Below are 115,343 nucleotides of genomic sequence, written 5' to 3' on the forward strand. Positions count from 1 at the left end.
CTGGCCGCTGTGGGCGGCGGCGGCCGGCCGGCTCCCCGCCGGCCGCCTCCGGATCGGGCGGTACCGTGCCGGGCTGCGGCTCGCCGGGTCGGGCGGGCTGGCGGCGGTGGCGGCCGGCGCGCTGTGGGCGACCGGGACGCTGATCGCCGAGGCGCCCACCCTGACCCGCGCCGACCAGCAGCGACGCGGACTGGTCGCCGAGCTGGACCGGCTCGGCGTACGGCACTTTTACGCCGAGTACTGGACCTGCAATCCGGTCGTCTTCGCCACCCGGGAACGGCTGGCCTGCGCGGTGCTCCGGGACGACCTGCGGCCCGGCTGGGACCGGTACCCCGCGTACCCGGCCCGGGTGGCCCGCGCCGACCGGGTGGCGTACGTGCTGCCGGCCGGCACCGGGTTGAGCCGGGCGGTCGGCGAGCGGCTGGCCGCCACCGGCGTACCGGTGACCCGGACCACCGTGCCCGGCTACGACGTCTACCTGCCGGCCGTCCCGGTCCGCCCACCGCTGCGCTGACGGCCGCTCCGCCGACGGCTATCGTCGGCGGGCGTGAAGGTATGGATTCCGCACGAGACCGGCCGCGCCCTCCTCGGCGACCTGCCCGGGGCCACCGTCGAGGTGGCCGAGGACCCGGAGCGGCTGCCGTCCGACCCGGCCGGGGTACGGCTCTGGGTGCCCCCGTTCCTGGCCGGCCCGGACGTGACCGCGTTGGCGGCCAAACTGCCCGACCTCGAGGTGGTGCAGCTGCTCAGCGCCGGGGCGGACGCCTGGGTCGGCCGGCTGCCCGCCGGGGTGACCCTCTGCGACGCCCGGGGCGTGCACGACTCGGCCACCGCCGAGTGGGTGGTCACCGCGATCCTGTCCCGGCTGCGCGGCTTCGACACGCTGGCCCGCGCGCAGGGCCGACGTGAGTGGGCGTACGACGGGGTGGCCCCGACCGACGAACTGGCCGGCAAGCGGGTGCTGATCGTCGGGGCCGGTTCGATCGGCGCGGCGCTGCGGGCCCGGCTGGTGCCCTTCGAGGTGAGCGTCACCCTGGTCGCCCGGACGGCCCGCCCCGAGCAGGGCGTGCACGGCGTCGACGCGCTGCCCGCCCTGCTGCCGGAGGCGGACGTGGTGGTGCTGCTGGTGCCGCTGACCGAGGAGACCCGGGGCCTGGTCGACGCGGACTTCCTCGCCGCCATGCCGGACGGCGCGCTGCTGGTCAACGCGGCCCGGGGGCCGGTGGCCCGGACCGACGCGCTGCTGGCGGAGCTGCGTACCGGCCGGATCGCGGCGGCCCTGGACGTCACCGATCCGGAGCCGTTGCCGGCCGACCATCCGCTGTGGGAGCTGCCCAACGTGCTGATCACCCCGCACGTGGCCGGCTCGGTACGCGGCCTGTTGCCCCGGGCGTACCGGCTGGTGGCCGAGCAGTGGGACCGCCTCGCGGCGGGCCGCCCGCTGGCCAACGTGGTGACCGACGGCTACTGATCCGCCTGGTCCTGGCCGGCGGTCAGCGGCTGGCCGGTGACCGCGACGAGCTGGGGCAGGTCGGTGCCGCGTACCGCCGGCAGGAGCACCTGCCCGCCGTCGTCGAGCCGGGCGACGGCCCGGCCCCTCGGGTCGACGGCCAGCGACACGATCCGCTCCCAGGGCAGCCGACGCTGCCCGAGCAGGGCCCGGACGCGTACCTCGCGCCGGTCCACGTCGGTGCCGGCCCGCCACGACCAGACCAGGATCGCCAGGGGGACGAGCAGCACCGGGGCGAGATACCACCGGGCGTTCGCCACCGGGAGCGCGCCGATGAACGCGACGATCGCCGCGGCCACGATGGCCTGGCTGTGCCGGAAACGGATGGTGTCGGGGCGGCTCACCCTTCGATGATCCCACCTCCCACCGGTGGACCTCCGTCGCGGGGGCGACCCCGGGACCGGGCGGTGACCGGGCTCACGTTCGCGGGCCGTAACCGGACCGGTGACCGGTTCGTTTCCGAGACACAGGTGTACCGGTTTCACGTCCGGCGCACCGCCCACCACCCGGAGGCGACCCGTGTCCGTCGCGAACCCGTCCCGCAGCTCACCCCCACCCCCGGAGTCCACCGTCCGCCGCGTCGTGCCCGGCGGTGGCGTGGCCGGTCTGGTGCCCGCCCTGGCGGTGCCGGTGGCCGACGCGGTCAGCCTCGGCCTCAGTCTGCTCTTCGCCGGCTGGCTGCTCCTGCCGACGGGTGAGGTGCCGGTCCCGGTCCGGGCGGCGTCGCTGGTCGCCGTCGCCGGGGCCGCGGCGGTCCTGGCCACCGGGGCGCGCCGGCTGGCCCGGCCGGACCGGGCCGGCCCGCCGCCGATCTGGCCCCGGGTCACCGCGCCGGCCGCGATCGCCATGCTGGCCGCCGGGTACCACCTCGCGCGGAGCGGGGAGTTCGAACGGACCACCATCGCCCTCGGTTTGGCGGTGATCCCGCCCCTGGTGTTCCGGGAGGTGCTCACCGCCGCCGACAACCGCCGGTACGCCGGCCGGCTCGCCGCCCAGGAGGCCCGGTTCCGGTCCCTGGTCTCCGGCGGACACGACCTGATCGTGCTGCTCGACGACGAGCAGCGGGTGCGCTGGCAGTCGCCGGCGGCGGCCCGGCTGTTCGGACTGGACGACCTGCACGTGCTCGGCCGGTCCTTCGCCACCCTGCTGCACCCGGACGACGCGCCCCGGGCCGAGTCGCTGCTGGCGGCGGTCCGGGCCGGGCAGCCGGTCGGGCTGCTCGCCGCCCGGATGCACGACGGGCGGGGCGTCTGGCGGGAAACCGAGTCGACGGTCAGCGACCAGCGGCAGGTGCCCGAGGTGGCGGCGGTGGTGCTCTACGTCCGGGACGTCGGCGAGCGGCGTCGACTGGAACGGACGGTACGGCAGCTCGCCGTCACCGACCAGCTCACCGGGCTGGCGAACCGTGGCGAACTGCGCCGGGCGCTGACCGCCCGCCCGGCGGGACAGCCGGCCACCCTGCTGGTGCTGGACCTGCACGGCCTGTCCGAGGTGAACGACGGGCGCGGGCAGGCCGTCGGCGACCACGTGCTGGTGGAGGTGGCCCGGCGGCTGTGCGCCAGCGCCGGCCCGGACGACCTGGTCGCCCGGCTGGCCGGGGACGAGTTCGCGGTGCTCGCCGAGGGCGGTTCGGTGCTGGCGTACGCGCTGGCCACCCGGCTGCTCACCGTGCTCACCGAGCCGTACCGGCTGCCCGGTTCGCAGGTCCGCCTGGAGGTGAGCATCGGGTTGGCCGACACCGACACCGGCGGCGGTACCGACGAGGTGCTGAGCCAGGCGGACCTGGCCCGGCGGCGGGCCGGCCAGCTCGGCCGCAACCGGGTCGAGTGGTACGACGTGGTCCTGGAGGAGCAGTTGGCGCGCCGGATCGCCCTGGAGCGGGAGCTGCCCGGTGCGGTGGTCCGGGGCGAGTTGGACCTGGTCTACCAGCCGGTGCTCCGGCTGGCCGACCGGCTCCCGGTGGGCACCGAGGCGCTGCTGCGCTGGCGTAGTCCGCTGCTGGGCACCGTACTCCCGGCCGAGGTGCTGCCGGTCGCGGTGGAGCTGGGGCTGTTGCCGGAGGTGAGCCGGTGGGTGCTGGACCGGGCCTGCCGGCAACTGGCCGCCTGGTCGGTCACGAACCCGGACCTGTGGATGTCGGTCAACGTCAGCCCGGCCGAGCTGACCGCGCCGGACTTCGTGTCCGGGGTGGCGGCGGCGCTCACCCGGCACGGGTTGCCGGCGGGCCGGCTGGTGGTCGAGGTGACCGAGGTGACCGAGGCGGGCGTCGCCGTCGACCCGCAGGCGGTGGCGCTCCGGTTGGCGGCGCTGCGGTCGCTGGGCGTCCGGACGGCCCTGGACGCCGTCGCCGCCGGGCGGGTCTCGTTGCGCCGGCTACGGGAGCTGCCGCTGGACCTGGTGAAGATCGGCCCACGGCTGGTCGGCGACGGGCCGGAACGCTCGCTGGCCGACGTGGTGGTGAACCTGGGCCGGCGGCTCGGCCTGGAGGTGGTGGCCGACGGGCTGGAGTCGGCCGGCCAGGTCGTCCGGGCGCAGCGGTCCGGCTGCCTGCTCGGGCAGGGGTTCGCGCTGTCCCGGCCGGCCACCGCCGAGCGGGTCGAGGCGTTCCTGGAGGAGTACCCGTCCCCGGGCGCGTTCGCCTGACCTGCGGCGCGCGGCTCCACCGGCGGCTGCGGCCCGCGTGGGTCCACCGGCGGCTGCGGCTGTACCCGCCACCGGCGGCTGTGCGGACGTGCCGGTCCAGGGGCGGTCGGTTCAGCGTTCCCGGGGCGGGGCGGTGCTGCCCCGGGGCGGGGCGGTGCTGCCCCGGGGTGTCAGGTGCGCGGTCTCGTCCTGGAGGGTGCCCACCGGCTCGCCGGCGATGGCGGCCAACAGGTGCCGGGCGGCCTGCGCGCCGTACGCGGGGATGTCCCGGCCGAGCGCGGTCAGCGGCGGGTGGACGAGCTGGCAGAGCGGGGAGTCGTCCCAGGCCACGATGGAGAGGTCACCGGGGACAGCGAGGCCCATCTCCTGCGCCACCGAGAGCCCGGCGATCGCCATCACGTCGTTGTCGTAGATGACCGCGCTGGGCCGGTTGGGGGAGCTGAGCAGCCGTCGGGTGGCGCGGGCGCCCTCCTCGCCGCTGTAGTCGGACGGGACGGTCACCGCGCCGGCCAGGCCGAGGTCCCGGCAGACCCGCTCGAACGCCTCGGTGCGCAGCCGGGTGTGCAGCAGCTCGGGCAGGCCGCCCACCCGGGCGATCCGCCGGTGTCCGAGAGCGACCAGGTACTCCACCGTCTCGACCAGGGCGGCGGCGTCGTCGGACCAGACGCTGGCGAGCGTGCCGGTGTGTCCCGGTCCGCCGATCACCACCGCCGGCAGGCGCAGTTCCTCCAGTACCGGCACCCGGGCGTCGTCGAGCCGCAGGTCGCAGACGAACACGCCGTCGACCCGCCGTTCGGCCCACCAGCGCCGGTAGACCGCGATCTCGGCGGCCTGGTCGGCCACCACCTGGAGGGTCAGCGCGTACGACCGGGCGGAGAGTTCGGCCTCGACACCGCTGATCAGCTCCATGAAGAACGGCTCGATGCCGAGTATTCGGGCGGGGCGGCACAGGGCCAGCCCGACGGCCTTGGCGGTGGCCCCGGAGAGGGCGCGGGCGGCGCTGCTGGGACTGAAACCGATCTCCTCGGCGATGGCGAGGATGCGCCGCCGGGTGGCTTCGGAGACGCCGGGTTGCCCGTTGAGGGCGTACGACACCGCGCCCTTGGAGACCCCGGCCCGCCGGGCGACGTCGGCGATGGTCGGCCGCTTCACCGGCGGGCTCCTCCACTGTCGGTCTGACGCCGGGTGTGCGCCCCGGCGTGCTCACGCTACTGCAGGCGTTCGGACCGGCGCGTCGGGCACCGGCCACTTGCCCGGTTAAGCGCCCCGGTCCGGCAGCCCGTGGGCGCGCTCCCACCTGCGCGTTGGAGCGTTCCATTACGCAGTTTCGGGCGCGACTGGCGCGGCGATGACCAGCGGGTAAACCTGATCTTCATCCATCGTTGACAGCCCCGAAACCGAACCGTACGGTGGCCTCACTTATCCGGTTCAGTCAACGACTCTCGATGTTCGGGAGCGTTCCCATAGATGCGCGGAGGATGGCATGAAACAGTCCTGGTCCCGCTTGGCCCGGGTCCTCTCGGCAGGCGCGGTCAGCCTGGCCATGGTCGCGGCGTGCAGCGGCAACAGCGGTGGCGGCGACTCGACCTCCGGCGGCGACGTCACCCTGAAGATCAACTTCTGGGGTGACTTCGGGCTCGACGAGCTGAAGTCGAAGTACGAGTCCGCCAACCCGAACGTGAAGATCGTGCTGAACACCGGCGAGTACAACGCCCAGCACGAGGACCTCCAGAAGAAGCTGATCGCCGGCAACGGCGCGCCCGACATCGCCGCCATCGACGAGGGCTTCGTGGTCCAGTTCCGGGGCCAGGCCGACAAGTTCGTCAACCTGCTCGACAAGGGCGCGGGCAAGTACGAGCAGAACTACCTGCCGTGGAAGTGGAAGCAGACCCTCACCCCGGACGGCAAGACCCAGATCGGCCTCGGCACCGACGTGGGCGGCCTGGCCATGTGCTACCGCACCGACCTGTTCAAGGCGGCCGGGCTGCCCACCGACCGGGACCAGGTCTCCGCGCTCTGGCCCACCTGGGACGCCTTCATCCAGACCGGCCAGCAGTACGTCGCGAAGAGCGGCGGCAAGAAGTTCGTCGACGCCGCCACCAACATCTTCAACCCGGTCCTCGGCCAGCAGCCGGTCGGCTTCTACGACGAGTCGGACACGCTGAAGATGGACGGCGGCCCGAGGGTCGCGTTCGACGTCGCCGCGAAGGCCATCGCCGCGAACCTGTCGGCCAACCTCACCGCCTTCTCGCCGGAGTGGAACGCCGGCTTCGTCAAGGGCAACTTCGCCGTACTGGCCTGCCCGGCCTGGATGCAGGGGCACATCAAGAACACCGCCCCGCAGACCGAGGGCAAGTGGGACGTGGCCGCCATCCCCGGTGGCGGCGGCAACTGGGGTGGCTCCTTCCTGACCATCCCCAAGCAGGGCAAGAACGTCGACGAGGCGTACAAGTTCCTGGAGTGGCTGATCCAGCCGGAGCAGCAGATCGAGATCTTCAAGCAGGTCGGTAACCTGCCGTCCCAGCCGGCGCTCTACCAGGACCCGGCGATCAAGGACTTCACCAACCCGTTCTTCAGCAACGCGCCGGTCGGGCAGATCTTCTCCAAGACGGCGGAGAACCTCACCCCGCAGTACCTGGGCAAGAAGAACGGCCCGACCCGGGTGGCGGTGGAGAACGTCCTCGGCCGACTGTCCACCGGCAACCTGAAGGGCAAGCCCGACCAGGCATGGACCGAGGCGGTCAAGGAAGCCGAGAAGGCCGCGACGTCCTGACGACCGTACGCCGGTGAGCCGGCCGGTGGGGCGTACCCGTCGGGGTGCGCCCCACCGACGCCGTGCACACCGCCTGCGGCCCCACCGCCGCCGGTCGACCGTCGGTCCCCGAGTCCTGGAGGTCCCCCCGATGTCCCCCACCCGCGCCGCCCCCACGGCGCCCCGACCCGGCCCCGCCGCCGGGCCCGGAACCGACCCGCAGCGCCGGCCGTCGGCCTGGCGCGACCGGTGGTACCGGTTCGACGTGCGCTACCTGCCGTACCTGCTGATCGCGCCGTTCTTCCTGCTGTTCGCGGTCTTCGGGCTGTTCCCGATCGTCTTCAACGGGATCGTGGCGCTGCGGACCTGGCGGCTCGACGACCCGACCCTGGACGGCTGGGCCGGCGGGGAGAACTTCTCCCGCCTGCTCGGCGACGGCGACTTCTGGAACGCGCTCTACAACACCTTCGGCATCTTCCTGCTGTCCACCGTGCCGCAGTTGCTGCTCGCCCTGGTGGTCGCCTCGCTGCTGAACCGGAAACTGCGCGCGCAGACCTGGTTCCGGGTGGGGGTGCTGCTGCCGTACATCACCCCGGTGACCGCCTCCACGCTGATCTTCACGGTGGTGTTCGCCCGGGACACCGGCATCGCGAACTGGGCGCTGTCGCTGCTCGGCATCGGGGAGACCGAGCCGATCGACTGGCGGGCCTCGAAGTGGGCCTCCTGGATCGCCATCGCCACCATGGTCAACTGGAAGTGGATCGGCTACAACGCGCTGCTGTACCTGGCCGCGATGCAGTCCATCCCGCGCGACGTGTACGAGGCGGCGGCGGTGGACGGGGCCGGCCCGTGGCGGCAGCTGTGGCGGATCACCGTACCGATGATCCGGCCCGTGGTGATCTTCACGGTGGTGCTGTCCACCATCGGTGGCCTGCAACTGTTCACCGAGCCGATGCTCTTCGAGCCGAACTCCGCAGCGGCCACCGGCGGGGCGGACGGCGAGTGGCAGACCATCGCCCAGCTCATCTACAAGGTCGGCTGGCGGGACCTCAACCTCGGCTACGCGGCGGCGATGTCCTGGGCGCTGTTCCTGGTCATCCTGATCGTCGCGGCCGTCAACGCGTTGATCACCAACCGCCTGGGCGGAGGTAAGCGATGACGACCCGGACCGGGCCCGCGGGCCCTGCGGTCACGAAACGGCGGACGGTACGGGCGAAGGACTCCCGGCGTACGGCGGCGCTGATGGGCCGCGCCCCGCAGAACATGCCCGGCAGCTTCTGGAACTACCTCTTCCTCAGTGTCGTGATCGCCTTTTCGGCGTTCCCGCTGTACTGGATGTTCGTCATCGCCACCAACACCGACGAGGCGCTGGCGAAGATCCCGCCGCAGGTGGTGCCGGGCGGGGAACTGGCGACGAACCTGCGGGAGGTCTTCTCCATGCAGGACGTGTTCTTCCTCCAGTCGCTCGGCAACAGCGTGATCGTGTCGTCCGTGGTGACCGCCTCGGTGCTGTTCTTCTGCTCGTTGGCCGGGTTCGCCTTCGCCAAGCTGCGGTTCAAGGGGCGGAACGCGCTGATGATCATGGTGATCCTCACCATGACCGTGCCCAACCAGCTCGGCGTGGTCGCCCTCTACATCCTGATGGGGTACATGCCCGGCGAGGGCGGCTGGAACGGCACCCTGCTCGCGGTGATCGTCCCCGGCCTGGTCACCGCGTTCGGCGTGTTCTACATGCGACAGTTCATCCTGGACGCGGTCCCCGACGAACTGGTCGAGGCGGCCCGGATCGACGGGGCCACCACCATTCGGATCTTCTGGAGCGTGGTGGTGCCGGCGGTCCGCCCGGCGATGGCCGTACTCGGCCTGCTCACCTTCGTCGCCACCTGGAACGAGTTCCAGTGGCCGCTGATCACCCTGGGCGGCACCGACTACCCGACCTCGATGGTCGCCCTGTCCGACCTGGCCAGCGGCAACTACGTCCTGTACCGGCGGGTACTGGCCGGTGCCCTGGTCGCCACCCTGCCGCTGCTGGTGATGCTGGTCATCGGCGGCCGGCAGATCGTCCGCGGAATCATGGAAGGTGCGGTGAAATCTTGAGCGAGGCACACGGGGGAGGACCTGCCCGGCAGGCCCTGCACGACGGCTGGACCCTGCGGGCGGTGCCCGACCCGGGAGTCCCCACGGAGGTGGCGGGGGCGGTCGTGCCCGCCACCGTCCCCGGCTGCGTGCACACCGACCTGCTCGCCGCCGGCCTGATCCCCGACCCCTACCTCGACGACAACGAGACGCGGCTGGCCTGGATCGGCCGCACCGACTGGGTGTACGAGACGACCTTCGACCGGCCGCCGGGGGAGCCGGACCGGCTCGACCTGGTCTGCGCCGGCCTCGACACGGTCGCCACGCTCACCCTCAACGGCGTCGAGGTCGGCCGGACCGAGAACATGCACCGGGGGTACCGGTTCGACGTGGCGGCCCTGCTGCGCGACGAGGACAACCACCTCGCCGTCCGGTTCGACTCCGCCTACCGGTACGCCGAAGCGCACCGGGACCGGCTCGGCGACCGGCCCAACGCGTACCCGGAGCCGTTCCACTTCATCCGCAAGATGGCCTGCAACTTCGGCTGGGACTGGGGGCCGACCCTGGTCACCGCCGGCATCTGGCAGGACATCGGCCTGCACGCCTGGTCCACCGCCCGGCTCGGCACGGTCCGTCCGCTGGTGACCGTCGCCGACGGCACCGGCACCGTCGAACTGCACGTCGAGATCGACCGCGCGTCCGACGGTCCGGCTGGCGGCGGCCTCCCGGCCCCCGGTGGTCCGGCCGGCGGCGGCGGTCCGGCCCCCGCCGATGTACCGGTGGTCGTGCGGGCCACGGTGGCCGGAGTGACCGGCGAAGTGGTCGTCCCGGCCGGGGGCCGCGTCGCCGTGCTCACCCTCACCGTCGACGACCCCGAGCTGTGGTGGCCCCGGGGGTACGGCGAGCCGCACCGGTACGACCTGGCGGTGACCCTGACCGGCCCGGACGGTACCCCGTTGGACACCTGGAGCCACCGGATCGGGTTCCGGTCGGTCCGGCTGGACACCGGAGCCGATCAGCACGGCTCGGCGTTCACCCTGGTCGTCAACGACGTGCCGGTCTTCGTCCGGGGCGTCAACTGGATCCCCGACGACGTGTTCCCGAACCGGGTCACCCGGGACCGGCTGGCCCACCGCTTCGACCAGGCGACCGGGGCGAACGTCAACCTGCTGCGGGTCTGGGGCGGTGGCCGGTACGAGTCGACGGACTTCTACGACCTCGCCGACGAACGTGGTCTCCTCGTCCAGCAGGACTTCCTGTTCGCCTGCGCCGCCTACCCGGAGGAGGAGCCGTTCGCCGGCGAGGTCGAGGCGGAGGCCCGGGAGCAGGTGGCCCGGCTGGCCGCCCATCCGTCGCTGGTGCTGTGGACCGGCAACAACGAGAACATCTGGGGCTGGCACGACTGGGACTGGCAGGACGCCCTCGCCGGGCGTACCTGGGGGCGGGGTTACTACCTGGACCTGCTGCCGAAGGTCGTCGCCGAACTCGACCCGACCCGCCCGTACTGGCCGGGCAGTCCGTGGTCGGGTTCCGACGACGTCCACCCCAACGACCCGGCGCACGGCACCACGCACATCTGGGACGTCTGGAACACCGACGACTACACGAAGTACCGGGAGTACCTGCCCCGGTTCGTGGCCGAGTTCGGCTACCAGGCCCCACCGGCGTACGCGACGCTGCGCCGGGCGCTCTCCGACGACCCGCTCGCCCCGGACTCGCCCGGCATGGCCCACCACCAGAAGGCCACCGACGGGGACCGCAAACTCCAGCGCGGGCTGGACGCGCACCTGCCGGTCCCGGCCGACTTCGACGAGTGGCACTACCTGACCCAGGTCAACCAGGCCCGGGCCATCGCGCTCGGGGTGGAGCACTTCCGGGCCCACCGGGGCGTCTGCATGGGCACCATCGTCTGGCAGCTCAACGACTGCTGGCCGGTCACCTCCTGGTCGGCGGTCGACGGGGACGGCCGCCGCAAACCGCTGTGGTACGCGCTGCGGCACGCGTACGCCGACCGGCTGCTCACCGTGCAGCCCCGCGACGGCGGGCTGGTGCTGGTGGCGGTGAACGACAGCCGGCAGCGGTGGCGGGCCACCGCCACCGTCACCCGGCACACCGTCACCGGGGAGTCCCGGGCCAAGACCGGGTACGACCTGGACGTGTCGCCCGGCGCGGTGCTGGAGTTGCCGCTGCCGCCGGATCTGGCGTCGCCCGAGGACGCCACCCGGGAGTTGCTGGTCGCCGAGGCCGGCGACACCGCCGAGCGGGCGCTGTGGTTCTTCGCCGAGGACCGGGACGTCCCCTGGCCGGCGGCGGCGTACGACAGCACGGTCACCCCGGTCGACGGGGGCGTACGGGTCCGGGTCACCGCCCGCACCGTGCTGCGTGACCTGACCCTGTTCCCGGACCGCCTCGACCCGGCCGCCGAGGTGGACCGCGCCCTGGTCACCCTGCTCCCCGGCGAGTCGGCGACCTTCACCGTCCGCACCGGACGGTCGCTCGATCCGGCCGCCCTCACCGCCCGCCCGGTGCTGCGTGCCGTCAACTGAACCGCCCGGAAGTCGTCAACCGAACCCCACGGAAGCCGTGGACTGAACCGCACGGAAGGGGATCCGCTCTGTCGCCTCGGGGCGCAGGGCGGATCCCCTTTCCCGTGTCCCGCTACTAGACGGCGCATAGTACCGGCAGTATTATGTGTCGCATGATACCGGCGGCGGGTGGGACGGACGATTCGGCCGAGCGGCAGGCCCAGCTCCTGCGCGGCTGTCTGGACATGTGCCTGCTGGCGTTGCTCGCCGCCGAGCCGGCGCACGGCTACGAGCTGGTCCACCGGCTCGACGCCGCCGGATTCGGCCCGGTCAGCTACGGCACCGTCTACCCCCTGATCACCCGCCTGCACCGGCTGGGGCTCGTCGCCAACGCGCGACAACCCAGCCCCAACGGGCCGCCCCGCAAGGTCTACCGGCTCACCGACACCGGCCACGACCGGCTGCGCGCCTGGCGTGAGCAGTGGTTCCAGTTCGCGGACGTGGTGAACGGAACCCTCGCCGTCCGGCCACCGAAACCAGGAGACGACCATGAGCACGTCCACACCGGCAGTTGACCGTCTTCTCGCCACGGCGGACCGCGAGTGGCGGGCCCTCGGCATCCGCCCCCACGACCGGGTGACTCTCGTCGCCGACCTGCGCACCGACCTCGAAGCGGCAGCCGCCGACGGACTCGACCCGGCACAACTCCTCGGCGCCGACCCCACCGCGTTCGCCCTGCGGGTCGCCGAGGAAGCCGGCCTGGAAGCCACCCCGCCCCGGTACGGCCCGGTGCTCGCCGTCGCCAGCACGGGCGCGCTGCTCTCCCTCGTCGCGGGATTCGCCCTGGCCGCCGGGCTGCACCAGGTGTTCGTGGCGCTGTTCGACCTGCCCCCGGACGTCCGCGTGCCGGTGTGGCTCGCCGGTGGCGTCTTCTACGGTGGCGTCGTGGCGGTCGTCGTCACCGGGGCCGCCCTCGCCGTCCGCGTCCTGCTCCGGGACACGCCCCGCATCCGGCACACCGCGACCCGGCTGGCCCTGCTGCTGCCGCCCGCCATCGCGGCCGGCGTCGCCGCCGCCGTCGCGTTCGGCTGGTGGCTGGAGTACCCGCTCACCCCGCTGGTGATCGGTACCGAGGCGGCGCTCGTCCTCGTCGCGTTCCTGGCGGCGACGGCGCTGGCCCGCCGCTGGTCCGTGACGGCGGCGGCGTGACGCTCGTCCGGTCGGTGCCGCGGGCCCGGTACCCCATCCGGTGAACTGATCGAACCGTTCGGAAGAGCCGGGACGGCAGCCCGTCGTCCCGGCTCTTGACATCACCTGATCCATGGACGAAAGTCGATCCCACTGGCAGAGGTGCGGCGGCGCGCTCCTTCCCCTCCCGAAGGCCCTCCCCGCGAAGGCCCGCTCCCCGGAAGGCACGGAACGCGATGTCGCCTGCGTACACCCGTCGTCACCTGCTCCGCCTCGGCGGCACCACCCTCGTGGTCGCCGGCACCACCGGATTCGCCCTGCCCGCCCTGGCCGCCAGCGCGGTCACCGCCGACCTGGTCGTCTACGGGGCCACCTCGGCCGGCATCGTCGCCGCCGTGCAGATGCGCCGGATGGGGCGTACCGCGATCGTCCTCGAACCCGGCGACCACGTCGGCGGCCTCACCACCGGCGGCCTCGGCTACACCGACAGCGGCACCAGCGCCTCCATCGGCGGCATCGCCGGCGAGTTCTACCGCCGGGTGCACGCCAGGTACCACGGCAACACCGTCACCCCCGACTCGCCGATGCGGCTGGTCTTCGAACCGCACGTGGCCGCCGAGGTCTTCGACGACCTGCTCGCCGAAGAGGGCGTGCCCGTCTACCTGGGCGTCCGGCTCACCTCGGTGACCAAGACCGGCAACCGGATCACCGCGCTCACCGCCGACAACGGGCAGACCTTCACCGGGCCGATGTTCGTCGACGCCACCTACGAGGGCGACCTGATGGCGCGGGCCGGCGTGGCGTACACCGTCGGCCGGGAGGCCAACACGGTGTACGGCGAGACCGTCAACGGGGTGCAACTCCGCAACGCGCACCAGTTCACTCTGCCCGTCGACCCGTACGTGGTGCCCGGCAACCCGGCCAGCGGCATCCTGCCCGGCATCTCCACCGCCCCGGTCGCGCCCAACGGCACCGGCGACGACCGCATCCAGGCGTACAACTTCCGGATGTGCCTGACCAGGGCGGCCGACCGGATCCCGTTCCCCAAGCCGGCCGGCTACGACCCGGCCGACTACGAGATCCTGCTCCGCTACGTGCAGGCCGGCTTCACCGGGCCGTTCTTCACCACCCAGGGCGTCGGCAACGGCAAGACCGACTCCAACAACCACGGCGCGTTCTCCACCGACTTCATCGGCGCCAACTACACCTACCCCACCGCCGGCCACGCCGCCCGGCAGAGCATCGTCGCCGACCACCGCACCTACCAGCAGGGCCTGATGTGGTTCCTGGCGAACGACCCCCGGCTCCCGGCGACCATCCGCACCGCCACCGCCGCCTGGGGCCTGGCCGCCGACGAGTTCACCGCCACCGGTGGCTGGCCGCCCCAGCTGTACGTCCGGGAGGCCCGCCGGATGGTGTCGGCGTACGTGATGACCGAGCGGGACTGCCGGGGCAGCGTACGGGCCGCCGACTCGGTCGGCCTGGCCAGCTACACCATGGACTCGCACAACTGCCAGCGGGTCGTCGTGAACGGGGTGGTCAAGAACGAGGGCGACGTGCAGGTCGGGGTGCCCGGCCCGTACCCGATCGCCTACCGCTCGATCGTGCCCACCGAGGCGCAGTGCGCCAACCTGTTCGTCCCGGTCTGCCTGTCGGCCAGCCACATCGCGTACGGCTCGATCCGGATGGAACCGGTCTTCATGATCCTCGCCCAGTCCGCGGCGACCGCCGCCAAACTGGCCCTGGACGCCGGCGGCGTGCCGGTGCAGCAGGTGAACGTCGCCGCCCTCCAGACCCGGCTGCGGCAGGACGGGCAGCACCTCCAGTGGCCGCCGGTCACCCCCGGCGAGATCATCCTCGACAACGCCGCCGCCTCGGTGACCCGGGGCGGCACCTGGCTCACCAGCACGGCCATCGCCGGCTACTACGGCGTCGACTACGAACACGACGGCAACACCGGCAAGGGCGTCAACCGGCTGCGGTTCACCCCGTCCCTGCCGGCCGCCGGCCCGTACGCGGTCAGCCTCCGCTGGACCGCCGACCCCAACCGGGCCAGCAACGTACCGGTCGACGTGGTGCACAGCGGCGGCGTCACCACCCGTACCGTCGACCAGCGCACCTCCGGCGGACAGTGGGTGCCGCTCGGCACGTACACCTTCGCGGCCGGCACGGCCGGCAGCGTGCTGATCCGCACCGACGGCACCGACGGGTACGTGGTCGCCGACGCCGCCCGTTTCGTCCCCGCCTGAGCGGGGCGGAGCGGGACCGACTGACGGGTCGGCTACGGGGCTGCCTGGCCGGGGCGGACCAGCCCGGTCTGGTAGGCGATGACGACCAGCTGCGCCCGGTCCCGGACGCCGAGCTTGGTCATGGCCCGGTTGACGTGGGTCTTGGCGGTCAGCGGCGAGAGGTACAGCCGGCCGGCGATCTCGTCGTTGGACAGCCCGTGCGCGACGAGCGTGAGCACCTCCCGTTCGCGTTCGGTGAGACCGTCGAGCGGGGCCGGCGTGGGCAGCGGACCGGGCGGCGGGGCCTGCGCCAGGAACCGGCCGACCAGGCTCGCGGTCGCCCGCGGCGAGAGCAGGGCCTCACCGGCGGCGACCACCCGGATGGCACGGACCAGGTCGGCCGGTTCGACCCCCTTGCCGAGGAAGCCGCTCGCGCCGGCCCGCAACGCGAACACCACGTTGTCGTCGTTCTCGAAGGTGGTGAGCACCAGGACCCGTACGCCGGCCAGGTCCTCGTCGGCGGCGATCAGCCGGGTCGCCTCGATACCGTCCAGCTCCGGCATCCGGATGTCCATCAGCACGACGTTTGCGCGGGTCGACCGGGCCTTCTCGACCGCCTCCCGGCCGTTGGCCGCCTCACCCACCACCTCGAGATCCGGCTCGGCACCGATGATCATGGAGAAGCCGGCCCGGATCAGGGCCTGGTCGTCGGCGAGCAGCACCCGGATCGTCATCACGACACCTCCCGGGGCGCCGGCAGTTCGGCATGCACCCGGAACCGGCCGTCGCCGTCGGGAACGACGGTCACCGTCCCACCCGCCGCCGAGGCGCGTTCCCGCATCCCGACCAGCCCGTAGCCGGGTTCGCTGTCCGGTTTCCGGGCCACCGGCACGTTCGTCACGTCGAGCAGGAGCCGGTCCGCCCCGTACGTCACCACCAGTAACGCCTCCCCCGTACCGTGCTTCTGGGCGTTGGTCAACGCCTCCTGGACGATCCGGTAAGCGGCCAGATCCACCACGGCGGGCAGCTCCCGGGCCGTACCGTGCTGCCGGTGCTCGACCCGCAACCCGGCGGCGGCGAACCCGTCCAACAGCTCCGACAGCCGGGCCAGGCCACGGGTCGGCCCGACGGCCACCTCCCGGTCGTCGGCACCGCGCAACACACCCACCACCGAGCCCAGTTCCTTGAGTACCGTGTCGGCGGCCCGCCGGATGTGGGCCAGCGCCGGGGCGACCGCCTCCGGCCGCGTGGACAGCACGTGCGCGGCGGCCCCGGCCTGGACGTTGATCACCGCGATGTGGTGGGCGACCACGTCGTGCAGTTCCCGGGCGATGCGCAGCCGCTCCTCGGCGACCCGACGGCGGGCCTCCTCCTCGCGGGTCTCCTCGGCACGTCGGGCCCGGGCCTCCACCTCGGCGACGTATGCCCGACGACTGCGCGCGGCGTCACCGAACGCCACCGCCGCGATCCACCACGCCGCCGTGCCCACGTTCTCCTGCGACCACCAGCCACCCGCGCCGAACACGCCCCCCACCAGGAACAGGACGGCCGCACACCCGCCGACCAGCAGCCACGTGCCCCGCCGGTCGGTGCGCGCCGCGAACGTGACGGTCACGATCACCCCGGTACCGATCACCAGCGGGTGCCGGTGCCCGGTGACGACCAGGAAGCCCGCCGAGACGGCGACCCCGAAGACCAGCATCGGCGCGGGCCACCGGCGACGCCCGGCCAGCATCACCAGCGTCGCGACGACCGCCACGACGTCCGCCCCGACGCCGGCCCGACCCGCGGTGTGCGCCGACTCCCGGTTCCCGCCGAGCAGTATCACCAGGCCCGGCACCGCCACCAGAGCCAGCCCCAGCAGCACGTCCACGATCCAGGGACGCTGACGCCCCCATGCCCGGACCGTGGCCCATCCCATGCTGGTCACCGTACGGGAGCAGGGGGCGGCGGGACGTCGTCCCGGCGCGGTAGGCGGACCGGCCGCCGACTACCGCAACCGTGGTAGCCCGGCGGCCTGCCGCCGGACGACGCCGACTACGCCCGCCGGCCGCGACAGTTGGCGCATGATCGAAGTACACGACCTCACCAAGCGGTACGGCGACAAGACGGCCGTCGACGGGATCACCTTCACCGTGAAGCCCGGCATCGTCACCGGCTTCCTCGGCCCCAACGGCGCCGGCAAGTCGACCACCATGCGGATGATTCTCGGCCTGGACCGTCCGACCGCCGGCACCGCCACCGTCAACGGCCGCCCGTACGCCGACCACCCCGACCCGCTGCACCAGGCAGGGGCCCTGCTCGACGCGAAGGCCGTGCACACCGGCCGGTCCGCCCGTCACCACCTGCTCGCCCTGGCCGCGACCACCGGCATCCCGACGTCCCGGGTCGACGAGGTGATCGACATCGTCGGGCTGCGTCAGGTGGCCCGCAAGCGGGTCGGCGGCTTCTCCCTCGGCATGGGCCAGCGTCTCGGTATCGCCGCCGCACTGCTCGGTGACCCCGAGGTGGTCATCCTCGACGAGCCGACCAACGGCCTCGACCCCGAGGGCGTGCTCTGGATCCGTAACCTGATGCGCGACCTCGCCGCCGACGGCCGTACCGTCTTCGTCTCCTCGCACCTGATGAGCGAGATGGCGCTGACCGCCGAGCACCTCGTCGTCATCGGCCGGGGCCGCCTGATCGCCGACACGTCGGTGACCGGCTTCGTCGAGCAGGGCGCGCAGGAGCGGGTCCGGGTTCGGTCGCCCCGGGCGACCGAACTACGGGACCTGATCACCGGCCCCGAGGTGACCGTGTACAGCGTCGAGCGGGGCCTGTTCGAGGTGACCGGGCTGGCCGCCGCCGAGATCGGCGACCGGGCCGCCCGCGCCGGCATCCCGCTGCACGAACTGACCGTGGTACGGCCCTCCCTGGAGGAGGCGTTCATGGAACTCACCCGGGACAGCGTCGAATACCACTCCTCCACCCTCACCGGAGCCGCCCGATGAGCACTCTCGCCCCCACCCGTCCCCGTACCCGCCGGCAGGTCAGCCAGGCCCGGGTCGTCCGGAGCGAATGGATCAAGCTCTGGTCGCTGCGTTCCACCGTCACCACCCTGGCCGTCGGGGTGTTCCTGCTCGTCGGGATCGGTCTGCTCGCCTCGTCGGTGTACGCCGACGGCGGACTGGCCGGGCCGGCACCCGGCGACGGACCGGTCGATGCGGTCGGCGCGAGCCTGGCCGGCACCACCTTCGCCCAGCTCGCCTTCGGCACCCTGGGCGTGCTGCTGACAGCCGGCGAGTACGGCACCGGCATGATCCGCTCGTCGATGGCCGCCGTCCCCCGGCGACTGCCCGTCCTCTGGGCCAAGATCGTCGTGTTCACCGGCGTGGTCCTCGTCCTCACCCTCGCCGCGACCGCGATCACCTTCGCCGCCGGCCAGGCCATCATCGGCGACGGCGGCACCTCCTGGTCCGATCCCGGAGTGGCCCGCGCCCTCGTCGGCACCGCCGTCGTGCTGACCCTGTCCGGTGTGCTCGGCATCGGTCTCGGCGCGCTGCTGCGGTCCACCCCGACCGCGATCACCACCCTGTTCGGCGTGATGTTCCTGCTGAGCGGGGTCGCCCAACTGCTGTTCCCGGAGAGCTGGAGCAGCGGCCTGAAGTACCTGCCGGCCAACGCCTCCACCGCCTTCACCGCGGTCACCCAGGCCCCCGACACCCTCACCCCGTGGGCCGGCCTGGCCGTCTTCGGCGGCTACGTGGTCGCCGTCGTCGTCGCCGCCGCGGTCCGCCTCAAGCGCTCCGACGTCTGATGCCGGTCGCGTTGCCGTCGGGCAGCGCGACCGGCCACCGTACGGTGCCGGCACCGGGTCGGCCGCCGGAGTAGCCGTACGGTGGGCGGCAAGCTCGGGCGGCCGGTGACGCTGAACGCTCGATGACAGGTGGTTTCGCTGTGCCATGATCCATGAATCCAGCGGACTTGACCTGGGTGCACCGGGCAGCGGGGGCAGGCTCTGGACCTGTGGACCTACGCCTCCGGCGTAGCTCCACGGCAGCGATCACCATCCACATTCGGGAGATACCGTGCGTCGTCACCCCACCCTGTCCAGACGTACCCGCTCGGCCCTCGCCGGGTTGCTGACCACCGCCCTGGTCACCCTCGGCGTCACCGTCGCCACCGCCGCTCCGGCAGCCGCGAACACCGACGCCGCGTACTGGGCGGTGGTCGACTCTGCCGGCAACCTGGTACGCAGCTCCGGGGCCGTGGGCATCACCAGGTTCGGCACCGGCCGCTACGACGTCCGTTTCGACGTGAACATGGATCTCTGCTCGTACACCGCCACAGTGGGCAGCCCAGGTACCAGCGTCGTCTACACCCCCGGGCTGGTCTTCACCGCCAGCGGACACCTCAGCAACCGCAACGTCTACGTCGAGACCAAGAACCTCGCTGGGGGCCTGGCCGACTTCCCGTTCCATCTCCAGGCGGTCTGCCCCGGTGACCCTGGCTACGCGGTCGCCAACGCCAGCTTCGCGGTCGTCAACGGCAGCGGCACCCTGATGCGAGGAAGGAACGCCGTCTCGGTCACCCGGTTCGGGCCGGGCAGGTACGACGTCAACTTCAACCACAACCTGCTCACCTGCTCCTGGGTGGCGACGATCGGCGACCCGGGCTTCTCCTACGTGTACCACCCGGGGCAGATCTCGGCCAACCAGGGCCGGTTGACCTCCTTCGCCTCGTACGTGGAGACCAGGAACCTCTCCGGTGTGCTCACCGACTACCCGTTCCACCTACAGGTGCGCTGCCCGTCCAGCCCACCCGGCACCTGGGCCAAGGTCAACTCGCACAGCACCCACAACTACTACAACGGATCGAACCTGTCCGGGGTGAACCGCCTCGGGCCCGGCCGGTACGAGGTCCGCTTCACGCGGAAGATGGCCCACTGCAGCTTCGTGGCCACCATCGGTGACCCGTTCGCCGGCTGGGTCACCACTCCGGCGCTGGTCTTCACCGCCCGGCGCACCGACACGGCCCTGGTCTACGTGGAGACCAAGAACATCTCCGGCGGACTGGCCGACTTCCCGTTCCACCTGCACGTCAGCGGCAACTGCTGACAGCTTCTCGGACCCGCCCCGGGGCTGGACGCCTGGTCTCCCCGGGGCGGTGTTCGCTGACCGCGATTCGCCTCCCGGCCTACGCGTAGTCTCCAACACGGTGGGCGTCCACGACGGGCCACCAGCAGGCTTGTCTTTCAGTGCAGGGCTTCGACCAGTTGCCACATGGCGGTCGAGGGGTTGGCGTCAGGCGGATCGCCGAGCTTGCGCGCCCGATCGACCGCCGCAGACACCCCGTCGCGGAACGCGTCGAAGTCGAGCCTGGTCTTGTCCCAGCCCCTGACATGCTGGCCCAACTGCTCGCCTGCCTTGTCGGCGTTCTCCAGGTATCGAGAACAGGTGGCATGATGCAGGATGAGCCACACCTCGAAGGAGGGATTCGACCAGAGCAACGTGACATCACGCTTCCGCGCCTCGGCCACCGGTCCGGCGACCGGGTACTGGTCGACGTCGCAGACCACGTACGCCTCGTCGAAGTCGTTGTCGTCGCGGCGACGGGCAGCGCCGCGTACCGCATCGATAGGCGATCCCTTCGTCACGACCACGACCAGACGCTGTCGAAGCCACGGCTCCTGTCGAAGCCCTTCAAGGTAGGCGCGCTCGGTGGACTCACCGTTGGTGACGGCGAGGACCGTCTGTCGCTGTTCTCTGACGCCGGTCCTGCGGCGAAGGTCGGTTTCCCGGCTGCTGCCGGTGCGGTTCCGTCCGGTGCCGCGCGGGTCAGTCCGTCGTTTCGTCATCCACCCGTTCCCGTGTTGCCAGCGCCTGCTCGAACAGGTACGTCGAAAGGTCCGGTACCGCGCCGTAGTTGCCGTTCAGGTAGCGACGTTGTCGGTTCTCGCCTTCCTTGCGGGGCTTGAAGTCAGTGAGCGGGTAGAGCGTGGACGCCCCGTCGGAGTCCTTCTCCGTGAACCAGATCTCGTCCCGCCGCAGAATCTCCTCTGTGTCGATGGTGCCGAGAAGGGCCGCGTCGTGGCTCGTGAAGATGAGCTGGCTGTGGTGCGGGTTCGACGCCGGGCTCTGGAAGAGACCGACGAGCTTCGCGGTGAGTAGCGGGTGCAGGCTGGCGTCGATCTCGTCCACACACATGGTGCCGCCGCGACTCAGGACCTCGGCAGCCTCGATCGCGAGCCGGAGTAGTTGCTGGGTCCCCGTCGACTCCTCAGAGAGATCGAAGAGCACTGCGCCTGCTGGCCCTTGATGGGCGAACCGCAGCCGTTTCCGTAGTGCTCGTTCGCTGACCTGACGCACCCGCGAGAGCATGCTGCGGCCCGCGTCCGACGAGAGGATGCCTTCCACGGGTTCATCCAGCGTGGCACTCGTCGTCGTGACGACATCGATGATCCCGACATCGGCTGCACGGAGAAGCTCGATCACGGTGTGCCCGCTGACATCGTCCTGCGGCCATGGCAACGGACTGATGTTGCCCGGTCGGAAGCCTGGGTGCTCTCGACTCCTGACCTCCTGGAACCAGCGGTAGACGCTGTGCAGCGGCTCCTCGCCGGTCTCGCCCGGTACCCCATGCGCGAAGCGGGCGACAGTGCTGAGAAACAGCGCGGTGGGGGCGGTGACCTCGGCGATCCGTTCGAGGAGGACGCGCTGGCCGGAATCCTCCCCCCAGGCGTACGAGTTGTCGTTGCGCTCGAAGACGCGTCGCCGCCTCTTGCGTGGGTAGTGGTAGAGCCACTCCTCGACGACGCCGTCGTTGTTCACGGCGAACCCGTAGGTGTGCCGGACTCCTCCCAGGTCGAGGTCGACGACATAGTGCGACGGGTCTTCGAGTGATTCCGCAGTCATCCGGAACGGCTCACGGGCGATACCGAGACCCGGTTCGACCTCGCGATCGGAGAAGAGCACGAGATGACGCATGAACGACAGGGCATGTAGGCAGTTCGACTTGCCGGAAGCGTTCGCGCCGAAGATGCCCACCACCCGGACCGCTGGCCCGGGTTCGTCGCCGTGGTGGTAGGCCGGCGTCAGGTTGAGTTGCTGCTCGTCGCGGAACGACCGGTGGTTGGCGAAGCGAAAACTCAACAACATGGCTGTGCCCTCGGATCCTGGGCCTTCCGGCCGTTCCCTGCGAGTAAACCACGCGGGAGGCCCCGAAGCATCCGCCTCGCCGGGGCTTAGGGAACGCGAACGCCCCGGCGTGGAGCCGGGGCGCTCAAGCGGGGAACGTCAGCTGCAGCAGGGCCGCTGGGATGAAATGAGTACCGTGGCGGGGTGCGTGACCCAGCGGTGAGCGAGCCTGAGCCTTGGGCGACTTATGGCGAGCAGTCGATCTACGACAACGAGTGGGTGAAACTCGGTCTCGTAGAGGTGCAGCCACCTGGGCTTGATCGCTTCGAGCACCACGTCGTACGGCTCGGCCATGTGGCGATCATCGCGTTGGTCGATGAGCGGGAGCGGGTGCTCATGCTGCGGCGGTACCGCTTCATTCCAGGGCGAGTGGCCTGGGAGTTGCCGGGTGGCATGGTCGAACCGGGTGAGGATCCTGCCGAGGCGGCGTGCCGCGAAGCTGAGGAGGAAACCGGCTGGCGACCCAGGGTGGTGCAGCACGTGGTCACCTTCCAGCCGATGATCGGCATGGTCGACTCACCACATGACGTGTTCATCGGCTGGGATGCGACCCGGGTTGGAGCCCCCTCAGACCCAGAGGAGGCCGGCCCGGTCGAGTGGATCCCGTTGAGCGAGATGCCAGGGCTGATGGCGCGAGGGGAGTTGGCCGGGGCCGGCACCCTGGTCGCAGTGCTTCATCTCATGGCCGGGTTGTCGCAGCCGCCGTCACCTTCCTGAGCCGTTCGGCGCGCTGTCGGTACCGTACCGATCCAGTCAGGTTCGTCAGTGACCTGGCCTCCCTGAGGTGCTGATGAGCGGCGTCCGGCTCGCCTCGGGCGAGATGTGCCTGAGCCAGGTCGCATCGGAGGCCGGCGGCTGCCCTGACGAAAGTCTCGTCCAGTGACGCCAATGCCGCCGACAGTTCCTCAAGGGCGCGCTGGTCGCCCAAGAGCGCCAACGAATGCCCCCGCCACCGGCGAAGGTGGGTCTCGTCCAGAAAGATTCCCGGCAGGTCTGGATCGCGTACCCCGGCTGTCGCGGACAGCTTTCGATCTGCTCGTTCCAGTGAGCGCCGGCATTCGTCCGACTGACCGCTGAGCGCCCACAGCTCCGCTTCTGCGGCGGCGAGCCACGCGGCCAGCCGGGGGGAGGCGCTGCTGCCAACTGCTCGCTGTGCTTCGGTGACGAGGCGAGCGCCGAGTTCCGGTCGCCCGGCGTCGGCCAGTACGTATGCCTGCTCTCCCATGGCATGCGCGAGATAGAGCGGATCTTCCGCCTCGCGGGCTGCGCTCTTGGCTAGCTCGTAGTGTCGCCAGGCGCGGTCGGCGGCACCAACGTCGAGAGCCTGCCAGGCGGCGAGTGAAGCTGCCTCTGCGAGGGCGCGGGCAAGAGGACGTCTCGACGCCGGCAACACGGTGAAGGAGAGGCATTCCTGGAGCGTGCTCAGATGGCTCTGCATCTGGTCGACCAGACGCGCCGCTCCGCACTGGCGATCCAGGGTTCGTAGCAGCTCGGTCTGCCCGGTTAGGGCGTCGACCATGGACCGGCCGACGGAGTGCGAGGCATCCAGATGCTCGATCAGCCTGGTGTAGCCGTCGCTCCGTGCGTCGGTCGTATCGTCGGTGCGGAAGAGTTCTTCGTCGGTGTGCCCCAACAGTTTTCGTAGAATCGCCGCGTAGTCCTCGGAGACCCTCCGTCGCCCGTTCTCCCACTCCGACACGTAGACCCGCAGACTGGTCGTTGAGGCGATGGCGAGGTTGCGCTGGCGGGCGTACTGCTCGATTTCATGCACCAGTCTTGTCTGTGACCATCCGCGAGTGAGCCTCACCTGTCGTAGGAACTTCCTCATGACTGTCCTGACTGTCTGTGGCAACAAAGTCAGCTTGATGGAACTGAGGGTGTTTGCCAAGGACGAAGTCTTAACTGTGAAGAGTTAACCCTTGTTGGCTATCGCGCGCACCTGCCGTGAGGTCTGCTGTGGACAGGCTTTGCTGTCGTGCCGGCGATCGGCTGCGGCGGGGAGGTCGGGGCGATGTCGTCAGTTCAGCGGACGGGCGGCGGCTTAGCCCTTCCACTTCCGCTCGACAAGGGGTGCCGCAATGCGTGCGCAATTCAGTCTAGTTCTGCAATTCATTCTGCATGCAATTTTGAGTTCCCGGGAATCCCATCGGAATTCTCTGCGACTGGAGAGCGGGCGCGGGACCGCGTACCGGAGTCGGGGAGCCGGACCGCTGCGGCCCTGGCAGGTACGCGACCGGCTGTTCACCCCGCGCGGCCGGCACGGGGTGGACGCCGTCGAGGTGCGCGCCTTCCTCGACCGGGTCGCCGACGACCTGGCCGCCTGCTACGCCGAGGTGGCCCGCGCCCACGCCGAGGCCGACCGGGTCCGGGAGGCCCTGCGCCAGTGGCAGAGCGAGATGGCCCGGCGCGAGCTGGCGGGCATCCGATGAGCCGACGGTTCGTAGCGCACCTGCCGTTCACCGCCACCGACCTGCCCGCCGCCCGGCAGTTCGCCGGCACCCTGGCCCGCTCGGTGAGCTTTCTGTCCGAAGTGGACGCGGGCGAGGTCACCGTCAGCTTCGAGGACGAGCAGGGCGTACGGCACCGGGTCTTCTGCGACCTGCCGCTGGCCGACCGCCGCCGCTGCCAGCGCCGGGTCGACCACGACGGACCCTGCACGCCGAGGGCACCGCGATGAGCCAGCCAGCCGCGAGCGACCTGGCCGGCTGCCCGGAGTGCGCCGGCGACGGCTGCCCGCGCTGCCACTGGCGGGGCCGCCGCCGCGCCCAGCTCCTGCTCACCGTCGCCAACCGGGACACCGGCGCGGTCGCCTCCCACCGGGTGACGCCCGCCGACCTGGAGCCCCGCCGGGACCCGGCGGGTGGCTGGGTGGCCGACCTGACGCCCCGGGTACGCGAGCTGGCCGCCACCGTCGCCGCCGCGCTCGACCCCGAACCCCTGCTGGTACGCCTCCCGCCAGCGTGGCGGCCCGACCTGCCCGCCACCGACCGGTACGCCCACCTGGCGGACGCCCTCGCCGACATGGCCCGTCGCCGACCGTGGTGGCTCTGGCTGGGCGGGACGGCCGCAGTATCGCCGGTCGACCCGGCGGTCCGGCTGGCCCGGCTCTGCCACCTCGCCGACCTGCTTCTGCTCGACCTGGTGGTGGAGGCGCGCCGGCACGGCGACGGACCCCGCTGGGCGGTCCGGTACGAGGTGCCCGGTTCGCCCGTCCCGGCCGGTCCGTTCGTCGGGCACCCCGACCTGGCGACCGCGCTGACCCGGACCGACGTGCCGGACGCCCTCGCCGGTCTCGCCGAGCGGGGCCTGACCGCACCGGCCCGGCTGCTCGAACCGGAACCGGCCTTCCCGGGCGCGCCGGCCGCCGGACCGTTGACCCCGCTGCCGGCCGCCGGATCACCGATCCCGGTGCCGGGCGGGCCGCCCAACCCCGTGCCGTCGCCCGGGGATGACGACGACCCGGTCCGCCGGCTGGAGCGGCGGATCGTTGCTGAGCTGGTCGCGCCGGTCGAAGGGACTGACCGGCCCGGCGCGCAGGCGACCTGGCGGGACGGCCACTGGTGGTACACGGGCCTGCGCGCCTCCGCCCGCCCCGGCGGTCCGCACGGCGCGTCGACGCTGTTCCGGGTCACCGAACCGCCCGACCTGGCGTACCTGGGTGAGGTGGTGCCCGGACGCCCCTGCCCGGACTGCCGGGCCGACAACCCGACCCGGCCCTGCCGGTGCGTGGGCGGCGGCAGAGCGGCCGGCGACTGCGACCGCTGCGGCGGGACGGGTCGACGGCGGCGGTCCGTGCTGCGCTGCGCCACCTGCGGCGGAAACCGGCGGCTACGCCGGAGTGTGCTGGTCACTATCACCGACCTGCGGCACCGGGTGGTGCACCTGGGCTGGCACGCCGGCACCCCGGAAGACACCTGCGAGGTCGCCACCGCGCCCGGTGGGCGGCCGGTGGTGCAGCTCCCCGAGCGGTACCGGCTCGGGGCCTGGGCGCGCGTGTTCGGCGTACGCCCTGAGGACCTGGCGGAAGCCGACGGCGGCCACGCCCTTCCCCGCGAGCTGCGCGACGGGTACGTGACCCTGCCCTGGTCGGGGGCCGACCCGGTGGGGGAGTACCTGCGTGCGGTCGGTCCGGGCCTGCCCGCCGGCCGGCTCGTCGTCACCGCGGTACGCCCCGACGTGCCGCCGCTGGCCGAGCTGGTCCGGCTGGCGACCGGGCTGGACCTGGCGCTGCACGTCAGTCTGCTCGACCTGCGGCAGCACGCCGGGCATCCGCTGCGGGCCGACGGCCGCTACTGGTCGGTGGAGCTGCGGCCCCGGGACGCCCCGGTGCACCCGGCCGACCTGCCGACCCGGCCCAGCCTGGCGGCGGCCCTGGACGACTGCCTCAGCCACCTCGCCGACGACCTGGCCGGGCTGGTGCCGGCGGACCCGGACCTGCCGCTGCCGGTGCCCGCCGCGCCGGCCCGCCCGGTGCCCGACGACCCGGAGCCGGTCCTGCTCCGACTCGCCGCCGCGCACCCCGGGCGGGCGGTGACGCTGCGCCTCACCCGGGCCGGCTGCACCGCCCACCGCCACGACGACGACGCCGTACGCCGACTGGATCTGCCCGCCCCCGCGCACCCGGAGTCCTACCGCCGGACGCAAGATGCGGCACGTTGGGGTCTCCGGGCGCGGTGAAGGCCCGGGATGCCGCATCTCGTGTTGATCACCCTGCGGGGCCGCTTGCCGGTCACCCGGCTCGGGGCCGCTCTCCGGTGGCCCGGCTCCGGGCCGCTTCGGTCACCCGGCTGTGGCACCATCGGGCGGGTGACCAGCAGAACCACCCCGGAGCAGCGGCTGACCGACCTGGCCCGGCTGCGCCGCGTCCGGGACCGGATCGACCGGGAGTACGCCCAGCCGCTCGACGTCGAGGCGCTGGCCCGGGGCGTGCACATGTCCGCCGGGCACCTCAGCCGCCAGTTCCGGCTCGCCTACGGGGAGTCCCCGTACGGCTATCTGATGACCCGCCGGATCGAGCGGGCGATGGCGCTGCTGCGCCGGGGTGACCTGAGTGTCACCGAGGTCTGCTTCGCGGTCGGTTGTGCCTCGCTGGGCACCTTCAGCAGCCGGTTCACCGAGCTGGTCGGGGTGCCGCCCAGCGTCTACCGGCGGCAGGCGGCGGACGAGGCGGCCGGCATCCCGTCCTGCCTGGCGAAGCAGGTGACCCGACCGATCAGGAATCGAGAAGCCCGCAGCCGGCCGCCGCAACTAGCCTGACCTGCATGGACCTGACGATCAACGCATGTTTCCTGCCGCACGACGACGCCGAGGCGGCGCTGGCCTTCTACCGGGACACCCTGGGCTTCGAGCTGCGTAAGGACGTCGGCTACGCCGGGATGCGCTGGCTGACGGTCGGGCCGCCCGACCAGCCCGGCACCTCCATCGTGCTGCACCCGCCGGCCGCCGACCCGGGCATCACCGACGACGAGCGGCGTACCATCGCCGAGCTGATGGCGAAGGGCAGCTACGCCGCGATCATCCTCGCCACGAAGGATCTCGACGGCACCTTCACCCGGTTGCAGGCCGGCGACGCCGAGGTGGTGCAGGAGCCGACCGAGCAGCCGTACGGGGTGCGCGACTGCGCCTTCCGCGACCCGGCCGGCAACCTGGTCCGCATCCAGGAACTGCGCTGAGCCGTACCACCCAACGACAGGGAGCAGCAGTACCGATGAGCCCGACGACGCATGCCGCCGACAGCCACGACCTGATCCGGGTGTACGGGGCGCGCGAGAACAACCTGCGGGACGTGAGCGTCGAGATCCCGAAGCGGCGGCTGACGGTGTTCACCGGGGTGTCCGGTTCGGGGAAGAGTTCGCTGGTGTTCGGCACGATCGCGGCCGAGTCGCAGCGGCTGATCAACGAGACGTACAGCGCGTTCGTGCAGGGCTTCATGCCGAGCATGGCCCGCCCTGAGGTCGACGTGCTGGACGGGCTGACCACCGCGATCATCGTCGACCAGGAGCGGATGGGCGGTGACCCGCGTTCCACGGTCGGCACCGCCACCGACGCCAACGCCATGCTGCGCATCCTGTTCAGCCGGCTCGGGCAGCCGCACATCGGCTCCCCGCAGGCGTTCTCGTTCAACGTCGCCTCGATCCGGGGCTCCGGCGCGGTCACCATCGAGCGCGGCGGCGGCACCACGGAGCGGCGGAGCTTCAGCATCACCGGCGGCATGTGCCCGCGCTGCGAGGGCCGGGGCAGCGTCCAGGACTTCGACCTGACCCAGCTGTACGACGACAGCAAGTCGCTCAACGAGGGCGCGCTGACCATTCCCGGTTTCAGCATGGACGGCTGGTACGGCCGGATCTTCAGCGGTTCCGGCTTCTTCGACATGGACAAGCCGATTCGCCGGTACACGAAGAGGGAACTGCACGACCTGCTGCACCGGGAACCGACCAAGATCAAGGTCGAGGGCATCAACCTGACGTACGAGGGCCTGATCCCGAAGATCCGCAAGTCGATGCTGGCCAAGGACCCGGGGGCGATGCAGCCGCACATCCGGGCGTTCGTGGAGCGGGCGGTCACCTTCACCACCTGCCCGGACTGCGGCGGCACCCGGCTCAACGAGGGTGCCCGGTCGTCGAAGATCAGGGGGATCAACATCGCCGACGCGTGCGCGATGCAGATCAGCGACCTGGCCGGCTGGGTCCGGGACCTCGACGAGCCGTCGGTGGCGCCGCTGCTGGGCAAGCTGCGGCACACCCTCGAATCGTTCGTGGAGATCGGGCTCGGCTACCTCTCCCTCGACCGGCCCTCGGGCACCCTCTCCGGCGGCGAGGCGCAGCGGGTCAAGATGGTCCGGCACCTCGGCTCCTCGCTCACCGACGTGACGTACGTCTTCGACGAGCCCACCGCCGGCCTGCACCCGCACGACGTGGCCCGGATGAACGACCTGCTGCTGCGGCTGCGGGACAAGGGCAACACGGTGCTGGTGGTGGAGCACGAACCGGAGACCATCGCGGTCGCCGACCACGTCGTCGACCTCGGCCCGGGAGCCGGCACGGCCGGCGGCACCGTCTGCTACGAAGGCACCGTCGAGGGCCTGCGCGCCAGCGGTACGCTCACCGGCCGCCACCTGGACGACCGGGCCACGCTCAAGGAGAAGGTACGCACGCCGACCGGCCAGCTGTCGATCCGGAATGCCACCACGCACAACCTGCGTGACGTCGACGTCGACATCCCGCTGGGGGTGCTGGTGGTCGTCACCGGCGTGGCCGGCTCCGGCAAGAGTTCCCTGGTGCACGGGTCGATCCCGGCCGGCGCGGGGGTGGTGTCGGTCGACCAGACCCCGATCCGGGGCTCCCGACGGAGCAACCCGGCCACGTACACCGGGCTGCTCGACCCGATCCGCAAGGCGTTCGCCAAGGCCAACGGGGTGAAGCCGGCGCTGTTCAGCGCCAACTCGGCCGGGGCCTGCCCGACCTGCAACGGTGCCGGCGTCGTCTACACCGACCTGGCGATGATGGCCGGCGTCGCCACCGTCTGCGAGGAGTGCGAGGGGCGGCGGTTCCAGGCGTCGGTGCTGGAGTACCGGCTCGGCGGCCGGAACATCAGCGAGGTGCTGGGCATGTCGGTGACCGAGGCGACGGAGTTCTTCGGCACCGGCGAGGCCCGTACCCCGGCCGCGCACGCCATCCTGGCCCGGCTCGCCGACGTGGGGCTCGGCTACCTGCGCCTCGGTCAGCCGCTCACCACCCTCTCCGGCGGCGAACGGCAGCGGCTCAAGCTCGCCACCCACCTGGGCGGCGGCAGCGGCGGCGTGTACGTCCTCGACGAGCCGACCACCGGTCTGCACCTCGCCGACGTGCAGCACCTGCTCGGCCTGCTGGACCGGCTGGTCGACGCCGGCACGTCGGTGATCGTCGTCGAGCACCACCAGGCGGTGATGGCGCACGCCGACTGGATCGTCGACCTGGGGCCGGGTGCCGGCCACGACGGCGGTCGGGTCGTGTTCGCGGGTACGCCGGCCGACCTGGTCGCCGCCCGCTCCACCGTCACCGGCGAGCATCTCGCCGCCTACGTCAGCAGCTGAGCCCGCCGTCCTGGCCGGGTGACGGTCCGGTTCGCCGCCTGGCCGGGTGACCGGGGTGCCGCCGTCCGCCTCCGTACCGGAACCGGAGGCGGACGGCCGGCTCAGTTACTGAATCGGTTCACCACTTGGTGATGTCGGGGAGCTGGTCGATGGAGATGGTGCGCGGGTTGGCCATCGCGGTACGCCAGAGCCCCGGGACGTCCCGGCCGCTGCCGGTCCAGTCGCGCGACGCCCAGACCACGAAGTACGACCAGGGTGGCTCGGTCGCCGGGTTGACCGGGCTGAACGTCTCCGCGATCGCCACGGTCTTGTTGCTGCCGACGGCCTTGCAGGTGGAGTGGTCGCTCCAGCTCTGGTAGTAGTCCGAGGTCACCTGGTCCACGTAGGCGTCGCCCGGGTACCAGGACGCCAGCGAGGTGCCCTGGCCGCTGGCCATGCCGTTGAACACCCACACCACGTTGTCCACCCCGGCGAGCTGGGCCCGCTCGAAGATCAGCCGCCAGAGCTGCTGGTACGCGCTCTGGCCCTTCTTCGCCCACCACATGTAGTTGTTGTTGGCCTCGTGCAGGGGCCGGAACAGCACCGGGATGCCGGCGTCGCCCATCTTCTTCAGCTCCCGGACCACCAGGTCGATGTCCTGCCACAGCTTGGACGACGGGTTGGTCAGGTCCGGCACGAAGTCGCAGTTGGCCGCGTAGTTGCCGCCGCGCGGGCAGTACCAGTGCCACTGGAACGCCACGATCCCGCGGTTGGTGGTGAACCAGTCGACGACCTGCTGGGTCTGGATGCTGCCCCGGGTGTACTCCATGAAGTCGAACGCCACGATCGCCGGGTACCGGCCGGTGAGCTGGCGGACCCGTTCGGCGTCCGGCGCGTCGGTCTGCCCGCTGACGTAGGAGTGGGTGGCGAGGTAGCAGAGCAGGCCGCGGGCCTTGGAGTTGGCTCCGCTGTCGGCGGGGGACTGGTTGCAGGTCGGGGCCGGGGTGGGTGGCGGCGGGACCGCGTACACCTCGACCTCGTACAGCGAGTAGCCCCAGCTCGGGTTGGCGCGGGCGGTGCCGTACACCCGCACGTACCGGCCGGTGCCGGTGACGGTGAGTTCGTCGAGGCCGCCGTCACCGGTGGTGGTGCTGTGGACGGTGGTCCAGGTGGTGCCGTCGGTCGAGGTCTGCACCTGGTACGCCCGCGCGTACGCCGCCTCCCAGCGCAGGTTGACCTGCCGGATGGGGTACGTGGCCCCCAGGTCGACCCGGATCCACTGCGGGTCGGTGTAGGCGCTGCCCCAGCGTGTGCCGGTGTCACCGTCGACGGCCAGGCCGGCGGCGTGGCCGGTGCTCTCCGCCGACGACGCGGTGGCCGGCCGGCCCCGGGCCAGGTTGCCGGCCGGGGCCGGGTCGGTGGACGTGGGGGTGGGTGCCGGGGTGGTGGGCGTGGGGCCCGGCGTGGTGGGGGTCGGGGTGGGGGCGGTGTCGCCGCAGGTCAGGCCGTTGAGTGTGAACGTGGTCGGGGCCGGGTTCGACCCGTTGTACGTGACGTTGAAACCGAAGCCGACCGTGCCGCCGTTGCCGGGGATGCTGGCGCTGTAGCTGAGGTTCGTGGCGGTGACGGTGGCCCCGGACTGGCTCTTCGTGGCGTTCCAGATGTCGCCGACGGTCTGGGTGCCGGGGAAGGTCCAGACCAGGTTCCAGCCGTTGATGCTGGTGGCCTCGTTGTTGGTGACGGTCACCGCGACGGTGGCCCCGGTGCCCCAGTCGTTGGTGACCCGCCAGTCCACGGCGCACGGGGACGCGGCGGCGTGGGCGTCGGGCAGGGTGACCAGGCTGACGGACAGCGCCGTGGCCGTCGCCACCGCGCCGGCCAGCAGGGCGCCGGCCCGTGGTGGTTTCCTCATCGTCGTCTCCTCCGGGTGGTGATCGCTGCGGGATCACCCCGGGCAGGGCACGACGGGCCGTCGGCGCAGTCAGCTGCCGATGGCCGGACGTCGACGGGTGGGGGCGTCCCGACGGGTGGTGGAAGTATTGACGATGATGAACTTAACCGGTTCACTTGTCAACGTCGCGGAGGCCTGCCGACTCACGCCGGGCAGGGCAGACAGGGGAGTCGGGCGACGCGCCCGCAGTTACGGCGATGTCGTGGTGTCGCACCGGGCGGGACACCACGACATCGCCGAAACGGAGTGGATCTGGGCGGACGGTCAGTCCGGGACGCGGCGGTACGCGCCGTCGCTGGCCGAGGTGGCCATCGAGGCGTACGCGCGCAGCGCCGCCGAGACCGGACGCTGCCGGTCGACCGGGGTGTACGGCCGGTCCCGCTTCTCCTGGGCGACGCGCCGGGCCGCCAGCACGTCCTCGGGCACGTTCAGCTCGATGGACCGGCCCGGGATGTCGATGACGACCTCGTCACCCGGCTCCACCAGGGCGATCAGCCCACCGGAGGCGGCCTCCGGGGAGACGTGCCCGATGGACAGCCCGGACGTGCCGCCGGAGAACCGGCCGTCGGTGAGCAGCGCACAGGCCCGGCCCAGCCCGCGCCCCTTGAGGAACGAGGTGGGGTAGAGCATCTCCTGCATGCCCGGCCCACCCTTCGGGCCCTCGTACCGGATCACCACCACGTCCCCGGCGACGACCTCCTTGGCCAGGATGGCGGTGACCGCGTCGTCCTGGGACTCGTACACCTTGGCCGGGCCCCGGAAGGTCAGGCACTCCTCGGGCACCCCGGCGGTCTTCACCACGCAGCCGTCCGGGGCCAGGTTGCCGTGCAGGATGGCCAGCCCGCCGTCGGCCGAGTACGCGTGCTTTCGGTCCCGGATGCAGCCCTCGGCGGCGTCGGTGTCCAGCGTGGACCAGCGGTTGGTGGTGGAGAACGGCTCGGTGGTGCGTACCCCGCCGGGCGCGGCGTGGAACAGTTCCACCGCCTCCGGCTTCGGTGAGCCGCCGCGCACGTCCCAGTCGGCGAGCCACTGCGCCAGCGTGGGGGAGTGCACGGCGTGCACGTCCCGGTGCAGCAGGCCGGCGCGGTCCAGCTCACCGAGGATGGCCGGGATGCCGCCGGCCCGGTGCACGTCCTCCATGTGGTACTGCGGGGAGTTCGGGGCCACCTTCGCCAGGCAGGGCACCCGCCGGGAGATCGCGTCGATGGCGGCCACGTCGAAGTCCAGTTCCGCCTCGCGGGCGGCGGCCAGCAGGTGCAGGATCGTGTTGGTGGAGCCGCCCATCGCCACGTCCAGGGCGACGGCGTTCTCGAAGGCGTCCCGGTTGGCGACGTTACGGGGCAGCACCGAGGCGTCGTCCCCGTCGTACCACCGCTTGGCGATCTCCACGACGGTGCGGCCGGCCTCCACGAACAGCGACCGGCGCGCGGCGTGGGTCGCCAGGGTCGAGCCGTTGCCGGGCAGCGCCAGCCCGATCGCCTCGGTGAGGCAGTTCATCGAGTTGGCGGTGAACATGCCGGAGCAGGAGCCGCAGGTCGGGCAGGCGGACCGCTCGATCGCGCCGAGCTGCTCGTCGGTGACCGCCTCGTTCGACGACGCGATCATCGCGTCGATCAGGTCGATCTTGGAGTGCACGATGCCCTCGATCGCCACCGTCTTGCCGGCCTCCATCGGGCCGCCGGAGACGAAGACCGTCGGGATGTTCAGCCGCAGCGCGGCCAGCAGCATGCCCGGGGTGATCTTGTCGCAGTTCGAGATGCAGACCAGGGCGTCCGCGCAGTGCGCGTTGACCATGTACTCCACCGCGTCGGCGATCAGCTCCCGGCTGGGCAGCGAGTAGAGCATCCCGCCGTGGCCCATGGCGATGCCGTCGTCCACCGCGATCGTGTTGAACTCCCGACCCACCCCGCCGGCCTCGGCCACCGCGTCGGCGACCAGGCCGCCGAGGTCCTTCAGGTGCACGTGACCGGGTACGAACTGGGTGAAACTGTTGGCGATGGCGACGATCGGCTTACCGAAGTCGTCGTCGGTCATCCCGGTGGCCCGCCAGAGGGCCCGGGCGCCGGCCATCGTCCGACCGTGCGTGGAGGTCTTCGACCGCAGCTCAGGCATGCCCCCCAGTGTGGCACCACCGGATCACCCGGTCCGGCTCGAGCGCGCTGTGTCCCAACAGTTGCACACCCGGGATCCCGCCCGTCGATGGCTTCCGGCAGAGTTGACCCCGTGCACTTCTCCCCGGTGATGATCGCCGTCGCGGTGGCGAGCGGTCTCGTGGCGGTGGTCGCCACCGGGCTGCTGGTCGCCTCGGTCGCCCGGCGGCGCGGCGCGTACCGGCAGTCCCATCTGCTGCTGGCCGCCGGTGCGCTGGTCGCACTGCCCAGCCTGGCCGTCGGTCTGGTCGGCGTCGCCGCCACCCACGGGCACCACCAGGCGGAACGCACCGGCTGGGCGACCGTGGTCGCGGTCGGCATCGCGGCGAGCGGTCTGCTCGGCTGCGCCGGCCTGCTCCGGATGCCCGGGGTGGTCGGGTCGGTGTCCGGCGCGGTCCGGCTGGTCCTCGACGGCGTGAGCGTCGGGGCGGCCCTCTGGTTCGTCGGCTGGGTGCTGTTCTCCGAGCCGACCCGGCTGCTCGGCGACGCGACCCCGATGGCCTGTGTACCGATCCTGCTCGCCACGGTCAGCGCGGCCCTCGCCGCCGGGCTGAACGCGGTGGTCGCCGCGCGGGCGCCCCGGCCCCGGATCCGGCTGGCCGGGCTCTGCTGCGGGGTCACCACCACCGTCGTCGGCGGGCTGGGGGTGGCCGGCGGGCTGTGCCAGGCCGGCCCCGGGCTGGCCGTGGCCGGCGCGGCGATGCTCGCGGTCGGCCTGCTCTCCGCCGGGCTCGCGGTGTTCACCGCCGACCCGCCCGGCCAGGTGGAGGCCGACCTGATCCGCCGGGACAGCGAGTACGCCTTCCTGCCCATGATCGCGATGGCCGCCTCGGCGGTGTACCACCTCCTCCAGGACGGCCGCTTCGACGCGTACGGGATCACCGCCGGCAGCATCGAGGGCTTCGCGCTGGTCACCCGGCAGTACCTCACCCTGCACGACATGCGCGGGTACGCGGCCCGGCTGGTCGAGCGGGAGGCGCACTTCCGGGAGCTGGCGCACACCGACCCGCTGACCGGCCTGGCGAACCGCCGAGGGCTGCTGCGGGCCCTGGAGGCCGCCGCCGGCGGCCGTGACCCGGTGGTCCTGCTCGGGCTGGACCTGGACGGCTTCAAGCACGTCAACGACATGCGTGGACACGACGTCGGCGACGCGGTGCTGGCCGAGGTCGGGCGACGGTTACGCGAGCACCACCGACCCGGGGACGTCGCCGCCCGGCTCGGCGGCGACGAGTTCGCGGTGCTGATGCGGGGGCGGCCCGACGACGCGGACCGGGTCGCCGAGCGGCTGCTGGCCGAGCTGGGCCGGGCGTACCAGCAGCCGGACGGCCCGGTCCTGCTCTCGGTGAGCATCGGGGTCGCCGCCCGGGTCGACGACCCGGACGCGCCGGTGCTGCTGCGCCGGGCCGACGAGCCGGAGGCCGAGGTGCTGCTGCGCCACGCCGACCTGGCCCTGCGGTACGCCAAGCAGCAGGGCAAGAACCGGGTCGAACGCTACGACGTGGCGTACGAGCGGATGCTGCGCCGCCGGATGACGCTGGAGCACGAACTGCGCGGCGCGATCGACCGGGGCGAGCTGAGGCTGGCCTTCCAGCCGGTGGCCTCGCTGCCGTCGGTGCGCCCGGTCGGGGCGGAGGCGTTGCTCCGCTGGCACCACCCCGAGCTGGGCAACGTCCGGCCGGACGAGTTCATCCCGCTGGCCGAGGAGTGCGGGATGATCGCCACGCTCGGCGCGTGGGTGCTGGACGAGGCGTGCCGCCAGCTCTCCCGCTGGCTGGCCGACGGCCACGACGTCTGGGTGTCGGTGAACGTCTCGCCCCGGGAACTGCCGGCCGAGGCGTACGTGGTGCAGGTCGCCGAGGCGCTGCGGACGCACCGGGTGCCGCCGCAGCGACTGGTGCTGGAGGTCACCGAGCACACCGTGGCGTCGGACGTCGATGCGCTGATCCGCCGGCTGACCGCGTTGCGCCGCACCGGGGTCCGGATCGCCCTGGACGACTTCGGCGCGGGCTACTCCTCCCTCGGGCAGCTCCGCCGGCTGCCGATCGACATCCTCAAGATCGACCACAGTCTGGTGGCCGAGCACGAGCCGGTGCGGCCGGTGGACCGGGAGGGGCCGGCCTTCGCCCCGATGGTCGACATCGTGATGCGGCTGGGCCACCAGTTGGGGCTGGAGGTGATCGCGGAGGGTGTGACCTCGCCCACCGAACTGGCGGCGGTGGTCGCCGCCGGCTGCCGGTTCGGCCAGGGCGCGCTGTTCGGCTGGGGGGTGCCGGCGGAGCACCTGGAGGCGATGCTCGACGCGGCGACCGCACCGGTGGCGCGACCGCTGCCCGCCTCAGCTGCGCCACCCGGGCCACCCGACCCCGCCGAGCAGGCCATACCGCCCCGGCAGCCGGGCCCGTCCGGGCCGGCCGTGCCGCCCCGGCAGCCGGCTCCGTCCGAGCAGGCGACGCCGCCCCGGCAGTCGGCTCCGTCGGACCATGCCGCGCTCCCGCCGGGGCAGCGGCCGGCGCTGCCCGGTCCGCCACCCGGTCCGTTCGCCGGTCCGTCGGATGGGACGCCTCCCGCGCCGGGCGGTACGACATCTTCGCAGGTCGGGCCGGGTGCGCTTCGGGACGTGCGGGGTGGCGCGGCACACCGTTGACCAACATGTGGGATCAGTTGACTCATCGCGTGAGATGCGTCAGGCTGTCCACATGTCGTCGTTCCGCTTCCCGCGAGTACTTACCTGAGCGCACTCTCCCGTCGTGAGAGTGCGCTGGCCCCGTGCATCTGCACGTGGGCCGTTTTTATTGCCGTTGGACCCATCGGGGCGGGCCCCGCCCGCGTTGCACGATCCGACGAGCCCGTCATCCCGACGAGGCCGTCACCCTGAGCCACTCACCCGAGCCGAAGGCCAGAAACCGTCATGACGAGACCCACGCCAGAGACCCTCGCCCACTCCGCCCGGCGAGCCCGGACCACCGCCGAGCCGACCGCCGACCGGGCCGCCGCCCCGGCCACCCCGGCGGTACCCGCCGTCGGCGCCCCGCTCCAGGTCTCCGGTGCCGGCTCCCTGGTGCGCTCGCTGGAGGCGCTCGGGGTCGACGTGGTGTTCGGCATCCCCGGCGGGGCGATCCTGCCGGCGTACGACCCGCTCTACGACTCCCGGGTCCGGCACATCCTGGTCCGGCACGAGCAGGGCGCCGGGCACGCCGCCACCGGGTACGCCCAGGCCACCGGCCGGGTCGGGGTGTGCATCGCCACCTCCGGGCCGGGCGCGACGAACCTGGTCACCCCGATCGCCGACGCGTACATGGACTCGGTGCCGGTGGTGGCGATCACCGGGCAGGTGCCGCGGCCGGCGATCGGCACGGACGCCTTCCAGGAGGCGGACATCCAGGGCATCACCCTGCCGATCACCAAGCACAACTTCCTGGTGCAGACCCCGGAGGAGATCCCGCGGGTGCTGGCCGAGGCGTTCCACCTGGCCGCCACCGGCCGGCCCGGTCCGGTCCTGGTCGACATCCCCAAGGACGTCCTCCAGGCGCAGACCACCTTCGCCTGGCCGCCCACCCTCGACCTGCCCGGCTACCGGCCGACCCTGCACCCGCACGGCAAGCAGATCCGCGAGGCGGCCCGGCTGATGACCACCGCCCGCCGCCCGGTGCTCTACGTCGGCGGCGGCGTGCTCAAGGCCGGTGCCACCGAGGGGCTGCGCCGGCTGGCCGAGCTGACCGGCATCCCGGTGGTCACCACGCTGATGGCGCGCGGGGCGTTCCCCGACTCGCACGACCAGCACTTGGGCATGCCCGGCATGCACGGCACGGTCGCCGCGGTCTACGCCCTGCAGAAGTCCGACCTGATCGTGGCGCTGGGCGCGCGGTTCGACGACCGGGTGACCGGCAAGCTGGACTCGTTCGCGCCGGGCGCGACCGTGGTGCACGCCGACATCGACCCGGCCGAGATCGGCAAGAACCGGACGGCGGACGTGCCGATCGTCGGTGACGCCCGGCACGTGATCGACGAGCTGATCGGCGCGGTCACCGTGGAGCACGCCGCCGGCCGGATCGCCGAGCTGGCCGAGTGGTGGGCCCAGCTCAGCGACCTGCGCGCCCGCTACCCGCTCGGGTACGACGAGCCGGCCGACGGCACGCTCGCCCCGCAGTACGTGATCAAGCGGCTGGGCGAGATCGTCGGCCCGGACGCGATCTACGTGGCCGGCGTCGGCCAGCACCAGATGTGGGCGGCCCAGTTCATCTCGTACGAGCAGCCGTACACCTGGCTCAACTCTGGTGGCGCCGGCACCATGGGGTACGCGGTCCCGGCCGCGATGGGCGCGAAGGTCGGCAAGCCGGACACGGTGGTCTGGGCGGTGGACGGCGACGGCTGCTTCCAGATGACCAACCAGGAGCTGGCGACCTGTGCCCTGGAGGGCATCCCGGTCAAGATCGCCATCATCAACAACGGCAACCTGGGCATGGTCCGGCAGTGGCAGACCCTCTTCTACGGGGAGCGCTACTCCAACACCGAGCTGGGCACCCACAAGCACCGCATCCCGGACTTCGTCAAGCTCGCCGAGGCGCTCGGCTGCATCGGTCTGCGCTGCGAGAACGCCGCCGACGTGGACAAGACCATCGAGGCGGCGATGGCGATCGACGACGCGCCGGTGGTGATCGACTTCGTGGTCGGCAAGGACGCGATGGTCTGGCCGATGGTCGCCGCCGGCACCAGCAACGACGAGATCATGTTCGCCCGGGACGTTCGCCCGGTCTTCGACGAGGATGACGTGTAACCCATGACGATGCACACGCTTTCGGTTCTGGTGGAGAACAAGCCGGGTGTCCTGGCCCGGGTCTCCGGGCTGTTCTCCCGGCGCGGCTTCAACATCGACAGCCTGGCCGTCGGCGAGACGGAGAACCCGGACGTCTCCCGGATCACCATCGTGGTCAACGCCGAGTCCTCGCCGCTGGAGCAGGTGACCAAGCAGCTCAACAAGCTGGTCAACGTACTCAAGATCGTCGAGCTGGATCCGCAGGTCTCGGTGGCCCGGGAGCTGCTGCTGGTCAAGGTCCGCGCCGACCGCAACGCCCGCAGCCAGGTGCTGGAGACGGTGAACCTGTTCCGCGCCCGGGTGGTCGACGTGGCCCCGGACACGCTGACCATCGAGGCGACCGGCACCCCCGACAAGCTGGACGCGCTGCTGCGCGACCTCGAACCGTTCGGCATCAAGGAGATGGTCCAGTCGGGCACGGTGGCGATCGGGCGCGGCTCGCGCTCCATCACCGCCGGCCCGTCCCTGCGGGCCGCCTGACCAGGGGCGGCGCGTCGCCGGGCCACCTGACCACGGGCGGCGCGTGGCCGCGCCGCCGACGAATCCACCCGCATCCGCACCGAACCACGACGGGCCACCCGGGCCGCCGTACGAAAGGGAAGTTCTGATGAGCGTTGAGGTGTTCTACGACGACGACGCCGACCTGAGCCTGATCCAGGGCAGGAAGGTCGCCGTGATCGGGTACGGCAGCCAGGGGCACGCCCACGCGCTGTCGCTGCGCGACTCGGGCGTCGACGTGGTGATCGGTCTGCCGGAGGGCTCCAAGAGCCGGGCCAAGGCCGAGGAGCAGGGGCTGCGGGTGCTCACCCCGGCGGAGGCGTCCGCCGAGGCCGACGTGATCATGATCCTGGCCCCGGACACCGCGCAGCGCAAGCTCTACGCCGAGTCCGTCGCCCCGAACCTGACCGCCGGCAAGGCGCTCTTCTTCGGCCACGGCTTCAACATCCGGTACGACCTGATCAAGCCGCCGGCCGACGTGGACGTGGCGATGGTCGCCCCGAAGGGCCCGGGTCACCTGGTCCGCCGCCAGTACGTCGACGGCAAGGGCGTGCCCTGCCTGGTCGCGGTGGAGCAGGACGCGACGGGCAACGGCCTCGCCCTGGCCCTGTCGTACGCCAAGGGCATCGGCGGCACCCGGGCCGGCGTGATCCGGACCACCTTCAAGGAGGAGACCGAGACCGACCTGTTCGGCGAGCAGGCGGTGCTCTGCGGTGGCGCGTCCGCGCTGGTGCAGACCGGTTTCGAGGTGCTCACCGAGGCCGGCTACGCGCCCGAGGTGGCCTACTTCGAGTGCCTGCACGAGCTGAAGCTGATCGTCGACCTGATGTACGAGGGCGGCATCGCCCGGATGCGCTACAGCATCTCCGACACCGCCGAGTACGGCGACCTGTCCCGGGGTCCGCGCGTGATCGACTCGCGGGTCAAGGACGAGATGCGCAAGATCCTCTCCGAGGTCCAGTCCGGCGAGTTCGCCCGCGAGTGGATCGCCGAGGACGACGCCGGCCGGCCGAACTACCGCAAGTGGCAGGCCGAGGGCGCGGCGCACCCGATCGAGGAGACCGGCAAGAAGCTGCGCGACATGATGAGCTGGGTGGACCGCCCGATCACCGAGACCGCCTGACCTTCCGGTTTCGTCACCCCTGACCCCGTCCCGCCCTGTCGGGCAGCACGTCCGCGTCGTCCGCGAACGTCACCGGCAGGCGCGGGGCGGGGCTCGTGGCGTGCCGGCGCGCCCGGTCGAGGCGTGTCGGACGTCTCGCTGGTGTGTGAGGGCCCTCACCCCGGTCCCGCGGACACCCCCGGTAGCCCGCCGCCTACCATCGCGGGTAGGTGCTTGCGGCACCCGAACGGCCATGGCCCGGTTCAGCACAGGGCGCAGTGCGGCGTCCCGTCGAGGCAGCCGACCGCCCGGACAATATCTACGAGGACCGATGAATCCTGTCGTACTGATCGCCGAAGAACTCGCTCCCGCCGCCATCGAGGTGCTCGCCCACGACTTCGACGTACGCCACGTCGACGGCACCGACCGTCCGGCGCTGCTCTCCGCCCTCGCCGAGGCCGACGCGGTGATCGTGCGCAGTGCCACCCAGATCGACGCGGAGGCGGTCGCCGCCGCGCCCCGGCTGAAGGTGGTCGCCCGGGCGGGCGTCGGCCTGGACAACGTCGAGGTGCCGGCCGCCACCGCCCGGGGCGTCATGGTCGTCAACGCCCCCACCTCCAACATCGTCTCCGCCGCCGAGCAGGCCGTCGCCCTGCTGCTGGCCGTGGCGCGCAACACCGCCAGCGCCAGCGCCGCGCTCAAGGCGGGGGAGTGGAAGCGGTCCAGGTACACCGGCGTCGAGATCCAGGGCAAGACCGTCGGCGTGGTCGGCCTCGGCCGGATCGGTGTGCTGTTCGCCCAGCGGATCGCCGCCTTCGGCACCCGGCTGATCGCGTACGACCCCTACATCCAGCCGGCCCGCGCGGCCCAGCTGGGGGTCCGCCTGGTCGGGCTGGACGAGCTGCTGCGGGAGAGCGACTTCATCTCCATCCACCTGCCGAAGACGCCGGAGACGGTCGGCCTGATCGGCGAGAAGGAACTGTCGATCGTCAAGCCGGGCGTACGCATCGTCAACGCCGCCCGGGGCGGGCTGGTCGACGAGCAGGCCCTGGCGGACGCGATCGCCGAGGGCCGGGTCGCCGGAGCCGGCGTCGACGTGTACGCCAAGGAGCCCTGCACCTCCTCGCCGCTGTTCGCGTTCGACAACGTGGTGGCGACCCCGCACCTCGGCGCGTCCACCCACGAGGCGCAGGACAAGGCCGGGCTGGCCGTGGCGAAGAGCGTCAAGCTCGCCCTCCAGGGCGAGTTCGTGCCGGACGCGGTGAACGTCCAGGCCGGCGGCGTGGTCGCCGAGGACGTCCGCCCGCTGCTGCCGCTGGCCGAGAAGCTGGGGCGGGCCTTCACCGCCGTGGCCGGCGGGGTGGCCGCCAGCGTCACCGTCGAGGTCAAGGGCGAGATCGCCAACCACGACGTCTCGGTGCTGAAGCTCGCCGCCACCAAGGGGCTGTTCAGCTCGGTGGTCGAGGAGCAGGTCACCTACGTCAACGCGCCGCACCTGGCCGCCGAGCGGGGCGTCGAGGTGACCCTGACCAGCCAGGCCGACGGCGTGGACCAGCCCAACCTGGTCACCGTGCGCGGCGCGCTCCCCGACGGCCGGACCGTCAGCGTCTCCGGCACCGCCGCGGGCGCGCCCGGCCGCGAGGTCCTCAAGCTCACCGAGGTGGACGGCTTCGACGTGGAGATCGGTGCGGAGGGCATCCTGCTCTTCCTCCGCTACGTCGACCGGCCCGGCGTGGTCGGCACCGTCGGCACCCTGCTCGGCGAGGCCGGCATCAACATCGCCGCCATGCAGGTGGCCCGGCGGGAGGCCGGCGGTGAGACGCTGATGACGCTCACCGTCGACCAGGCGCTCGGCGCGGACCTGCTCACCTCGGCCGCCGACTCGATCGGCGCGACCGCCGCCAGCGCCGCCGACCTGCGCGACGAGTAGTCCCCGCACACCTGTACCACGAGGGGCCCGGCCATCGGCCGGGCCCCTCGCTCGTGGGCCTGTCGACGCCACCCCGGCGGGGCGGGCCGCCGGGGCGACCAGGGTCAGCCGGTCGCCGGGGCGACCAGCGGCCAGCGAACCGCCGGGGCGACCAGCGGCCGGACGGCTCGCGGTCGGGTCAGCGGCTGGCGGGGTACGCGGTGGGGGGCGGGTAGACCGAGCCGTCCTGCGGGTCGAACAGCATCAGACCGTTCTCGGCGGCGAGCCGTTCGATGTCGAGGAGCACCTGGTCCTCGCAGGTCGCGAAAAGACACATCGCGACGTGGTCGGCCGCGGCGTGCAACGGTGTCACCTCCCACGGCGATCCCGGGCGGGCCGGTCGGTCCGGATAGGAGGCGGTGATCGCCCGGTAGAAGGCGACCACCCGGGGGTCGGGGTAGCTGTCGACGTGCTGTCCCTGTCGGCACCGCTGCACCGCCGCCCGCACGTCCGCAGGGGAGGCTCCGTCCGGCAGGGCCCACACGCTCAGATCGAAACTCACGGCGGACAGCGTGCCATCCGGCCGACCCGCCGTGTCACCGACCCCGTGCACCGTTCGGGACGGGCCCGCGACGTCCCACCGGATGGTCCGCTGTAGAGACTCTTGCGGCAGGATACGGCAGTTCGCTAGCGTACACGTGCGGTTACTGACCGAACTCACGGTGTCGACCCGTCTTCGGGTGGCGGCGTCCGGCGTCCGGCCGGTCGGTGCCGCACCCCTCGGATGCGCGAGCCACGCGCACTCGTCGTCGACCGGCCCTCGCGGTTGTTGCCGAGACCGTGAGGGCCGATCACGGCCGGTCCGTCGTGCCGGACGGCCGGGAACGTCGGCGTGCGCCGGGCCGGTCAGGCGGCCCGTCCGGTCAGGAGTGGACGGCGGGTGCCGCTGACGGTGGCTCCGGCGAAGGTCAGGAGTGGTCGGCGAAGAGGGGACGGTAGGGCGAGCCGTCCGGGAACCACGCCAGCCCGGCCGGGCCGGCGGCGTACAGCGCGGTGGCGTACGCGTCGGCCACCGACAGGTCCGGTCCCACCACAGTGGCCGCCGACCACTGCCGGGCCGGTTCCCCGGTGTGCGGGTCGACCACGTGGTCACGTCGGCCGGAGACCCCGGAGGTGCCGATCGCGCCGGCGGTCATCTCCAGCACCAGCGGGGCGCGGGCGGCGTCCGGGTGGTGCACCGCCACCCGCCACGGGCCGCCGTGCGGGGCCTGGCCCCGCACGACCAGGTCCGCGCCGCTGACCACGGCGTAGTCGTGTACCCCGGCGGCGCGCAGCCGGGCGGCGGCCCGCTCCACCGCCCACCCGCCGAGCAGGCCACCCGGGTCGAAGCCGCCGGGCACCGCCCAGGCGTCGAACCAGCCGTCGGTGGCGGCCCGCATGGCGGCGCACCGGTTCACCAGGTCGGCGAGCGGGGCGTACGACTCGGCGCTGATCTCGCCCCGCCGCAGCCGGGAGACCAGGCTCTCCGGCCGGGTGGGGCCGTAGGTGAGGTCGACGGCACGCAGCTCGGCGACCGCGTCGGCGAGCGCCTCGCCCATGCCGCGCCGGCCCAGCCAGTCCGGGGCGTTGAGCACGAGCGTGTACTCGGCGGTGCCGGTGCGGACGGTGTGCGTGGCGGTGAGCCGGTCACCGGCGACGGAGCCCCACCGGTCGAGCAGGCTCCGGGTGCCGAGCCGCAGGTCGGGGCGGCGGTTGACATGGGCGGGTTGATCCACCCACCGGGTCCGGGTCCGTTCCTCGATCCGCATGTCGCTGCTCCCTCCGGACGGTGCCGCCGCCGTCGCCGACCACCCGCCACGGGCCCCCGTGACCCGTTCGGACCCACTCTAGGGTGCCGAGTTGACCGCACCATGAATGTCAGCTGGAAAGGAACTGTGCATCTCTCTTTCCCATATCCTGAGCACTCCGTACCGGAAAACGGGACAGCGACGTACCGTACGGATTCAACGGTGAGCCGAGGGAGTGGAACGTGGCGCGGATCGCGGTGGTGGCCGGGGACGGGATCGGACCCGAGGTGGTCGCGCAGGCCCGCAAGGTCATCGACGCGGTGCTCCCCGGGGTGACGGCCACCGAGTACGACCTCGGCGCGGCCCGTTACCACCGCACCGGCGAGGTGCTGCCCGACTCGGTGCTGACCGAACTGGCCGGACACGACGCCATCCTGCTCGGCGCGGTCGGCGACCCGACCGTCCCGCCGGGCGTGCTGGAGCGGGGTCTGCTGCTCAAGCTGCGTTTCGCCTTCGACCAGTACGTCAACCTGCGTCCCTCCCGGCTCTGGCCCGGCACCGCCGGCCCGCTGGCGAACGTCAAGCCGGGCGAGGTCGACCTGGTGGTGGTGCGGGAGGGCACCGAGGGGCTGTACGCCGGGGCGGGCGGATCGCTGCACCGGGACACCCCGGCCGAGGTCGCCACCGAGGAGAGCCTGAACACCCGGCACGGCGTGGAGCGGGTGATCCGGGACGCGTTCACCCGGGCCGCCCGCCGCGAGCGGCGCCGGGTCACCCTGGTCCACAAGACCAACGTGCTCACCCACGCCGGCTCGCTGTGGGCGCGGGCGTTCGAGGCGGTCGCCGCCGAACACCCGGACGTGACCACCGAGTACCAGCACGTCGACGCCGCCGCGATGTTCCTGGTCACCCAGCCGCAGCGGTACGACGTGGTGGTCACCGACAACCTCTTCGGTGACATCCTCACCGACATCGCCGCCGCCGTCACCGGGGGCATCGGGCTGGCCGCCAGCGGCTGCATCAACCCCGAGGGGCGGTACCCGTCGATGTTCGAGCCGGTGCACGGCTCCGCTCCGGACATCGCCGGCAAGGGGGTCGCCGACCCGGTGGCCGCCGTGCTCTCCGCCGCGCTGCTGCTGGAGCAGCTCGGCCACCCCGACGCCGCCGTACGGGTCACCGAGGCGGTCGCCACCGAGCTGTCCCAGCGGACGCCGGGCGTACCGCTGCGTACCGAGGAGGTCGGCGACCGGCTGGCCGGGTACGCCACCGCCTGAACGGTCCGGCCACACCACGTCCGACCGGTCCCGGTGTCACGGTCGGTAGTTTCGGGACGCCCGCCGACCTTCCCGCTGAACGACCGTTCGGGGTAAGTTTCACAACACCAGTCCTTCGGCGTGCTGTCGGCATGCCGTGATCCCGCAGGGAGGTCAGCGCGATGAGCGGTGGTGACAAGCTCGAATTCGAGATCCGTCGGAACCCCGCGCCGGTAGCCGTCGCCGACCGGGCCGCCCTGCTGGCCAGCCCGGGTTTCGGCCGGGTCTTCACCGACCACATGGTCACGATCCGCTACGCCGAAGGGAAGGGCTGGTACGACGCCCGGGTCGAGGCACGGGCCCCGATCCCGATGGACCCGGCCAGCGCCGCGCTGCACTACGCGCAGGAGATCTTCGAGGGGCTCAAGGCGTACCGCACCGTCGACGGCGGGGTGACCCTGTTCCGGCCGGAGGCCAACGCGGCCCGGTTCGTCGCCTCCGCCGAGCGGCTGGCGATGCCGGCGTTGCCGCCGGAGGTGTTCCTCGACTCGCTGCACCGGCTGATCGAGATCGACGAGGAGTGGGTGCCGTCCGGTGCGGACGGCAGCCTCTACCTGCGGCCGTTCATGTTCGCCAGTGAGGTGTTCCTCGGTGTCCGGCCGGCCCAGGAGTACCTCTACGTGCTGATCGCCTCGCCGGTCGGGTCGTACTTCGCCGGTGGGGTGCAGCCGGTCAAGGTCTGGGTCTCCCCGGACTACACCCGGGCCGCGCCCGGCGGCACCGGCGCGGCCAAGTGCGGCGGCAACTACGCCGCCTCGCTGGTCGCGCAGGCCGAGGCCATCGAGCACGGCTGCGACCAGGTGGTCTTCCTGGACGCGGTCGAGCGGCGGTTCGTCGACGAGCTGGGCGGCATGAACGTCTTCTTCGTCTACGACGACGACACCCTGGTCACGCCGCCGCTGACCGGGACCATCCTGCCCGGCATCACCCGTGAGTCGGTGCTGACCCTGGCCAGCGAGGCCGGGTTGACCGTCGCTGAGCGGCCGGTCACCTTCGCTGACTGGCAGGCCGACGCGGAGTCCGGGCGGCTGCGTGAGGTGTTCGCCTGCGGCACCGCCGCCGTGATCACGCCGATCGGGCACGTGCGGTTCCCGGACGGCGAGTTCGCCATCGGGGCCGGCGAGCCGGGCCGGCTCACCATGGGCCTGCGCCAGCAGCTGGTCGACATCCAGCGCGGGACGGCCGCCGACCCGTACGGCTGGGTCCGCCGGGTGCTCTGACCGGCAGGCCGAACGCCGGGTGCTCTGCCCGGTCCGGCAAGCGTTCCGCCGGGTGCTCCGACCGGCCACGCCAGCCGTCCGCCTTACCGGGCGGGCCGACGACCTTTCCGACCAATCGCCCCGCCGGTGGTGTCCGATATCCGACACCGCCGGCGGGGCGGTCGCCGTTTGGGCCGGTAGTGGCCCGGTCGCCGACCGTGCTGGCCGAACGGCCGATCTATTCCCGGATATCGATGCTGCCCTACCTTCCTGACGCAGGTTGCCGCGTCAGAGGGAGTCAGCATGTCGGGACCGTCGCGCCGCCGAACGATCCGCTCCAGGGTGTGGGCCGGTCCCCGCCTCCGACTCACCTCCGTCGCCGCCGCCCTGGTGGTGCTGCTGCCGCTCGCCGTCCGGGCGGACCTGCCGGCGCTGGCCCCCGCCTCGGTCTCCTGCGACGGGGTGGGCTGGGCGTACGACGCCGCCGGTCAGCTCGTCGGCGTGCAGGACCAGGCCAACCGGACCGCCCGGTACGGCTACGACGCGGCCGGCAACCCCACCTCGGTCGTCAACGAGGGCACCCCCGACCTGGCGGTGCTGTCGGTCGTCCCGGCCACCGCCGAGGTCGGCGCGACGGTCACCGTCGAAGGTGGCTGCTTCTCGACGGTGCCGGCGGAGAACACCGTCCGGTTCAACGGCGTACCGGCCACCGTCACCGGGGCCAGCGGACGCCGGCTGACCGCCACCGTGCCGGCCGGCGCGACCACCGGCCCGGTCACCGTGCAGGTCGGCGGGGACACCGCCGCCAGCCCGGCCAGCTTCGTGGTCGCCGGCCCGGACACCTCCGCCCCCACCATCACCGGGGTCACCCCGGCCGTGGCGGTGCCGGGCACCCCGGTCACCGTCACCGGGACCGGCTTCGCCACCCCGGTGGCCGACAACGGCCTGACCGTCAACCGGACGCGGGCCGCCGTCACCTCGGCCGCCGCCGGCAGCCTCACCGTGGAGACGCCCACCGGCGTCGCCTCCGGCCGGGTCACCGTGCGCACCCGGTACGGCAGCGTGTCCAGCGGCGCGGACCTCTTCGTCGCCCCGCCGCCGTACGCGGCTACGGACGTCGCGCACACCGGCCGGGCCGCGCTCGGGGTGGCCCACCCGGTCACCATCGGCACCGGCGGTGACCTGGGACTGGTCGTCTTCGACCTGACCGAGGGACAGCAGGCCAGTGTGGACCTGACCGGCGGTACCTTCGGCTCCTGCGGCATCTCCAGCGTCAAGGTGCTCGACCCGTACGGGCGGACCGTCCGCTCGCTGGGCTGTGTCGGCACGGCCGGCTTCGTGGACACCGTCCGGGCCCGCACCGCCGGCACGTACACCCTGGTCGTGGCGGCGGCCGACGGGCACACGGGCTCGGTGACGGCGACCGTGCGGGAGGTGCCGCCGGACGCCACCGCGAGCGCCACCCCGGGCGGTGACCCGGTCACCGTGACCACCACCGTGCCCGGCCAGAACGCCACGGTCACCTTCCCGGGCACCACCGGCCAGCGGGTCTCGGTGCAGGTCAGCGACGGCACGTTCGGCACCTACGACGCCACGGTCTCGCTGCGCCGGCCCGGTGGCGGCACGGTCACCTCGAACAGTTCCTGCGGCGCGTCCTGCTGGTTCGACCGCACCGTGCTCTCCACCGAGGGCACCTGGACCGTCCACATCGACCCGGAGCTGGCGAAGACCGGCAAGCTGACCGTCCGGGTGTACGACGTGCCGGCCGACCCGACCGCGTCCACCACCCCGGGCGGTGACCCGGTGACGGTGACCACGACGGTGCCGGGGCAGAACTCGTCGGTGACGTTCGCCGGTGTCGCCGGTCAGCGGGTGGCCGTGCAGGTGACCGGGGGGACGTACGGCACGTACAACGCGGCCGGGCAGCTCCGGAAGCCGGACGGCACGAACCTGACCGGCAGCGCCTACTGCGGGGCGTCCTGCTTCTTCGACACGGTCACCCTGCCGGTCGACGGCACGTACACGTTCGTCCTCGACCCGGAGACCGCCTACGTCGGCGCGGTCACTGTCCGGGTGTACGACGTGCCGGCCGACCCGACCGCGTCCACCACCCCGGGCGGTGACCCGGTGACGGTGACCACGACGGTGCCGGGGCAGAACTCGTCCGTGACGTTCGCCGGTGTCGCCGGCCAGCGGGTGTCGGTGCAGTTCACCGCCGGCACGTACGGCACGTACAACGCGAGCGCCGTGGTGCGTAAGCCGGACGGTACGAACCTGACCGGCAGCGTGTACTGCGGCTCGTCGTGCTTCTTCGACACGGTGGTGCTGCCGGTCGACGGCACGTACACCGTGGTCGTCAACCCGGACGGCACCGCGGTCGGCGCGGTCACCGTGCAGGTGCACGCGGTGCCGGCGGACCACACGGTGACCGCCACCCCGGGCGGCGCACCGGTCACCGTCACCACCACCGTCGCCGGCCAGAACGGCGTGGTCTCCTTCGCCGGTGTCGCCGGCCAGCGGGTGTCGGTGCAGATGACCGCCGGCACGTACGGCACGTACAACGCGAGCGCCGTGGTGCGTAAGCCGGACGGTACGAACCTGACCGGCAGCGTGTACTGCGGCTCGTCGTGCTTCTTCGACACGGTCACCCTGCCGGTCGACGGCACGTACACCGTGCTGGTCAACCCGGACACCACCTACCTCGGCAGCGCGACCGTGCAGGTGTACGACGTGCCGGCCGACGCCACCGCGAGCACCACCCCGAACGGCCCGGCCCGCACCCTGACCACCACCGTCCCCGGCCAGAACGCCGTGCTGTCCTTCCCGGGCACCGCGGGTCAGGCGGTCACCGTCAACCTCGGCAACGGCACCTTCGGCACGTACGACGCGGCGGTGAGCCTGCGCGCCCCGGACGGCACCACCGTGGTCAGCAACTCGTCCTGCGGGACGTCCTGCTCGTTCACCTCCGTGCCGTTGCCGGCGACCGGCACGTACACCGTGCTGGTCAACCCGTCCGGGACGAAGGTCGGCGCGATCACCGCCCAGGTGTACGACGTGCCGGGCGACGCGGTCGCCAGCACCACCCCGGGCGGCGCGGCGGTGTCGGTGACCACCACCGTGCCCGGCCAGAACGGCGTGGTGTCCTTCCCGGCCACCGCCGGTCAGCGGGTCTCGGCGCAGCTGACCGGCGGCACGTACGGGTCGAACGAGGCGACGGTGACGCTGCGCCGGCCGGACGGCACCAGCGTCGTGTCGAACACCGGCTGCGGCACCGGCTGCTTCCTCGACGCGGTGACCCTGCCGGTCGACGGCACGTACACGATCCTGGTGGACCCGAAGGGCACCGTGACCGGGACGATCACCGTCAAGGTCCACGCGGTGCCGGCGGACGCCGCGGTGACCGCCGTCCCGGGTGGGGCGGCGGTGTCGGTGACCACCACGGTGCCCGGCCAGAACGGCGTGGTCTCCGTCGCCGGCACCACCGGCCAGCGGATCGCGGTGCAGCTCAGCGGCGGTACGTACGGGTCGAACGAGGCGACGGTGACGCTGCGCCGGCCGGACGGCACCAGCGTCGTGTCGAACACCGGCTGCGGCACCGGCTGCCTGCTGGAGGTGGCGTCCCTGCCGGTCGACGGGACGTACACGATCCTGGTCGACCCGAAGGGCACCGCGATCGGCACGATCGGCGTCCGGGTGTACGACGTGCCGGCGGACGCCACCGCCAGCACCACGCCGGGCGGGGCGGCGGTCACCGTGACCACCACCGTGCCGGGGCAGAACGCGGTGGTGTCGTTCCCGGGCACCGCCGGTCAGGCGGTCACCGTCACCCTCGCCAACGGCACCTTCGGCTCGGCCGGCGCGACCGTGTCGCTGCGGGCCCCGGACGGCACCACCCTGGCCAGCAACTCGTCCTGTGCGGCCGGGTGCTCGTTCAACTCGATCACGCTCGCCGCGACCGGCACCCACACCGTGCTGGTCAACCCGGCCGGCGTGGCGGTCGGCGGCATCGGCGTCCAGGTGTACGACGTGCCGGTGGACGCCGCCGCGTCGACCACGCCGGGCGGCCCGTCGGTCACCGTGGCCACCACCGTCCCCGGCCAGAACGCGGTGGTGTCGTTCCCCGGCACCGCCGGCCAGCGGGTGCTGGTGCAGCTCACCGGCGGCACCTACGGCACGTACAACGCCAGCGGGATCGTCCGCAAGCCGGACGGCACCAACCTGACCGGCAGCCAGTACTGCGGCGCGTCCTGCCTGTTCGACACCACCGTGCTGCCGGTGGACGGGACGTACACGATCCTGATCGACCCGAGCGGCACCTACACCGGCGCGGTCACCGCCCAGGTGTACGACGTACCGGCCGACGCCGCCGTCACCGCCACGCCCGGCGGGGCGGCGGTCACCGTGACCACCACCGTCCCCGGGCAGAACGCGGTGGTGTCGTTCGCGGGCACCGCCGGGCAGCGGGTGCTGGTGCAGGGCAGCGGCGGCACCTACGGCACGTACGACGCGTCCGCGCAACTGCGCAGGCCGGACGGCACGAACCTGGGCGGCAGCGTCTACTGCGGCGCGTCCTGTCTGATCGACACCACCGTGCTGCCGGCCGACGGCACGTACACCCTGCTGGTCAACCCGGCCGGCGCGAAGGTCGGCACGGTCAACCTGCGGGTGTACGACGTGCCGGCGGACGCCACCGCGAGCACCACGCCAGGCGGGTCGGCGGTGACCGTGACGACGACGGTGCCGGGGCAGAACGCGGTGGTGTCGTTCGCCGGCACCGCCGGGCAGCGGATCTCGGTGCAGGGCAGCGGTGGCACGTACGGCACGTACAACGCCTCCGGGCAGTTGCGTAGGCCGGACGGCACCAACCTGGGCAGCAGCGCCTACTGCGGCGGCTCCTGCTTCCTCGACGTGCTCACCCTGCCGGTCACCGGCACCTACACCCTGCTCGTCAACCCGGACGGTGCCTACACCGGCGCGCTCACCGTGCAGGTGTACGACGTGCCGGCGGACGCGACCGCGTCGACCACACCGGGCGGGTCGGCGGTGACCGTGACGACGACGGTGCCGGGGCAGAACGCGGTGGTGTCGTTCACCGCCGCCGCCGGGCAGCGGATCTCGGTGCAGGGCAGCGGTGGCACGTACGGCACGTACAACGCCTCCGGGCAGTTGCGTAAGCCGGACGGCACCAACCTGGGCGGCAGCGCGTACTGCGGGGCGACCTGCTTCTTCGACCAGCAGGTCGCGCCGGTGGCCGGCACGTACACCCTGCTGGTCAACCCGGACACCAGCTACCGGGGCGCGCTCACCGTCCGGGTGCACGACGTGCCGGCGGACGCCACGGCGACCGCCACGCCGGGTGGGTCGCCGGTCACCGTGACCACCACCGTGCCCGGCCAGAACGCGGTGGTCAGCTTCGCCGGCACCGCCGGGCAGGTGGTCACCGTGGCCGGCACCGCCGGCACCTACGGCACGTACAACGCCAGCGCGATCGTCCGGAAGCCGGACGGCACCAACCAGACCAGCAGCGCGTACTGCGGCAGCTCCTGCACGTTCGCCTCGCTGACCCTGGCGACCACCGGCACGTACACCGTCTTCGTCAACCCGGACACCACCTACGTCGGCGCGCTCACCGTCGAGGTGCGGCTGCCCGCCGCCGTGGCGGCCGGCCGGAGCGGCGCGACGGCCGGGACCACGACCGCCGCACGGCCGGTCGGGGAGCGGGTCGACGAGCACCGGCGCGGCGGGACAGCCGCCCCGGCCGACCCCACCGAGAGCTGGGTGCCGGACCGGTTCAACCTGGCCGGCGAGGACTGGGACAGCCACCGGGCGGGCGGGTACGCCCAGCGGGAGCCGGGCCTGCGCGCCCCCGAGGGGACGACCGCGCTGGCCGGGCAGGCCCTGCTGCTCAACGGCAAGCCGCTGGCCGACGTGACGCTCAGCGTGGGCCGGCGCAGCACCCGCACCGACACCACCGGGCGGTTCCTGCTCACCGGCCTCACCGCCGGACACCACGTGCTGGTCATCGAGGGGGCCACCGCCAGCACCACCGGGCGGGAGTTCGGCCGGTTCGAGACCGGGGTGGACCTGACCGCCGGGCGGACAACCGAACTGTCGTACCCGATCTGGATGACCCGGCTGGACACCGCCAACACCATCCGGATCGACTCGCCGACCCGCAAGAGGACCGTGCTGACCACGCCGGCCATCCCCGGCTTCGAGGTGCGCCTGCCGGCCGGCACGGTGGTCAAGGACCGGGCCGGAAAGCCGGTACGGGAACTGTCGATCACCGCCCTGCCGGTGGACCAGCCGCCGTTCCCGCTGCCCGCCGGGGTCCGCACCCCGGTCTACTTCACCGTGCAGCCGGGCGGCGCGGTGGTGCTGCCGGAGGGCGCGCAGATCATCTACCCGAACACCCAGGGCCTCGCCCCGGGGGCCCGGCTGGACTTCTGGGACTACGACCCGACCCGCGCGCCGTGCACCCCGGCCCCGGTCAAGTCGTACCCCCGCAAGGCCAGCGCCCCCGCGAAGGCCCCCGCCGTCTGCGCGGTGACCAGCGGCGAGGCCGGCTGGTACGTCTACGGCCGGGGCACGGTCAGCGCCGACGGCAAGCAGGTCGTACCCGACCCCGACGTGCGGGTCTGGGAGTTCACCGGGGCGATGTTCAACGGCAGCGGCAAGCGGCCCGCCGGCACCGGCCCCGGTGAGGACGGCGATGAGGGCGGCGACCCGGTCGACCTGGGCAGCGGCCTGTTCGTCGACACCCACACCGACCTGGTGGTCGACGACGTGCTGCCGATCTCGATCACCCGCAGCTACCGCCAGAACGACACCCAGATGCGCGAGTTCGGCATCGGCACCAACTTCTCCTACGGGGTGTTCGTGCACTCCCGGCAGGAGTACGTCGAGGCCGACCTGATCCTGCCGGACAGCGGCAAGGTCCACATGGAGCGGATCAGCCCCGGCACCGGCTGGACCGACGCGGTGTTCAAGGTGGTCGGCAGCACCGGGCCGTTCCGGGACGCCCTGATGAGCTGGAACGGCGACGGCTGGGACCTGGTCCGCTCGGACGGCATGGTCTGGGTGTTCGGCGAGAACACCCCGTTGCAGTCCATCCGGGACCGGCACGGCAACCAGATCACCCTGACCCGGTCCAGCGGCGGACAGGCCGGCGACATCACCCAGATCACCTCGCCCAACGGCCGCTGGATCAAGCTCTCCTACACCAGCGGGCGGATCACCCGGGCCCAGGACAACGCCGGCCGGGCCGTCACCTACGGGTACGACAGCGCCGGCCGGCTGACCGAGGTCACCACCCCGGGCGGCCGGACCACCCGGTACACCTACGACAGCGCGCACCGGATGACCTCGGTCACCGACGCCCGGAACATCACCTACCTGACCAACACCTACGACAGCGCCGGCCGGGTCGCCGGCCAGGTGATGCCGAACGGGGCGACGTACCAGTTCGCGTACACCACCGACACCGACGGGCGGATCACCAAGACCACCGTCACCGAGCCGGACGGCACGCTCCGCGCCACCAGCTTCGACGCCAACCGCCGGGTGGTCGCCGAGACCACCGCCGTCGGCACCGCGCAGCAGCGCACCGCCACCACCGTCCGCGACCCGGCCACCGGGCTGCCGACCGCGCTGGTCGACCCGCACGGCGGGCGCACCGAACTGGCGTACGGGCCGACCGGTGAGCTGACCACGCTCACCTCCGACGCCGGCACCGCCGCCGCGCAGGCCGCCACCTTCACCGCCGTCGGCCCGTACCGGCAGATCGGCACGGTCACCGACGCCCAGGGCCGGGTCACCACCCTGGAACACGACGACCGGGGCAACACCGTCGCGGTCACCGACCCGGCCGGCCGCACCAAGCGGTACACCTACAACGCGTCCGGGCAGGTCACCTCGGCCACCGACCCGCTCGGCAACACCACCACCTACAGCTACGACCAGGGTGACCTGGTGGCGGTGACCGACCCGCTGGGCCGGACCACCCGCGCCTTCGTCGACGCGGCCGGCCGGACCGTCACCACCACCGACCCGACCGGGGTCCGCACCCAGCTCCACTACGACCCGGACAACCATCTGCTGTCCATGGTGGACGGACTCGGCCGCACCACCGCCTACGAGTACGACGGCAACGGCAACCTGACCAAGGTCACCGACGCCCGGGGCAACAGCACCACCGTCGAGTACGACACCTCGGACCGGGCGGTGAAGGTCACCGACCCGCTGGGGGCCAGCGCGCAGCAGACGTACGACGTACTCGACCGGGTCGTGTCGCACACCGACCGGCGCGGCCGCAAGACCGTCACCAGCTACGACCTGCTGGGTCGGACCACCTTCATCGGGTACGGCGCGACCGCCGGCGGTCAGTACGAGAGCACCCGCGAGTTCGGCTACGACGCGGCCGACCGGCTCGCCTCGATCGTCGACTCGGCCGGCGGCACCCTGACCCTCGGCTACGACGACCGGAACCAGGTGACCAGCGTCGCCGGCCCCACCGGCACCGTCGGGTACAGCTACGACGCCGCCGGCCAGCGCACCGGCATGACCGTGCCCGGCCAGCCGGCCGTCGCCTACACGTACGACCCGGCCGGGCTGTTGGAGACGGTCACCCAGGGCGGCCGGTCGGTGCGCTGGCACCGGGACGCCGCCGGCCGGGTGGAACGGGTCGAGCAGGCCGGGCTCACCGCCCGGTACGGCTACGACGCCGCCTCCCAACTGGTCAGCATCGCGTACCAGACCAGCGGCGGGATCCCGGTCGGCCAGCTCGGCTACCGGTACGACGGCAACGGGCGGGTCGCCGACCTGACCGGCAGCCTCGCCTCGGTCACCGTCCCGGCCACCGCCCCCACCGGCACGTACGACGCGGCGAACCGGCTGACCGCCCGGGGCGGCCGGACCTACACGTACGACGCCGAGGGCAACCTGACCGGCGACGGCCTGCGCGGCTACACCTGGAACGCCCGGGGCGAACTGACCGGGGTCACCGGCCCCGGGGTGGCGGCGTCGTTCGGCTACGACCCGACCGGCCGGCGCAGCAGCCGCACCGCCGGCGGCCAGACCACCACGTTCCTGTACGACGAGGCGAACCTGGTGCAGGAGCGGGTGGCCGGTATGGTGACCGCCGACCGGCTCACCACCGGGCTGGACCAGACGCTGGTCCGCACCGACGCCGACGGCACCCGGATCCCGGTCACCGACGCGCTGGGCAGCGTCCTCGGCCTGGCCGACACCACCGACGGCACGCTGACCAGCCGGTACACGTACGACCCGTTCGGCGCGGTCACCGCCACCGGGGCGGCCAGCGGCAACACCCAGCAGTACACCGGCCGGGAGTACGACGCCGACACCGGGCTGCTCTACAACCGGGCCCGCTACCACAGCCCGGAGACCGGCCGGTTCGTCAGCGAGGACCCGGCGGGCTTCGGCGGGGGCAGCGCCAACCTGTACCTGTACGCGCTCAACGACCCGGTCAACCTCTCCGACCCCAACGGCGACTGCCCGATCTGCGTGCCGCTCCTGATCGGGGCGCTGATGGGCGGCGCGGCCGGAGTGGGCATGGGGGCCGGCGCGGCGGCGCTGAGCGGACGCAAGTACAGCCTCGGTGACGGCCTGCGGGACTTCGCGATCGGCGCGGGCATCGGCGCGCTCACCGGTGGTCTCGGCTCGGCCCTGCGGGCCGCCGGCAGCGCCTGGAAACTCAACCAGTTCGCCCGGGGCCTGGCGATCGAGGCGAAACTCGGCGGCAACCTGCCGAAGAACTTCCCGACCATCGACAAGTTCGCCAACGGGGTCGCCACCAGCATCAAGAGCGTCGACCTGAGCGCCAAGTCGTACCAGAACGCCGGCCGGCTCACCAGCCTCGGCAAGGGGTACGTCGACAAGGTGGCCGGCTTTGCGCAGAACGGGGCGTCGGTCAGCCACGGCGGCACCACGATCACCGGCTCGCAGGTCACCGGGCGCGCCCTGGACATCGCCGTACCGCGCGGGGTCGGCTCCGCGGCCCAGCAGAACGCCCTCAACAACATCGTCCAGTACGGCGCCTCCAAGGGGGTGACCGTCCGGATCATTCCCGTACGGTGAGTCACCGGGGCGTCCCGCTACGCTCGGGCGGGACGCCCCCTTCGAACCGAGGAAACCCCCGATGACCACCTTCGCCGCCCTCGACCTGCGCCGGGACCGCTACCTGGCCTGGTCGTCCTCGCTGACCGTCGACGGGTTCTGGGTCGCCAACGGCAGCCATGAGGTCCTCGACACCGACGTCGACGACGCGGGCCTGGGCGCGGCGCTGCGCCGGATGCTCGCCGCGTCGCACACCGGCGTCGCCAACCCGCACGTCGGCGCTGCGGCGTCCCCGTTCGCGCCGATGCTGGCCACGCTCGGGCTGCGCGCCTATTCGACGTACGTCAAGGGCACCCGGCACGTCGACGTCGAGGCCGACGGCGGCACGCTGGTGGTGACCCCGTCCCGCAACGGCGGTTCCCGGGAGGGTTTCGTCGGACTGCCCGACCGGGCCGTCCGGCTGACCGCCCCGGAACCGGCGGCCCTGGGGGCCGCCCTGCGCGCCGCCCTGACCCGGAGCGTGTGAATGACCACCTCCGCGGACCCGCCGTGGTCCACCCCCGACCGGTCCGCTGCCGGCCCGTCCGCTGCTGGTTCGTCCGCCGTCGGTTCGTCCGCTGCCGGTTCGTCCGGCGTCGGAGCGGACGACCGGGTGGCGCTGCGGCGGCGGGCGCTGCTCGGCGGCGGGGCCCTGGTCGCGGCGGCCACCGCGCTGGCCGCCTGCTCCTCGGTGGCCCGTACCCCGACCCGCCCGGCCGCCCCGTCCCGCGCCACGTCGCCACTGCCGGACATCCAGTTCGACGTGGCCCGGTACAGCGCTCCCGAACAGACCTCGCCGACCGGCGGCCCGTTCACCATGCCGCCGGTGCACACCGTCTACCTCACCGCCACCCTGGGCCGTACGCCCGGCCCGGCCGACCAGCGGGAACTGACCCGGGTCCTCGACGAACTGGAGTCCCGGTACGCCTTCGGCGCGGCCGGCCTGATGACCTTCGTGTCGTACGGGCTGCCGTACTTCCGGCGGCTGCCCGGCCCGGTGGTCGACGCGCACCTGCCCCGGCTGGCCGCCGACCCGGCCCGGTCGGTGCTGGAGGAGGCGGTGCCCGGCCCCACCGACGTACACCCGGACCAGCCCGGCGTCACCAAGCGCCGGTTCACCGTGCCGGTCCGGATCGAGGCCAACGACCTGCTGTTCACCTTCCGCAGCGACCGGGCCACCACCATCCAGGACGTGCTGGCCTGGTTCGGCGGCAGCGGGCGGCTGGCCGGACAGGCGGTGCCGTCACCGGCCTTCGCCGGGCTGCTGACGGTCACCTCCACCCGGCACATGTTCACCCAGGTCGGCCTGCCCCGCTCGGTGGCCGAGCAGAACCAGCTCCCGTACGCGCGGTTCATCCAGCCGGACTCGCCGATGTGGATGGGCTTCTCCGACCAGCAGACCAACGCCTCCGGCCCGCCGGCGATCTGCACCTTCGCCGGCACCGACGCGGCCCGGCTGACCACCGCGCGACCCGGCGACTACCTGGACAACGGCAGCATCCAGCACCTGTCGCACGTCATCCTCGACATGCTCCAGTTCTACGACATGGCGACCGCCACCACCCCGCCCAGCGAGAACGGCAGCTTCGCCAAACGGGTGCAGTACATGTTCCACGCCCCGGCCGTGCACCCCGGCAACGCCGACCAGCTCACCGACGGCGGCGGGCCGTCCTTCCTGCCGGCGGAGAACCGGGGCCCCGACTACGCCGAGCGCACCGCCCGGGGCATCGGCCTGCCGGCCGGCGAACGCCGGATGGGACACCTGTCGACGCTGCAACGTACCTCCCGGGCGGCCGACGGCACCCCGATGCACCTGCGCATCGACGGACCCGGCTTCGACGCCCTCGACGTGCCGGACGGCAGCAACCAGCCGAAGCTGCACTTCAGCGTGTTCGTCCCGACCGCCGACTTCTTCGCCACCATGCGGCGCAGCCAGGCGTCGGTGGACCTGGCCCGCCGGCACCGGGTCGCCGAGCAGGACAACGGCCTGGAGCGTTTCCTCACCTGCACCCGACGGCAGAACTTCCTCGTCCCACCCCGCCGCCACCGCGCCTTCCCGCTGCTCGGGGTGTGAGGCACCCTCCGGACGCTTCCCGTGCCGGAGGGTGCCCGTCCGTGCGCCCCGGTACACGGACGGGCACCGCCACCGGGCGGGGCCGGCGCGGGCGGGGCGGTGGGGTCAGTCGAGCAGGTGGGCGCGCAGCGCGGTGAAGTGCTGGTCGGTCAGCCCGGCGTGGCGCAGGTAGCCCTCCACCGATCCGTGCCGCCCGCGCAACTCGTCGAGGAAGAACGTCATCGCCTCGGCCGGCGAGGCGAGGAACGGCGCGGGCAGCTTCTCCGCGCCCGGCATGCTGGCGGCCAGCCAGGCGCTGTACCGCGCGGACGCCTCGGTGCTCAGCGCGTAGTCGGTGACGATGTCGGCGTCGCTCACCCCGAGCACCGACAGGGTCAGCGCGCAGACGATGCCGGTGCGGTCCTTGCCGGCCACGCAGTGCACCACCACCGGCGCGTTGCCGGCGTCGGCGATCAACCCGACCGCGGTCCCGAGCCCGGCCGCGCCGGTCTCGGCGAGGTCGGCGTACCGGTCGGCGAGGAAGCGGGCCAGACTGGTCTCCGGGTCGTACATCTGCTCGGCCCAGTTCCGGTGCTCCGGGTGGACGTGCCGGTAGGCCAGCCCGTCGTACTCGGGGACCCGGCCGTCCCGGGCCACCTCGGTGGGGCGGCGCAGGTCGATCACCGTCCGGACGCCGAGGGCGGCGAACGCCTCCCGGTCGGTCTCGTCGATCCGGTGCAGCGAGTCGGACCGGTAGAGCCGGCCCCAGCGTACGGTGCGTCCGTCGTGGCCCGGGTAGCCGCCGACGTCGCGGAAGTTGAACATGGCGGAGAAGGGGATTCGTCTGTTCACCTCGATGGCATCCACCCCTGACACGGTAACGGCCGGTGAAGCGGATCTCCACCGGCTGTGACGTCCGTTCTGGTTACCGGGCGGTGCCCGGCGGCACCGGCGCGTACGTGTCGTCGTAGTACCCGCCGAGCCGGTTCCGGAAGGCCGGGTCCCGGTCGGTGGCGTCGTACTCGGGGGCGGCCTTGATCTGGTCCCGGCTCCGGTCGACGTGCACGGTCCGGGTCCCGTGGTCGACGTGGCTGACGGTGCCGGCGGGGAGCACCACCGTCCGGCCGAAGATCCACGGGCCGGTCTCCACCACCAGGTAGCTGGCGTTCACCTCGTGGCTGGCCTCGTCGATCTTCCCGATCGACCCGTCGGTCGCCTCGACCTGGTACCCGACCAGGTCGGCTCCGGTCACCCCGCTCTCGTCGCGGTAGCGCCACGGATCGAACGTGCCGGTGGGCGCGGTACCGGGAAAGGCGCCCTGGCCCTCGTCGGTCACCGGTTCCGGTGATGCGTGCACGGCACGCGGATCGAGCCCGTCCATGGGTCCCCTCCTGCCTCGGCGGTCCGGTCAGGGTTTCCCGGTACCCCCTGGCCGGGATCGCACACCTGGGCGGTGCGCCGGCCGGGCGGTGCGCCGGCTGGGCGGTGCGCCGGCAGTACGCCGGCCGGGCGGCCCGTCGGCGGTGCGCCGCGACCCGGCACCGGGCCGACCGCCGGCACGGGCACGGGGGCCGTCCGGTCCGGACGACCCCCGTGCCTGTCGGGTGATCCCGTGCGTCCTGCGGCGGATCAGGCCAGCGCGGCCTCGGCGTCGAGCGCCACCGCGGCGGCGTGCACGACGGCGGCGATGCGCAGCCCCTCGTGCACCTGCTCCCGGGTGAAGCCGGTGCCGCGCAGGGTCTTCTCGTGCGACTCCAGGCACACCCCGCACCCGGTGATCGCCGAGACCGCCAGGCACCACAGCTCGAAGTCGCCCTTGTCCACCCCGGGCCGGGCGATGATCTGCATCCGCAGCCGGGCCGGCATCGAGCCGTACGACTCGTCACCGATCAGGTGCTTGGCCCGGTAGTAGACGTTGTTCATTGCCATGATGGTGGCCGCGCCCTTGGCCGCCTCGACCGCCTCCGGGGAGAGGTGCGTGGCGGCCTCGGCCGCGATCTCCCGTAGCACCACCGGGTTGCGCGCGGCGACGGCGCAGGCCAGCGCGGTGCCCCAGGCCAGTTCCGGCTTGAGGGTGGAGGTGCCGACGGTCGATCCGAGGTTGAGCTTGACGTCCTTGGCGTACTCCGGCAGGGCCGCCTTGACGGCGTCGAGGCCCATCGGTCAGACCCCGGCCATCAGCTTGGTGGCGTCCAGGGTGTCGGCGCCCTTGTTCCAGTTGCACGGGCACAGCTCGTCGGTCTGCAGGGCGTCGAGCACCCGCAGCACCTCGGAGACGTTCCGGCCGACCGAGCCGGCGGTGACCATGGCGAACTGGATCTCGTTGTCCGGGTCGACGATGAAGGTGGCGCGCTGCGCCACGCCGTCCGCGCCGAGCACGCCGCAGGCGGCGGTCAGTTCGCGCTTGATGTCGCTGAGCATCGGGAACGGCAGCTCGCGCAGGTCCGGGTGGTCCTTGCGCCAGGCGTAGTGGACGAACTCGTTGTCGACGGAGACGCCGAGCACCTGGGCGTCGCGGTCGGCGAACTCGCCGTTGAGCCGGCCGAACTCGGCGATCTCGGTGGGACAGATGAAGGTGAAGTCCTTGGGCCAGAAGAAGACCACCCGCCACTTGCCCTGGTACGACTTGTGGTGGATCGTCTCGAACGCCTTGTCGGCCTCCAGGGAGACGCAGGCGGTGAGTTCGTAGTCCGGGAACTTGTCACCGACAGTGAGCACAGGTCCTCCTTGACGAGCGGCACGGGGCCGGTAACTGGATTGGTTCCAGATGCTTCCCTAGGGCTGTGACGCGCAGGTGGCGGCCGGGTCACTTGTGAAGTCGATCACGAACGGAGCGTTACGCCCGTGGTTGCCGGTCCGGCTTGCTATGGCGACCCTCCGCGACCGAGCCTCCCACCATGTGGACTCTTCCTCCCAGATTCCCCGCCGGGGTGGCAGAGTACGGCTCGTGACCAGCACCGCCCTGATTATTGGCACCTAGCGCGCCGGCATCCCTCCGCCGAGCGCGCAGACCTCCCGCATCCCGCGGGGGGTCTTTTTGTTGGTTCCAGAAAGGTCTCCCCATGACGTACCAGGTCTACGACACCACGTTGCGCGACGGTGCCCAGCGCGAGGGAATCAGCTACTCCGTGGTCGACAAGCTCGCCGTGGCCCGCCTGCTGGACGAGTTCGGCGTCGGCTTCATCGAGGGCGGCTGGCCGGGCGCGGTGCCCAAGGACACCGAGTTCTTCCGCCGAGCCCGCACCGAACTCGACCTGCGGCACGCGCTGCTGGTCGCGTTCGGCGCCACCCGCAAGGCCGGCCGCACGGCCGCCGACGACCCCCAGGTCCGGGCCCTGCTGGACGCCGAGACCCCGGCCGTCGCCCTGGTCGCCAAGGCCGACCTGCGGCACGTCGAGCGGGCCCTGCGCACCACTCCGGCGGAGAACCTCGCCATGATCGACGACACGGTGCGCCACCTGGTCGCCGAGGGCCGCCGGGTCTTCGTCGACGGCGAGCACTTCTTCGACGGCTACCGCGCCGACCCGGCGTACGGCGCGGCCGTGGTGGAGACCGCCCTCGGCGCGGGCGCCGAGGTGATGGTGCTCTGCGACACCAACGGCGGCATGCTGCCGTCCCAGGTGACCACGGTCATCGCGGACCTGACCGCCCGGCTCGGCGTCGGCCCGGAACGGCTCGGCATCCACTGCCAGAACGACACCGCCTGCGCGGTCGCCAACACCGTCGCCGCCGTCGAGGCCGGCGTCCGGCACTTCCAGGGCACCGCCAACGGATACGGCGAACGCCCCGGCAACGCCGACATCTTCGCCGTGGTCGCCAACCTGCAACTCAAGCTCGGGCTGCCGGTCCTACCGGAGGGCTGCCTGGAACAGATGGTGCGCGTCTCGCACGCCATCGCGGAGATCGCCAACATCGCCCCCGACACCCACCAGGCCTACGTCGGGGCCGCCGCCTTCGCCCACAAGGCGGGGCTGCACGCGAGCGCGATCAAGGTGGATCCGCTGCTCTACAACCACATCGATCCCGGTGTGGTGGGCAACGGCATGCGGATCCTGGTGACGGAGATGGCCGGTCGGGCCAGCATCGAGCTCAAGAGCCGTGAACTCGGCCTGGACCTGACCGGCCAACCCGAGACCCTCTCCCGGATCACCGACCGGGTCAAGGAACTCGAGGCGGGCGGCTGGTCCTTCGAGGCCGCCGACGCGTCCTTCGAACTGCTGGTCCGCTCCGAGCTGCCCGACCGCGTCCCGGTCCGGCCGTTCACCCTGGAGTCGTACCGGGTGATCGTCGAGCACCGCGAGGACGGCGCGGTGGTCTCCGAGGCGACCGTGAAGATCCGGGTACGCGGCGAGCGGGTGCTCGCCACCGCCGAGGGGAACGGCCCGGTCAACGCCCTGGACGAGGCGCTGCGGGTGGCGCTCACCCGGCACTACCCGGAGCTGCGTGACTTCGAGCTGGCCGACTACAAGGTGCGGATCCTGGAGGGCAGCCACGGCACCGGCGCGGTGACCCGCGTCCTGGTGGAGACCGCCGGGGCCGGTCGGGACTGGACCACCGTCGGGGTGCACCCCAACGTGGTCGAGGCGAGCTGGCACGCCCTGGTCGACGCGCTCACCTACGGCCTGGACCGCGCCCACGTCTGAGCCGGGCCGGCGCGGGGAAGGGGGGCCGGGCCGCCCCGCCCCTTCAGGCGCGGGGGAGGCGCAGTTCGGCGAGGACCGGCCGGTGGTCGCTGCCGGGCAGCCCGGACACCCGCACCGCGCGGACCGCGATCCGCCGGTCGACCAGGACGTGGTCGATGGTGACCGGCGGGATCGGGTCGCCGTCGTACGGCCCCCAGGTGCCGGCCAGCCCGGCTCCGACCGCGTCCGCCGCGTCGACGTACCCGGTGGCGATCAGGTCGCGCAGCAGCGCGTGGTCCAGGGTGGCGTTGAAGTCCCCGGCGAGGATGCTCAACGGTCCGTCCGGGGTGGCCGGGGGCTGGGCCGTGAGATCGGTCCGCCAGTCGGGAACCACCGACGGCGCGTGCGGGGCCGCCGGGTGTGCCGACTCGACGCGCACCGGCGGCGCGCCGGGCACGGCCAGGGTCCCGTACGCCTGGCTGAACCCGAAGCCGGCGTTGCGGCGGGTCCCGACGTCGGCCAGCGGGAAGCGGGCGTAGAGGCCGGAGCCGGTGGTGCCGACCTCCGCGTTGAGTTGCCGGTGGGGCAGCAGGTCGGCCAGGCCGAGCCGGTCCAGGTCGGCCTGGGCGTCCGGGGTGAACTCCTGCACCGCCAGCACGTCGACCCGTTCGTCGCGGACCAGCCGGACCAGGGTCGCGGCGTCGCCCGCGCCGGCCAGCAGGTTGGCGGTGAGCAGCCGCAGCGTCGGCCCGTCGGTCGCCGGCTGGGTGGCCGGCAGCGCCCGGGGCGCGACCACCGCGACCAGGGCCACCGCGGTCAGCGCCGCGACCGCCGCCGGCCACCACCGGCGCAGGGCGAGCGCCAGCACCAGGGGGAGCAGGGTCCAGGCCGCCACGTACGGCGTGAAGGCCACCGCCTGCACCAGCGCGCCGCGTTCCAGCCCGGGTAGCCGGACGGCGGCCCACGCCAGGCCGGGTGCCACGGCGATCCAGCAGAGCACGGTACGGGTGTCGGCCCGGGTGTGGGCCGTCGGCTGGTCCTCGGTACGTACGGTCACCGGCGTCACGGTAGCCGCCCGGCCCACCGCCGGTGTCCCGGTTTGTTTCACGAACATTTCTTGGATCTGGTGATCGCTATTTCGTGAGGTGGCGTTAATTGTCGGGTAATGCGTGTCCGGGCATTGACCGGCCGCTTTTGCCGGTGCTAGGTTCCTGAGGGTGTGGGCTGCGACTCTCCGTAGTCTTGGCAGCTCAAGTCCGGTAAGTGTGCCTAGCTCCCGGCTCGGGTGAGGGTGCTGAATCGCGTACTCCCGAGCTGGTGGAAACCAACAACGATCCGTCCCGCTAATTGCGTGACGGCCCTGCTCGCCGTGCTCTAAGAAAAGGGAGACCTGTCATGGCCAAACTGTTCTCACGTAAGGCGGCCACGGTGACGTTCGTCGTGCTGGGGCTCACCCTGGCCGGCGGCGGGATCGCCGCAGCCCGGCCCGACGCCGGGTCCGACCGGGTCGGCCGGTCCGCCGGCCAGCCGCTGATCTCACCGGAGGACGCCCGGAAGGCACGCGAAGCGATGAAGCCCGGCCCGTCGGCGAACTCCATCCCCGGCTCGGTGTCCTTCGCCGTGGTCGACGCCAACGGCACCCTCGCCCGGGGCTCGGACGCGGTCTCGGTGACCAAGTACGGCCCCGGCCAGTACCAGGTCATCTTCAACCACGACGTGAGCCGGTCGGGGTACGTCGCCACCATCGGCCTCTCCTTCGACTGCTGCATCCCGCCGTCCGGCGAGATCGGCGTCGCCTCCCGCCTGGACACCCCGAACGGGGTGTACGTGGAGACCCGCAACTCCAGCGGTTTCCCGTCCGACCGGGGCTTCCACCTGATCGTCGCCGACCCCGGAACCGTCGGCGGACAGCGCTGACCCGTCGGCCCGGCACCCGCCGCACCCGGGTTCCGGTGCCCTGAACGGCCCGCCCGGCCGGCCCCGTCGGAGTTTCGGGGCAGGTTGGGCGGGCCGTCCCCGTTCGCCACCGATCGGGGCGATCCGGCGGTCAAGTCCGACGTTTGTCGGCCGCTGCGTCCGGGAAGCAAGCACCGTGACGGACATCTCGGACACCCTGGCCAGCCTGCCCAGCCCGGCCGATCCCGCCGGCCCCGGGATCGAGTTGGAACAGACCCTCTTCGAGGTCAGACGCGTGATCGTCGGGCAGGACCGGCTCGTCGAACGCCTGCTTGTCGCCCTCGTCGCCGACGGGCACTGCCTGCTGGAAGGCGTACCCGGAGTAGCCAAGACCCTGGCCGCGCAGACCCTCGCCACCGTGGTCGGCGGCACCTTCTCCCGGATCCAGTTCACCCCGGACCTGGTCCCCTCCGACATCGTCGGCACCCGCGTCTACCGGGCCACCCAGGAGACCTTCGACGTCGAACTCGGCCCGATCATGGCGAACCTGGTGCTCGCCGACGAGATCAACCGCGCCCCGGCCAAGGTGCAGTCGGCGCTGCTCGAGGCGATGGCCGAACGGCAGGTCACCATCGGCGGCCGCAGCTTCGACGTACCGGAGCCGTTCCTGGTGCTCGCCACCCAGAACCCGATCGAGTCCGAGGGCGTCTACCAGCTTCCCGAGGCGCAACGGGACCGGTTCCTGATGAAGGTGGTCGTCGACTACCCGGGCGACGCCGACGAACTGGCCATCCTCTACCGGATGAGCACCGACAAACCCCGGCCCCGCCGGGTGCTCGACCCGCAGCGGCTGCGCGCCCTCCAGGCCCGCGCCGCCGGCATCTTCGTCCACCACGCCGTCGCCGAGTACGTGGTCCGGCTCATCCTCGCCACCCGCGACCCGGCCCGCTTCGGGTTGCCCGGGATCGCCCCGCTGCTGGCGTACGGGGCCAGCCCCCGGGCCACCCTCGGACTGGTCGCCGCCGCCCGCGCCCAGGCGCTGCTGCGCGGCCGGGAGTACGTGCTGCCCGCCGACGTCCGGGACCTGGCGGTGGACGTGCTCGCCCACCGCCTGGTGCTCACCTTCGACGCGGTCGCCGACGGGGTGCGCGCCGAGGACATCGTCCACCGGCTCGTCGCGGCGGTGCCCCCACCCCAGGTCGCCCCCGACCGTCGCCCCCTCACCCCCGACCTGGCGGCGGCATGAGCCGGACCAGCGCACCGCCGACCCGCGACCCGCGGCACCCCGGGCTGGCCGAGCTGACCCCGGACCAGAAGCTGCGCCGACTGGAACTGACCGTGACCCGCCGGCTGGACGGACTCCTGCACGGCCAGTACCGGGGCCTGCTGCCCGGCCCCGGCAGCGAGAGCGCCGGCAGCCGCGAGTACCGGCCCGGCGAGGACGAGGTACGCCGGATGGACTGGGCGGTGACCGCGCGTACCGCCGTACCGCACGTCCGGGAGGTCGACGCCGACCGGGAACTCACCACCTGGCTGCTGGTGGACGCCAGCCCGAGCATGGAGTTCGGTACCGCGGACCTGGACAAGCGGGAACTGGCGGTGGCGGCGGTGGCGGCGGTCGGCTTCCTCACCGCCGGGGCCGGCAACCGGCTCGGCGGGCAGATCCTCAGCTCCGGCGGGCTGCACCGGTTCCCCGCCCGGGGCGGCCGTCAGCACCTGCTGAACCTGCTTCGGTCGCTGCTCGCCGCGCCCCGGACCGGGGCCGCCGGTCCACCCCACGCCGCCGGCCCGTCCCGTGTCGCCGAGCTGGCCCGTGGCACTTCGCCACCCGCCCACGCCGACGAGATCCCCGACCTGGCCGGGGCGTTGGGCGCGCTGCACCGGCTCACCGCCCGCCGGGGCCTGGTCGTGGTGGTCTCCGACTTCCTCGACGGGATGCCGGACGATCCCCGCCACGAACCGGCGTGGGCGCCCGCGCTGCGCCGGCTCGCCGTCCGCCACCAGGTGCTCGCCGTCGAGGTGAGCGACCCCCGGGAATGGGAACTCCCCGACGTCGGACTGGTCACCCTGGTCGACCCGGAGACCGGCCGGCACCGCGAGGTGTGGACCGGCGACCCGGCGCTGCGGGACCGGTTCGCCCGGGCGGCGGCGGCCCAACGCGAGCAGGTACGCCAGGCGCTGCGGCGCAGCGGCGCGGACCACCTGGCGTTGCGTACCGACCGGGACTGGAGCGCCGACATCGTCCGGCACGTGCACGCCCAGCGCCGGTCGGCCCGCGCACCCGCCGGACGCCCCGGCCCGGCCCAGGGAGGTACGGCATGACCTGGCAGTCCCCGGTACGCCTCTGGCTGCTGCTCGGCGTCGTCGCCCTGGTCGTGGCGTACGTGTGGGCGCAGCGCCGGCACAGCCGGTACGCCGTGCGCTTCACCAACCTGCGGCTGCTCGACCGGGTCGCGCCGCTTCGGCCCACCTGGCGACGGCACCTGCCGGCGGGCCTGTTCCTGGCCATGCTGGCGCTGCTGGTGGTCGGTTTCGCCCGCCCGACCGCCGAGGTGCGGGTGCCCCGGGAACGGGCCACCGTGATGGTGGCGGTGGACGTCTCCACCTCGATGCTCGCCACCGACGTCGACCCGGACCGGCTGACCGCCGCGAAGCAGTCCGCCCGGCGGTTCGTCGACGGGCTGCCCAAGGAGTTCAACGTCGGGCTGGTCGCCTTCGCCGGCAGCGCCGCCGTGCTGGTACCACCCAGCACCGACCGGGAGGCCCTGCACGAGGGCATCGAACGGCTCGTCGAAGGAGCCACCGGGGTACAGGGCACCGCGATCGGCGAGGCGATCAACACCTCGCTCGGCGCGGTGAAGGCCCTGGACAGCCGGGCCGCCACCGATCCACCCCCGGCCCGGATCATCCTGCTCTCCGACGGGGCGAACACCTCCGGCAAGGATCCGATCGAGGCGGCCGGGGACGCGGTGTCGGCGAAGGTGCCGGTGCACACCATCTCGTTCGGCACCCTGTCCGGTTTCGTGGACCGGGGCGGCCGGCCGATCCAGGTACCGGTCGACGGGCAGACCCTGCGGGCGGTCGCCGAGGAGACCGGCGGCGGCTTCCACGAGGCGACCACCAGCGAGGAACTGCGGGCGGTGTACGAGGACATCGGCACCTCGGTCGGCTACCGGAAGGTGCGACAGGACGTCTCGGCCCGCTTCATCGGCCTGGGGTTGATCCTCGCCATGGGCGCGGCGGCCGGCTCGATGCGATGGTTCTCCCGCCTGCCATGAACGGACTTCACGTGAGGAGCGGACGGATGGCGGTGCAGACCGGACTCGGCGAGCCACGGGGACCCTGGTTCGTCTCGCCGGAGCTGGGCCCGGACGGGTGGCCCCGGGAGCACGGGACCGGAACCGGCCCGGACCGGCCCGGAGGCCGGCGACCCGGACGGCTGCTCGCCGCCGCCGCGGCGGTGGTGGCGCTCTCCACCGCCTCGGGCGCGGTGGCCGGCGGCTGGGTGGCCGGCCTCGGTGAACCGCCCGGCACGTCGGCGGCGTCGGCCGCGCCGGTACCGGCGGAACTGGTCACCGCCGCCGAACGGACCGTGCCCGGGGTGGTGACGGTGCTGGTCGACGCCGGTCGGGGCCGGGGCGCCACCGGTTCCGGGTTCGCCGTGGACGACCAGCAGCACCTCGTCACCAACGACCACATCCTGGCCAAGGGCGGAACCGGTGCGACGGTGACCGTGGAGCTGCCGGACGGTCGCCGGCTTCCGGCGCAGGTGGTGGGGCGGGAACCCCGCAGCGACCTGGCGGTGCTCCGGGTGCCGTCGTCGGCCGGGCTGGCCCCACTGCCGCTGGCCAAGGCGGGAACCACCCGGGTGGGGGAGCCGGTGCTGGCGGTCGGCTCACCGCTCGGCCTGCCCGGTACGGTGACCGCCGGCATCGTCAGCGCGGTGGACCGGCAGGTCCGGCTCGGGGACAACCGGCACACGGCGGTGCAGACCGACGCCTCGATCAACCCGGGCAACTCCGGTGGCCCGCTGGTCAACGCCCGGGGCGAGGTGGTCGGCGTGAACACCGCGATCGCCACCATCGACGGCAACGGCTCGATCGGCATCGGCTTCGCCATCCCGATCGACCAGGTCCAGCAGACCGCCGACACCATCATCGGCCGGGGCGGCTGAGCCACCGGATTCCCGGCTGGCTGAGCCGATCGGCCGCCGGGGTGGCTGGTCGGCTGGCTCCCCGGTGGGCCGGGCGGCGGCTAACCTCGGGCCATGGATGACGGACTGCGGGTCACCGACCGACTGGTCGTCCCCGGCACGGAGCTGCGGGAGCGGTTCTCCCGCTCGTCCGGACCGGGTGGGCAGGGCGTCAACACCGCCGACTCGCGGGTCGAGCTGAGCTTCGACCTGGCCGGCTCGCCGAGCCTGCCACCGCACCTGCGGGACCGGGCGCTGGAGCGGCTGGCCGGACGTCTGGTGGACGGTGTGCTCACCATCGCCGCCAGCGAACACCGGGCCCAACTCGCCAACCGGGAGGCGGCCCGGGACCGGATGGCCGCGCTGCTGCGCGAGGCGGTCGCCCCGCCGCCGCCACCCCGCCGGCCGACCCGCCCGTCCCGGGGCGCCAAGCAGCGCCGACTGGACGAGAAGAAGCGCCGCAGCCAGATCAAACGCAACCGCCGGGTGGACGGCGACTGACCCGTCCCGCGCCGGCCGGGAACGCGCTGACGGCGACCCGGCACCACCCGGTCCGGCGGCCCCGCCGCAATCGACCCCGGCGCTGCCCGATCGGCCCGGCCACCGGCGCAATCGGCCCCGTCGCAATCGGTACCGGCGCTGCTCAATCGGCCCCGGCCCGGTACGACGGCTGGTTACGCTGCCGGACATGGCCGCTGACGTCCTCGTCCATCTCGCCGGGGTCCCGGTGCTGGCCTGCGCGCCCGACGGGCCGCCGCTGTGCGGGGCCGCCGACGCCGCGAACGTGGTCGCCGAGGTGGCCGGGGAGCACGTCGAGGTGGTCCTGCTGCCGGTCGAGCGGCTCGCGCCGGAGTTCTTCACCCTGCGCAGCGGGGTCGCCGCCGCCGTGGTGCAGAAGTTCGTCAACTACCACCTGCGGGTGGCGGTGGTCGGTGACATCGCCGGTCAGGTCGCCCGCAGCAGTTCGCTACGGGACTTCGTCGAGGAGTCGAACCGGGGCCGCCACCTCTGGTTCGTCGCCACCCCGGCGGACCTGGCGGACCGGCTCCGCCACGACCACTGAAAGCCACGGGGACCGCCGGGGTCAACGCGACCGCAACGTCGTCCCGGAACCGGCGGGGGACCGCCGGGCCCGCCGTGACCCTGACCTCCGTCCCGGGACCTGCGGGGGCCCGCCGGGCCCGCCGTGACCTCCATCCCCAGACTGCGCGTGGACCGGCGCACCAGGGACATTGAGCGGGACAGCGCTTTCTGGTGGAATGGTTCCGGGAGCAACAGGGCCGTCACACCTCGACACCACATCCTGTGACAGGAGTTCCCTCACCATGCTCCGAAGGTCCCTCCGTTCGGCCCTGCTCGCCGCCCTCGCGGCCGTCCCGCTCGCCCTCTCCGTCGGCCTCGTCGCCGCCGCACCCGCCCAGCCGGTCAGCGCCGCGCCGGCCGTCGCCGCACCGGTCCGGGTGATGCCGCTCGGTGACTCGATCACCGGTTCACCCGGCTGCTGGCGGTCGGTCCTCTGGAACCGCCTCCAGTCCACCGGCTACTCGAACGTCGACTTCGTCGGCACGCTCGGCCCGCAGGGCTGCGGGCAGCCGTACGACGGCGACAACGAGGGACACGGCGGGTACCTGGTGACCAACGTCGCCAACCAGAACCTGCTGCCCGGCTGGCTCGCCGCCACCAGCCCCGACATCGTGCTCATGCACTTCGGCACCAACGACGTGTGGAACAACATCGCCCCGGCCACCATCCTCGCCGCGTACTCGAAGCTGGTGGACCAGATGCGGGCCGCCAACCCGGCGATGCGGGTGATCGTCGCGAAGATCATTCCGATGAGCCCGTCGAACTGTTCCGACTGCGGGCAACGGGTGGTGGCGCTCAACAGCGTCATCGACGGCTGGGCGGCCGGGAAGACCACCCCGCAGTCCCCGGTCGTGGTGGTCGACCAGTGGACCGGCTTCAGCACCGCCACCGACACGTACGACGGGGTGCACCCCAGCGCCACCGGCGACCAGAAGATGTCCGACCGCTGGTACCCGGCGCTGGCCGCGGCCCTCTCCGGAACCACCCCCACCCCGACCGCGACGCCGACGGCCACCCCGACCAGCACCCCGACGGCCACCCCGACTGCGGTGCCGACGCCGACGCCCACGACCACGCTGCCGGGCATCGGCTGCACGGCCGTCTACCGGATCGTCGGGCAGTGGCAGGGCGGCTTCCAGGGCGAGGTGACCGTACGCGGCAACGGGATGGCCCCGACCCGGGGCTGGACGGTCGGCTTCACCCTGCCCACCGGTCACCAGATCAGCCAGGCGTGGAACACCGAGCTGACCCAGACCGGCAGCGCGGTCAGCGCCCGCAACGTCGGCTACAACGGGGCCCTCGGGTACGGCGTGGAGACGACCTTCGGCTTCCTGGGCAGCGCCACCGGCGCTCCCACCGTCCCGCCGGTCACCTGCACGGCGAACTGAGCCGCCCGGTCACTCGTACGGCGAACTGAGCCGCCGGTCACCCTGTACGGCGAGCTGAGCCCTCGTCACCTGCCCGGTGAGCTGAGGGCGCCCGGGGTCCTGTCCACCGTCGGTGGTTCGTCCACCACGGCCGGGCGGGACCCCCCGGGGTGCTCCGCCGCCCCGAGCAGCGTCGCGCAGACGTCGATCAGCCGGGCCCGGAGCCGGCCGGCGCGTTCCGCGTACCCGCGTTGCCGGGCCACGTACTCCGCCTTGCCCTCCGGGGTCTCGATGGCCACCGGCGGCTCGCCGTACGAGGAGAAGTCGTAGGGGGACGCCTGCATGTCCAGCAGCCGGATGTCCCGGGCCAGCTCGAAACAGTCCAGGGCCAGTTCCCCGGGCACCGCCGGACCCAGTTTGGTGGCCCACTTGTGGCAGTCCATCGAGGCGTGCAGGCAGCCCGGCTGGTCCAGCTCCACCTGGCTCTCCCGGGTCGGCCGGAGCCGGTTCAGGCCCACCGCCGCCGGCGTGAAGAACCGGTACGCGTCGAAGTGCGTGCAGCGGATCTGGTGGGACTCGACCACCGCGTCGGTGCCCTGCTGCCCGAGGCGCAGCGGAAGCGGGTGCCGGTGTTCGCGCTGCCGGTACACCATCGCCCACTCGTGCAGCCCGAAGCAGCCGGTGAACGCCGGCCGCGACGCGATCGCGGACAGCAGACGGTGGATGAAACGTACCGAGTCGGCCCGGTCGGCCAGGAACGCCGCCACGTCGAGGCGCACCACCCCGTCCGGGTCGGTGGCGTACCACCGCCACCGCCGGTGCGGGGCGGGGCCGTCCGGCCCGGGTGCCAGCGCGACGCCCACACCCGGGTGCCACCGGCGCAGCACCGCGGGCCGGGTGCCGTAGTAGTCGTACAGGAAGTCGTCGATCGCGTGGCGTTCCCCCGTCGCCTTCCTCGCCCGGTGCCCGGCGGTCAGCGCGTCGGCCCGCCGCTGGTGGGCCTGGAGCAGGGGAAGCCAGGTCGCCGCGGAAAGCCTGGCCGCCGCAGGGAGCCCGGTCACCGGTCGGGAGCGGGAGCGGGGGCGGCGGTCACGGTTCCCAGGGTACGACCGCAGCCCGACCGGGGACGCCGGTGGTGCCCGGTCAGGGCACCTGCACCCGTACGCCGGCCGAGAAGACCCCGCTGCGCAGCTCCAACTGCTCGGGTACGCCCGTGCCCGGCACCGTGAAGACCAGCGGCAGCACCACCCGCTGACCCGCCGCGACCGGCTCGGCGAAGACGTCCCGCCCCCGGTTGACGCCCCGGGTGGCGACCTGGTCGGTGTTGACCCAACCGCCGCCGGGCAGGTACGCCCGTTGCAGCTCGCCATGCCAGACCTGTTGCTCCGGGGTGAGGTTGCGTACCCCGACGGTGGCCTGGCAGCGCTGCCGCTGCGTCGCACCGGCGCAGGCGACCCGGTAGACGGTGAACTCGAACGCCCGCTCCCGCAGCGGTACGCCGACCGGCCCGGCCTGGCCCTGCCCGGTCCACGCGCCGCTGGTCGGCTGCTGGTCGGTGTCGATGGCGGCGACCCGCGAGGTGGCCGTCCAGGCCGTCGCGCCGACCACCCCGGCCAGGACCGCCGCGGACATCCCCACCAGCAGCCACACCGGTGGCTTGCGGCGACGGTACGCCGGTGGTGGCACCGCCGGGCGCGGGTAGAGGGTGCCCCGGCCGGCGGGGACGCCGGCCAGCCCGTCGTCGGACCGGCCGCGCCGCCGCCGCAGCAGCCAACCGCCGGTCCCGCCGAGCAGCAGCGCCGCGAACCCGACCAGCGCCGCCGCGCCCGGCCGCTGCCAGAACGGCTGACGGGTCTCCACGGTCTGGTTCGCCGTCCGCTGCCAGGTCGCTGTGGCGCAGTCGTACGGCCGGTTGCCGTCGCTGGCGAAGGCGCAGGTCGGCGCGGTCAGCGGCTGGTCCGGCGCGGCGGCGGTCAGCGCGGTGTTCAGGGTGGTGGTGCTGTGGGCCGGGAGCTGCAGCCGCCAGGTGATCTCGGTCGCGTCACCGCGGCCCGTGGCCGGGGCGGCCCGCCCGCCGGCGGTGATCGTGGTGGCCGAGGCACCGGGCGGCACCTCCTGCCGGACCGTGGCGTCCACCGGCGCGCTCCCGTCGTTGCGTACCTCGATCCGGTACGCCGGTGCCGGGGTGCCGGCCGGTGCGACGGCCACCCGTACCTTCGCCGGGATCTCCCGGCCCGCCCTCGGTGTCCCCGGACGGGCCGCCGAAGCCGGTCCACCCGGCGCGGCCCTGGACGCTGACGCGGCCGGGCTCGTCGGGGCCGCCAGGTGCGCTGCCACCGCCGGCCCCACCGCGGCAGCCTGGCTCGCCGCCGCCCTCGGATCCGCTGAAACGTGCGGGCTCGCTGCCGCGTGCGGGCTTCCTGCCACCCTCGGGCTCGCTGCCGGGCTCGGGTCCGCCGCCGCGCCCGGGGTCCTCGGAGCCGCCGATAGCCCGGGCGGCTGTGCCTGCGCCGGTGGTGCAGGGCGCGGTGCCTGTGTCACAGGCGCGGGACGCGGTGCCTGCGTCGATGGTGCGGGCGGCGGTGCCTGCGCCGGTGGTCGGTCGGGTGTCGACAGCGCCGGCAGCGCGGCGAGCACCCCGAGACAGTGGACGAGCACCGCCAGGGCCCGGTGAGGTCGTGTCGATGCGGCCATACGTTCACACCTCCCGGACCGACGCTAGGGGCGACGTCGTCCCGGCCGGGTGGCAACCGGCGAACCCGACCCGCGTGACCTGCGGCGTGGCTAGGATGCCCGCCCCGTGGCGACGCGGCGTCATCCGCGCGGCGGGCTAGATTGGCTGCGTGCGTATCGCTCGTTTTGCTCATGCCAAGGGAATGTCGTTCGGGGCCGTCGAGGGCGAGCCGGAGGCGGGGCCGCAGGGTCTCACCATCGCCGAGATCGAGGGCCACCCGTTCGGGCAGATCACGTTCAGCGGGGCCCGGTGGGCCCTGTCGGACGTCCGCCTGCTCTCGCCGATCCTGCCCAGCAAGGTGGTCTGCGTCGGGCGCAACTACGCCGAGCACGCCGCCGAGCACGGCAGCGAGGTGCCGAAGGAGCCGCTGCTCTTCCTCAAGCCCTCCACCAGCGTGATCGGTCCCCGGGACGCGATCCGGCTGCCGCTCTTCTCGAAGCAGGTCGAGCACGAGGCCGAGCTGGCCGTGGTGATCGGGCCGCCGGGGGCACGCCGGGCCGACCGGGCCGCCGCCGAACGGGCCATCTTCGGCTACACCTGCGCCAACGACGTGACCGCCCGGGACCTGCAACGCACCGACGGTCAGTGGACCCGGGCGAAGGGCTTCGACTCGTTCTGCCCGATCGGGCCGTGGATCAGCACCGGTCTGGACGTCAGCGACCTGGAGGTCCGCTGCGAGGTGGGGCGCGACCCGGAGGAGATGGAGGTCCGTCAGCTCGGTCGGACCAAGGACATGGTCTTCGACGTGCCGTCCCTGGTGTCGTACATCTCGCACGTGATGACGCTGCTGCCCGGAGACGTCGTACTGACCGGGACGCCGGCCGGGGTTAGCCCGCTCACGGACGGGGACACGGTCACTGTGCGTATCGAGGGGATCGGGGAGTTGTCCAACCCGGTGGTCCCGCTCAGCTGACCCGGGCGGGTGCGGTCTGACCCGTTCGGGGGAGCGAATCCGCTGCTCAGCGGCGGTTTGGGTAACCCGATTTGGCCTGCCGGCACCGGTGGAGTAAAGTTTCTCCCCGGTGCCGGAAGGTGCCGATCCGGTGCCGCGAGGTACCAATGGGGTATGGGGTAATTGGCAGCCCGACTGATTCTGGTTCAGTTAGTCTAGGTTCGAGTCCTGGTACCCCAGCGCAGCCGAGGTTCGTGAGAACCTCGGTCGCTGGTTCTGAAGGAGTTCGGCCCCCGCCGCCAAGCGGAGGCAGTAAACGATCTCTGATAGAGTCCAGCATCGTCGCCCGGCAGGGTGACGATGCACAAGAAGTTCTGGCCCCGTCGTCTAGCGGCCCAGGACGCCGCCCTCTCAAGGCGGTAGCGCCGGTTCGAATCCGGTCGGGGCTACAGCGTCACCGGTCCGTCCCGTTCAGGGGCGGGCTGTTTCGCTTCTGTCGGGTCTTCATCGGCCTCCCACCCGGTCCACGGCCGGCGCGGAGGACATGGTTAGACTACGGCGGCACCGCTCGACAGGGCGGTGAAGCAGGAAAAGTCTTGGCCCCGTCGTCTAGCGGCCCAGGACGCCGCCCTCTCAAGGCGGTAGCGCCGGTTCGAATCCGGTCGGGGCTACCACACCAGCCGGCCCGCCTCACCTCTGAGGCGGGCCGCTCCCATTCCCACCCCTCCCGGCGCACCCCGGCCCCCCGGCCCTCAGCGTTGATCATGAAGTTATTGCCACGCGCATCGGCGTGTCGCGTCACTAACTTCATGATCAACGAGGCGAGGGCGGGCGAGGGCGAGGGCGGGCTGGGGGCGGGTGGGGGTGGGGGGTTAGAGGCCGGAGAGGCGTTGGCCGGCGCGGACGACGGCCATGGCGTGGCGTTCGCCGGGGCGGCGGCCGAGGCGCTCGATCGGGCCGGAGATGCTGATCGCGGCGATCACCCGGCCGGTGCGGTCCCGGATCGGGGCCGAGACGCTGGCCACACCGGCCTCCCGTTCGGCGACGCTCTGCGCCCAGCCCCGGCGGCGTACCTCGGCCAGGGTGCGGCCGGTGAACTTGGCGCGCGGCAGCAGCGGCATCACCGCCTCCGGCGGCTCCCAGGCCAGCAGGATCTGGGCCGCCGAGCCGGCCGTCATCGGCAGCACCGAACCGACCGGGACGGTGTCCCGTAGCCCGCTGGCGCGCTCGGCGGCGGCCACGCAGACCCGCTCGTCGGCCCGGCGCAGGTAGAGCTGGGCGCTCTCCCCGGTGGCGTCGCGCAGCGCGGCCAGCAGCGGCTCCGCGGCGGTCAGCAGCACGTCCGGGGCGGCGTTGGCCAGCTCGCCCAGGCGGGGGCCGGGACGCCACCGCCCCTGGGTGTCCCGGACCAGCATCCGGTGGATCTCCAGCGCCTGCGCCAGCCGGTGGGCCGTGGCCCTGGGCAGCTTGGTGCGATCAACGAGTTCGGCCAGGCTGGCGCCGTCGACACAGGCGGCCAGGATGACCACCGCCTTGTCGAGAACGCCGACACCGCTCATACTGTGTCCCACAAGCCGAAACTTACCTCCCAGAATTTAGGATGTCCAGATGGTGGGAGTCACTCCGAAGCCAAAGACCTTGGCCGAGAAGGTCTGGGACGCGCACGTCGTGCGGGCCGCCGAGGGCGAACCCGACCTGCTCTACATCGACCTGCACCTGCTGCACGAGGTCACCAGCCCGCAGGCGTTCGACGGCCTCCGGCTGGCCGGTCGCCGGGTCCGCCGTACCGACCTGACCGTCGCGACCGAGGACCACAACACCCCGACCGGGTACGCCGACCCGGCGTTCTCCCGGCGGCGCGGTGACCTGCTCACCATCGCCGACCCGACCTCGCGTACCCAGATCGAGACGTTGCGCCGCAACTGCGCCGAGTTCGGCGTACGGCTGCACCCGCTGGGCGACGAGAACCAGGGCATCGTGCACGTCATCGGGCCGCAGCTCGGCCTCACCCAGCCCGGCATGACCATCGTCTGTGGCGATTCGCACACCGCCACCCACGGCGCGTTCGGCGCGCTGGCCTTCGGCATCGGCACCAGTGAGGTCGAACACGTGCTGGCCACCCAGACCCTGCCGCAGGCCCGCCCGAAGACCATGGCGGTGAACGTGGTCGGCCAGCTCGGCCCCGGGGTCACCGCCAAGGACCTGGTCCTCGCGCTGATCACCCAGGTCGGCACCGGCGGCGGACGCGGCCACATCGTGGAGTACCGGGGCGAGGCCATCCGCGCCCTGTCCATGGAAGGCCGGATGACGATCGCCAACATGTCCATCGAGTGGGGCGCGAAGGCCGGCATGATCGCGCCGGACGAGACCACCTTCGGCTACCTCAAGGGGCGGCCGAACGCGCCCCAGGGGGCCGACTGGGACGCCGCGGTGGCGTACTGGCGGACCCTGCCCACCGACGACGGCGCGGTCTTCGACGCCGAGGTCACCCTGGACGCCTCGACGGTGACCCCGTTCGTCACCTGGGGCACCAACCCGGGGCAGGGCGCGCCGCTCGGTGCCGCCGTGCCGGACCCGGAGGAGTTCGGCACCGAGGCCGAGCGGACCGCCGCCCGGCGGGCGCTGGAGTACATGGACCTGAGCCCCGGCACCGCCCTGCGCGACCTGGCGGTGGACGTGGTGTTCGTCGGCTCCTGCACCAACGGCCGGCTGGAGGATCTGCGCGCCGCCGCCGACGTGCTGCGCGGACGCCAGGTGGCCGACGGGGTACGCATGCTGGTGGTGCCCGGTTCCGCCGCGGTACGGCAGGCCGCCGAGTCGGAGGGGCTGGACAAGATCTTCACCGACGCCGGTGCGGAGTGGCGGTTCGCCGGCTGTTCCATGTGTCTGGGCATGAACCCGGACACCCTCTCCCCGGGGCAGCGCTCGGCCTCCACCTCCAACCGCAACTTCGAGGGCCGGCAGGGCCGGGGCGGTCGTACCCACCTGGTGTCGCCTCCGGTCGCCGCCGCCACCGCCGTCATCGGCAAGCTGGCCGCGCCGGCCGATCTGTGAAGGGATAACCGAGACGATGGACAGCTTCACCACGCACACCGGCACCGCCGTGCCGTTGCGCCGTTCCAATGTGGACACCGATCAGATCATCCCCGCCGTGTACCTCAAGCGGGTGACCCGGACCGGTTTCGCCGACGGCCTCTTCAGCGCCTGGCGGGAGGACCCGGGATTCGTGTTGAACGATTCCTCGTATTCCGGAGCGTCGATTCTGGTCGCCGGCCCGGAGTTCGGCACCGGCTCCTCCCGGGAACACGCCGTGTGGGCCCTGCGGGACTGGGGGTTCCGGGCGGTGATCTCGCCCCGCTTCGGTGACATCTTCCGCGGCAACGCGTTGAAGGAGGGACTCCTCCCGGTCGAGCTGGAATTGAAGACCGTCGAGGAACTCTGGGGCCGGCTGGAGGCCGACCCGACCACCCCGGTCACCGTCGACCTGACCACCCGCGAGGTACGGGTCGGCGCGGACACCTGGCCCTTCCCGCTGGACGACTTCAGCCGCTGGCGGCTCATCGAGGGCTTGGATGACATTGGACTGACCCTCCGCCACGAGGCCGACATCACCGCGTACGAGGCTCGGCGGTCGCCGTTCCTGCCGGTGCTGGCATAGCCGTTCGTCCGTCCACCGCTTGGGTTTTCGCCCCCGCCGGTCCTCCGGCGGGGGCGAATCCGTTACGACACAAGGGCTTTTTTCCGCCGAATGTTTGTGTCCGGGCAGCAGAGGGCATACCGTGCGCGCAGAATGGCTCGCGTCGAGTCAGTTGCACAATCGGGAGGAAGTCGTGAACAAGGCCGAGCTCATCGAGGCGCTCGCCGCTCGCCTGGGAGACCGGAAGGCGGCGACTGCGGCGCTCGACGCGGTCCTCGCGGAGGTTCAGGCGGCGGTGGCCAAGGGCGAGAAGGTGTCCATCACCGGGTTCGGAGCGTTCGAGAAGCGTGTACGCGCTGCCCGAACAGCCCGGAACCCCCGCACCGGAGAGGCGGTGAAGGTCAAGAAGACATCCGTGCCGACCTTCCGGCCGGGTGCGGGCTTCAAGGAACTGGTGGCCAGCGGCAAGGCGCCGAAGGCCACGACCGCCGCGAAGAAGACCGCGACCGCCACCAAGACGACGGCGGCGGCCAAGACCACCGGTGCCAAGGCGACCGGTGCGAAGGCGGCCGGCACCAAGGCCACCGGGGCGAAGGCCGCCGGAGCCAAGGCGACCGGGGCCAAGGCCACCGGCGCTCGGAAGACCACCGCTGCGGCGAAGGCCGCCCCGGCGACGGCCACCAAGGCCGCGACGAAGGCGACCACCAAGGCGGCCGGTACGAAGACGGCCGGCAGCAAGGCCACCGGCACGAAGGCGGCCGGTACCAAGGCGGCCGGGGCGAAGGCCGCTCCGGCCAAGAAGAGCGCGGCGACCAAGACCGCCGCCGCGAAGAAGACGACCACGGCGAAGAAGGCCGGCACCACGGCGGCCAAGAGCGCCACGGCGGCCAAGAGCACCACCGCCAAGGCCACCACGGCCAAGAGCACGGCGGCGAAGAAGTCGCCGGCCCGGAAGGCACCGGCGAAGAAGACCGCCACCCGCTGACCGGCAGCCCGGAAAGGGGCGTCCACCGTCGAGGTGGACGCCCCTTCTCCGTCCTGGGGGACGGGGCCGTTCAACGGCGCTGCGGCGGTCCGGCGGGGACGGTTCGTTCAGCGGCGTTCCGGTGTCCGGCGGGCCGTCGGGGGGAGGGCGGGCCGTTCAGAGGCGGTCGGGGGGGAGCAGGCCGTCGGCGGTGAACGCCAACAGCCAGCCACCGCCCTTGTCGGTGCCGAAGTCGTCAGCGCGGCCGGTCAGCTGGGCCAGGGCGGGCGGGATCACCTTGCCCTGGCTGCACACCACCGCCGGGGCACCCGACGCGGCCAGCTCGGTCAGCCGGGCCGCCGCGGCCAGGGCCTGTTCCACCCGCTGCTGACCCGGTTCCGGCTCGTTCAGGGTCCGGTCCACCTCGATCGGCAGGTCCAGCAGCTCGGCCAGCGGGTGCAGCGTCTGCACACAGCGGCGCGCCGAGGCGGAGAGCAGGCGTACCGGCCGGAGCACCGCCACCAGCCGGGCCAGCGTACGGGCCTGGGCCCAGCCGGTGGCGTCGAGCGGACGGGCCGTGTCCGGACCGGACCAGGTGCCCCGGGACCCGGCGTGGGCGTGCCGGACCAGCGCCACCGTGCCGGTCACCGGCGGCAGGGCCGCGAACGCGCGCAGCACCTCGGCGTCGTGCGGGTAGCTGACCAGCTCGGTCGCCGCGTCGACCGGCAGCCAGCGTACGTCGTCGACCTCGGTGCCGGGCAGGAAACCGCCGTCGCCCACCGCCCGCATCGACCAGTAGTCGACCACCTTCGGTCGGCCCTCGCTGTGGTACGTCGAGGACGGCAGTCGTACCTGCGGCACCGCCCGGACGTCGGTCTCCTCGGCGACCTCGCGGACCGCCGCGAGCAGCGGGTGCTCGCCCGGCTCCAGCTTGCCCTTGGGCAGCGACCAGTCCCCGTACCGGGGCCGGTGCACCAGGCAGACCTCGACCCCGCCGGCGAGGTCGACGCGGCCGTCGACGGGACCACCGCCGGCGGCCGGTAGCCCCGCCGCCCCGCCGGCGGCCGGTCGCCACGCCACCCCGCCGGCGGCCCGGATGACGGTCACGTCAGCCAGCCTCTCCGGTGGCCGACCACCGTGCGCCAGCGCTCGGGGAACGCGGCCCGGGCCCGGTGGACCGCCTGGCGTTCCCGTTCGGTCAGTCGGCCGGCGGTCACCGCCAGCACCGGATCGTCCGGGTGGGCCAGCGCCAGCTCCGTCCAGGTCTCGGCGGCCACCGCCGCGTCCTGGTGCGCGCCGAGCAGATCCTGCGCCTCCTTCAGCGCCAGGGCCAGGTCGGCCGCGCCGCCGCCGGCCACCGGGGCGACCGCCTCCAGCGCGTACCGGGCGCGTTTGCCCTCCTTGCGGATCTCGTGCCAGGTCTCGTCCGGGCCGAGCGGGTCGAGCGCGGGGACCCCAGCGTGCCGCTTGGTGCCCTCGGCCAGCCGCCGCCACGGCTTGGCGGCCAGCTTGCGCAGCGTCCGCTTCGCCGGGGCGTCGGCCCGCGTGGTGAGCCGGGGCGCGCGGGCCGCCTCGACCAGGGACTCCAGCAGGGCCAGGTAGCGGGGGGAACGCAGCGCCTCGTCCACCTCGGCCGCCGCCGCGTCCCGCCGGGCCGCGAGCGCGGCGTCCAGCCGGTCCACCGCAGCCCGGTCCAGCGGGTCGACCGGATCCGCGTCGGCCGTGCGCCGCAGCCGTTCCCGCAGCACGTCGACGTCCCGTACCGCGCCGAGCACCCCGCCCAACCAGCTCAGTTCGGTGCGCAGCGGGCCCGCCCAATCGGGCTCCACCAGGCGGGCGAAGGTGCGCAGGTCGCTGCGGAGCCGCCGGCAGCCGACCCGCATCTTCCGTACCGCGTCCAGGTCGCCGGCCTCGCCGTGCAGGCGTACCAGCGGGTCGTTGCGGAGGATGCGGCGGACCCCGCGCCGGACCGCCTCGGTGACCACGTCGCCGGCCGTGGGGCGTCGCGGCAGGTCGGCCCGGCCGGCCACGTCGGGTGCCTCCCCGGCGGCCGGGCCCAGCGCCCTGACGTGCTTGGCGACGAACACCCCGCGGTGCGCCCCGGCGGCGATGAGCAGCTCCTCCACCCGGTCGAGCAGGTCGTCGGCGGCGGTGCCGCGCTCGACCTCCACCTCCCGGAAGCTGCTGTCGGCGGTGGCCGCGCCGCCGGTGGCCACCGTGGTCACCTGGTCCTCGACCACCTCGACGAGCAGCGCCCCGTCCGGGTCGTGCAGCGTCCGGCGGTGCCGCACCGTGTTGACCAGCGCCACCGGCCGCAGCGGCGCACCCCGGTGGTACGCGGTGACCAGCGCGACCAGCTCGTCCGGGACGGTGTCGGCGGGGCCGGGACGGGAGATCTCGTACCGCCGTTCCGGGGTGCGGGTCGGCAGCTTCACCGTCCACGGCCGGTCGTCGCCCACCCGGTGCCGCAGCGACACCCCGGACCGGGCCAGCCGCAGGTCGGCGGTGTCGAAGTAGGTGGCGTCCAGGGTCACCGGTTCCGGGGCGTGCAGCCGGCCGCCGTCGGGCAGGGCGGCGGACAGGTCCGGCAGCCGGAAGGCGGCCGGTACCGCGTACTTGCGTTCCTCTTCGACCATCGGCTCAGCCTATGCCGGTCGACGGTCAACCGGCGGTGCCGCCGACCCGGCGCAGCAGCAGCGCCTGGAGGTCGGTCAGCGGTGCCTCCGGGGTGCCCTCCCGGCGTCGCCAGGTGCCGTCCGCGGCCAGTTCGAAGGCGTCCACCTCCGGGCTCATCGCGGCGGTCAGCACATGGTCCAGTTCGGCGCGCGCGATCGGGTCGCTGACCTGCACCAACGCCTCCACCCGGCGGTCCAGGTTGCGGTGCATCAGGTCGGCCGAGCCCATCCAGAACTCGGCCGCGCCGTCGTTGCCGAACCGGAAGATCCGGGAGTGCTCCAGGAACCGGCCCAGGATCGACCGGACCCGGATGTTCTCCGACAGCCCCGGCACCCCCGGCCGGAGCGTGCACATGCCCCGGATCAGCAGGTCCACGTGCACCCCGGCCCGGGACGCGCGGTAGAGGGCGTCGGTGACCTCCTCGTCGACCAGCGAGTTCACCTTGATCTGCACCAGGCCGGGCGCGCCTAGCCGGGTGTGCGCGATCTCCCGGTCGATGCGTTCGATCAGCCCGCGCCGGATGCCCTGCGGGGCCACCAGCAGCCGCCGGTAGGTGGTCTGCCGGCTGTACCCGGTGAGCACGTTGAACAGGTCGGTCAGGTCCGCGCCGATCTCCGGGTCGGCGGTGAGCATGCCGAAGTCCTCGTACAGCCGGGCGGTCTTCGGGTGGTAGTTGCCGGTGCCGATGTGGCAGTAGCGCCGGATGTGGTTGCCCTCCTGCCGGACCACCAGGGAGGTCTTGCAGTGCGTCTTCAGCCCGACCAGCCCGTACACGACGTGGCAGCCGGCCCGTTCCAGGGTGCGCGCCCAGCCGATGTTGGCGACCTCGTCGAAGCGGGCCTTCAGCTCGACCAGCACCACCACCTGCTTGCCGGCCTCGGCCGCGTCGACCAGGGCGTCCACGATGGGGGAGTCGCCGCTGGTCCGGTACAGGGTCTGCTTGATGGCCAGCACATTCGGGTCGGCGGCGGCCTGCTCCACGAACCGCTGCACGCTGGTGGCGAACGAGTGGTACGGGTGGTGCACCAGGATGTCGCCGTCGCGCAGGGTGGCGAAGACGCTCCGCGGCACCTCGCCCTCGGTGAGCCGGGGGTGGGTGGCCGGCACGAACGGCGGGTCCTTCAGGTCGGGGCGGTCCGCCTCGCCGTACAGCTGCCACAGCGCCGACAGGTCCAGCAGGCCCCGGACCCGCAGTACGTCCTGGGTGTCCATGTCCAGCTCCCGGACCAGCAGCTCCAGCATGTGGTCGGAGATGGAGGCGGCCACCTCGAGGCGTACCGGTGGGCCGAAGCGACGGCGGGCCAGTTCCCGTTCCAGGGCCTGGAGCAGGTCCTCGTCGCGGTCCTCGTCGACCTCCAGTTCGGCGTTGCGGGTGACCCGGAACAGGTGGCACTCGACCACCTGCATGCCGGAGAAGAGCTGCCCCAGGTGTACCGAGATCAGCTCCTCGACCGGCAGGAACCGCACCCCGGGCAGGTCCCGGCAGACCCGGACGAAGCGGGGCACGTTGTTGGGCACCTTGACCCGGGCGAAGAGCTCCTGCCCGCCGTGCGGGTCGCGGACCGTCACCGCCAGGTTCAGCGACCGCCCGGAGATGTACGGGAACGGGTGCGCCGGGTCCACCGCCAGCGGGGTCAGCACCGGGAAGATCTGCTCCCGGAAGTAGGTGCGCAGCCGTTCCCGCTCGGCGTCCCCGAGGTCGGACCAGTTCAGCAGGTGGATGTCCTCGGCGGCCAGCTTCGGCCGGACGTCGTCGACGAAACAGGCGGCGTGCCGGGCGACCAGCCCGACGGTCTTCTCCGCGATCAGTTCGAGCTGGGTCCGCAGCGGCATCCGGTCCCCGCCGCGTACCGGCAGGCCGGCGGAGAGCCGACGCTTCAACCCGGCCACCCGCACCATGTAGAACTCGTCGAGGTTGCTGGCGAAGATGGCCAGGAACTTGGCCCGTTCCAGCAGCGGGGTGCGCGGGTCCTCGGCGAGGGTGAGCACTCGGGCGTTGAAGTCGAGCCAGGAGAGTTCCCGGTTGAGGAAGCGGTCCTCGGGGAGCGGTTCGGCCGGCTCGGCCGGGTCGTCGCCCGGTGGTGGGGGACCACCCGGGACGACCGGGCCCGGCACGTCGGCCGGTTCCGCCGGTGCGGGGCCACCCGGGTCGGTCACCTCGTCCAGTCCGGCGGAGCCGGCCCCACCGGCGCCCTCACCCGGCTGGCCGTCGTCGATCGGCGGGTCACCCGCGGCGCCGAGGGGTCCGACCGGAGCGTCCGGTGCGGGGGAGTCCGGTGCGGTGTCGGCGTCGGCTCGGGGTGCGGTGTCCGGCGTGCCGGCGACGGGGGTGTGCGGCGGGGCGTCGACCGGAGCGCCCCCGGGGGCGTCGCCGGGGGCACCGCCGGGACCGGCGGTGGCGGATCGGCGCGGGCGGACCGGGCGGCGGCGGGGCGGCGGGGTGCTCACGCAGCCATCATGACCCGACGCCGGTGAACGTAAAATGAACTTCGGCCGCTCCGGTCAGGCCATGGTCGGCAAGGTCACCCGCACGACCTCACCGGCGGCGTCCCGGTCGATCCGGACCCGCTGCCCGAGACGGAGCAACCGCAGCCCGGAGGCGTCGAAGGCCCGGGCCGGGAAGGGCAGCTCGGTGCCGTCGTCGAGAAGCAGCACGCCGGTACGGGTGGTGCCGTCGAAGGTCGCCACGGTGCCCTGCATGCCCCGCACCGTACACCGGTCGGGCCGGTGCCGGCGGCCCACCGGTCGGGCGGGGCGCCGGCGGCGCGTCCGGTCTGGTGGGAGCGGAACAGGCGACCACCGGCGACCCACCCCCCCCGGTCAGGCGGGGGTGGGGCAGCAACCGGCGGCCAGCGTGGCCGTCCGTGGTCCCAGCCCCAGCCCGGCGGCCACCGCCAGGTCGGCCGGGGTGTCCACGTCCCGGCGCAGCGTCGGCCAGGCACCGGCCAGGGACAGCGCCCCGCTGGCCGCGTGGGCGGCGGCCGAGCCCACCCCGAACCGCGGGTCCAGCGGTACGCCGGCCGGGGCGGCCAGCAGCACGGTGCCGTCCCCGGGGGCGTCCGCGACGAAGTGGCGTACCCCCGGGAGGTGGCCGGCGGCCCGCAGCGCCGCGCCCAGCTCGGCCGGCCGTAGCGCGGGCAGGTCGGCGGTGAGCCCGGCCACTAGGCCGCCACCGGCGGTGGCCGCGCCGTGCCGCAGTGCCGCGTTCAGCCGTGCCGCCGCGTCGGGCCCGGCGTCGGGGGCGTCCGGCAGCACCCGGGCCCCGGCCGCCCGGACCGCGGCGGCGACCCGGGTGTCGTCGGTCACCACCAGCACCGCGCCGACCGCGTCACAGGCCAGCACCGCGTCGACCGTGTCCAGCGCGAGGGCCAGCGCCAGGGCCTCGTGCGGTACGCCCGGCAGCGCGCCGCGTAGCCTGCTCTTCGCCCCCTCGAGGCGCTTCACCGGCACCACCACGGTCCAGCTCGGCTCGGTCACGCGCCCATCCTGCCACCGCGCGACGGCACCCTCGCTGGCCCCGTCCAGGGGAAGCAGGCATGATTTCGCTGCGGGCGTCACCGGTGGGCGCGAACGCGGGGCCGGGCGGAACGAGGAGGCAGGGTGGCACGGCGCAGGCTGGGGTTCTGGCAATGGTTCGCCGTGGTGGTGGTCAAGCCCGTGATGACCGTCTGGACCCGCCGGACCTGGACCGGCATGGAGCACGTCCCGCGTACCGGTGGCGTGATCATCGTGCCGAACCACCTCTCGTACGCCGACCCGCTGGTCTCCGCGCACTACGTGTACGACGCCGGCCGCTGGCCGCGCTACCTGGGCAAGGCCAGCGTCTTCCGGGTTCCGGTGGTGGGGCGGATCCTGCACTGGTGCCGGCAGATCCCGGTCGAGCGGGGCAGCGTGGACGCGGCCCGTTCGCTCGACGCCCTGGTCGAGGCGCTCGACGAGGGGGGCGCGGTGATCATCTACCCGGAGGGCACCCTCACCCGGGAGCCGGACCTGTGGCCGATGCGCGGCAAGACCGGGGCGGCCCGGCTTGCCCTGGCCACCGGGGCACCGGTGATCCCGGTCGCCATGTGGGGCCCGGAGAAGATCGTCGACCCCCACCGCAACCGGGTCAACCTGCGGCCCCGGATCCCGGTCAGCGTGGCCGCCGGTCCGCCGGTCGACCTGAGCCGCTGGGCGGACGCGACCCCGACGAAGGCGACCCTGGAAGAGATGACCGACGAGATCATGCTCCGGATTCGTGACCTGCTGGCCGAGCTGCGCGGCGGCACCCCGCCCCCGCTGTGGGAACGGCCGGCGCGGCTGCCCGGCGCGCCGCGTACCGGCGTCGAGCGGTTCGGGGACGCGGCGTGAGCGGGCACGTGGCGGTGCTCGGGGCCGGCTCCTGGGGTACCGCGTTCGCCAAGATCCTCGCCGACGCCGGGCGGGACGTGACCGTGTGGGCGCGCCGGACCCCGGTCGCCGAGGCGATCCGGTCGCACGGGCGCAACCCGGAGTACCTGCCGGACCTACGGCTGTCCCGGCGGGTGACGGCCACCGACGTGGCGGCCGAGGCGATCACCGGTGCCGAGGTGGTGGTGCTGGCGGTGCCCTCCCAGACGCTGCGCGGCAACCTCGCCGAGTGGGCCGGGCACCTCGCCCCGGACGCCACCCTGGTCTCCCTGATGAAGGGGATCGAGCTGGGCACCACCAAACGGATGAGCGAGGTCATCGTGGAGACCGCCAAGGTGGCGGCGGACCGGGTGGTGGTGGTCTCCGGCCCCAACCTGGCCCCGGAGATCGCCGTCGAGCAGCCGGCCGCCACCGTGGTTGCCTGCACCGACGTCGGCCGGGCCACGCTGGTGCAGCGCTCGGTCACCACGCCGTACTTCCGGCCGTACACCAACGACGACGTGATCGGCTGCGAGCTGGGTGGCGCGGTCAAGAACGTGATCGCCCTGTCGTACGGGATCGCCACCGCGATGGGGTTCGGGGACAACACCCGGGCCATGCTGATCACCCGGGGGCTGGCCGAGACCGCCCGGCTGGGCGTGGCGCTCGGCGCGGACCCGCTGACCTTCGCCGGGCTGGCCGGCATGGGTGACCTGGTCGGCACCTGCTCGTCGCCGCTGTCCCGCAACCGGACCTTCGGCGAGCACCTGGGCCGGGGCGAGAGCCTGGAGCAGGCGCAGGCGGCCACCCGGCAGACCGCCGAGGGGGTCAAGAGCTGCCTGGCGATCCGGGACCTGGCCCGCGCGCACGGGGTGGAGATGCCGATCACCGAGCAGGTCGAGCGGGTCTGCCACGAGGGCGTCGACCCGCGCCTGGCGGTACGCGCGCTGATGAGCCGGACCACGAAACCGGAGTGAGGGAGCCGTCGTGACGGGGGAGCGGGACTGGCGGGACGGAACCCGCTGTGTGCACGCCGGGCTGCCGGAACCCGAGCCGGGTCAGCCGTTCCTGCCCGGCCCGGTGTTCGCCGCGCCGTACCACCTCGACCCGGAGCGGGGGCCGGCGGCCAGCCCGAACGGGTACGGCCGGGGCGACAACCCCACCCGCCGGTTGCTGGAGGCGGCGATCGGCGAGCTGGAGGGCGGTGACTGCCGGGTCTTCGCCAGCGGGCAGGCGGCCATCACCGGGCTGCTGCTGGCCGTGCTGCGCCCCGGGGACACCGTGCTGCTGCCCGCCGACGGGTACTACACGGTCCGCTCGTTCGCGGCGGAGACGCTGACCGGGCTGGGGGTGACGGTCCGGTACGCGCCGACCGCCGGACCGTACCCGGCGCTGGACGACGTACGGCTGGTGCTGCTGGAGACCCCGGCCAACCCCGGCCTGGACGTCTGCGACATCGCCGCCCTGGCGGAGCGGACGCGGGCGGCCGGGACGCTGCTGGCGGTGGACAACACCACCGCGACGCCGCTCGGGCAGCGCCCGCTGGAGCTGGGCGCGGACGTGGTGGTGGCCTCCGGCACCAAGGCGCTGACCGGCCACTCGGACCTGCTCCTCGGGTACGTCGCGACCCGGTCGGTGGACCTGCTGGCCACGGTGACCGGGTGGCGGACCACCACCGGCGGGATCCCCGGCGCGTTCGACGCCTGGCTGGCGCACCGGTCCCTGGGCACCCTGGACCTGCGGCTGGCCCGGCAGACCACGAACGCCGGGGCGGTCGCCCGGCTGCTGGCCGCGCGTACCGACGTGACCGGGGTGCGCTGGCCGGGGCTGCCCGCCGACCCCGCGTACCCGGTGGCGACGGCGCAGATGGCCCGGGTGCCGGGGATCGTGTCGTTCGACCTCGGTGACGCCGACCGGGTGGCCCGGTTCCTGGCCGCGTCCCGGCTGGTGGCCGCCGCCACCTCGTTCGGCGGGCTGCACACCACCGCCGACCGGCGGGCCCAGTGGGGGGACGACACCGCCCCGGGCTTCGTCCGGCTCTCCTGCGGGGTGGAGGACACCGCCGACCTGGTGGCCGACCTGACCGCCGCGCTGGACGCCTCGGCCCCGGCGGCGGCCTGACCGGACCTGCCACGGGACGGAGCGCCCCGGACCGCCCGGCTGCGGTGGTTGGGCTATGGTGTGCGGTGCCCGTGCCGGCCCGAAGCGAGGAGGTGAGTCCGATCCCCCAGACAGCAGGACCGGTGCTCCCTTCCGTCCCGGTGGCGTCCCGCCGCTAGCCGACCGGTGGGGGAGCGCCGACGAGCGTTCCCGAAAGGCCCTTCATGGCACCGTCGTCCCATCCTGACCGTTCCGCCCCGCTGCCCGCCCCGCCCGATCGCCCCGGCGCGGCGGCGTCGGCTGGACTCCCTGATCGCGCCGGCCTGGTCCGCCGGCTGCGCGCCGCCGGCTGTGTCTTCGCCGAGGACGAGGCGGAGCTGCTCGTCGAGGCCGCCGAGGCACCCGGCACGCTGGCCGCGCTGGTGGACCGCCGGGTGGCCGGCGAGCCGCTGGAACACCTGCTCGGCTGGGTGGAGTTCTGCGGGCTCCGGGTGCCCGTCGACCCGGGGGTGTTCGTGCCGCGTCGCCGTACCGCCCTGCTGGTCTCCGCCGCCGAGGCGGTGGCCGGGCCGGAACCGGCGCTGGTCGAGCTGTGCTGCGGTTCCGGGGCGATCTCGCTGGTGCTGGCGGGCCGGTTGCGGCCCCGCTGGCAGGCCGCCGCCGACCTGGACCCGGCCGCCGTCCGGTGCGCCCGGCGCAACCTGGCCGCCCCGGCGGTGCCGGTGTACGAGGGCGACCTGTTCGACCCGCTGCCGTCGCGCTGGCGGGGCCGGCTGGACCTGGTGGTCGCCAACGCCCCGTACGTGCCGACCGGGGCGATGGCGCTGATGCCGCCCGAGGCGCGCCGGTACGAGCCGGGCGTGGCGCTCGACGGCGGATCGGACGGGCTCGCCGTACTGCGCCGGCTGGCCGGGGAGGCGGTGCGCTGGCTCGCCCCGGGCGGGCACCTGGTGGTGGAGATCAGCGAACGGCAGGTCGACACGTTCTGTGTGGAGCTGACCGGGTACGGGCTGCACCCCACGGTGACGCGGTCCGCCGACCTCGACGCCACCGCGGTCACCGCCCGACTGCCCGGTTGAGCGGGTGCCCCCTCCGGTGCGTCCGGCGCACCGGAGGGGGCGGGCGACTCACACGCCGGGCGGGGCCGGTGGCGCGTCGGCGAAGGCGGCCCAGGCGGTCGGGGCGAACAGCAGCACCGGGCCGTCCGGGTCCTTGGAGTCACGGATGGCGACCGTGGGCGGGATGACCGCCATCTCCACGCAGGCTCCCTCGTCCCCGCTGTGGCTGCTCTTGCGCCACTCGGCTGTCGGCAGCGCCGTGGTGGTGGTCGATGTCATTTCTGTCGTCCCTTCAGGATTCGGACCAGTTCGTCGCGGCTCGCCTTCGGGCTGAGCGCGACGGTTCGCAGGTGTTCCATGATCTTGGTGCAGGTACGCAGGTCACCCGGACGGTCGAGGACCATCTGACCGGCCACCGTCTCGACCGAGGCGATGATCGGGTCCTCCGGGTCGGGGAACTCCAGGATGTGCAGCGACCCCCGGGTGCCCCGGTGGTACCCGGCCGCCAGCGGGATGACCTGGAGGGTGATGTTGGGCAGCTCGATCATCTTGAGCAGGTGGTGCAGTTGCGCCTCCATCACCCCCGGGTTGCCGACCGGCCGCAGCAGCGCGCCCTCGTCGACGATCGCGTCGAAGATGGGCGGTTCGGCGCTGGTGAGCCGCTGTTGCCGGTCCAGCCGGACCTGGACCCGCTGCTCGACCTGCTCGTCGGTGAGCGTGTGCGGTCCGCCGCGCATCACCGCCCGGATGTAGTCGGCGGTCTGGAGCAGGCCGGGCACCACCGACGGCTCGAAGTTCGCGATGGCGCTGGCCTCGGCCTCCAGCGCGATGAAGTCGATGGTGCGCCGGTCCAGCAGGTACGAGTAGGAGACCCACCAGCCTGGCTTGCGCGCGTCCTTGGCGAGCTGGACGGCGGCGTCGACGTCCTCCGGCCCGACCTTGTAGAGGGTGAGCAGCGCCCGGACGGTCGCCGGGCTGACCAGTGTCTGGGCGTTCTCGTACCGGGACAGGGTGCTGCGGGTGCTGTTGATCTCGTCGGCGGCGGCCTCGAGGGTCAGGCCGGCCGCCTCCCGGTGGGTACGCAGGGCGATGCCGAGCCGGCGGGCCCGGGCGGTCTTCGGTGCCATGCATCGATGCTCCCATAGATCCTGGGATCGTGTGCATGAGAGAAAGTGGATGAGAGTTGCATTCATTGCCGTGATGGTGGCAACCTGTCATGGCGTCCTCACCATCGGTGGTCGTGGCGACGGTGATGGTGAGTGACCGGAGGGGAAATGAGACGCGTGGTGGTCGGGTTCTTCTCCCCCACCCGATCACCACGTGTCTCCCACCACGGCGCACCGGAAGGAGATCCCATGTCGGCGAGCGGCTGCTGGCCACGGGTGTCGCGCTGTCGTTGGTGTGCGTGCCCGGTGCTGCGGGACAACGACGGCACCTGGATCCACGCGAACCTCGCGTACGTCTGTCGGGACTCCTCCGGTGGCCTGGCCGCCACCACGGCCGAGCCCGAGGAGGTCCGGCGTGCCTCCTGATCATGACGTCCCGGGTCGCCGCCGTCGTCGTCGCTGCTGGCCCGGGCAGCGGCGGACGCGGCGACCCGGGTCCGACCGGACGACGGGAGCGGCCGTCCGGTCCCGCGTGCCGCGCCACGCTAGGGGTGGCGTGGCGCGGCACGCGGCATCCAGGGTGCCGAGGCCGACCTCGTCCGGTGTGCTGCGACCGGCGCCGTCCGGTGTGGTGCGGCGGGTGTCCGGTGTGTTCTCCGGGGTCGGCGGTGGTGGCCGGTGACCCGGTTCCTGGTGGTGCTCACCGACGTCCGCCCGCTCGACGGTGCCGTCCGCAACGAGCGGACCATGCCGGAGCGCCGCCGCCAGGTCGTGGGCGCGAGCAGCCGGGCCGCCGCCGACCGGATCGCCGGCGCGTTCATGGCGCTGGGCATGGTCCGCGCCGGCCGGCAACGGGTCAAGGTGATCGCCGTCGGACGTCGATACGGCTGCTGACCAGCGTGCCAACCGGCCGGCACCGGGCCGAGGGATCGGGCATCGTGGATGTTATCCGGTCCTGTCCGACGGTCCGTGCCGGAGTGGACGGTTACGCACCGTATATGTGCGGTTGACTGATTGCGGAGAGGGTGGCGTCCGCTCCGGGTATCGCCACCGGCCTGCGGCCACGCACAGTAAGGTCGACCAGGCGAGCGCCGCCACGGGCTCGCGGGCCACCGCAGTCGCGAACCGGAGATGACACCAGTGACCACCCCAGGCAAGACCCGAGTCGCCATCGTCTTCGGCGGACGTAGCCCCGAACACGGCATCTCCTGCGTCAGCGCCGGCAGCGTTCTCGGCGCGTTGGATCCGGACGAGTTCGAGGTGGTGCCGGTCGGTATCACCCGGGCCGGGCAGTGGGTGCTCGCCGACGGCGACCCGGGACGGCTGGCGATCACCGACCGCCGACTGCCGGAGATCACCTCGGCCACCGGTGCCGAGGTGGTGCTACGGGCCGACCCGACCGCCAACGGCCTGCTGGTCCTCGACCCCACCGACGGGCCGCGCGCCCTGGCCGGCGTGGACGTGGTCTTCCCGGTCCTGCACGGCGCGTACGGGGAGGACGGCACCATCCAGGGCATGCTGGAGATGGCCGGCATCCCCTACGTCGGGGCGAACGTGTTCGCCTCCGCCGCCGCGATGGACAAGGAGTTCACCAAGAAGCTGTGCGCCGTCGAGGGCATCCCGGTCGGCCCGTACGCGGTGCTGCGCAGCGGCACCACCCTCTCCGATGAGGACAAGGCCCGGCTCGGCCTGCCGGTCTTCGTCAAGCCCTCCCGGGCCGGCTCGTCCTTCGGCATCAGCAAGGTCACCGACTGGTCCGATCTGGACGCGGCCATCGCCACCGCCCGCGAGATCGACGTCAAGGTGCTGGTCGAGGCGGCCGTGGTCGGCCGGGAGATCGAGTGCGGCGTCCTGGAGGGCGAGGCGGGTGGCGCGCCGGAGGCGTCCGTCCTGGCCGAGGTGCGGGTCGTCGCCGACCACGACTTCTACGACTTCGAGGCGAAGTACATCGACGCCGACGAGGTCTGCGAGTACGACGTCCCGGCCGAGCTGCCCGAGCACGTCAGCCGGCAGGTGCGCGAGTACGCCACCCGCGCCTTCACCGCGCTGGACTGCTCCGGCCTGGCCCGGGTGGACTTCTTCGTCACCCCGGAACTTGACGTCTACCTCAACGAGGTGAACACCATGCCGGGCTTCACCCCGTCGTCGATGTTCCCCCGGATGTGGGCGGCCTCCGGGTTGGAGTACCCGAAGCTGGTGAACCGGCTGATCCGGACCGCCCTGCGTCGGAGCTGACCCTGCCCGGAGCTGACCCTGCCCCGAGCAGGCCGGGCCGGCGCAGGCGAGGTCGCCGCGTCCGGGGCCGGCGCTGCCGGGTCGGAGCGGGGCGAGGGTGCCGCGCCCCGGGGCGGCGCTGCCGGGGGCGGCCCGCCGGTGGCCCCGCGCCCGGGACCACCGGCCCGACAGCCGTGACTCAGCCGCCCAGACAGCCGGCCGGGACGTCACCTCCGGACGGCACCGAGGCCACCACCGTCTGCGCGATCGGAGCCACCCACTGCAACGGCTGCTCGTACGTTCTCGGCACGCTGACCTGGACGGCGACCTCCCGGTCGACCGTGGTGAGCACGGTGGCGTCCGCCCGCTCGCCGACGTGCCAGCAGACCGTGTCCACCACCCAGACCGCGGTCTCCGGCGGGACGGCCGGCTCCGGCACGCCGCAGGCCACGGTGAGGGCCGGGTCGCCGTACGCGGCGTTCTGCTCGGCTCCGGCGGTGACCGGCCGCTGCGGCAGCTCCCGGACCGTCGGCGGAAGCTGGGACAGCAACGCCCGGCAGACCGTGGCGGGCCGCTCGGCCAGCGGCGCGGCGGGCATCTCCACCGGGGCGGTGGACTGCGGGCGGGCCGCCGACGCGCTCGGGCTCGGGCCCGGACCGGCCGGTTCGTCCGGCGCGAGCGAGGCGAAGGTGAATCCGGCCACGGCCACCGTGACCGGCACCGCGACCAGCGCGGAGATCAGGGCCGCGTTCCGGGTCGACCGGTCCCAGCCGCGCCGCTTCGGCGGGTCGCCGCCGCTGGCCGCCGGGGTGTCCGCGGGGTCGCCGGGGGGAGTCTTCTGCTCGTCCACTTACAGTCGCACCACCGAACAGGTCAGGGTACGGGTGATGCCGGGCACCATCTGCACCTTGCTGACGATCAGTTTGCCGAGCTCGTCGACGGTGTTCGCCTCGGTGAGGACGACCACGTCGTACGGCCCGGTGACGGCGTCGACCCGGACCACGCCGGCAAGGTCCGCGATCACACCGGCCACGTCACGCGCCCGGCCCACCTCTGTCTGGATGAGGATGTACGCCTGTACCACGACTCGACCTCCGTCCGCCGCCGCCAGGGGCGGCCCGAGGAGTGAAACTACCCTACCGAGCAGGTCCGATCCCGATCGGTGGTCAAGGAGAAGCGGTGAGCGAGCACAGCGGTGGGAGCGCATGAGCACTGACGGGGTGACGCGGTGAGGGTCACGGGTACCGGTGAGTTCGGCCTGATCGACCGGGTGACCGCCCGGTTGCCGGCCGGGGCGGCCTGCCTGCTCGGTCCCGGCGACGACGCGGCGGTGGTGGCCGCCCCGGACGGCCGGGTGGTCGCCTCCACCGACGTACTGGTGGAGGGGCGGCACTTCCGGCGGGACTGGTCCGGCCCGGTGGACGTCGGGCACCGGGCGGCGGCGGCGAACCTGGCCGACATCGCCGCCATGGGGGCCACCCCGACCGCGTTGCTGGTCGCCCTCTGCCTCCCCGTCGACCTGGACGTGGCGTGGGCCGAAGGGCTGGCCGACGGGCTCGGCGCGGAGGCCGCCACGGTGGGGGCGACGGTGGTCGGCGGGGACATGTCCGCCAGCCCGACCCTGACCGTCGCGGTGACCGCCCTCGGGGACCTGGGCGGACGGCCCCCGGTGGTCCGTTCCGGCGCGCGGCCCGGGGACGTGGTCGCGCTGGCCGGCCGGATCGGGTACGCCGCCGCCGGCTACACCGTGCTGTCCCGGGGTTTCCGGACACCGAAACTGCTGGTCGAGGCGTACCGGCGGCCGGAGGTGCCGTACCCGGCCGGCCCGTACGCGGCCCGGCTCGGCGCCACCGCCATGATCGACGTCTCGGACGGGCTGCTCGCCGACCTCGGGCACGTGGCGCGGGCCAGCGGGGTCGCCGTCGACGTCCGGCGGGACGCCTTCGAGGTGCCCCGGCAGATGGCCGACGCCGCCCAGGCGCTCGGCGTCGACCCGTACACCTGGATCCTCGGCGGGGGCGACGACCACGCGCTGGCCGCGACCTTCCCGCCGGCGGTGGCGCTGCCGCCGCCGTGGCGGCCGATCGGCCGGGTGTCCGAGGGGGCCGGGGTGAGCGTGGACGGCCGGCCGTGGGAGGGCCCGGCCGGCTGGGACCACTTCCGCTGACCCCCGCCCGCGACGGTTCCCACCGGCCCGCACCCGTTCCCGCCCGTGATCACTTCGGCGGCCCGGGACCTTCCCGCCCGCCCGCGACCACGTCCGTCGGCGGCCGGTCGGGAACCCGCCGGTCGAGGGCCCGCCGCCCGGGGACCCGCCCGCCCGGAGGGTGACGTACGACCGATCGGGGGCGGTCGGCCCGCTCCCGGGCCGGCCGCGGTCGTACGCTGCCGGGGTGAGCGACATCGAGATCCGCCTGCTGCGTTTCGACGCCGAGGTGGCGCAGCGGCTGGTCCGGGCGGCCCTGGCCGACCTGGGGGCCCGCTACGGCGGCAGCGGCGACGAGACGCCGGTGGCCGCGGCCGAGTTCGAGCCGCCGGACGGCGCGTTCCTGGTGGCGTACCTCGACGGGGAACCGGTCGGCTGCGGGGGCTGGCGCAGCCACGGTGACACCGGCGAGCTGGCCGAACTGAAGCGGATGTACACCGCCCCGGCGGCGCGGGGCCGCGGCGTGGCCCGCGCGGTGCTGGCGGCGGTCGAGCGTTCGGCCCGGGAGCAGGGCCGCAAGCGACTCGTCCTGGAGTGCGGCGACAAGCAGCCGGAGGCGATCGCCATGTACCAGGCCGCCGGCTACGAGCGCATCCCCAACTTCGGCTTCTACCGGGACGCCCCCGGCTGCCTCTCCTTCGGCCGCACCCTCTGACCCCGGGGGTGGGCCGACCGGGCGGACCCCGGGACCAGCGCGGCCGGTGTGCCGGGCCGGGGCGGGTTCAGGTGACGGTGAACCGGACCCGGGCGGCGGCGGTCCGGGCGTTCCGCTCCGCCTCGGCCGGGTCGGCCCCCCAGGTCAGCACGTGGCCGCTGCGCTGCCCGGAGGAGACCACCGGCACCACCCGGTCACCGACCGCCACGTCGACGGAGAGGTCGAGCACCCCGGGCGACCGGCGGGCCTGACGGACGTCCTCGACGGCGGTCACCGTGCCGGGCGGGGCGAGCAGGAACTCCACCGCCGCCGCCCCGGTGGCCCGGTCCGGCAGCGTCGGCCGCTCCCCGGCCAGCACCCGCAGGTACGCCTCGACGAACGACACCTCGTAGGCGACCGCGATCAGCGCGGCGATCAGGTCACCGGGGAGCCGGGCGGCGCACTCCACCAGGGTCGGCACCCCGTCCACGACGATCCACTCGCTGTGCAGCACGCCGGTGCGGAACCCGGCCGCGGCGGCCAGCCGGGCGGCCGCGTCGAGCAGTTCCCGGCGGGCCGGGTCGGGCAGGGCGGCCGGGACGGTGTGACCGGTCTCGACCGGATGCCGGCCGGGCAGCACCCGCTTGCCGGTGACGTTCCCGAAGAGCACCTCGCCCTCGGCGAGCAGCAGTTCGACGCTGTGTTCCGGGCCGGTCAGCCGCGCCTCGACCAGTACCCCGGTGGGGGCGGCGACCTGCTCCGGGGCCCCGTCCGGGCAGGCGGTGGCCGTCCAGGCGGCGGCGATGTCGGCCGGGTCGTCGATGAGCTGCACGCCGAGGCTGCCGGCCCGGCGGGTCGGTTTGAGCACGCAGGGCCCACCCACCCGGCGGGCGAACGCCTCCGCCTCGGCCGGCGTCGACACCAGCGCGTACGCCGGGTTGGGCAGGCCGTGGTCGGCGGCGAGCCGCCGCATCCGGTGCTTGTCGGTGAAGGTCGCGGCGGCGGTCGGGCCGCCACCGGGCCGGCCGAGCCGCTCGGCGAGCCGGGCGGCGGCGGTGACGGTGTACTCCAGGCCGGGCATGACCACCCGGGCGGCGGCCAGCCCCGGCTCGGCGGCCAGCAGCGCGTCGAGGTCGAGCCCGTCCCGGTACGCCGCCGGCACCACCCGGGAGACGTACGGCAGCCCGGCCAGCGTCCGGTGCAGGTCCCGGCGACGGATCACGTCCGGGTCCTCGACGATCACGGTGCTGCCGGCGGGCAGGATCTCGCCGAGCACGCCGAGCACCCCCGGCGGCACTCCGACGATGACCAGTTCGTCGCGACCAAGGCTCAGCGCCACTGGGCGGCCCTCCGGGGGTGGTTCCGTCGCGCGCACTGCGCCGACCGGCCGACACGACAGTGCCGGACGGTCGACCCCGACACGACGGCATCGGTGGGTCGACTCCGACACGACAGTGCCGGCGGGTCGCATCCGACCCGCCGGCAGTGACGACGGTGAAAGTGGCGGGGTTACCGCGTCAGGCGCGGGTGACCTTGCCGGCCTTGATGCACGAGGTGCAGACCTTCAGCTTCTTGGTGTTGCCGCCACCGGCCGGGGTACGCACCGACTGGATGTTCGGGTTCCAGCGGCGGTTGGTCCGCCGGTGCGAGTGGGACACGTTGTGGCCGAAGCCCGGCCCCTTGCCACAGACGTCGCACACGCTAGCCACGGGATACTCCTGGGATTGTTCGTTCACGAGGGTCGCCGGCAGGTGCTGCCCGGGCAACCTGGCCAGGTTACCCGATACCCCCGGGGACCAGCCAACCGGCTCCCGACCCGCCGGGACCACCGCCCGTCACCGCACCCACCGCCGTCCGGCGAACCGGTGTGCCGGGCCGCCCGGCGGTGATGTCCGGCGGCTGTCGGTGCCCGCCAGTAGGCTTCTCGCCGTGCTGGAGACCCTGGACGCCGACGCGGTGCGCCGCTGGTGCGCGAGCGGCCTCGACGCCCTGCGCCGGCACCAGGGCGAGATCGACGACCTGAACGTCTACCCGGTGCCCGACGGCGACACCGGCACCAACCTGGTGCTCACCCTCACCTCCGCCCAGCAGGCCCTGGCGATGGACCTGGACACCTCCCCCGAGGGCGGCGGCGCTGCGGTCACCCCGCACGGGCACGCGCTGCGGCTGATGGCGCGCGGGGCGCTGCTCGGCGCCCGGGGCAACTCGGGCGTGATCCTCGCGCAGCTGCTGCGCGGGCTCGCCGACGCGCTCACCACCGTCCCGACCGTCCGGGGCCGCGAGTTGGCCGGCGCGCTGCGCGGCGCGGCCACCGCCGCGTACGGCGCGGTCGCCCACCCGGTGGAGGGGACGCTGCTCAGCGTGGCCGCCGCCGCGGCGACCGGGGCCGAGCAGGCGGACAGCGACGACCTGCGCGCGGTGGTCCGGTCGGCGGCCGGCGCGGCGACCCGGGCGCTGGCCCGCACCCCGCAGCAGTTGGCGACGCTGGCCCGGGCCGGGGTGGTCGACGCCGGCGGCCAGGGCCTCTGCCTGCTGCTGGACGCCCTGGTCGAGGTGGTCGCCGGCGAGCCGCCCGACCGGCCGGCGACCGTGCCGCGCCCGGTCCGCCCGCCGGTCACCGCCGTCCGCGAGACCGGTTCCGAGGCGTACGCCTACGAGGTGCAGTATCTTCTCGACGCCGCGCCCGAGGCGGTGACCCGGCTACGGGCCACCCTCGACGCCCTCGGCGACTCGCTGGTCGTGGTCGGCGACGCGGCCACCGGGCAGGAGTCGTCCACCTGGAACGTGCACGTCCACGTCAACGACGTCGGCGCGGCGGTCGAGGCCGGGGTGGTGGCCGGCCGGCCGTACCTGATCTCGGTGACCCGCTTCGCCGACCAGCCGGCCGTGGCCCAGCGACCCGGCCCGGACGACTCCGACCGCGCGGTGGCGACCCGGTGGCCCGGACCGGACGACTCCGACCGGGCCGCGGCGACCCGCTGGTCCGGCGCGGACGGTGCCGACCGGGCGGCCGTGGTGGTCGCGTCCGGGGCGGGCCTGGCCGCGCTGCTGTCCGGCGAGGGCGCGACCGTGCTCGCCGGCAGCCCGTCCACCGGGGAACTGCTCGACGCGGTCCGGGCCACCGGCGCGGCCCGGGTGGTGGTGCTGCCCACCGACCCGGCCACCCGGGCGGTGGCGGGCACCGTGGCGCACCAGGCGCAGCCGCTGGGCGTCAAGGTCAGCGTGGTGCCGACCCGGTCGCCGGTGCAGGCGCTGGCCGCGCTCGCCGTCCGCGACCCGCAGCGCTCCTTCGAGGACGACGTGATCGCGATGGCCGAGGCGGCCGGGGCCTGCCGGTCCGCCGAGGTCTGCCACGCCGGCCGGGAGGCGTTGACCGTGGCCGGTCCGTGCCGGCCGGGTGACGTGCTCGCCCTGGTCGAGGGGGAGGTGCACCTGGTCGGCGCGGACCTGCTCGACACCTGCACCGCGCTGCTCGACCGGATGCTCGGCGGCGGCGGCGAGCTGGTCACCCTGCTGGCCGGCGCGGACGCCCCGGCGGGGCTGACCGACGCGGTCCGCGCGCATGTCGCCCGGCACTGGCCGTTCGTCGAGGTCCAGGCGTACGCCGGGGGCCAACCGCACTATCCGCTCCTGGTGGGGGTCGAGTGACCGAGTCGTGCACGGTGGACACACCGCTGAGGAAACTGGTCGGGGAGAAGACCGCCAAGGCCCTCGCCGGCCATCTCGACCTGCACACCGCCGGGGACCTGATCTACCACTTCCCCCGCCGGTACGACGAGCGTGGCGAGCACACCGACATCCGTTCGCTGGACGTCGGCGAGCAGGTGACGGTGCTGGCCCAGGTGCAGAAGACCGCGATACGCCCGATGCGGCAGCGCCGGGGCAACCTGCTCGAGGTCACCGTCGGGGACGGCTCCGGCGGCGTGCTCAGCCTCACCTTCTTCGGCAACCAGGCGTGGCGGGAACGGGAGCTGCGGCCCGGCCGGTGGGGGCTGTTCGCCGGCAAGGTGACCGAGTTCCGGGGTCGACGCCAGCTCAACGGCCCGGAGTACGTCCTGCTCGGCGAGGGCGGTGAGGGCGAGGCGGCGGCCAGCGAGGAGGTCGAGGAGTTCGCCGGGGCGCTGATCCCGGTGTACCCGGCCGCCGCGGCGGTGCCCACCTGGGTGATCGCCAAGTGCGTCCGTACCGTGCTGGACACCTTCACCCCGCCGGAGGATCCGCTGCCGGCGACCGTCCGGGCCACCCGCAACCTGGTCGGTCTGGCGGAGGCGCTGCGCGAGATCCACCGGCCGTCGGCGAAGGAGACGCTGTACCGCGCCCGGCGGCGGCTCAAGTGGGACGAGGCGTTCGCCGTGCAGGTGACCCTGGTGCAGCGCAAGCTCCGGGCCGCCGACTGGCCGGCCCGCCCCCGGCCCCCGAAACCGGACGGGCTGCTCGCCGCCTTCGACGCCGACCTGCCGTACGAGCTGACCGGCGGGCAGCGGGACGTGGGCCGGGAGATCGCCGCCGACCTGGCGACCGCGCACCCGATGCACCGGCTGTTGCAGGGCGAGGTCGGCTCCGGCAAGACGCTCGTTGCGTTGCGGGCCATGCTCCAGGTGGTCGACGCCGGCGGGCAGGCCGCCCTGCTGGCCCCGACCGAGGTGCTCGCCGCCCAGCACCACCGGGGCATCACCGAACTGCTCGGCCCGCTGGCCCGGGCCGGCGAACTGGGGGCGGCCGAGCAGGCCACCCGGGTCGAGCTGGTCACCGGTTCGCTGGGCGCGGCGGCCCGCCGCCGGGCGCTGGCCGAGGTCGCCGAGGGCCGCGCCGGCATCGTGCTCGGCACCCACGCCCTGCTGTACGAGGGCGTCGACTTCGCCGACCTGGGCCTGGTGGTGGTGGACGAGCAGCACCGGTTCGGGGTGGAGCAGCGGGACGCGTTGCGCGCCAAGGCCGACCAGCCGCCGCACGTGCTGGTGATGACGGCCACCCCGATCCCGCGGACGGTCGCCATGACCGTCTACGGCGACCTGGAGGTGTCCACCCTCGCCCAGTTGCCGCAGGGCCGTTCGCCGATCGCCTCGCACGTGGTGCCGGCCGCCGAGAAACCCGCCTACCTGGACCGGGCCTGGCGTCGACTGCGCGAGGAGGTGGCCGCCGGCCACCAGGCGTACGTGGTCTGTCCCCGGATCGGGGAGGGGCCGGCCAGCGAGGAGGAGGCCCCGAAGGAGGACGACTCCGGTCGGCGACCGCCGCTGGCGGTGACCGAGGTGGCCCCGCTGCTGGCCGAGGGCCCGCTGCACGGGCTGCGGATCGGCGTGCTGCACGGGAAACAGCCGGCCGACGAGAAGGACGCGGTGATGCGCGCCTTCGCCGCCGGTGAGCTGGACGTGCTGGTCGCCACCACCGTGGTGGAGGTGGGCGTGAACGTGCCGAACGCCACCGTGATGATCGTGCTGGACGCCGACCGGTTCGGTGTCTCCCAGCTGCACCAGCTGCGGGGCCGGGTGGGGCGGGGTTCCGCCGCCGGGCTGTGCCTGCTGGTGACCGAGGCGGGGGAGGGCACCCCGGCCCGGGAACGGCTGACCGCGGTCGCCTCCACCACGGACGGTTTCAAGCTCGCCGAGCTGGATCTGGAGCAGCGCCGCGAGGGCGACGTGCTGGGTGCCACCCAGTCCGGTCGCCGTTCGCACCTGCGGTTGCTGTCCCTGCTCCGCGACGCCGACCTGATCCGCGACGCCCGCGCCGAGGCGATCGCCCTGGTCGAGGAGGATCCGGAGCTGGCCCGGCACCCGGCCCTGGCGGCCTCGGTCGCCGCCCTGGTCGACGCCGAACGCGCCGAGTACCTCGAAAAGGGCTGACCCGGGCGCGCCGCAGCGGCGCGTGGACCGGAGGGCGGCGCAACGACGAGGGTCCGCGCGACGGCGAGGGGCGCCGGTGACCTCGCGGTCACCGACGCCCCTCGTGGACGCTGCCCGGATCAGGCGGTGAAGCGGATCCGTCGGCGACGGGCGACGACGAACAGCACCGCGCCCAGGGCCAGCAGGGCTGCCGCGCCGGCCGCGATGCCGCCGGCCGCCGCGCCGGTCACCGGCAGGCCGCCCTCGTCACCCTCGCCGCCGCCGGTACCGCCGTCGGCGCAGCCGCCCTTCGGTGCGGTCCAGGTGATCGGCTCCTCGGAGGCCAGGTCCCCGGTGACGACCACGCTCAGGCCCTCGGCGGCCGGGAAGGTGACCTCCTTGGTGGTGCCCGGCTCGAAGGTCACCGTCTTCGGGGTGCCGACGCTCGGGGTGAAGGTGGAGGTGAGGTTGATCCCGTTCGCCGGGTTGACCACCTCGAGGATCAGCTCCTCGCAGGTGCTGTCGAAGGCGGTCTCCGGCTCGCCGACCTCGGGCTCCTGGCAGTCCTCCGGCTTGGTCCAGCCGCCGGTGAACGTTTCCATGCCCCGGGCCTCGACGGTGACCTCCTTGCCCTGCTCGGCGGTGAGCTCCTTGGTGGCGCTGGCGCCGGCGGCCACGGTGACGTCCTCGGTGTACCCGCCGCTGCCGCGTACCGCGAACGTCGTCGGCACGTTGCCCCGGTTGACCAGTACCAGGTCGAAGCCGCCGTCACAGTCCGACCGGTGCTCGACCGCCGGGGCCTCGACGCAGCTGCCCGCGCCGCCGTTGTACCAGGCGGCCTTGCCCTTGGAGCGGGAGCCGATGCCCTTGTCGCTGCCGACCTTGCGGTCGCCGTACCGGTCGCCCTTCTCGGTGATCGGGTCGATGATCTCGCTGCCGAAGACGAAGTCGACCTGGGTGAAGCAGGCCGGCACCTCGACCTTGAACTCCAGCTTGGTGACCGCGCCGATCTCGCCCTCGGCCACCCCGGTGAACTTCTTCACCGACTTGTCGAACAGGTACTGCGGCACCGCGAACTTCGCCGACGGCGCGAGGTACGACACCAGCGCCAGCTCCTGCTCCTCGCCCTGGCACAGCGGCCCGTTGACCAGGGTGATGCTGGCCTCGCCCTTCGGCCCGTCGAAGGTGTGCGTGTACCGGGCCTCGTCGGCGTCGACGCAGGTGGCCGGCGGCGGCGTGGCGGCGGTCGGGGTGGGCTCGGCCGTCGCGGGGGCCGAGGGGGGCACCGGCGACGGGTTGGTGGCGGTCGCGGGCGCGGCGACCGCGAACACCGTGACCAGGCCGGTCAGGCCGGCGGCGGCCACGGAGAACGGTCGCCGTAGCGACAGCGTGGGACGGAACACACGTACTCCCGGGGTGAGCAACGTCAGGGGTACGGCGTGGGGCGGCGGTGGACGGTCGCTGCCGGGTCGTCGGCGCGTCGCGTGACGGGCCACCCCGACACCGTCGGTCGGCGGGGAACTGCCGACACCGGGGGTGACCCTAGCGACATCGACAGCGGCGACACAGCCGCCAGTGACCACTGAGGACGATGTTATCGATCTGAGATCATCGGTGCACGTACGGTCAGTGGTCGGTCGCGCCGCGCCCACCTGCCGCCGCCGCCGGGTCGCCCGCGACGTCGCGTAGCGTCTGGGGCATGGACAGGGAGCGACGGTGACCCGGATCGTGGCCGGGACGCTCGGTGGCCGGCGGATCGCCGCGCCGCCCGGCGCCGGCACCCGCCCCACCTCCGACCGGGTACGCGAGGCGCTGTTCAGCGCGGTCGAGGCGAGCCTGGAGCTGGCCGGCTCCCGGGTGGCCGACCTGTACGCCGGGTCCGGCGCGGTCGGCCTGGAAGCGGTCTCCCGGGGGGCGGCGCACGCGCTGCTGGTCGAGTCCGATCCCCGGGCCGCCCGGGTGATCAGGGAGAACGTCGCCACGCTCCGGGCCGCCCCGGCCGCCCGCCTGGTCACCGGGAAGGTGTCGACGGTGCTCGCCGCCGGCCCGGAGGGCGACCCGTACGACCTGGTGTTCGCCGACCCGCCGTACGCGGTGCCGGCACAGGAGGTGACCGCGCTGCTGGCCGCGCTGGTCGACGGCGGCTGGCTGGCCCCGGACGCCCTCGTGGTGATCGAGCGGGCCACCCGGTCCGGGCCGGTCGAATGGGTGGAAGGCGTCACTGGTGAGCGCAGTCGGCGCTACGGCGAGACCACCCTTTGGTACGGTCGCCGATCATGAGACGTGCGGTCTGTCCCGGCTCGTTCGACCCGGTGACCAACGGACACCTCGACATCATCGGTCGGGCCAGCCGCCTGTTCGACGAGGTGATCGTCGGCGTGCTGATCAACCAGTCCAAGAGTGGCCTGTTCACCGTGGACGAGCGGCTCGCCATGCTCCGCGAGGTGACCTGTTCCTACCCCAACGTCCGGGTCGAGTCCTTCCAGGGGCTGCTGGTCGACTTCTGCCGGGAGCAGGAGGCCAGTGTCCTGGTCAAGGGGCTGCGGGCGGTCAGCGACTTCGACTACGAACTCCAGATGGCCCAGATGAACATCGGCCTGGCCGGGGTGGAGACGCTGTTCATGCCGACCAACCCGCTCTACTCGTTCCTCTCCTCCAGCCTGGTCAAGGACGTGGCGAAGTGGGGCGGCGACGTCTCCCCGCACGTGCCCGACCTGGTCCGGGAGCAGTTGCGGGCCCGGCTGGCCCCCGGCCGCCGCTCCTGACCGGCCCCCGCTCCGGCGGGGGACGGCCGCGCCGGCGGCGACGCGCCGTACGCGCGGCCCGCCCCGGTGGCGACGCGCCGGGTGGGTGGCAGCGGCCGGCGCTCGTCGGCACCCCGCATCATGGGTGCAGCAGGAACCCGGCCCAGGCCCGCATGATGAAGGTCGGCCGACGACGACAGGAGTGAGGTACCGGTGGACCCGCTCGACCGCATCGACGAACTGATCGCCATCCTGGAGCAGGCGCGTTCCGTCCCGATGTCGCGGAACAACTGCATGGTCGACCGCGGGGAGATGATCGGCGCGCTCGACGAGCTGCGTGCCGAACTCCCCGCCGACCTGCGCCGGGCCGCGGCGTTGCTGGAGGAGCGGGACAAGATCATGGAGGCCGGTAAGCGGGAGGCCGACCGGATCATCAGCGAGGGGGAGGCGGAGCACGCCCGGCTGGTCTCGGTGAACGAGATCACCGTCTCCGCCGAGCACGAGGGGGCACGGATCATCGCCGAGGCCCGCGCCGAGGCCCAGCGGCTGCGCGAGGAGGTCGACGACTACGTCGACACCGCCCTGGCCAACTTCGAGCAGTTCCTCACCCGGGCGCTGGCCTCGATCGAGCGCGGGCGGGACAAGATGCACGCGCTGCGTGAGATCGGTACCTTCGGCGGTGACGAGTCGGAACGCCCGCTACCCTTCTGAGCGGCACCTCAACAACCGACACGGCGGGGCGGGCGCGCCCCCGGTTCGACGGTCCGGCGGTCGCCCAGGTAACCTCGTTTGTCGGCCTACCCACGGCCGGAGTCTGACTATGCCCAAACACACGCCATCGCACCTCGACCCCAGGTCGCCGCTGGTTCTCGACACGAGGGACCTGCCGCGTCGGCCTGGTGCTCTGCGTACGGTCCAGCGGGTGGTCCCGGCACCGGCGGACCTCGGCGTGGAGTTGATCGGCGTGCCGGAGGGCGCGGACCTCGACCTCGACCTGAGGCTGGAGTCGGTGTCCGAGGGCGTGCTCGTCTCGGGGACCATCTCCGGTCCGGTCCGGGGCGAGTGCGGTCGCTGCCTGCGCGAGATCAACGACTCGGTGGCCGTGACGATCCAGGAGCTGTACGCGTACGAGAACAGCACCACGGACGCCACGACCGAAGAGGACGAGGTGGGCCGGATGCAGGGAGATCTGATCGACCTGGAGCCGGCGTTGCGGGACGCGGTGGTGCTCACACTGCCGACCAACCCGCGCTGCCGGGAGGATTGCCCAGGGCTGTGCCCCGAGTGCGGGGTGCACTGGGACGATCTGCCGGCCGACCACAGTCACCAGCAGATCGACCCGCGTTGGGCGGGCCTGTCGCAACTGACCCGTACAGAGGAGTAAGAACCGTGGCCGTCCCGAAGCGCAAGATGTCGCGCAGCAACACCCGGTCCCGCCGGGCGAACTGGAAGGCGGCCGTGGTCGCGACCGTGGCCTGCCCGCAGTGCAAGTCCGCCAAGCTGCCGCACGCCGCCTGCTCGGTCTGCGGCACCTACAACGGCCGCCAGGTCCTCGAGGTCTGACCCGGTCGCCGAGTGACGCTCCCGACCCCCGGTCGGGCGGCGCGCACGTCCTGGCTGTCGCCCGACGCCCCGGCTCCCTCCGCCGCCGGCCGGCCCGTCCCGGCCGGTGTACCGGTGGAGCCGGGCGTCGCGCGGATCGCCGTTGACCTCCTCGGCGGGGACGACGCACCCGCCGTGGTGGTTGACGGCGCTCTGCGGGCCATGCGTGCCGACCCGGACCTGCACCTGCTGCTCGTCGGCCCCACGGAGGTGGCCGGCGGGCTCGTCGACGTCCTCACCCCGGCCCAGCGGGCCCGGGTCAGCATCCGCCCGGTCCGGCACGCCGTCACCATGGCCGAACAGCCCATCCAGTCGTCCCGGGCGGCCACGACCGTCCGCGCGGCGGTCGCCGCCGTCGCCGAGGGCAGCGCGGACGCGGTGGTCTCCGCCGGCTCGACCGGCGGCACCGTCACCGCCGCCGCGCTCGGCCTCGGCCGCTGGCCGGACGTCCGCCGCCCCGCCCTGGTCGCCACCCTGCCGGCGATCGCCGGGCCGGTGGTGCTGCTGGACGTCGGCGGCTCCCTGGAACCCCGGGCCACCACCCTGGCCCGGCACGCCGTGCTCGGTGCCGCGTACGCGGCCGTCGCCCACGCGGTCACCGGCCCCCGGGTCGGGTTGCTCTCGGTGGGCGTCGAGGCGGGCAAGGGGGACCGGCTCCGTCGGGCCGCCGATCCGCTGCTCGCCGCCCTGACGCTGCCCTGCGACGCCCGGTACGTCGGGCTGGTCGAGGGCTACGACGTCGCGCTCGGGGGACGCGCCGACGTGGTCGTCACCGACGGTTTCACCGGTAACGTGCTGCTCAAGGCGATCGAGGGCGCGTACGCGATGGCCGGAGGGCCACCCGCCAGCGGCGGCGCGCCCCGGGCGGCGGCGCTGCTCGGGGTGGCCGGGACGGTCGTCGTCTGCCACGGCGCCGCCCAGGGGGAGGACGTCGCCTCCGGTATCGCGCTCGCCGCCCATCTCTGGCGGCGGGCCGCCACCACCCGGGTCGCCACGTTGCTCACCGCCGGCCCGCCGGCCGACTGCCCCGACCGCTCCACGCACACCGAGGTGATCCCATGACCAACGACAATCGTCGCCGTGCCCCGGTGGGCCATCTGGAGGCGGCCTTCGGGGTGACCCTGGATCCGGAGCTGCTGGAACGGGCGCTGACCCACCGCTCGTTCGCGTACGAGAACGGCGGCCTGCCGACCAACGAGCGGCTGGAGTTCCTCGGCGACTCGGTGCTCGGCGTGGTGATCACCACCGCGCTGTTCCGCAACCATCCCGACCTGCCCGAGGGGCAGCTCGCCAAGCTGCGGGCCAGCGTGGTCAACATGCGGGCCCTCGCCGACGTGGCCCGCGGGCTCGGGCCGGGCGGCCTCGGTCAGTACCTCCTCCTCGGCAAGGGCGAGGAGGCCACCGGCGGCCGGGACAAGGCGAGCATCCTGGCGGACACGCTGGAGGCGCTGCTGGGCGCGATCTACCTCCAGTACGGGCTGGACACCGCGGCGATCGTCATCCACCGGCTGTTCGACCCGCTGATGGCCGAGTCGGCCGGCCGGGGCGCGGCGCTGGACTGGAAGACCAGCCTCCAGGAGCTGACCGCCGCGCTCGGCCTCGGCGTGCCGGAGTACCGCATCGAGGGCACCGGTCCGGACCACCTCAAGACCTTCACCGCCTGGGTGGTGGTGGCCGGCAACCGGTACGGCGGCGCGGAGGGGCGGAGCAAGAAGGAGGCCGAGCAGCGGGCCGCCGAGTCGGCCTGGCGCACCCTCACCGAGCAGGCCGAAGCGGAGCGCGCCGCCACCATCGAGGCCGACCGGGCCGCCACCGCCGTCGAGGCGGATCGGGCTGTCGCCACCATCGAGGCGGACCGGGCCGCCGCCGCCGTCGAGGCGGACGGGACTGTCGGGGCCGTCGGGGTGGCCGCCGTCGATCCGGCGGACTCCGGGGACGGTACGCCGGAGCTGCGCCGTGCCTGAGCTGCCCGAGGTGGAGACGGTCCGGCAGGGCCTGGCCCGCTGGGTGACCGGTCGACAGATCGGCGCGGTGGAGGTACGCCACCCGCGTGCGATCCGCCGGCACCTGCCCGGCGCGGCGCACTTCGCCGACGTGCTGGCCGGCCGGACGGTGCGGGACGCCCGCCGCCGGGGCAAGTACCTCTGGCTGCCGCTGGACAGCGGGGACGCCCTGGTCGGGCACCTGGGCATGTCCGGTCAGTTGCTCGTCCAGCCGGTCGGCGCCCCGGACGAGCTGCACCTGCGGATCCGGTTCCGGTTCACCGACGACGGGCCGGAGCTGCGCTTCGTCGACCAGCGCACGTTCGGCGGCGTGGCGGTCTCCACCGGCGGGGCGGAACTGCCCCGCGAGATCGCGCACATCGCCCGGGACCCGATGGACCCGGAGTTCTCCGACGCCGGCTTCGTGGCGGCGCTGCGGCGACGGCGTACCGAGGTGAAACGGGCGCTGCTCGACCAGACCCTGATCTCCGGGGTGGGCAACATCTACGCCGACGAGGCGCTCTGGCGGGCCGGGCTGCACGGCGTACGCCCCACCGACGCGCTGACCGCCCCGGCGGCCCAGCGGCTGCTCGGCCACGTCCGGGACGTGCTCGGCGAGGCGATCACGGCTGGCGGCACCAGCTTCGACGCGCTCTACGTCAACGTCAACGGCGAGAGCGGCTACTTCGAGCGGGCGCTGAACGTGTACGGGCGGGAGGGCGAACCCTGCCGGCGGTGCGGTACGCCGATCCGGCGGGAGGCGTTCATGAACCGCTCGTCCTACAGTTGCCCACGCTGCCAGCCCCGCCCCCGCACGGCGGCCCCGCGCGGCTGACCGCCACCCCGGGTGCCGGCCGGTCGCCCGGCCGGCACCCCGGAACAGACCCCGCGCTGCGAATCTCCGGCGCGGACCCGGTCAGGCGGGGGTGCCGAAGACCTGGGTCCAGTACGGGCCGTTGCTGCGCGCCACGCCCACCCCGATCTCGGTGAACGCGCAGTTCAGGATGTTGGCGCGGTGTCCGGCGCTGTTCATCCAGGCGGCCATCACGGCGGCCGGCGTCTGCTGGTTCCAGGCGACGTTCTCGCCGTACCCGCGCCAGTCGTAGCCGACCCGGTCCAGCCGGTCACCGGCGTCGCTGCCGTCGCTGCCGGTGTGCGACATCTTCTTGTGGGCGGCCTGGTCCTCGCTGTGCCGCTGGGCGGCGGTGGTGAGCTTGGCGTCGACGCTCAGCGCGCCGCAGCCGGCCTTGGCCCGTTCGGCGTTGACCAGGGCGACGACCTGCGCCTGCTCGGTGCCGCCGGTGGCCAGCGGCGCGGCGGTGGTGGCGCGGGGCGTCGGTGCCTTGCTCCGCTCGGCGGTGCGCCGGGACGGGGCGGTGGTCCGGCTCGGGGCCGGCGTGGGCTTGACGCTGCGGCTCGGTGACGGGCTGGGGCTGGCCGTGGTCGGTGACGGGCTGGGGCTCGCCGATCCCGACGGCGGCAGGTCGGCACCGGGCAGCGGCGGGGCCACCGGCACCTCCTCGGCGGTGGCGGTGGTGCCGGTCCGCTCGTCGTCGGGGAGCAGCACCGCGCCGACGCCCACGGCCACCACCAGGGTGGCGGTCGCGGCGGCGCCGGCGATCAGCAGTGGCCGGGGGAGACGTCGTCGGGAGCGGTGCCGCCCGTCCCCGGGCGTCGCGTCCCCGGACCGGGGGCCCGCCGACCGTCCGGCGAGCGGCCCGGCCGCGCCGGGGAACGGCCCGCTGCCGGGTCCGCCGGGGAACGGGGAGCTGCCGGACCCGCCGGGGAACGGCCCGGCCGGGTGGGTGTCCGCCGGGAGCGGGTACCGCCGCTCCCCGGTGTGCCATTCGTCGGCGGCCGGCTGACGGTACCGCCGGTCGTCCGGGGTAGCAGGGTGGGCCGGGTCGTCGGACCGCTCCGGCTCGTCACCGAAGAGGTACGCCGACCGGGGCATCGGACGACCGTTGTCCCAGTACGGCGGCTCCTCGGTCGGCGGTTCGGTACGCCGGGGGTCCGGCTCCGGGGCGCTCGGGTCGGTCCAGCCGTACACTCCTGTGCCTCCAGGGTCTGCGGTGACGGGCCGAGGTGACGCTACGTGGCGGGCGTCCGGGGCGGCAATCCGGCTAAGGAAGAGTTAAGGCGAAACCGACTCGCGGTGTAATCGATTCGGAACGCTGTGCAGTTACAGTGTTCCCGTCCGGACGCCGATGGTCCGTGCCTGGTTGGCGGCTCTCGCGCAGCTCGCGGGTCGACGCGTAGATGATCTATGGCCTGCGTCAACTTGACGAACGGGGGGTTGGCGGCCCAATATATAGGTGTCGCCAGTCGCGCCCGGTCATGCCCGAATTTACCATCGGGGTGGCAGCCGCGAACCATTGGGCGCGCGTTGGCCGGCCTTACCGGCAGCGCAATTCAAGGAGTTTAGAATGGCGAAGGCCCTGTACGGCCACGTTGGTGCGGCGCCCGATCGGCGTCTGCTCGACGAGGTCACCCGGCTGCGTGCCAGGGTTCAGGCACTGGAGTTCGAGATCACGCGGTTGCGTGCCGAGAACGATCGGCTCGCGGCGGCAGCAGCGGAGGCGGACGACCTGCTCCGGCTGGCCGAGCCCGCGCTGACCTGATCTCCGGTCACCTGGAAAACTGAATCGCAGCAGCAAAGAAATCGCGCGCCGACACATTGTGTGCCGGCGCGCAGCTCTGTGTAACGCTTGTTCCTCCGCGTCCCCCGTTCGGGGCGGGTCGCGTACCGGGGTCCGGCCGGCAGCGGGTTAGTCTGCGGGTTGACCAGGTCCGCGCGGCCCGGCCCGGCACGGCAGCCGACCACGGCGCGGCGACCCGCGACGACCCGGCGGCCACCGGACGAGGATCGAGAAGGTGCATCTCAAGAGCCTGACGGTGAAGGGGTTCAAGTCCTTCGCCTCCGCCACGACGCTCAAACTGGAACCGGGCATCACCTGCGTGGTGGGGCCGAACGGCTCCGGCAAGTCCAACGTCGTCGACGCCATCGCCTGGGTGCTGGGCGAGCAGGGCGCGAAGGCGCTGCGTGGCGGCAAGATGGAGGACGTCATCTTCGCCGGCACCGCCGGCCGGGCCCCGCTCGGCCGGGCCGAGGTGACCCTCACCATCGACAACACCGACGGCGCGCTGCCGATCGAGTACACCGAGGTCTCCATCACCCGCCGGATGTTCCGCTCCGGCGAGAGCGAGTACGAGATCAACGGCGACTCCTGCCGGCTGCTCGACATCCAGGAACTGCTCTCCGACTCCGGCATCGGCCGGGAGATGCACATCATCGTCGGCCAGGGCCGGCTGGACGGCATGCTGCACGCCAAGCCGGAGGACCGGCGGGCCTTCATCGAGGAGGCGGCCGGCGTCCTGAAGCACCGCAAGCGCAAGGAGAAGGCGCTGCGGAAGCTCGACGCGATGCAGACCAACCTCAACCGGCTCACCGACCTCACCGCCGAGCTGCGCCGCCAGCTCAAGCCGCTGGGCCGGCAGGCCGAGGTGGCCCGGCGGGCCGCCGCCATCCAGGCCAACCTGCGCGACGCCCGGCTGCGGCTGCTCGCCGACGACCTGGCGACCCTGCGCGGCACCCTGGACCGCGAGATCGCCGACGAGGCCGCGCTGCGGGAACGCCGCGAGCAGGTCGAGGAGGAACACACCCAGGTCCAGCAGCGTCTCGGTGAGCTGGAGGCGGCCCTGGCCGAGGACGCCCCGCTGCTGGCCGCCGCCCAGGACACCTGGTACAAGCTCTCCGCCCTGGCCGAGCGGTTCCGGTCGATCGAGCAGCTCGCCCGGGAGCGGCTGCGGCACCTGAGCGCCACCCCGGACGACGAGCGGCCCGGCCGCGACCCGGACCAGTTGGAGGCGGAGGCCGAGCGGATCCGCGAGCAGGAGGAGGAGCTGCGCGCGGCGCTCACCGACGACCAGGTGCGGCTGGCCGAGGCGGTGGAGCACCGGCAGGAGCTGGAACGCCAGCTCACCGCCGCCGAACGGGAACTCGTCGTCGCCGCCAAGGCCATCGCGGACCGGCGGGAGGGGCTGGCCCGGCTCACCGGCCAGGTCAACTCGGCGCGGGCCCGGACCACCAGCGGGGGCGAGGAGATCGAACGGCTGGCCGCCGCGCACGCCGACGCCCTGACCCGGGCCGAGCAGGCGCAGGCCGACCTGGACGCGGTGGCCGAACAGTCCACCGAGGCTGACCGGGACAACGTCGAGCTGGACACCCGGCACGCCGAGGCGGTGGCCGTCCACGAGCGGGCCCAGGCGGCCGTCCGGGCGCTGGCCGACGCCGAACGGGCCGCCGAGAAGGACGCCGCCACCTGGAAGGCCCGCGAAGAGGCGCTCGCCATCGGGTTGCGCCGCAAGGACGGCGCGGGCGCGTTGCTGGCCCGCGCCGACCAGGTGCCCGGCCTGCTGGGCAGCCTGGCCGGGCTGCTCACCGTCGCCCCCGGCCACGAGGCGGCCCTCGCCGCCGCGCTGGGCGGGCTGGCCGACGCGGTCGCCGTCTCCGGGGTCGACGAGGCGGTCGAGGCGATGCGACTACTCAAGATCTCCGACGCCGGCCGGGCCGGCCTGCTGGTCGGCAGTCCCGCCGGTCCGGGGATGGCCGGCCCCGCCGACGCGCTGCGCCCGAAGCTGCCCGACGGCGCCCAGTGGGCCCCGGACCTGGTCGAGTGTGCCGACGCGCTGCGTCCGGCGGTGCACCGGGCGCTGCGGGACGTGGTGCTGGTGGCGGATCTCGCCGCCGCCACCGAGCTGGTCACCGCCAACCCGGAGCTGCGCGCGGTCACCCCCGACGGCGACGTGGTCGGGGCGTACGCGGCGGCCGGCGGGTCGGCCAAGGCACCCAGCTTCATCGAGGTGACCGCGGCCGTCGAGGAGGCCCGCGCGAACCGGCTCACCGCCGAGCGGACCAGCGCCGAGCTGCGCGACCAGCTCGTCGAGGCGCGCGCCGAGGTGGCCGAGGCCAAGGAGGCGGTCCAGCACGCCGCCGCCGCGAAACGCGAGGCGGAGAGCCACCGCAACGCCGCCGCCCGCCGGCTGGCCGAACTGGGGGCCGCCGCCCGCTCCGCGAAGGGCGAGACCGACCGGCTCGGCGAGTCGCTGGCCCGTGCCCAGGCCGCCCGGGAACGGGACCTGACCGCCCTCGCCGAGCTGGAGGAACGGCTCCGGCTGGCCGAGGCCACCCCGCTCGACGCCGAGCCGTCGACCGAGGAACGCGACCAGTTGGCCGCGCTGGTGCCGCAGGCCCGACAGAACGAGATGGAGGTCCGGCTGGCGGTGCGTACCGCCGAGGAGCGGGTCTCCTCGATCGCCGGCCGGGCCGACTCGCTGCGCCGGCAGGCCGGCGCGGAACGTGCCGCGCGGGAACGGGCGGCGGCGCGCCGGGCGGCCCGTACCCGGGGGGCGGCGATCGCCCGCGCGGTGGCCGGCGGCGCGCGGGAGGCGCTCACCCGGCTGACCACCTCGATCGGGCAGGCCGAGACGCACCGGGACGCGGTGGCCGCCGAACGCGCCGCGCGGGAGGCCGAACTCCAGGAGGTACGCGGCGCGGCCAAGCGGCTCGGCGCGGAACTGGAGCGGCTGACCAGCCAGGTGCACCGGGACGAGGTGGCCCGCGCCGAGCAGCGGCTGCGCATCGAGCAGCTGGAGGCGAAGGCCGCCGAGGACTTCGGCCTGGACGTGGCCGCGCTGATCGGCGAGTACGGCCCGGACCAGCCGGTACCCCCCACCCAGGCGGACGTGGCGGCGGCCGAGCGGGACGGCCTGCCGGTGCCCGAGCCGGTCCGCTACGAGCGGCCGGTGCAGGAGAAACGGGCCGCGAAGGCGGAACGGGAGCTGGCCCTGCTCGGCAAGGTCAACCCGCTGGCGCTGGAGGAGTTCGCCGCGCTGGAGGAGCGCTACAAGTTCCTCTCCGAGCAGCTGGAGGACCTGAAGGCCACCCGGCGGGACCTGCTCACCGTGGTCAAGGACGTCGACGACCGGATCCTGGAGGTGTTCGCCAGCGCGTTCGCCGACACCGCCCGGGAGTTCCAGCAGGTCTTCACGGTCCTCTTCCCGGGCGGCGAGGGCCGGCTGATCCTCACCGAACCGGACGACCTGCTCACCACCGGCGTGGAGGTGGAGGCCCGGCCGCCGGGCAAGAAGATCAAGCGGCTGTCGCTGCTCTCCGGTGGGGAACGCTCGCTGACCGCGGTGGCGATGCTGGTGGCGATCTTCCGGGCCCGGCCCAGCCCGTTCTACATCATGGACGAGGTCGAGGCGGCCCTGGACGACGTCAACCTCGGGCGGCTGATCACGCTGCTGGCCCAGTTGCGGGAGAAGAGCCAGCTCATCGTGATCACGCACCAGAAGCGGACCATGGAGGTCGCCGACGCGCTCTACGGCGTGACCATGCGCAACG

Annotated in this window: 94 protein-coding genes, 3 tRNA genes and 1 pseudogene (2 of these 98 only partly in view); 66 read left to right on the plus strand and 32 right to left on the minus strand. The window is 73.3% G+C overall.

The window, feature by feature from the left end; all coding sequences use genetic code 11:
* Together PVK37_RS13450 and PVK37_RS13455 are read left to right on the plus strand one after the other, a co-directional pair.
* Positions 1-514, plus strand: partial view of a hypothetical protein gene (locus PVK37_RS13450; RefSeq protein ID WP_480212898.1) — the 3' portion only. It extends 1,190 nt beyond the left edge of the window; the window shows 514 of its 1,704 coding nt (coding positions 1,191-1,704); the start codon falls outside the window, past its left edge; its stop codon occupies positions 512-514.
* 33 nt (positions 515-547) lie between these two features.
* Complete coding sequence (locus PVK37_RS13455) at positions 548-1,471, plus strand: 2-hydroxyacid dehydrogenase (RefSeq protein ID WP_275034270.1); 924 nt, start codon at positions 548-550, stop codon at positions 1,469-1,471.
* On the opposite strand, the gene PVK37_RS13460 is transcribed toward PVK37_RS13455, so the two are convergent.
* A complete protein-coding gene (locus tag PVK37_RS13460) occupies positions 1,465-1,854 on the minus strand; it encodes a PH domain-containing protein (protein ID WP_275034271.1) in 390 nt (129 codons plus the stop codon). The genes PVK37_RS13455 and PVK37_RS13460 overlap by 7 nt on opposite strands.
* A gap of 175 nt (positions 1,855-2,029) precedes the next feature.
* Between PVK37_RS13460 and PVK37_RS13465 the strand changes: the two genes are divergently transcribed.
* Positions 2,030-4,153: a putative bifunctional diguanylate cyclase/phosphodiesterase gene (locus tag PVK37_RS13465; protein WP_275034272.1), complete on the plus strand. Its 2,124-nt coding sequence runs from the start codon at positions 2,030-2,032 to the stop codon at positions 4,151-4,153.
* Between the two features lie 111 nt (positions 4,154-4,264).
* Here PVK37_RS13465 and PVK37_RS13470 read toward each other — a convergent pair whose 3' ends face one another.
* Positions 4,265-5,305: a LacI family DNA-binding transcriptional regulator gene (locus PVK37_RS13470; protein ID WP_275034273.1), complete on the minus strand. Its 1,041-nt coding sequence runs from the start codon at positions 5,303-5,305 to the stop codon at positions 4,265-4,267.
* 331 nt (positions 5,306-5,636) lie between these two features.
* Between PVK37_RS13470 and PVK37_RS13475 the strand changes: the two genes are divergently transcribed.
* The 7 genes from PVK37_RS13475 (at position 5,637) to PVK37_RS13505 (ending at position 14,943) form a co-directional block, all read left to right on the plus strand.
* The gene (locus PVK37_RS13475; protein ID WP_275034274.1) at positions 5,637-6,926 is read left to right on the plus strand and encodes an ABC transporter substrate-binding protein; all 1,290 of its coding nucleotides are present in this window, start codon (positions 5,637-5,639) and stop codon (positions 6,924-6,926) included.
* Between the two features lie 130 nt (positions 6,927-7,056).
* On the plus strand, positions 7,057-8,064 hold the full coding sequence (locus tag PVK37_RS13480; RefSeq protein ID WP_275034275.1) for a carbohydrate ABC transporter permease: 1,008 nt from the start codon (positions 7,057-7,059) through the stop codon (positions 8,062-8,064).
* Between the two features lie 83 nt (positions 8,065-8,147).
* Positions 8,148-9,002 (plus strand): carbohydrate ABC transporter permease, encoded by an 855-nt coding sequence (locus tag PVK37_RS13485; RefSeq protein WP_423791078.1) that lies wholly within the window; start codon positions 8,148-8,150, stop codon positions 9,000-9,002.
* Positions 8,999-11,527, plus strand: coding sequence for a glycoside hydrolase family 2 protein (locus PVK37_RS13490; protein WP_275034276.1), 2,529 nt, complete (start codon positions 8,999-9,001; stop codon positions 11,525-11,527). The genes PVK37_RS13485 and PVK37_RS13490 overlap by 4 nt, the downstream gene beginning before the upstream one ends.
* 152 nt (positions 11,528-11,679) lie before the next feature.
* Positions 11,680-12,081 (plus strand): PadR family transcriptional regulator, encoded by a 402-nt coding sequence (locus tag PVK37_RS13495; protein WP_275034277.1) that lies wholly within the window; start codon positions 11,680-11,682, stop codon positions 12,079-12,081.
* Complete coding sequence (locus PVK37_RS13500; RefSeq protein WP_275034278.1) at positions 12,056-12,715, plus strand: hypothetical protein; 660 nt, start codon at positions 12,056-12,058, stop codon at positions 12,713-12,715. The genes PVK37_RS13495 and PVK37_RS13500 overlap by 26 nt, the downstream gene beginning before the upstream one ends.
* A 215-nt stretch (positions 12,716-12,930) precedes the next feature.
* Positions 12,931-14,943, plus strand: coding sequence for an FAD-dependent oxidoreductase (locus PVK37_RS13505; RefSeq protein WP_275034279.1), 2,013 nt, complete (start codon positions 12,931-12,933; stop codon positions 14,941-14,943).
* 32 nt (positions 14,944-14,975) lie between these two features.
* Here the strand turns inward: PVK37_RS13505 and PVK37_RS13510 are convergent, their stop codons facing one another.
* Both PVK37_RS13510 and PVK37_RS13515 read right to left on the minus strand, forming a co-directional pair.
* Positions 14,976-15,656, minus strand: coding sequence for a response regulator (locus PVK37_RS13510; RefSeq protein WP_275034280.1), 681 nt, complete (start codon positions 15,654-15,656; stop codon positions 14,976-14,978).
* Positions 15,656-16,843, minus strand: coding sequence for a sensor histidine kinase (locus PVK37_RS13515; RefSeq protein WP_275034281.1), 1,188 nt, complete (start codon positions 16,841-16,843; stop codon positions 15,656-15,658). Before PVK37_RS13515 ends, PVK37_RS13510 begins: the two co-directional genes overlap by 1 nt.
* Positions 16,844-16,988: 145 nt before the next feature.
* Between PVK37_RS13515 and PVK37_RS13520 the strand changes: the two genes are divergently transcribed.
* The 3 genes from PVK37_RS13520 (at position 16,989) to PVK37_RS13530 (ending at position 20,018) form a co-directional block, all read left to right on the plus strand.
* A complete protein-coding gene (locus PVK37_RS13520) occupies positions 16,989-17,912 on the plus strand; it encodes an ATP-binding cassette domain-containing protein (protein WP_275034282.1) in 924 nt (307 codons plus the stop codon).
* Positions 17,909-18,718 (plus strand): ABC transporter permease, encoded by an 810-nt coding sequence (locus tag PVK37_RS13525; protein WP_275034283.1) that lies wholly within the window; start codon positions 17,909-17,911, stop codon positions 18,716-18,718. Before PVK37_RS13520 ends, PVK37_RS13525 begins: the two co-directional genes overlap by 4 nt.
* A gap of 271 nt (positions 18,719-18,989) precedes the next feature.
* Positions 18,990-20,018, plus strand: a complete 1,029-nt coding sequence (locus tag PVK37_RS13530; protein WP_275034284.1) for a hypothetical protein — start codon at positions 18,990-18,992, stop codon at positions 20,016-20,018.
* A 137-nt stretch (positions 20,019-20,155) separates the two neighbouring features.
* Here the strand turns inward: PVK37_RS13530 and PVK37_RS13535 are convergent, their stop codons facing one another.
* Positions 20,156-20,758: an RloB family protein gene (locus tag PVK37_RS13535; RefSeq protein ID WP_275034285.1), complete on the minus strand. Its 603-nt coding sequence runs from the start codon at positions 20,756-20,758 to the stop codon at positions 20,156-20,158.
* Entirely contained in the window at positions 20,739-22,058 is a 1,320-nt protein-coding gene (locus PVK37_RS13540; protein WP_275034286.1) for an AAA family ATPase, read from the minus strand. Before PVK37_RS13540 ends, PVK37_RS13535 begins: the two co-directional genes overlap by 20 nt.
* A 183-nt stretch (positions 22,059-22,241) precedes the next feature.
* Here PVK37_RS13540 and PVK37_RS13545 point away from each other — a divergent pair, with 183 nt between their 5' ends.
* Complete coding sequence (locus PVK37_RS13545) at positions 22,242-22,814, plus strand: NUDIX hydrolase (protein ID WP_275034287.1); 573 nt, start codon at positions 22,242-22,244, stop codon at positions 22,812-22,814.
* On the opposite strand, the gene PVK37_RS13550 is transcribed toward PVK37_RS13545, so the two are convergent.
* Positions 22,777-23,868 (minus strand): NsdA family TPR-like regulatory protein, encoded by a 1,092-nt coding sequence (locus PVK37_RS13550; RefSeq protein WP_275034288.1) that lies wholly within the window; start codon positions 23,866-23,868, stop codon positions 22,777-22,779. The genes PVK37_RS13545 and PVK37_RS13550 overlap by 38 nt on opposite strands.
* 307 nt (positions 23,869-24,175) lie before the next feature.
* Between PVK37_RS13550 and PVK37_RS31895 the strand changes: the two genes are divergently transcribed.
* The 6 genes from PVK37_RS31895 (at position 24,176) to PVK37_RS13580 (ending at position 30,168) form a co-directional block, all read left to right on the plus strand.
* The gene (locus PVK37_RS31895) at positions 24,176-24,526 is read left to right on the plus strand and encodes a DivIVA domain-containing protein (RefSeq protein ID WP_423791035.1); all 351 of its coding nucleotides are present in this window, start codon (positions 24,176-24,178) and stop codon (positions 24,524-24,526) included.
* A complete protein-coding gene (locus PVK37_RS13560; protein ID WP_275034289.1) occupies positions 24,523-24,774 on the plus strand; it encodes a hypothetical protein in 252 nt (83 codons plus the stop codon). Before PVK37_RS31895 ends, PVK37_RS13560 begins: the two co-directional genes overlap by 4 nt.
* A complete protein-coding gene (locus PVK37_RS13565) occupies positions 24,771-26,774 on the plus strand; it encodes a hypothetical protein (RefSeq protein ID WP_275034290.1) in 2,004 nt (667 codons plus the stop codon). The genes PVK37_RS13560 and PVK37_RS13565 overlap by 4 nt, the downstream gene beginning before the upstream one ends.
* Before the next feature lie 129 nt (positions 26,775-26,903).
* Complete coding sequence (locus tag PVK37_RS13570) at positions 26,904-27,353, plus strand: helix-turn-helix transcriptional regulator (RefSeq protein WP_275034291.1); 450 nt, start codon at positions 26,904-26,906, stop codon at positions 27,351-27,353.
* Positions 27,354-27,358: 5 nt separating this feature from the next.
* Positions 27,359-27,769 (plus strand): VOC family protein, encoded by a 411-nt coding sequence (locus PVK37_RS13575; RefSeq protein WP_275034292.1) that lies wholly within the window; start codon positions 27,359-27,361, stop codon positions 27,767-27,769.
* Between the two features lie 35 nt (positions 27,770-27,804).
* Positions 27,805-30,168: an excinuclease ABC subunit UvrA gene (locus PVK37_RS13580; RefSeq protein ID WP_275034293.1), complete on the plus strand. Its 2,364-nt coding sequence runs from the start codon at positions 27,805-27,807 to the stop codon at positions 30,166-30,168.
* Positions 30,169-30,286: 118 nt separating this feature from the next.
* Here the strand turns inward: PVK37_RS13580 and PVK37_RS13585 are convergent, their stop codons facing one another.
* Both PVK37_RS13585 and ilvD read right to left on the minus strand, forming a co-directional pair.
* Complete coding sequence (locus tag PVK37_RS13585; protein ID WP_275034294.1) at positions 30,287-32,059, minus strand: glycosyl hydrolase; 1,773 nt, start codon at positions 32,057-32,059, stop codon at positions 30,287-30,289.
* Positions 32,060-32,362: 303 nt separating this feature from the next.
* Positions 32,363-34,210 (minus strand): dihydroxy-acid dehydratase, encoded by a 1,848-nt coding sequence (gene ilvD, locus PVK37_RS13590; protein ID WP_275034295.1) that lies wholly within the window; start codon positions 34,208-34,210, stop codon positions 32,363-32,365.
* Between the two features lie 129 nt (positions 34,211-34,339).
* On the opposite strand from ilvD, the pseudogene PVK37_RS13595 reads away from it, so the two are divergent.
* The 5 genes and pseudogenes from PVK37_RS13595 to serA all read left to right on the plus strand — a co-directional run.
* Positions 34,340-36,667: pseudogene (locus tag PVK37_RS13595) on the plus strand (putative bifunctional diguanylate cyclase/phosphodiesterase); the annotation flags it as partial.
* A 489-nt stretch (positions 36,668-37,156) separates the two neighbouring features.
* Positions 37,157-39,022: an acetolactate synthase large subunit gene (locus PVK37_RS13600; RefSeq protein ID WP_275034296.1), complete on the plus strand. Its 1,866-nt coding sequence runs from the start codon at positions 37,157-37,159 to the stop codon at positions 39,020-39,022.
* Between the two features lie 3 nt (positions 39,023-39,025).
* Complete coding sequence (ilvN, locus tag PVK37_RS13605) at positions 39,026-39,541, plus strand: acetolactate synthase small subunit (RefSeq protein WP_275034297.1); 516 nt, start codon at positions 39,026-39,028, stop codon at positions 39,539-39,541.
* 127 nt (positions 39,542-39,668) lie between these two features.
* Complete coding sequence (gene ilvC, locus PVK37_RS13610) at positions 39,669-40,682, plus strand: ketol-acid reductoisomerase (RefSeq protein WP_275034298.1); 1,014 nt, start codon at positions 39,669-39,671, stop codon at positions 40,680-40,682.
* A 310-nt stretch (positions 40,683-40,992) separates the two neighbouring features.
* Positions 40,993-42,591, plus strand: coding sequence for a phosphoglycerate dehydrogenase (gene serA / locus PVK37_RS13615; protein ID WP_275034299.1), 1,599 nt, complete (start codon positions 40,993-40,995; stop codon positions 42,589-42,591).
* Positions 42,592-42,769: 178 nt separating this feature from the next.
* On the opposite strand, the gene PVK37_RS13620 is transcribed toward serA, so the two are convergent.
* Positions 42,770-43,132, minus strand: a complete 363-nt coding sequence (locus PVK37_RS13620; RefSeq protein ID WP_275034300.1) for a hypothetical protein — start codon at positions 43,130-43,132, stop codon at positions 42,770-42,772.
* 406 nt (positions 43,133-43,538) lie between these two features.
* On the minus strand, positions 43,539-44,378 hold the full coding sequence (locus PVK37_RS13625; RefSeq protein WP_275034301.1) for an FAD:protein FMN transferase: 840 nt from the start codon (positions 44,376-44,378) through the stop codon (positions 43,539-43,541).
* A 221-nt stretch (positions 44,379-44,599) separates the two neighbouring features.
* Between PVK37_RS13625 and PVK37_RS13630 the strand changes: the two genes are divergently transcribed.
* From PVK37_RS13630 to PVK37_RS13650, 5 genes are all read left to right on the plus strand, one after another.
* A complete protein-coding gene (locus tag PVK37_RS13630) occupies positions 44,600-45,631 on the plus strand; it encodes a 3-isopropylmalate dehydrogenase (RefSeq protein WP_275034302.1) in 1,032 nt (343 codons plus the stop codon).
* 161 nt (positions 45,632-45,792) lie between these two features.
* A complete protein-coding gene (locus tag PVK37_RS13635; RefSeq protein ID WP_275034303.1) occupies positions 45,793-46,890 on the plus strand; it encodes a branched-chain amino acid aminotransferase in 1,098 nt (365 codons plus the stop codon).
* A 282-nt stretch (positions 46,891-47,172) separates the two neighbouring features.
* A complete protein-coding gene (locus PVK37_RS13640) occupies positions 47,173-56,967 on the plus strand; it encodes an RHS repeat-associated core domain-containing protein (protein WP_275034304.1) in 9,795 nt (3,264 codons plus the stop codon).
* A gap of 61 nt (positions 56,968-57,028) precedes the next feature.
* On the plus strand, positions 57,029-57,472 hold the full coding sequence (locus PVK37_RS13645) for a hypothetical protein (RefSeq protein ID WP_275034305.1): 444 nt from the start codon (positions 57,029-57,031) through the stop codon (positions 57,470-57,472).
* Positions 57,473-59,059: a DUF7405 family protein gene (locus PVK37_RS13650; protein WP_275034306.1), complete on the plus strand. Its 1,587-nt coding sequence runs from the start codon at positions 57,473-57,475 to the stop codon at positions 59,057-59,059.
* Between the two features lie 105 nt (positions 59,060-59,164).
* On the opposite strand, the gene PVK37_RS13655 is transcribed toward PVK37_RS13650, so the two are convergent.
* The 4 genes from PVK37_RS13655 to PVK37_RS13670 all read right to left on the minus strand — a co-directional run bounded on the left by PVK37_RS13655 (position 59,165) and on the right by PVK37_RS13670 (position 61,756).
* Positions 59,165-59,905, minus strand: a complete 741-nt coding sequence (locus PVK37_RS13655) for a tyrosine-protein phosphatase (RefSeq protein ID WP_275034308.1) — start codon at positions 59,903-59,905, stop codon at positions 59,165-59,167.
* Positions 59,906-59,963: 58 nt separating this feature from the next.
* A complete protein-coding gene (locus PVK37_RS13660; protein WP_275034309.1) occupies positions 59,964-60,419 on the minus strand; it encodes a PRC-barrel domain containing protein in 456 nt (151 codons plus the stop codon).
* Positions 60,420-60,667: 248 nt separating this feature from the next.
* Entirely contained in the window at positions 60,668-61,198 is a 531-nt protein-coding gene (gene ahpD / locus PVK37_RS13665; RefSeq protein ID WP_275034310.1) for an alkylhydroperoxidase, AhpD family, read from the minus strand.
* Positions 61,199-61,201: 3 nt separating this feature from the next.
* Complete coding sequence (locus PVK37_RS13670) at positions 61,202-61,756, minus strand: peroxiredoxin (protein ID WP_275034311.1); 555 nt, start codon at positions 61,754-61,756, stop codon at positions 61,202-61,204.
* A 344-nt stretch (positions 61,757-62,100) separates the two neighbouring features.
* Here PVK37_RS13670 and cimA point away from each other — a divergent pair, with 344 nt between their 5' ends.
* Entirely contained in the window at positions 62,101-63,681 is a 1,581-nt protein-coding gene (gene cimA, locus PVK37_RS13675; RefSeq protein WP_275034312.1) for a citramalate synthase, read from the plus strand.
* A gap of 43 nt (positions 63,682-63,724) precedes the next feature.
* Here the strand turns inward: cimA and PVK37_RS13680 are convergent, their stop codons facing one another.
* The gene (locus tag PVK37_RS13680) at positions 63,725-64,660 is read right to left on the minus strand and encodes an endonuclease/exonuclease/phosphatase family protein (RefSeq protein WP_275035103.1); all 936 of its coding nucleotides are present in this window, start codon (positions 64,658-64,660) and stop codon (positions 63,725-63,727) included.
* Between the two features lie 395 nt (positions 64,661-65,055).
* Between PVK37_RS13680 and PVK37_RS13685 the strand changes: the two genes are divergently transcribed.
* The 8 genes from PVK37_RS13685 to PVK37_RS13720 all read left to right on the plus strand — a co-directional run bounded on the left by PVK37_RS13685 (position 65,056) and on the right by PVK37_RS13720 (position 72,219).
* Positions 65,056-65,577 carry a hypothetical protein gene (locus tag PVK37_RS13685; protein WP_275034313.1) on the plus strand — a complete coding sequence of 174 codons (522 nt, stop codon included), beginning with the start codon at positions 65,056-65,058 and terminating at the stop codon, positions 65,575-65,577.
* A gap of 175 nt (positions 65,578-65,752) precedes the next feature.
* The gene (locus tag PVK37_RS13690) at positions 65,753-66,802 is read left to right on the plus strand and encodes an AAA family ATPase (protein WP_275034314.1); all 1,050 of its coding nucleotides are present in this window, start codon (positions 65,753-65,755) and stop codon (positions 66,800-66,802) included.
* A complete protein-coding gene (locus tag PVK37_RS13695) occupies positions 66,799-67,878 on the plus strand; it encodes a DUF58 domain-containing protein (RefSeq protein WP_275034315.1) in 1,080 nt (359 codons plus the stop codon). The genes PVK37_RS13690 and PVK37_RS13695 overlap by 4 nt, the downstream gene beginning before the upstream one ends.
* Complete coding sequence (locus PVK37_RS13700; protein WP_275034316.1) at positions 67,875-68,834, plus strand: VWA domain-containing protein; 960 nt, start codon at positions 67,875-67,877, stop codon at positions 68,832-68,834. Before PVK37_RS13695 ends, PVK37_RS13700 begins: the two co-directional genes overlap by 4 nt.
* Before the next feature lie 26 nt (positions 68,835-68,860).
* Complete coding sequence (locus PVK37_RS13705) at positions 68,861-69,730, plus strand: S1C family serine protease (RefSeq protein WP_275034317.1); 870 nt, start codon at positions 68,861-68,863, stop codon at positions 69,728-69,730.
* A 93-nt stretch (positions 69,731-69,823) separates the two neighbouring features.
* A complete protein-coding gene (gene arfB, locus PVK37_RS13710) occupies positions 69,824-70,249 on the plus strand; it encodes an alternative ribosome rescue aminoacyl-tRNA hydrolase ArfB (protein WP_275034318.1) in 426 nt (141 codons plus the stop codon).
* Between the two features lie 187 nt (positions 70,250-70,436).
* Positions 70,437-70,811, plus strand: coding sequence for a DUF4180 domain-containing protein (locus tag PVK37_RS13715; RefSeq protein ID WP_275034319.1), 375 nt, complete (start codon positions 70,437-70,439; stop codon positions 70,809-70,811).
* 262 nt (positions 70,812-71,073) lie between these two features.
* Positions 71,074-72,219, plus strand: a complete 1,146-nt coding sequence (locus PVK37_RS13720; RefSeq protein WP_275034320.1) for a cellulose binding domain-containing protein — start codon at positions 71,074-71,076, stop codon at positions 72,217-72,219.
* Positions 72,220-72,284: 65 nt separating this feature from the next.
* On the opposite strand, the gene PVK37_RS13725 is transcribed toward PVK37_RS13720, so the two are convergent.
* Positions 72,285-73,259, minus strand: coding sequence for a 3-methyladenine DNA glycosylase (locus tag PVK37_RS13725; RefSeq protein ID WP_423791036.1), 975 nt, complete (start codon positions 73,257-73,259; stop codon positions 72,285-72,287).
* Positions 73,260-73,341: 82 nt separating this feature from the next.
* Positions 73,342-74,892 carry a hypothetical protein gene (locus PVK37_RS13730; RefSeq protein WP_275034321.1) on the minus strand — a complete coding sequence of 517 codons (1,551 nt, stop codon included), beginning with the start codon at positions 74,890-74,892 and terminating at the stop codon, positions 73,342-73,344.
* 149 nt (positions 74,893-75,041) lie between these two features.
* On the opposite strand from PVK37_RS13730, the gene PVK37_RS13735 reads away from it, so the two are divergent.
* From PVK37_RS13735 to PVK37_RS13750, 4 genes are all read left to right on the plus strand, one after another.
* On the plus strand, positions 75,042-75,845 hold the full coding sequence (locus tag PVK37_RS13735; protein WP_275034322.1) for a fumarylacetoacetate hydrolase family protein: 804 nt from the start codon (positions 75,042-75,044) through the stop codon (positions 75,843-75,845).
* Between the two features lie 147 nt (positions 75,846-75,992).
* Positions 75,993-76,064 (plus strand) — tRNA-Gln (locus PVK37_RS13740).
* A 136-nt stretch (positions 76,065-76,200) separates the two neighbouring features.
* A tRNA-Glu gene (locus PVK37_RS13745) sits at positions 76,201-76,273 on the plus strand.
* A 149-nt stretch (positions 76,274-76,422) separates the two neighbouring features.
* Positions 76,423-76,498, plus strand: a tRNA-Glu gene (locus PVK37_RS13750).
* 198 nt (positions 76,499-76,696) lie between these two features.
* On the opposite strand, the gene PVK37_RS13755 is transcribed toward PVK37_RS13750, so the two are convergent.
* On the minus strand, positions 76,697-77,383 hold the full coding sequence (locus PVK37_RS13755; protein WP_275034323.1) for an IclR family transcriptional regulator: 687 nt from the start codon (positions 77,381-77,383) through the stop codon (positions 76,697-76,699).
* 49 nt (positions 77,384-77,432) lie between these two features.
* Between PVK37_RS13755 and leuC the strand changes: the two genes are divergently transcribed.
* The 3 genes from leuC to PVK37_RS13770 all read left to right on the plus strand — a co-directional run bounded on the left by leuC (position 77,433) and on the right by PVK37_RS13770 (position 80,446).
* Positions 77,433-78,878: a 3-isopropylmalate dehydratase large subunit gene (gene leuC / locus PVK37_RS13760; protein ID WP_275034324.1), complete on the plus strand. Its 1,446-nt coding sequence runs from the start codon at positions 77,433-77,435 to the stop codon at positions 78,876-78,878.
* A gap of 16 nt (positions 78,879-78,894) precedes the next feature.
* Complete coding sequence (gene leuD / locus PVK37_RS13765) at positions 78,895-79,482, plus strand: 3-isopropylmalate dehydratase small subunit (RefSeq protein WP_275034325.1); 588 nt, start codon at positions 78,895-78,897, stop codon at positions 79,480-79,482.
* A gap of 172 nt (positions 79,483-79,654) precedes the next feature.
* Positions 79,655-80,446 (plus strand): HU family DNA-binding protein, encoded by a 792-nt coding sequence (locus PVK37_RS13770; RefSeq protein WP_341483432.1) that lies wholly within the window; start codon positions 79,655-79,657, stop codon positions 80,444-80,446.
* 156 nt (positions 80,447-80,602) lie between these two features.
* On the opposite strand, the gene PVK37_RS13775 is transcribed toward PVK37_RS13770, so the two are convergent.
* The 5 genes from PVK37_RS13775 to cofC all read right to left on the minus strand — a co-directional run bounded on the left by PVK37_RS13775 (position 80,603) and on the right by cofC (position 86,578).
* Positions 80,603-81,541, minus strand: a complete 939-nt coding sequence (locus tag PVK37_RS13775) for an NUDIX hydrolase (protein ID WP_275035104.1) — start codon at positions 81,539-81,541, stop codon at positions 80,603-80,605.
* A complete protein-coding gene (locus PVK37_RS13780) occupies positions 81,529-83,061 on the minus strand; it encodes a CYTH and CHAD domain-containing protein (RefSeq protein WP_275034327.1) in 1,533 nt (510 codons plus the stop codon). The genes PVK37_RS13775 and PVK37_RS13780 overlap by 13 nt, the downstream gene beginning before the upstream one ends.
* Positions 83,062-83,086: 25 nt before the next feature.
* Positions 83,087-85,318 (minus strand): RNA degradosome polyphosphate kinase, encoded by a 2,232-nt coding sequence (locus PVK37_RS13785; RefSeq protein ID WP_423791079.1) that lies wholly within the window; start codon positions 85,316-85,318, stop codon positions 83,087-83,089.
* 285 nt (positions 85,319-85,603) lie between these two features.
* Positions 85,604-85,801, minus strand: a complete 198-nt coding sequence (locus PVK37_RS13790) for a cold-shock protein (RefSeq protein WP_275034328.1) — start codon at positions 85,799-85,801, stop codon at positions 85,604-85,606.
* A gap of 120 nt (positions 85,802-85,921) precedes the next feature.
* Positions 85,922-86,578: a 2-phospho-L-lactate guanylyltransferase gene (gene cofC / locus PVK37_RS13795; RefSeq protein ID WP_275034329.1), complete on the minus strand. Its 657-nt coding sequence runs from the start codon at positions 86,576-86,578 to the stop codon at positions 85,922-85,924.
* Positions 86,579-86,701: 123 nt separating this feature from the next.
* On the opposite strand from cofC, the gene PVK37_RS13800 reads away from it, so the two are divergent.
* The 4 genes from PVK37_RS13800 to PVK37_RS13815 all read left to right on the plus strand — a co-directional run bounded on the left by PVK37_RS13800 (position 86,702) and on the right by PVK37_RS13815 (position 90,648).
* Complete coding sequence (locus tag PVK37_RS13800; protein WP_275034330.1) at positions 86,702-87,451, plus strand: lysophospholipid acyltransferase family protein; 750 nt, start codon at positions 86,702-86,704, stop codon at positions 87,449-87,451.
* Positions 87,448-88,446, plus strand: coding sequence for an NAD(P)H-dependent glycerol-3-phosphate dehydrogenase (locus tag PVK37_RS13805; protein WP_275034331.1), 999 nt, complete (start codon positions 87,448-87,450; stop codon positions 88,444-88,446). The genes PVK37_RS13800 and PVK37_RS13805 overlap by 4 nt, the downstream gene beginning before the upstream one ends.
* Before the next feature lie 10 nt (positions 88,447-88,456).
* The gene (locus PVK37_RS13810) at positions 88,457-89,590 is read left to right on the plus strand and encodes a cystathionine gamma-lyase (protein WP_275034332.1); all 1,134 of its coding nucleotides are present in this window, start codon (positions 88,457-88,459) and stop codon (positions 89,588-89,590) included.
* Positions 89,591-89,793: 203 nt separating this feature from the next.
* The gene (locus PVK37_RS13815) at positions 89,794-90,648 is read left to right on the plus strand and encodes a putative protein N(5)-glutamine methyltransferase (RefSeq protein WP_275034333.1); all 855 of its coding nucleotides are present in this window, start codon (positions 89,794-89,796) and stop codon (positions 90,646-90,648) included.
* 48 nt (positions 90,649-90,696) lie between these two features.
* Here the strand turns inward: PVK37_RS13815 and PVK37_RS13820 are convergent, their stop codons facing one another.
* Both PVK37_RS13820 and PVK37_RS13825 read right to left on the minus strand, forming a co-directional pair.
* On the minus strand, positions 90,697-90,906 hold the full coding sequence (locus PVK37_RS13820) for a DUF397 domain-containing protein (protein WP_275034334.1): 210 nt from the start codon (positions 90,904-90,906) through the stop codon (positions 90,697-90,699).
* On the minus strand, positions 90,903-91,754 hold the full coding sequence (locus tag PVK37_RS13825) for a helix-turn-helix domain-containing protein (RefSeq protein WP_275034335.1): 852 nt from the start codon (positions 91,752-91,754) through the stop codon (positions 90,903-90,905). Before PVK37_RS13825 ends, PVK37_RS13820 begins: the two co-directional genes overlap by 4 nt.
* A 657-nt stretch (positions 91,755-92,411) precedes the next feature.
* Here PVK37_RS13825 and PVK37_RS13830 point away from each other — a divergent pair.
* Together PVK37_RS13830 and PVK37_RS13835 are read left to right on the plus strand one after the other, a co-directional pair.
* Positions 92,412-92,627: a hypothetical protein gene (locus PVK37_RS13830; protein ID WP_275034336.1), complete on the plus strand. Its 216-nt coding sequence runs from the start codon at positions 92,412-92,414 to the stop codon at positions 92,625-92,627.
* Positions 92,628-92,873: 246 nt separating this feature from the next.
* Complete coding sequence (locus PVK37_RS13835) at positions 92,874-93,968, plus strand: D-alanine--D-alanine ligase family protein (RefSeq protein WP_275034337.1); 1,095 nt, start codon at positions 92,874-92,876, stop codon at positions 93,966-93,968.
* Positions 93,969-94,146: 178 nt separating this feature from the next.
* Here the strand turns inward: PVK37_RS13835 and PVK37_RS13840 are convergent, their stop codons facing one another.
* Together PVK37_RS13840 and PVK37_RS13845 are read right to left on the minus strand one after the other, a co-directional pair.
* Positions 94,147-94,797, minus strand: a complete 651-nt coding sequence (locus tag PVK37_RS13840) for a DUF3515 family protein (RefSeq protein WP_423791037.1) — start codon at positions 94,795-94,797, stop codon at positions 94,147-94,149.
* Positions 94,798-95,031 carry an Lrp/AsnC ligand binding domain-containing protein gene (locus PVK37_RS13845; protein WP_275034338.1) on the minus strand — a complete coding sequence of 78 codons (234 nt, stop codon included), beginning with the start codon at positions 95,029-95,031 and terminating at the stop codon, positions 94,798-94,800.
* Between the two features lie 144 nt (positions 95,032-95,175).
* Between PVK37_RS13845 and PVK37_RS13850 the strand changes: the two genes are divergently transcribed.
* Together PVK37_RS13850 and PVK37_RS13855 are read left to right on the plus strand one after the other, a co-directional pair.
* On the plus strand, positions 95,176-96,114 hold the full coding sequence (locus PVK37_RS13850; protein ID WP_275034339.1) for a thiamine-phosphate kinase: 939 nt from the start codon (positions 95,176-95,178) through the stop codon (positions 96,112-96,114).
* A gap of 226 nt (positions 96,115-96,340) precedes the next feature.
* On the plus strand, positions 96,341-96,808 hold the full coding sequence (locus PVK37_RS13855) for a GNAT family N-acetyltransferase (protein WP_275034341.1): 468 nt from the start codon (positions 96,341-96,343) through the stop codon (positions 96,806-96,808).
* Positions 96,809-96,875: 67 nt separating this feature from the next.
* On the opposite strand, the gene PVK37_RS13860 is transcribed toward PVK37_RS13855, so the two are convergent.
* Positions 96,876-98,126, minus strand: coding sequence for an ATP-grasp domain-containing protein (locus PVK37_RS13860; protein ID WP_275034343.1), 1,251 nt, complete (start codon positions 98,124-98,126; stop codon positions 96,876-96,878).
* A gap of 178 nt (positions 98,127-98,304) precedes the next feature.
* Positions 98,305-98,496: a 50S ribosomal protein L28 gene (gene rpmB, locus PVK37_RS13865; protein WP_011905179.1), complete on the minus strand. Its 192-nt coding sequence runs from the start codon at positions 98,494-98,496 to the stop codon at positions 98,305-98,307.
* Positions 98,497-98,716: 220 nt separating this feature from the next.
* On the opposite strand from rpmB, the gene PVK37_RS13870 reads away from it, so the two are divergent.
* On the plus strand, positions 98,717-100,435 hold the full coding sequence (locus PVK37_RS13870) for a DAK2 domain-containing protein (protein WP_275034344.1): 1,719 nt from the start codon (positions 98,717-98,719) through the stop codon (positions 100,433-100,435).
* Positions 100,432-102,630: an ATP-dependent DNA helicase RecG gene (gene recG, locus PVK37_RS13875; protein WP_275034345.1), complete on the plus strand. Its 2,199-nt coding sequence runs from the start codon at positions 100,432-100,434 to the stop codon at positions 102,628-102,630. Before PVK37_RS13870 ends, recG begins: the two co-directional genes overlap by 4 nt.
* A 119-nt stretch (positions 102,631-102,749) precedes the next feature.
* Here the strand turns inward: recG and PVK37_RS13880 are convergent, their stop codons facing one another.
* Positions 102,750-104,012 (minus strand): cell wall anchor protein, encoded by a 1,263-nt coding sequence (locus PVK37_RS13880; RefSeq protein ID WP_275034346.1) that lies wholly within the window; start codon positions 104,010-104,012, stop codon positions 102,750-102,752.
* Positions 104,013-104,325: 313 nt separating this feature from the next.
* On the opposite strand from PVK37_RS13880, the gene rsmD reads away from it, so the two are divergent.
* The 8 genes from rsmD to mutM all read left to right on the plus strand — a co-directional run bounded on the left by rsmD (position 104,326) and on the right by mutM (position 109,772).
* Complete coding sequence (rsmD, locus tag PVK37_RS13885; protein ID WP_275034347.1) at positions 104,326-104,889, plus strand: 16S rRNA (guanine(966)-N(2))-methyltransferase RsmD; 564 nt, start codon at positions 104,326-104,328, stop codon at positions 104,887-104,889.
* On the plus strand, positions 104,886-105,374 hold the full coding sequence (gene coaD, locus PVK37_RS13890; protein ID WP_275034348.1) for a pantetheine-phosphate adenylyltransferase: 489 nt from the start codon (positions 104,886-104,888) through the stop codon (positions 105,372-105,374). The genes rsmD and coaD overlap by 4 nt, the downstream gene beginning before the upstream one ends.
* 192 nt (positions 105,375-105,566) lie before the next feature.
* Positions 105,567-106,064, plus strand: a complete 498-nt coding sequence (locus tag PVK37_RS13895) for an SPFH domain-containing protein (protein WP_275034349.1) — start codon at positions 105,567-105,569, stop codon at positions 106,062-106,064.
* Between the two features lie 109 nt (positions 106,065-106,173).
* On the plus strand, positions 106,174-106,737 hold the full coding sequence (locus PVK37_RS13900; RefSeq protein ID WP_275034350.1) for a YceD family protein: 564 nt from the start codon (positions 106,174-106,176) through the stop codon (positions 106,735-106,737).
* A gap of 5 nt (positions 106,738-106,742) precedes the next feature.
* Positions 106,743-106,916: a 50S ribosomal protein L32 gene (rpmF, locus tag PVK37_RS13905; RefSeq protein WP_088963525.1), complete on the plus strand. Its 174-nt coding sequence runs from the start codon at positions 106,743-106,745 to the stop codon at positions 106,914-106,916.
* Between the two features lie 114 nt (positions 106,917-107,030).
* Positions 107,031-108,017, plus strand: coding sequence for a phosphate acyltransferase PlsX (locus PVK37_RS13910; protein ID WP_275035107.1), 987 nt, complete (start codon positions 107,031-107,033; stop codon positions 108,015-108,017).
* On the plus strand, positions 108,014-108,919 hold the full coding sequence (gene rnc, locus PVK37_RS13915) for a ribonuclease III (protein ID WP_275034353.1): 906 nt from the start codon (positions 108,014-108,016) through the stop codon (positions 108,917-108,919). Before PVK37_RS13910 ends, rnc begins: the two co-directional genes overlap by 4 nt.
* A complete protein-coding gene (gene mutM, locus PVK37_RS13920) occupies positions 108,912-109,772 on the plus strand; it encodes a bifunctional DNA-formamidopyrimidine glycosylase/DNA-(apurinic or apyrimidinic site) lyase (RefSeq protein ID WP_275034354.1) in 861 nt (286 codons plus the stop codon). The genes rnc and mutM overlap by 8 nt, the downstream gene beginning before the upstream one ends.
* Before the next feature lie 81 nt (positions 109,773-109,853).
* Here mutM and PVK37_RS13925 read toward each other — a convergent pair whose 3' ends face one another.
* Positions 109,854-110,987, minus strand: coding sequence for a CAP domain-containing protein (locus PVK37_RS13925; RefSeq protein ID WP_275034356.1), 1,134 nt, complete (start codon positions 110,985-110,987; stop codon positions 109,854-109,856).
* Positions 110,988-111,363: 376 nt separating this feature from the next.
* Here PVK37_RS13925 and PVK37_RS13930 point away from each other — a divergent pair, with 376 nt between their 5' ends.
* Both PVK37_RS13930 and smc read left to right on the plus strand, forming a co-directional pair.
* The gene (locus PVK37_RS13930; RefSeq protein WP_089010688.1) at positions 111,364-111,558 is read left to right on the plus strand and encodes a hypothetical protein; all 195 of its coding nucleotides are present in this window, start codon (positions 111,364-111,366) and stop codon (positions 111,556-111,558) included.
* Between the two features lie 253 nt (positions 111,559-111,811).
* On the plus strand, positions 111,812-115,343 hold the 5' portion of the coding sequence (gene smc / locus PVK37_RS13935; RefSeq protein WP_275034357.1) for a chromosome segregation protein SMC. 86 nt of this gene lie beyond the right edge of the window; 3,532 of the gene's 3,618 nt are visible here — the first part of the coding sequence; its start codon is at positions 111,812-111,814; its stop codon lies beyond the right edge, outside the window.

Source organism: Micromonospora cathayae (assembly GCF_028993575.1).
In the GTDB taxonomy this organism is placed as follows: Bacteria; Actinomycetota; Actinomycetes; order Mycobacteriales; family Micromonosporaceae; genus Micromonospora; species Micromonospora cathayae.

Coding starts and splice junctions, on each gene's coding strand:
- PVK37_RS13475 (WP_275034274.1), top strand. CDS start 5,637: ATGAAACAGTCCTGGTCCCGCTTGGCCCGGGTCCTCTCGGCAGGCGCG.
- PVK37_RS13480 (WP_275034275.1), top strand. CDS start 7,057: ATGTCCCCCACCCGCGCCGCCCCCACGGCGCCCCGACCCGGCCCCGCC.
- PVK37_RS13485 (WP_423791078.1), top strand. CDS start 8,148: ATGGGCCGCGCCCCGCAGAACATGCCCGGCAGCTTCTGGAACTACCTC.
- PVK37_RS13495 (WP_275034277.1), top strand. CDS start 11,680: ATGATACCGGCGGCGGGTGGGACGGACGATTCGGCCGAGCGGCAGGCC.
- PVK37_RS13500 (WP_275034278.1), top strand. CDS start 12,056: ATGAGCACGTCCACACCGGCAGTTGACCGTCTTCTCGCCACGGCGGAC.
- PVK37_RS13505 (WP_275034279.1), top strand. CDS start 12,931: ATGTCGCCTGCGTACACCCGTCGTCACCTGCTCCGCCTCGGCGGCACC.
- PVK37_RS13510 (WP_275034280.1), bottom strand. CDS start 15,656: ATGACGATCCGGGTGCTGCTCGCCGACGACCAGGCCCTGATCCGGGCC.
- PVK37_RS13515 (WP_275034281.1), bottom strand. CDS start 16,843: ATGGGATGGGCCACGGTCCGGGCATGGGGGCGTCAGCGTCCCTGGATC.
- PVK37_RS13520 (WP_275034282.1), top strand. CDS start 16,989: ATGATCGAAGTACACGACCTCACCAAGCGGTACGGCGACAAGACGGCC.
- PVK37_RS13525 (WP_275034283.1), top strand. CDS start 17,909: ATGAGCACTCTCGCCCCCACCCGTCCCCGTACCCGCCGGCAGGTCAGC.
- PVK37_RS13535 (WP_275034285.1), bottom strand. CDS start 20,758: ATGACGAAACGACGGACTGACCCGCGCGGCACCGGACGGAACCGCACC.
- PVK37_RS13540 (WP_275034286.1), bottom strand. CDS start 22,058: ATGTTGTTGAGTTTTCGCTTCGCCAACCACCGGTCGTTCCGCGACGAG.
- PVK37_RS31895 (WP_423791035.1), top strand. CDS start 24,176: ATGCGTGCGCAATTCAGTCTAGTTCTGCAATTCATTCTGCATGCAATT.
- PVK37_RS13560 (WP_275034289.1), top strand. CDS start 24,523: ATGAGCCGACGGTTCGTAGCGCACCTGCCGTTCACCGCCACCGACCTG.
- PVK37_RS13565 (WP_275034290.1), top strand. CDS start 24,771: ATGAGCCAGCCAGCCGCGAGCGACCTGGCCGGCTGCCCGGAGTGCGCC.
- PVK37_RS13575 (WP_275034292.1), top strand. CDS start 27,359: ATGGACCTGACGATCAACGCATGTTTCCTGCCGCACGACGACGCCGAG.
- PVK37_RS13580 (WP_275034293.1), top strand. CDS start 27,805: ATGAGCCCGACGACGCATGCCGCCGACAGCCACGACCTGATCCGGGTG.
- PVK37_RS13585 (WP_275034294.1), bottom strand. CDS start 32,059: ATGAGGAAACCACCACGGGCCGGCGCCCTGCTGGCCGGCGCGGTGGCG.
- ilvD (WP_275034295.1), bottom strand. CDS start 34,210: ATGCCTGAGCTGCGGTCGAAGACCTCCACGCACGGTCGGACGATGGCC.
- PVK37_RS13600 (WP_275034296.1), top strand. CDS start 37,157: ATGACGAGACCCACGCCAGAGACCCTCGCCCACTCCGCCCGGCGAGCC.
- ilvN (WP_275034297.1), top strand. CDS start 39,026: ATGACGATGCACACGCTTTCGGTTCTGGTGGAGAACAAGCCGGGTGTC.
- ilvC (WP_275034298.1), top strand. CDS start 39,669: ATGAGCGTTGAGGTGTTCTACGACGACGACGCCGACCTGAGCCTGATC.
- serA (WP_275034299.1), top strand. CDS start 40,993: ATGAATCCTGTCGTACTGATCGCCGAAGAACTCGCTCCCGCCGCCATC.
- PVK37_RS13625 (WP_275034301.1), bottom strand. CDS start 44,378: ATGCGGATCGAGGAACGGACCCGGACCCGGTGGGTGGATCAACCCGCC.
- PVK37_RS13635 (WP_275034303.1), top strand. CDS start 45,793: ATGAGCGGTGGTGACAAGCTCGAATTCGAGATCCGTCGGAACCCCGCG.
- PVK37_RS13640 (WP_275034304.1), top strand. CDS start 47,173: ATGTCGGGACCGTCGCGCCGCCGAACGATCCGCTCCAGGGTGTGGGCC.
- PVK37_RS13645 (WP_275034305.1), top strand. CDS start 57,029: ATGACCACCTTCGCCGCCCTCGACCTGCGCCGGGACCGCTACCTGGCC.
- PVK37_RS13650 (WP_275034306.1), top strand. CDS start 57,473: ATGACCACCTCCGCGGACCCGCCGTGGTCCACCCCCGACCGGTCCGCT.
- PVK37_RS13660 (WP_275034309.1), bottom strand. CDS start 60,419: ATGGACGGGCTCGATCCGCGTGCCGTGCACGCATCACCGGAACCGGTG.
- ahpD (WP_275034310.1), bottom strand. CDS start 61,198: ATGGGCCTCGACGCCGTCAAGGCGGCCCTGCCGGAGTACGCCAAGGAC.
- cimA (WP_275034312.1), top strand. CDS start 62,101: ATGACGTACCAGGTCTACGACACCACGTTGCGCGACGGTGCCCAGCGC.
- PVK37_RS13685 (WP_275034313.1), top strand. CDS start 65,056: ATGGCCAAACTGTTCTCACGTAAGGCGGCCACGGTGACGTTCGTCGTG.
- PVK37_RS13695 (WP_275034315.1), top strand. CDS start 66,799: ATGAGCCGGACCAGCGCACCGCCGACCCGCGACCCGCGGCACCCCGGG.
- PVK37_RS13700 (WP_275034316.1), top strand. CDS start 67,875: ATGACCTGGCAGTCCCCGGTACGCCTCTGGCTGCTGCTCGGCGTCGTC.
- PVK37_RS13705 (WP_275034317.1), top strand. CDS start 68,861: ATGGCGGTGCAGACCGGACTCGGCGAGCCACGGGGACCCTGGTTCGTC.
- arfB (WP_275034318.1), top strand. CDS start 69,824: ATGGATGACGGACTGCGGGTCACCGACCGACTGGTCGTCCCCGGCACG.
- PVK37_RS13715 (WP_275034319.1), top strand. CDS start 70,437: ATGGCCGCTGACGTCCTCGTCCATCTCGCCGGGGTCCCGGTGCTGGCC.
- PVK37_RS13720 (WP_275034320.1), top strand. CDS start 71,074: ATGCTCCGAAGGTCCCTCCGTTCGGCCCTGCTCGCCGCCCTCGCGGCC.
- PVK37_RS13730 (WP_275034321.1), bottom strand. CDS start 74,892: ATGGCCGCATCGACACGACCTCACCGGGCCCTGGCGGTGCTCGTCCAC.
- PVK37_RS13755 (WP_275034323.1), bottom strand. CDS start 77,383: ATGAGCGGTGTCGGCGTTCTCGACAAGGCGGTGGTCATCCTGGCCGCC.
- leuC (WP_275034324.1), top strand. CDS start 77,433: ATGGTGGGAGTCACTCCGAAGCCAAAGACCTTGGCCGAGAAGGTCTGG.
- leuD (WP_275034325.1), top strand. CDS start 78,895: ATGGACAGCTTCACCACGCACACCGGCACCGCCGTGCCGTTGCGCCGT.
- PVK37_RS13780 (WP_275034327.1), bottom strand. CDS start 83,061: ATGGTCGAAGAGGAACGCAAGTACGCGGTACCGGCCGCCTTCCGGCTG.
- PVK37_RS13790 (WP_275034328.1), bottom strand. CDS start 85,801: ATGCAGGGCACCGTGGCGACCTTCGACGGCACCACCCGTACCGGCGTG.
- PVK37_RS13815 (WP_275034333.1), top strand. CDS start 89,794: ATGGCACCGTCGTCCCATCCTGACCGTTCCGCCCCGCTGCCCGCCCCG.
- PVK37_RS13820 (WP_275034334.1), bottom strand. CDS start 90,906: ATGACATCGACCACCACCACGGCGCTGCCGACAGCCGAGTGGCGCAAG.
- PVK37_RS13825 (WP_275034335.1), bottom strand. CDS start 91,754: ATGGCACCGAAGACCGCCCGGGCCCGCCGGCTCGGCATCGCCCTGCGT.
- coaD (WP_275034348.1), top strand. CDS start 104,886: ATGAGACGTGCGGTCTGTCCCGGCTCGTTCGACCCGGTGACCAACGGA.
- PVK37_RS13900 (WP_275034350.1), top strand. CDS start 106,174: ATGCCCAAACACACGCCATCGCACCTCGACCCCAGGTCGCCGCTGGTT.
- rnc (WP_275034353.1), top strand. CDS start 108,014: ATGACCAACGACAATCGTCGCCGTGCCCCGGTGGGCCATCTGGAGGCG.
- PVK37_RS13930 (WP_089010688.1), top strand. CDS start 111,364: ATGGCGAAGGCCCTGTACGGCCACGTTGGTGCGGCGCCCGATCGGCGT.